This window comes from Pseudooceanicola onchidii (genome assembly GCF_004959925.1).
GTDB classification, from domain to species: Bacteria; Pseudomonadota; Alphaproteobacteria; order Rhodobacterales; family Rhodobacteraceae; genus Pseudooceanicola; species Pseudooceanicola onchidii.
In genome coordinates this window covers 784,863-898,271 of record NZ_SPUW01000002.1, presented here as the reverse complement: position 1 = coordinate 898,271, position 113,409 = coordinate 784,863, and the positions used below count along the sequence as shown (strand labels likewise).

Sequence of the window (113,409 nt, the reverse complement as noted above, 5' to 3'; positions counted from 1 at the left end):
GCCTGCTGCCCGGCGTCCGACACGCCCATGGCCTCGAGCACGCCGTTCAGAACCTTGCGGTTGTTGACCCGGACGATGTAGTCGCCGCGCGGGATCCCGACCTCTTCCAGGCAATCGGCCAGCATTGCGCAGATCTCGGCATCCGCCGCCACGCTCGCCGTGCCGACCGTATCCGCATCACATTGATAGAACTGCCGAAACCGCCCCGGTCCGGGCTTTTCGTTGCGCCAGACAGGCCCCATGGCATAGCGCCGAAAAGGTGTCGGCAAATCGTTACGGTGCTGCGCATAGACGCGGGCCAGCGGCGCCGTCAGATCGTAGCGCAGCGCCAGCCAGTCGCCCTTGTCGCCCTCGTCCGCCTCTTGCCAGGCAAAGACACCTTCGTTCGGGCGATCCACGTCCGGCAGGAATTTGCCAAGCGCCTCAACGGTTTCCACCGCCGAGCTTTCCAGCGCATCGAAGCCGTAGCGATGATAGACCCCGGCAATGCGGGTCAGCATCTCCGTCCGCTCGGTCACCTGCGCGCCGAAATAATCGCGGAACCCCTTGGGCGTTTCAGCCTTGGGGCGCGGGGTTTTCTTGACCTTCGCCATGTCGGACCCTTACGTGGTTTGGCTCGCGGCGGGGTCTAGCCCATGGCCTGCGTCGCGGCAAGGCTTAGCGCGGGTGCACCCTTGCGCCGCGCGCGCCTTCGGTCCACCTATGGGCCAGCGACAAGGCATCGCGACAGGGGGTTCGGGACCATGAGTGAACACGAAGAACGCATCGCCCATCTGGAACGGGCCATCGACGACCTGTCGGACACCATCGCGCGGCAGGACCGCGAGATCGCCATGCTGACACGTCGCGTCCAGCTTCTGATGGAACGGGAAGCGGAACGCGAGGCGTCGCAGGAAGGCGGGGTCGTCATAGGCGACGAACGCCCGCCGCACTACTAGATCTCTTCGACCGCCATCACCCCGTTCAGGCTTTTGATCGCGCCCTTGATCTGTGGCGTCACCGGGAATTCGGCCCCGGAATCGATCTCGACCTCGCCCGGCAGGTCCGGGCCCATGATGCAGAAACTGACCGGCCCACCTGCAACACGCGCGGCGGCTTTGGTCGCGTTTTCAAGAACTTCGGCAACCATTGCGATGGCTTCAGGCGACTCGATGAAAATCTTGAGCCCGATGCCTCCGGCGTCCGCCACGATGGTGTCCAGCGGCGCAATGCCCCGCGCCAACAGCTTGAGCTGATCGCTTTCCATCGTCGCCTCGACCGTGATCACGACCATGGAGCCCGCATCAAGGTGATCGCGGCTGGCTTCGAGCGTGTCAGAAAAGACTGTACACTCATAAGCCCCGGTCGTGTCCGACGCCTGAACAAAGGCAAACCGGTTGCCCCGCGCCGATTTCCGCTCCTGTCGGCCCGATACGATCCCGGCGATCTTGGCGACCAAAGGCCCACCCTGCGCCAGCTGCGCGACCTCGTCCAGGGTTTTGACATCCTTGCGTTTCAGCGCGCCGGCATAGTCGTCCAGCGGATGGCCCGACAGGTAGAAACCGATAGCCCGGAATTCCTCGGCCAGACGTTCGGCGGGCAGCCAATCCTGCACCGGCGACAGGCGCGGCTCCGGAAGATCCTCCCCCGCGTCCCCAAACAACGACACCTGGTTCGAGGTCTTCTGTTCCCAGATCGCTGCCGAATATTGCACCAGCGCGTCCAGGCTGTCGAAGACGCGGCGGCGGTTCGTGTCGATCTCGTCAAAGGCGCCGGCACGGGCCAGCATCTCAAGCGGCCGCTTGCCGACCTTCTTCAATTCGACCCGCCGCGCGAAGTCGTAGAGGTTGACGAAGGGCTTCTCGGAATCCCCGTCCCGCCGACCTTCAACCACCAGCCGCATGGCGTCCAGGCCGACGTTCTTCAGGGCACCCAGCGCATAGACCAGCGCCCCGTCAACCACCTTGAACGACGCGTCCGAACGGTTCACGCAGGGCGGCACATAGGGCAGCTTGAGCGCCTTTTTCACCTCTTCGAAATAGGTGGCGAGCTTTTCCGTCAGATGGATATCGCAGTTCATGACGCCCGCCATGAACTCGACCGGATGGTTCGCCTTGAGCCAAGCCGTCTGGTAGGACACCACCGCATAGGCCGCCGCGTGCGACTTGTTGAAACCGTAGTTTGCGAACTTTTCCAAAAGGTCGAAAACTTCTGACGCCTTCTTGGCGTCCACCCCGTTCTCGCCCGCGCCCTTTTCGAATTTCGGGCGTTCGGCGTCCATCGCCTCCTTGATCTTCTTGCCCATGGCGCGGCGCAGCAGGTCCGCGCCGCCAAGCGTGTAGCCCGCCATCTCCTGCGCGATCTGCATCACCTGTTCCTGATAGACGATAATTCCCTGAGTTTCCTCGAGGATATGGTCGATAAGGGGGTGGACGGATTCGATCTGACGCAGGCCGTTCTTGACCTCGCAATAGGTCGGGATGTTCTCCATCGGGCCGGGCCGATAAAGCGCGACAAGCGCCACGATGTCTTCGATGCAGGTCGGCTTCATGCGCTTGAGCGCATCCATCATGCCCGAGCTTTCAACCTGAAACACCGCAACCGTCTTGGCCGCGGAATAAAGGTCGTACGTCTTCTCGTCATCCAGCGGGATGGCGTTGATCTCGTTCTCCGCCCCGGCAGGCGGTTCATAGATTACAGAACCGTCAGCCGAGACATGCAGGTCGCGCCCGCCCGCGTGGATCTGTTCGATTGCGTTCTGAATGACCGTCAGGGTTTTCAGACCAAGGAAGTCGAACTTGACCAGACCCGCCTGTTCGACCCACTTCATGTTGAACTGGGTGGCCGGCATGTCCGACCGGGGATCCTGATACAGCGGCACCAACCGATCCAGGGGCCGGTCGCCGATCACGACGCCCGCCGCGTGGGTCGAGGCGTTGCGCAACAGTCCCTCGACCTGCATGCCGTATTGCAGCAACCGGTCGACGACCTCTTCGGTTTTCGCTTCGGCGCGCAGGCGTTCTTCCTGGATCAGCGCCTGCTGGATCGACACGGGCTTGACGCCTTCGACCGGAATCATCTTCGACAGGCGGTCGACCTGCCCATAGGGCATCTGCAGAACGCGGCCGATGTCGCGCACGGCCGCCTTCGACAGAAGCGCACCGAAGGTGATGATCTGGCCCACCTTGTCGCGGCCGTATTTCTCCTGCACGTAGCGGATCACCTCTTCGCGGCGGTCCATGCAGAAGTCGATGTCGAAGTCGGGCATCGACACCCGTTCGGGGTTCAAAAACCGTTCGAACAGAAGGGAATAGCGCAGCGGATCCAGGTCGGTGATCGTCAGCGCGTAGGCCACCAGAGACCCCGCACCCGACCCCCGCCCCGGGCCGACGGGGATGTCGTGATCCTTGGCCCACTGGATGAAGTCCGCAACGATCAGGAAGTAGCCGGGAAAGCCCATGCCCTCGATGATGCCAAGTTCGAAATCCAGCCGTTCCTGGTATTCCTCGGGCGTCACCGCATGGGGGATCACCGCCAGACGCGCCTGCAGGCCTTCGTTGGCCATGCGCCGCAATTCCGCGACCTCGTCATCGGCGAACTTCGGCAGGATCGGGTCGCGCCGATAGGTCATGAAGGCGCAGCGTTTGGCAATCTCGACGGTATTTTCGATCGCTTCAGGAATGTCTGCAAACAGCGTCGCCATTTCCTCGGGCGACTTGAAGTAATGCTGCGGCGTCAGGCGGCGGCGGTCTTCCTGCTGGTCGACATAGGCGCCCTCGGCAATGCAGATCAGCGCGTCATGGGCCTCGTACATCTCTTCCTTCGGGAAGTAGACGTCGTTTGTGGCGACCAGCGGCAGCTCCATCGCGTAGGCCATCTCGACAAAGCCGCGCTCGGTCGTGCGTTCGGCCTCGGGCAGGCCTTTTTCGCCGGGGTGCCGTTGAAGTTCCACGTAAAGACGATCCGCGAAAATCCCCTTGAGCCGGTCCATCAACGCCTGCGCCGCCGGGCGTTGCCCAGCCTGAAGCAGCATACCGACCGGACCAAGCGCCCCGCCCGACAGGCAGATCAAACCGGCCGAGAACTCTTCCAGCTCTTCCATCGAGACCTGGGGCAACTGACCGGCGTTGTCGACGTAAAGGCACGACGACAACCGCATCAGGTTTTCATACCCGACCTCGGTTTGCGCCAGCAGCACCACGGGCGCAGGGGGTTTGGGTTTCTCTCCGGGCTGGGTTGTCAGATATGTCAGATCAACCTGACACCCCATGATCGGCTGCACGCCCTCTCCGCTGGCGCCGACGGCAAATTCCAGCGCGCAGAACATCGAATTCGTGTCCGTCACCGCCACCGCCGGCATTCCGGCGGCCTTGCAAATGCCCGGCAGCTTTTTCAGCCGGACGGCGCCTTCCAGAAGCGAATATTCGGTATGGGTGCGGAGGTGGATGAATCGCGGATCACTCATGTCGCGACGCTACCGCGTGCGCCGGGGCAAGGGAACACCGGTTGCACTCACTTTCTGTCTCGACGATCTTGGCGCAAGACACGAGATACCGCATGACCCCGATCCCCCCTGAAATCCTGCCGCATGGACCCGATGGCCTGTTGATCCGGCTGGGCCTGACCCCGGCCGAAGCGACGGTCGGGGCGGTCCAGATGCTGCGCCGCGCGATCGAGACCGCAGCCCCCCCGGGGGTCGAGGAGATCGCGGGATCGCTGACCTCGGTCTTCGTGCGGTTCGACCCGGCGCGCGTCACCCGGGCCGAGGTGGTGACCGAGGTGCAGCGGATCATCGACGCGACCGACCTGGCCTCGGCCGCCCTGCCGCCGCCCCTGCGGCGCTGGACGATCCCCGTGGTGATCGGCGGCGATAAAGGCCCGCAATTCAACGACATGGCCAAAGCGGCAGGGCTGTCGCCCGACGCCGCCCGACAGGCGCTGCTGGAGGCGCCACTGCGTGTCCTGGCCATCGGTTTCGCCCCCGGCCTGCCCTACATGGGCCTGCTGCCGCCGCAGTGGGACGTGCCCCGCCTGCCCCAGATCACACCGGATGTGCCGCGCGGCGCGCTGGTCGCTGCGGTGCGTCAGCTGATCATCTTCACCAACGCCACGCCGACCGGCTGGCGTCATATCGGACAGTCCGCCTTTCATGGCTTCGACGTGCACCGAGATCCGGCGACGCCCTTGCAGGCCGGGGACGAGATCCGCCTTGCGGCGATGACCCCGGCGGATCTGGCCGCGTTTGAGGCCGACAACCCCGGCGGACTTGGCGGCGCGCGATGCGAGGTGCTGCGATGACGGGCCTGACGCTGCATCGCTGCGGCCCCGGCGTCGCCGTGCAGGACATGGGCCGCCCGGGACGCCTGGCCGAGGGGCTGTCGCGCGGGGGCGCCGCTGACCGCCTGGCCCTGCAGGAGGCCGCGGCGCTGCTGGGGCTGACCGCCCCCGTTCCCGCACTGGAAATGGCCATGATGGGGGCGGAGGTCAGCACCACGGCCCCCACCCGCATCGCCCTGACCGGCGCCAAGATGCAGGCCAGTCTGAACGGCCAGCCCGTGCAGTGGAACACGACCCTGCGGCTTGACCCCGGCGACCGTCTGACCATCGGCCCGGCGCGTGCCGGCGTCTATGGCTACCTCACCCCCGCGGGCGGCATCGCCACCGATCCGGTCATGGGCAGCCGCGCGGCGCATCTGACCGTTGGCATCGGGCGGTTGCTGCAGTCCGGGGATACGCTGCCGATCGGCGCGGATCCGGACACCGACGCGCCGCCCGTGACGATCGCCCCCGAAGACCGGTTCAGCGGCGGTGCCCTGCGCCTGATGCCTGGCCCGCAGACCGGGCTGTTCGACGATGCCACCCGCGACCGACTGTTCACGACCGCCTTCACCCGGTCACGGACCGGGAACCGGCAGGGCGTGCGGCTTGACTTCGACGGCGCACCCTTTGCCAGCAACACGAGCGATCTGGCCTCTGACATCATCCAGCCCGGTGACGTGCAGATGACCGGCGACGGCATCCCCTACATCCTGATGACCGAATGCCAGACCATGGGCGGCTATCCCCGGATCGGCACGGTGATCTCCGCCGACCTGCCCCGCGTGGCGCAGGCCACCCCCGGCGCCGACCTGCGGTTCACCGACATCACCGTGGCCGACGCAGATGCCCTCTGGCGGTCCGACGCCGACCAGCTGAAGGCGCTGCGCAAGGCGGTCCGGCCGCTGCGCCGCGATCCGCATGACATCCCCGACCTTCTGGCCTACCAGTTGATCGGCGGGGTGATCCGCGGCGATGAAGAGGACGGATAGGATGAAGACGGTCGATCTGAACGCGGACATGGGCGAAAGCTTCGGGCCCTGGATCATGGGCAACGACGCGGGGATCCTCGACGTCGTGACCTCGGCCAATATCGCCTGCGGGTTCCACGCGGGCGATGCGGACGTGATGGCACGCACCATGCGTCTGGCGCTGGACCGGGGCGTCGGGCTGGGCGCGCATCCGGGGTTCGCCGATCTGCAGGGGTTCGGCCGTCGCCGGATCAAGCTGTCGGGCGAAGAGCTGACCAACATGATCACCTACCAGCTGGGCGCGGCGCAGGCGATGGCGCGGGTGGTGGGCGGCGACATCCGACACCTGAAATTGCATGGCGCGCTGTCGAACATGGCGTCGGAGGATATCGAGATGGCCCGGATCTGCTATGCCGCAGCGGAAAAGGCCCAACCCGGCATCGTCATCATGACCCTTGCGGGGACCGCGCAGCAGCGCGCCTGCGAAGAGCTTGGGCTGACCTGGGCCGGAGAGATCTTTGCCGACCGCGCCTACAACGACGACGCCACTCTGGTGGACCGATCCCTGCCCGGCGCGGTGATCCACGATGCGGCGACGGCCGGTCGGCGCATGGCCGAGATGGTGCGCGAAGGCGCGATCATCACCGACAGCGGCAAACGCGTCCCGACCCGGATCGACACCATCTGCTGCCACGGCGACACGCCCGAAGCCATTGAAATCGCTCAGGCCGTGCGGGATGCGCTGGCCGCGACAGGGGTCACGCTGCAAAAGCTCTGACGCCCAAGACGCAGGCAGATGCCGTCCGGTCAGCGCCGGTTTTTTCAGCATTTGCTTGCAATGCGTCCCGCCACCCGCTTTCCTGTATGCCGGAAGACCGCCCGGCTCTACGCCGCATCGAACCGGGCACAAGGGTCCAACGGGGTAAGGCGGCGGACAACGCACATGACCATCTCCTTTCACCTGAACGGAGACCGCGTCGACCTCTCCCCCGAGGTCGCGCCGACCACGACACTTCTGCAATACCTGCGCGACCAGCGCGGCCTGACCGGCACCAAGGAGGGCTGCAACGAAGGCGATTGCGGCGCCTGCACCGTGATGGTGACCGATCCCGACAGCCCGCAGGGGGTGAAGGCCCTGAACGCCTGCATCCTGTTTCTGCCGCAGCTGCACGGCAAATCGGTGCGAACGGTCGAAGGCATGGCGGGTCCGGATGGCCAGATGCACCCGGTTCAGCAGGCCATGGTCGACCAGCACGGATCGCAATGCGGCTTCTGCACGCCGGGGTTCATCGCCTCGATGGTGACCGCACATATGACGGGGCGCAAGGATCACGACACCGTACTGGCGGGCAACCTGTGCCGCTGCACCGGCTACGCCCCGATCGTGCGCGCGGCGCAGGCGGCAGAGGGCGCGGCGATCCCCGACTGGCTGACCGATACGCCACCCGAGGTCGCAGCCTCGACCCTCGCGCCCGAATCCTCGGACGAACTGGCGGCGATCTATGCCGCCCAGCCCGATGCCACGCTGATCGGCGGCGCCACGGATGTCGGGCTTTGGGTGACCAAGCAGTTGCGGCAGCTGGACCGCGTGATTTTCACCAACCGCTGCGCGGACCTGAAACGGATCGAAAGCGGAGCGGACACCCTCCGCATCGGCGCGGCGGTCACCATGGCCGAACTGCTGCCAACGCTGAAGGCCCATCACCCCAGCTATGCCGCGATGGTCACGCGCTATGGGTCGGAACAGGTCCGACAGGCCGCGACGATCGGCGGCAACATCGCCAACGGATCGCCGATCGGGGACAACCCGCCCGCGCTGATCGCCCTGGGCGCGACGCTGCACCTGCGCCACGGCGACACGCGCCGTGAAATGCCGATCGAGGATTTCTTCCTCGACTACGGCAAGCAGGACCGCGCGCCGGGTGAATTCGTCGAGGCCGTGACGATCCCGAAACACGCGCAGCGGCTGGCCTGTTACAAGCTGTCGAAACGCTTCGATCAGGACATCTCGGCCGTGCTGGGGTGCTTCAACCTGAGCGTGGAGGGCGGCATCGTGACCGGTGCCCGCATCGCCTTTGGCGGCATGGCGGGCATCCCCAAACGGGCCGCCCATGTCGAGGCCGCGCTGATCGGCCAGCCCTTCGACGAGGCCGCGCTGGCCCGCGCCGCACCGGAATGGAGCAAGGATTTTGCGCCCATGTCGGACATGCGCGCCTCGGCCGACTACCGCCTTGCCGCTGCGCGCAACATGCTGCGCCGGTACTGGCTGGAAGCTCAGGGCGCTGCGACCAACGTGCGGGAGGTGCGGGCATGAGCAACGTGATCCCCTGTCGAAACCTCGATCATGCGTCCCGCCCGGCGCACACGCCGGGCAGCGCCGCCCCGCCCCACTGGGTGGCGCTTTCGCGCCCCCCTCGAGTCGGCGCGGCCCTTCCCGCCGGATCCGCAACCACCGGACTGGAGGTGCGGGCATGAGCGTCGGAAAACCCCTCCCCCACGACACCGCGCCGCTGCATGTCACCGGCGCCGCGCGCTATGTCGACGACATCCCCGCCCCCGCGAACACGCTGCACCTGGCCTTCGGCCTGTCGACTGTGGCGCGCGGGGTTCTGAACGGGGTCGACCTGACAAAGGTCCGCGCCGCGCCGGGCGTGGTTGCCGTTATGTGTGCGGACGACCTGCCCTTCGCCAACGACGTCTCGCCCTCGATCCATGACGAACCGCTGCTGGCCACCGACCGCGTGCATTTCGTCGGACAGCCGGTATTCCTGGTCGTCGCGACCTCGCACCTTGCCGCGCGCAAGGCCGCCCGGCTGGCCACCTTCGACATCACCGAAGAGACGCCGATCCTGACGGTGGACGAGGCACTGGCGGCCGACAGCCGGTTCGAGGACGGGCCCGTGATCTGGTCCAAGGGCGCGGCCGCAGACGCCATCGCCCGCGCCCCGCACCGCGTCGAGGGCACGATGGAGGTCGGCGGGCAGGAGCATTTCTACCTCGAAGGTCAGGCCGCGCTGGCCCTGCCGCAGGACGGCGGAGAGATGGTCGTGCACAGCTCGACCCAGCACCCGACCGAGATCCAGCACAAGGTGGCCGAGGCGCTTGGCCTGCCGATGCACGCCGTCCGGGTCGAGATGCGGCGCATGGGCGGCGGGTTCGGCGGCAAGGAAAGCCAGGGCAACGCGCTGGCCGTCGCGTGTTCGGTCGCCGCGCGCGCCACGGGGCGCCCCTGCCGGATGCGCTATGACCGCGACGACGACATGGTCATCACCGGAAAGCGGCATGACCTGCGGATCGACTATCGCGCGGGGTTCGACGATCTGGGCCGCCTGACGGGCGTGGATTTCCGCCACCTGATGCGCTGCGGCTGGAGCCAGGACCTGTCCCTGCCCGTCGCGGACCGCGCGATGCTGCATGCCGACAACGCCTACCTTCTGGATCACGTGCGGATCGAAAGTCACCGGCTCAAGACCAACACCTGTTCCGCCACCGCCTTTCGTGGCTTCGGCGGGCCGCAGGGCATGGTCGGGATCGAACGGGTGATGGATCATGTCGCCCACGCCCTGGGTCTGGATCCGCTGAAGGTTCGCCGGGCGAACTATTATACCGACATGGCGGAGGACGCGACGGAGGGGGGGCCGTCTGCCCCCCCGCAACGATCCCTTGGATCGTCACCGCCCCCCGAGGATATTTCCGGCAAAAAGAAAGAGGCCGACCTGACATCACGCGGCGGACCGGATGAGCTGAATCGTGTGGTCGTGGCCGAGGCCTCGGGCCAGACCACGCCCTACGGGATGGCGGTGACGGATTTCATCCTGAATGCGATGACCGAGAGGCTGGCCGACCAGTCCGACTATGCGGCGCGGCGGGCGAAGGTGGCCGACTGGAACGCGACCCAGCCGGTGCTGAAGCGCGGGATCGCGCTGACGCCGGTGAAGTTCGGGATCTCCTTCACGCTCACCCATCTGAACCAGGCGGGCGCGCTTGTGCATGTCTACCAGGACGGGTCGGTACAGGTGAACCACGGCGGCACCGAGATGGGGCAAGGCCTCTACCAGAAGGTCGCGCAGGTGGCGGCGCAGGCCTTTGGCGTCGGGATGGAGGTCGTGAAGGTCACCGCCACCGACACTAGCAAGGTGCCCAACACCTCGGCCACGGCGGCGTCTTCGGGGTCGGATCTGAACGGCATGGCGGTGAAGATCGCCTGCGACACGATCCGCGACCGGATCGCCGCCTGCCTGGCCGAACTGCACCAGGTTGCGCCCGACACGGTTGTCTTTGCGGGAGGCGAGGTCACGGTCGGCGGCGATACGATCAGTTTCGCCCGCGCCGCGCAGCTGACCTATGAAAGCCGGGTAAGCCTGTCGGCCACTGGGTACTACAAGACCCCCGGCCTGGCCTGGGACCGCAAGCGCGGGCAGGGTCGGCCGTTCTTCTATTTTGCCCATGGCGCAGCCTGCACCGAGGTCGTCATCGACACGCTGACCGGCGAATACCGGATCCTGCGGACGGATATCCTGCACGATGTTGGCGAGTCCTTGAACCCGGCGCTGGACATCGGCCAGATCGAGGGCGGCTATGTTCAGGGCGCGGGCTGGCTGACGACCGAGGAACTGGTCTGGGACGATCGCGGGCGGCTGCGGACGCATGCGCCTTCGACCTACAAGATCCCCGCCTGCGGCGACCGGCCCGAGGTTTTCAACGTCGCGCTCTGGGACGGGGCCAACCGGGAGGAGACGATCTATCGGTCCAAGGCCGTGGGTGAGCCGCCCTTCATGCTGGGGATTTCCGCCCTGATGGCCCTGTCGGATGCCGTGGCGGCCTGCGGGCCGGGCTATCCGGCGCTGGACGCCCCCGCCACGCCCGAACGGGTGCTGGCGGCGGTCGACCGGGTGCGCCGTGGTTGATCTGGGCGCCCTTGCCACGGCGCTGGACCGGCACGGGCCGCTGGTACGGGTGAGCGTGGCGGGCCTGCGCGGATCGGCCCCGCGCGAGGTCGGCGCGTCGATGCTGGTCGCGCCCTCGGGACTGGTCGCGGGCACCATCGGCGGTGGCGCGCTGGAGCTTGAGGCGATCCGCGCCGCGCAGGGCCTGACCGAAAACCGCGTGATGCGCCGGACGCTCGGCCCGGATCTTGGCCAGTGCTGCGGCGGGGCGGTGGTGCTGGTCTTCGACCGGATCGACCACCTGCCCGAACCGCAGGGAGACATCATCCTGCGCCGGATCGACGGGCCGGACGTTCGGCCACTGGCCGTCCGGCGCGCGCTGTCGGACCTGCGCAACGGCAAGGCCGCCCCGGCCACGCAGCTGATCGACGGCTGGCTGATCGACCCGGTCGAACGGCGCGAAACGCAGGTCTGGGTCTGGGGCGCGGGCCATGTGGGACGGGCCATCGTCGCGACGATCAGCCCCCTTCCGGATGTCGCGGTCACCTGGGTGGACACCCACGCCGACCGGTTCCCCGACACGGTGCCGGACGGCGTGACGGTGGTGCCCGCCGCGCAGCCCGAACGCCTGGCTGCCCATGCCCCATCCGACGCGCATCACCTGATCCTGACCTATTCCCACACGCTTGACCTGGCGCTGTGCGACGCGGTGCTGCGGCGCGGGTTCGCCAGCGCGGGGGTGATCGGGTCGAAGACCAAGTGGGCGCGGTTCCGGTCTAGATTGGCCGCCCTGGGCCATGCACCTGCCCGGATCGACAGCATATCCTGCCCAATCGGCGATCCGGCCTTCGGCAAACATCCACAGGAGATTGCGGTTGGCGTCGCGGCAAGGTTATTAACACAGATGCAGGCGCGCCAAGACGCCGCAAGGGACATGACAGGGTGACGGAACCGCTTCTTTCCATTCGCGGCCTGACGAAGGCCTATCCGGGCGTCGTGGCCAACGACGACGTGTCCTTTGACATCCAGCCGGGCGAGGTGCACGCGCTTCTGGGCGAAAATGGCGCCGGCAAGTCGACCATGGTCAAGATGATCTATGGCCTGGTGAAGCCCGACAGCGGTGAGATGCGGATGCGGGGCGCGGCCTATGCCCCGGCCGAACCGCAGGCGGCCCGCGCCTCGGGCGTCGCGATGGTCTTTCAGCATTTCTCTCTGTTCGATGCGCTGACGGTGGCCGAGAACATCGCGCTTGGCATGGCGAACCCGCCGGCCCTGCGCGACCTGGCCGCGCGGATCCGCGAGGTGTCGGAACAATACGGGTTGCCGCTGGATCCCTGGCGCGTCGTCGGCGACCTGTCAGCGGGCGAACGCCAGCGGGTCGAGATCATCCGCTGCCTGTTGCAGAACCCCAAGCTGCTGATCATGGACGAACCGACCAGCGTGCTGACCCCGCAAGAGGTCGAGATCCTGTTCGAGACGCTGCGCAAGCTGAAATCCGAAGGCACGTCGATCCTCTATATCTCTCACAAGCTTGAGGAAATTCGCGCGCTTTGCGACGAGGCGACGATCCTGCGACTGGGCAAAAAGGTCGCCACCTGCACCCCGCGCGACACCACGGCGCGTGAGATGGCCGAGCTGATGGTGGGCGCGGAACTGCACACGCCAAGCCGCGACTACAACGAACCCGGCGCGGTGCGGCTGGCGCTGAACGGGCTGTCGGTGGCCTCCCCTGGCCAGTTCGGCACATCGCTCAAGGGCATCACCTTCGAGGTGCGCGCGGGCGAGGTTCTGGGGCTGGCCGGTGTCGCGGGCAACGGGCAGGACGAACTGCTGGGCGCGCTGTCGGGTGAGCTGCGGTCGGCCGCCGGGATGGTCGTGCTGGACGGGGCCGAGATCGGCACCAAGGGACCGGGTGAACGCCGCCGCATGGGGCTGCTGACCGCGCCCGAGGAACGGCTGGGCCATGCCGCCGCCCCGGACATGAGCCTGACGGAAAACGCCGCGCTGACAGCCGTCGACCGGCGGCAGATCGCGACCAACGGCTTCCTCAACTGGGGCCGCGCCCGCGATTTCGCCAAGGAGATCATCGCCCGCTTCGATGTCCGCACGCCGGGCACGGAAAACGCGGCGCGGTCGCTGTCGGGCGGCAACCTGCAGAAATTCGTCATTGGACGAGAGGTGTTGCAGGACCCGCAGGTTCTGGTGGTCAACCAGCCGACCTGGGGCGTCGATGCGGCGGCTGCCGCGACGATCCGGCAGGCGATCCTTGATCTGGCAGCCGGGGGCGCGGCGGTGGTCGTGATCTCTCAGGACCTGGACGAGCTCATGGAGGTCTCGGACCGGTTTGCCGCGCTGAACGAGGGCCGGCTGAGCGACATCCGCCCGGCCAAGGGGCTGACCGTGGACGAGATCGGACTGATGATGGGCGGCGCCCACGACATGGAGGTGGCCCATGGCTGATCCTGATCGCTTGCGGGACGTGTCGGACGCCTCCGGCGGGAGTATTTTCGGCAAGATGAAGCAGGGGACGCGCCCATGCTGAGGCTTGAGAAACGCCGCCAGCCGTCGCAGGCCTTTGCCTATGCGACGCCGGTGATGGCCGTGATCGCCACGATGATCTTTGGCGGGCTGATGTTCGCGGCGCTTGGCAAGGATCCGGTCGCGGCGATCCGCACGATCTTCTGGGATCCGCTGTTCGGGCAGCATGCCTTTTATTACCGGCCGCAGCTGCTGGTGAAGGGCGGGCCGCTGATCCTGATCGCCATTGGCCTGAGCCTCGGGTTCCGGGCGGGGATCTGGAACATCGGGGCCGAGGGGCAGTACATCCTCGGTGCGCTTGGCGGCGCGGGCGTGGCGCTTGCCTTCTACCCGATGGAGGGCTGGTTCATCTTCCCGCTGATGATCCTCGGCGGCGCGATCGCGGGCTGCGCCTGGGCGATGATCCCGGGGCTTCTCAAGGTCAGGTTCGGCACGAACGAGATCCTTGTGTCGCTGATGCTGGTCTACGTGGCCGAGCAGTTGCTGGCCTCGATGTCGCTTGGCCTGATGAAGAACCCGCAGGGCTTCGGTTTTCCCGGATCGCGCAACCTTCAGCAGTATCCGTCGGCCCATAACGCCGACCTGATCGCCAACACCGGCATGCACTGGGGCGTCGCCGCGGCCTTCATCGCGGTGATCTTTGCCTATATCCTGCTGACGCGGCACCAGCTGGGCTATCACATCCGCCTGACCGGAGAGGCCCCGCGCGCCGCCAAGTTCGCGGGCGTGTCCCCGGCGCGGCTGATCCTTTTCTGCCTCGGCATCTCGGGGGCGCTCGCGGGTCTTGCGGGCATGTTCGAGGTGTCGGGCCCCGCAGGCCAAGTGTCGATCGATTTCAACACCGGCTACGGCTTTACCGCGATCATCGTCGCCTTCCTTGGGCGGCTGCATCCGGTCGGTATCCTGCTGGCCGGGATGCTGATGGCGCTGACCTATATCGGCGGCGAAATCGCGCAGTCCAGCATGGGGCTGCCGGCGGCGGCGATCCAGATGTTCCAGGGGATGCTTCTGTTCTTCCTGCTGGCGGTGGATGTGCTGACCTCCTATCGGCTGCGCTTCGGAAAAGGGGAGGTCGCCTGATGGACCTGTCTGCCATCAATCCCGTCCTGCTCATCGCCTCGCTCATGGTGGCGGCGACCGCCGTGATGATCGCCGCGATCGGAGAGCTGATCGTCGAACGTGCGGGCGTGTTGAACCTGGGCGTCGAGGGCATGATGATCACCGGGGCGATCTGCGGCTTTGCGGTCGCCGTGCAGACCGGATCGCCCACGGCCGGCTTTGTCGCGGCCACCATCGGGGGCGCGGCGCTGTCGTTGCTGTTTGCCTTCCTGACGCAGTTTGCCCTGGCCAACCAGGTGGCGTCGGGGCTGGCGCTGACGCTGTTCGGGCTGGGGCTGTCGTCGCTTCTGGGCCAGGGCTACCAGGGGATCAAACCACCCGCGACGCCGCGGCTGGATATCCCCGTGCTGACCGATCTTCCGGTGGTCGGGCGGATCCTTTTTGGCCATGACCTGATGGTCTATGTCGGGCTGGCGCTGGTTGCCGCCGTCTGGGCCTTCCTGAAATACTCCCGCGCCGGGCTGATCCTGCGCGCGGTCGGGGAAAACCACGACGCCGCCCATGCGCTTGGCTACAAGGTCGTCCGCATCCGCATCATGGCCATCGCCTTTGGCGGCGCCTGCGCGGGCCTGGGCGGCGCCTATATCAGCCTGATCCGCGTTCCGCAGTGGACCGAGGGCATGACCGCCGGCATCGGCTGGATCGCCCTGGCGCTGGTGGTCTTTGCCAGCTGGAAACCCTGGCGCGTCCTGCTGGGGGCCTACCTGTTCGGCGGCGTCACTGTGCTGCAGCTGAACCTGCAGGCCGCAGGCATCGCCATCCCGGTCGAATACCTGTCGATGTCCCCCTACATCATCACGATTGTCGTGCTGGTCATCATGTCCGCCGACAAGTCACGGGCCCCGGCCTCGCTTGGTCGCATCTTCCACGCGACCAGCTAGACGATTACACTCAACCCAAAACACGAAGACCTGAAAGGGAGAAACATGAAACTCACCAAACGCGCATTGATGACCGGCGCCGCCATGGCGCTTGGCCTGGCCGCGACCGCCACCGGGGCCATGGCCCAGGACAAGACCAAGGTCGGCTTCGTCTATGTCGGCCCCGTCGGTGACGGCGGCTGGACCTATGAGCACGACAAGGGCCGCCAGGCGGTCGAAGAACACTTCGGCGACCAGGTCGAAACCGTGTTTGTCGAATCCGTGCCCGAAGGCCCGGACAGCGAACGCGTGATGACCCAGATGGCACTGGACGGCGCGGACCTGATCTTCACCACCTCGTTCGGCTACATGGACCCGACCATCAACGTCGCGGCCAAGTTCCCGGACGTGAAGTTCGAACATGCCACCGGCTACAAGACCGCCGACAACGTCAGCGTCTACTCGGCCCGCTTCTACGAAGGCCGCGCGGTGCAGGGCACGATCGCGGGCCACATGACCGAAAGCAACATCATCGGCTACATCGGGTCCTACCCGATCCCCGAGGTCATCCGCGGCATCAACTCGGCCTACATCCACGCCAAGAAGGTCAACCCCGACGTGCAGTTCAAGATCGTCTGGGCCTTCACCTGGTTCGACCCGGCGAAGGAAGCCGACGCCGCCAAGGTTCTGATCGAACAGGGCGCCGACGTGATCCTGCAGCACACCGACTCCACCGCCCCGCAGGCGGCGGCTCAGGCGGCGGGCAACGTCTACACCTTCGGCCAGGCCTCGGACATGGCGGAATATGCGCCGAAACCCCGGATCTCCTCGATCATCGACAACTGGGCGCCCTACTACATCGCGCGCACCCAGGCCGTGATCGACGGCACCTGGACCTCGACCAACACATGGGACGGCATCGGCCCGGGCATGGTCGGCATCGGTGAGATCACCGACGCCGTCCCCGCCGAGGTGAAGGCCGAGGCGCTGGCGCTGAAGGACAAGCTGGCCTCGGGCGAATACCACGCCTTCACCGGCCCGCTGAAAAAGCAGGACGGCTCCGACTGGCTGGCCGAGGGCGAGACGGCGGATGACGGCACCCTGGCCGGCATGAACTTCTACGTCGAAGGGATCGAAGGCGACATCCCGCAGTAAGCGGCCCGCCTTGACCAGACCGGGGGCGGTTGCCACGCGCAGCCGCCCCCTTTTCTTACCGGATCCGCCGTGACCCATATCCTTCGCCCCGCCACCGCCACGGACGAACCCGCCGTCCGGACCTGTGCCGAATTGGCCTATGCCCGCTACGTGCCCCTGATGGGCCGCAAGCCCGCCCCCATGGTCGCCGACTTTGCCGCCCAGATCGCGGCGGACGTCGTCCGGGTTGCCATGGACGGGGACCGGCTTCTGGGCTTCATCGTCTTCTACGAGGATGCAGGCGCCATGCTGCTGGAAAACGTGGCCGTCCATCCCGACGCCGCCGGTCGCGGCATCGGCAAGGCGCTGATCGGCCTGTGCGAGGACACCGCCCGCCACGCCGGCCTGCCCGCCGTGCGGCTTTATACCAACATCAAGATGGCCGATAACCTCGGGATCTATCCCCGGCTGGGCTATGTCGAAACCGACCGGCGGATCGAGGACGGCTTTCACCGGGTCTACTTCGAAAAGCCGCTGTCCCTGGCCCGCGATTGACCCTGCGGCGATAATCGGCACTCTCGCCCCATGACCGACCACAGTGACATCGCGATCATCGGCGGCGGCGTGGCCGGGCTGACGGCGGCGGCCGCCCTTGCGCCGCATGCCGACGTCACGGTGATCGAGGCCGAGGATCACCTTGCCTATCACGCCTCGGGGCGGTCGGCGGCGATGTTCCTGGAAAGCTACGGCAACGCGACGGTCCGCGCCCTGAACGAGGCCAGCGCCGATCACCACCGCACCGCCGACGGCGGCGTTCTGACGCCCCGCCCCTTCCTGCTGATCGGACGCGCCGACGAGGCCCGGGCCTTCGCGACCGAGGCCCGCAGCTTCGGGATGACCGACCTGTCGGTCGCCGAGGCGCAGCGCTATTTCCCGCTGATCGACCCTGCGGTGATCGCCCACGCCGCCCTGCGCGACGACACCGCCGATCTGGACACCGACCTGCTGATCCAGAATGCCCGCCGTCGCGCCCGGGCCCATGGCGCCCGGATCATCACCGGGGCCCGCGCGACCGCGATCACCCGCGACACCGCCTGGCGGGTGACGACCGCCGCCGGAGAACTAACCGCGACGACCCTTCTCAACGCCGCCGGAGCCTGGGCCGACGATATCGCGCGCATGGCGGGCGTCGCGCCCCTTGGCATCACGCCCTACCGCCGGTCGATGGCCCGCATCCCCCTGCCCCCGGGCACCGATCCCGCCGCCTGGGCCTTCGTCGATGCGGTCGGCGAAAGCTGGTACGCCAAGCCCGATGCCGGCGGGCTGATCGTCTCTCCGTCCGAGGAAGACCCCTCGGCCCCGATGGACGCCTGGGCCGATGACATGGTGATCGCCGAAGGCCTTGCCCGGTTCGAAGCCGCCGTCACGATTGAGGTGACGCGCGTGATCGCCACCTGGGCGGGGTTGCGCAGCTTTGCCCCCGACCGCACGCTGGTGATCGGGCGCGACCCGGGCATGCCCGACTTCTTCTGGCTTGCCGGACAGGGGGGCTATGGGTTCCAGACCGCCCCCGCCGCCGCCGCATTGACCGCCGATCTGCTGACGGGCCGGACCCCGGGCCTGCCTTCGGCCATCGTCACCGCCCTCAGCCCGGAAAGGTTCCATCAATGACCAAGCGCGCCCTGCCTGCCTCTGCCACGGTGTCCGAAGATGCGGGCGGCGGCCGTCTGCGCCTGCCCGCCGCCGACCGCAACAAGGACGCCATCGCCACGCTGGTCGCCGGGCTGGTCGAGGACCGGGACAGCGGCCACGCGCTGGAACTGGCCTCGGGCGCGGGCCAGCACATCGTCGAACATGCCCGCCGCAGCCCCCGGATCACCTGGCAACCGACCGAGGTCGACGCGGCCCGCCGGACCTCGATCGACCTGCTGGCGCAGGATGCCGGATTGCCGAACATCCGACCTTCCATTGCGCTGGACGCCACCGCGCCGGGCTGGTCCGACGCCCATGGGGGCCAGGACCTGATCCTGCTGGTCAACCTGCTTCACCTGATCAGCACCGAAGACTGCCGCACCCTGATCCGCGAGGCGGGTCGCGCCCTCGCCCCCGGTGGTCAACTGATGCTCTACGGCCCCTTCATGCGGGGCGGAGAGCTGACCTCGGACGGCGACCGCCGCTTCCATGCCGAGCTGACCGGCGCCGATGCGGCGATCGGCTACAAGGACGATTTCGACATCACCGACATGATCCACGCCAGCGGGATGGAGCTGGCGCAGCTGGTCGAGATGCCGGCCAACAACCTCGCCTTCGTCGCACGGCGCTTCGGCTGAGCCGTCGGCAAAGGGGGCTGTCTGCCCCCTCTCGCCCCTCCTGCGGAGGGCCGAACACCCCCGAGGATATGGACACCAGGGGAAGCAAGGGTTTCTTAACCATCCGGGCGCAGACTGGACCTGCGGTACAGGTGGGAACCGATGACCGCACCAGGGGAAGGCCCCTTGCGACATGCAGGGGGCCGGACCCCGCCTGCTTCCTCTGGTTCATGTATCCTGGGGGGCGCGCGGCACGCCCGGGGGGCAAAGCCCCCCTGCCCGGTCAGCCGTCCTTGCGGATCACTTCGTTCTTCGGATCGTAGGGGCTGTCTTCGGTGATTTCGCAGTCCCAGAGCCGATCGAACATCTTCACCTTCAGCTTGGTGCCCGGCACCGCCAGGGCGGGCGTGACGTAGCCCATGCCGATCGATTTGCCGAAGGCCACCGAATAGCCACCCGAGGTCAGACGACCCACCTTGGTGTCGCCGTCATAAAGCGCCTCGCGCCCCCAGGGGTCCGCGTCGTCCGGCCCGTCGATCAGCAGCGTCACGCATTTGGCGCGGATGCCGGTCGCCTCCATGGCGTCCTTGCCGTGGAATTCTTTCGACAGGTCGATGAAGCGCGGCAGGTCCGCCTCGGCCGGGGTCGCGTCACGGCCCAGTTCGGTGCCGAAGGCGCGGTAGGATTTCTCCTGGCGCAGCCAGTTCTGCGCACGGGCACCGACCAGCTTCATGCCGTGCGGTTCCCCGGCCTCGACCAGCTTGTCCCAAAGGTAATTCTGCATCTCGATCGGGTGGTGCAACTCCCAGCCCAGCTCACCAGTATAGGCGACGCGGATGGCGCGGACCGGGCACATGCCCAGCTCGATGTTGCGCATCGTCAGCCAGGGGAAGCGCTTGTTCGACAGGACCGTCTCGGGCTCCCCATCCCGAACCAGGGCGTTCAGCACGTCGCGGGATTTCGGCCCGGCGATGGCGAAGACGCCCCACTGCGTGGTCACATCGTGGCAGGAGATCCAGCCGAATTCGGGGATCTTGTCCTCGATCGCCTTCTGCAGGAAATCGCTGTCATAGGCCGTCCAGGCCCCGGCGGAGACGAGGTAATATTCGTCCTCGGCCAGCCGCACGATGGTATATTCGGTCCGCGTCGTGCCCTTGGAGGTCAGCGCATAGGTCAGGTTGATGCGGCCGACCTTGGGCAGCTTGTTGCAAGTGAACCAGTCCAGGAAGGCCGTGGCGCCGGGGCCCTTCACCAGGTGCTTGGTAAAGGCTGTCGCGTCGATCAGGCCGACGCCTTCGCGGATTGCCTTCGCCTCGTCGACCGCGTGCTGCCACCAGCCACCCCGGCGGAAGGACCGTGCCGCGTGATCGTCGAAGCCTTCGGGCGCGTAGTAGTTCGGGCGTTCCCAACCGTTCACCTGGCCGAACTGTGCCCCCGCCGCCTTCTGACGGTCGTAGGCAGGCGAGGTCCGAAGCGGCCGCGCGGCCTGCCGTTCCTCGTCGGGGTGGTGCAAGATGAAGACGTGCTCATAGGCCTCTTCGTTCTTGGCCACCGCATAGTCGGTCGTCATCCAGGACCCGTAGCGCTTGGGATCAAGCGAGGCCATGTCGATCTCGGCCTCGCCCTCGATCATCATCTGGGCCAGGTAATAGCCCGTGCCGCCCGCAGCGGTGATCCCGAACGAAAAGCCCTCGGCCAGCCACATGTTGCGCAGGCCCGGCGCGGGGCCGACCAGCGGGTTGCCGTCGGGGGTGTAACAGATCGGGCCGTTGAAATCGTCTTTCAAACCAACCTCTTCGGAGGACGGCAGGCGATGGATCATCGACATGTACTCTTCCTCGATCCGCTCCAGATCGAGCGGGAAGAGGTCGGCGCGGAAGCTGTCGGGCACGCCGTACTGGAAGCGCGCGGGGGCATTGCGTTCATAGGGGCCAAGGATCCAGCCACCGCGTTCCTCGCGCACGTACCACTTGGCATCGGCGTCGCGCAGGACCGGATGCTCTTCACCGCCCGCCGCGCGATAGGCGACCAGCGCGGGATCGGGTTCGGTCACGATGAACTGGTGTTCCACCGGGATCGCGGGCGTCTTGATGCCCAGCAGTTTCGCGGTGCGCTGCGCGTGGTTGCCCGTCGCGGTGACGACGTGTTCGGCGGTGACGACGCAGGCCTCCTCGGTCGGAACAAGGTTGCCGCCCCGCTCGCCCATCTTGGTCAGCGTGACCTTCCACTCGGACCCGGTCCACTCATACGCGTCGACCTGCCACTTGCGTTCGATCATCACGCCGCGCTGGCGCGCGCCCTTGGCCATGGCCATCGTGACATCGGCCGGATTGATGTAGCCATCCGTCGGGTGATAGATCGCGCCCTTCAGATCCTCGGTCCGCACCAGCGGCCAGCGGTCCTTGATCTGCGCGGGCGTCATCCATTCGTAAGGAACGCCGGCGGTTTCGGCCGTGGAGGCATAAAGCATGTATTCGTCCATCCGCGCATCCGTCTGCGCCATGCGCAGGTTGCCGACGATCGAAAAGCCCGCGTTCAGGCCGGTTTCGGCCTCGAGCGTCTTGTAGAAATCGACCGAGTACTTGTGGATGTGGGTCGTCGCATAGCTCATGTTGAACAGCGGCAGCAGGCCGGCGGCGTGCCAGGTCGATCCGCTGGTCAGCTCGTCCCGTTCCAGCAGCATCACGTCGTCCCAGCCCCCCCGGGCCAGGTGGTAGGCGATCGAGGTGCCGACGGCGCCACCACCGACGACAAGGGCTTTGACATGGGTCTTCATGGATCGGGTCTCCGCTGCGGTCTGATCCCGGTTTAGCAGCCCGTACGGACGGCGCGCGGTCCAGCCGACATTTTCAGAGCGGAAAGCGACGTGGCGGCGGATTTCGACCCGTCCGGCGGCCCGGCACCCGCGCGGTCACTCGCCGTAGGCGATCCCCTCGCGGCGCGGATCGGCGGCCCCCAGCAGCCCCTCGGGCGTCACCATCACCGCGTGCAGGCCCGAATTCATCCCCGTCACGCGGGTTTCAAAACCACGCTCGGCCAGGGCCTGCGCGATCGTGTCGCCCTGCGGCCCGACCTCGAAATCATAGGTGCCGAAGCGGTTGACTGCATGGGGTGCGGCGGCGGCCTGCTGCACGCCCTGCCCTTCGCCCAGCACCCGCAGGATGTATTCGGCCACATAGCCGATGATCCGCGACCCGCCCGGCGATCCGACGACCAGCACCGGCTTGCCGTCCTGCAACACGATGGTCGGCGACATCGACGACCGCGGCCGCTTGCCCGGTTCGACCCGGTTGGCGATCGGCACGCCGTCGCGGTGCGAGCGGAAGGAAAAGTCGGTCAGCTGGTTGTTCAGAAGAAAGCCGCCCACCATGACGCGTGACCCGAAGGCGTTCTCGACGCTCGAGGTCAGCGACAGCGCGTTGCCATAGCTGTCGACGATCGAGATATGCGTGGTCGAGGGCAGCGCCCGCCCCTCGTGATCGGCCCAGTTGAGCGCGTGATCGAACTGCGGCTGGCCCGGCACGACCTCGGCCATGGCCGACATGTCCGACGCCAGAGCGGCGCGCTGTGCCAGGTAGGCCGGGTCCAGCAGGCCCCGCACCGGCACCGGGACATAGTCGCTGTCGGCCAGGTACCGGCCCCGGTCGGCAAAGGCCATGCGCCCGACATTGCCCCAGAGCGTCAGGAAATCGTCGCGCTTCCCGGGGGTCCGCAGCACCTCGGCCAGCGGCTGGTCCAGTTCGGCATAGAAGGCTTCGGTCAGGCCAAGGATCTGCCCCACGGCCACCGCGCCCGAAGACGGCGGGCCCATGCCGCAGACCTCAAAGCTCAGGAAAACGGAACAGGCCGGGTCGCGTTCCTTGACGGTATAGTTGCGCATGTCCCATTCGCTCAGCATCCCCGGCTGCGCTGCGCCCTGCACCGCCGACACGATCGCCGTGGCGACCTGCCCGTCGTAAAACGCGGCCGATCCGCTTTCCGCAAGCGCCTCGAGGCTGGTGGCATAGGCCGGGTTCTGCAGCAGGTCGCCCGCCTGAACGGGTTCGCCAAGCGGCAGGAAATAGGCAGCCGTCACCGGATGCACGGCCAGCCTGTCGCGATCGACACCGACCATGGCCGCCAGCCGGGCCGAGACCGGGAACCCATCCTGCGCCGCGCGGATCGCCGGGGTGAACAGCCGCGCCCAGGGCTTGCGGCCCCATCTTTCGTGCGTGGCCTCCATCAGCGCGGGTGTGCCCGGCACGCCGACGGACAGCCCGCCGACAACCGCATCGAAGAACCCCATGGGCGCGCCATCCACCTGGAACAGCGTCGGCGTGGCATCCAGCGGCGCGGTTTCGCGGCCGTCGAGGGTGAAGACCTCGCCCAGTTCGGCATCATAGAAGACAAGGAACCCGCCGCCGCCCAGACCCGAGCTTTGCGGTTCGACCAGTCCAAGCATCGCCTGCGCGGCAACCATCGCATCCGCAGCCGAACCACCTTCGCGCAGCACGTCAGCGCCCGCCTGCACCGCCATCGGATGCGCCGCCGAAATCATCCACTGCCCCGCCTTGGCCGGACGCCCGGCGGACTTCAGCAGCTGCGATGCCCGCAGTCCGGGATCGGTCACCGGCGCCGACAGGTCGGTCGTCATCTCGGGCGGGATGGCATCGGCGGCCTGCTGTGCCTGCAACGGGGCGACCAGCGGTCCGCACAGCAGGGTGGCGGCAAACAGGAATGATCTCAGCTTCATGGGCACCCCGTACTGTATGATTCGCCAACATGATAGTCGCGATTCCGATAGCGCTACACCTTTCCGCACTGCGAAAAATTGCGCCGCCAGCCGGAATTTCGCGACGAGTCGTCGCGGCGTCACGTCGCTTTTGACCTGTCCGATCGCTTTGCAAGATTATATCAACACCGCTGAGACGGGCAGCGCGAATCCGCGTTGCCCCGGGAATTTGCAAAAGGGAGTGACCGCAGATGAAGGTGCTTGTGCCTGTCAAACGCGTGATCGACTACAACGTGAAAGTTCGCGTCAAAGCGGACGGATCGGGTGTCGATCTTGCCAATGTGAAGATGTCCATGAACCCATTCGACGAGATTGCCGTCGAAGAGGCCATCCGACTGAAAGAAGCCGGGAAAGCCGAAGAGGTCGTCGTCGTCTCCATCGGCGTCAAGCAGGCGCAGGAAACCCTGCGGACCGCGCTCGCCATGGGTGCTGACCGTGCGATCCTCGTCGTGGCCGCCGATGACGTGCACACCGATATCGAACCGCTGGCCGTCGCGAAGATCCTCAAGGGTGTCATCGACGAAGAGGCCCCGGGCCTCGTCATCGCGGGCAAGCAGTCGATCGACAACGACATGAACGCCACCGGCCAGATGCTGGCGGCCCTGCTGGGCTGGTCCCAGGCGACCTTCGCGAACGAACTGGACATCGACGGCGATGCGGCTGTCGTGAAGCGCGAAGTCGACGGCGGCCTGCAGACCATCAAGGTCAAGATGCCCGCCATCGTCACCGCCGACCTGCGCCTGAACGAACCGCGCTATGCGTCGCTGCCCAACATCATGAAGGCGAAGAAAAAGCCGCTGGATGAGAAGACCGCCGACGACTACGGCGTCGATGTCTCTCCGCGTCTGGAAATCGTGAAGACCTCTGAACCCGAAGCGCGCAGCGCGGGCGAAATGGTGCCGGACGTCGACACGCTGGTTGCGAAACTCAAAGAGAAGGGGATCGTGTAATGGCCGTTCTTCTGCTTGCCGAAGTCAACGACGGCGAACTGGCGCTGGACGCCACCGCCAAGGCCGTCTCGGCCTCCAAGGCCCTGGGCGACGTGACGGTTCTGGCCGTCGGCGCATCTGCCAAGGCCGCCGGTGAAGCCGCCGCCAAGATCGCGGGCGTGTCGAAGGTGCTGGTCGCCGAAGACGCCCTTTATGGTCACCGCCTGGCAGAACCCGTGTCGGCGCTGATCGTGTCGCTGGCCGGTGATTATTCGCACATCGTGGCCCCGGCCACGACCGACGCGAAGAACATCATGCCCCGCGTCGCGGCCCTGCTGGACGTCATGATCCTGACCGACGTCACCGCCGTGGTCGACGCCGACACGTTCGAGCGTCCGATCTATGCCGGCAACGCCATCCAGACCGTGAAATCGAAGGACGAAAAGAAGGTCATCACCTTCCGGACCTCGACCTTCGACGCAGCCGGTGACGGCGGCTCTGCCTCGGTTGCCGACGCGGCCACCGCCGAGGATCCGGCCCTGTCCGAATGGGTCGAGGATTCGATGGCGGCCTCGGACCGCCCGGAACTGACCTCGGCCAAGATCGTCGTCTCTGGCGGTCGTGGCGTGGGCTCGAAGGACGACTTCGCGCTGATCGAAGGCCTTGCCGACAAGCTGGGCGCCGCCGTTGGCGCATCCCGTGCCGCTGTCGACTCGGGCTATGCCCCGAACGACTGGCAGGTTGGCCAGACCGGCAAGGTCGTCGCCCCCGAGCTTTATGTCGCCGTCGGCATCTCGGGTGCGATCCAGCACCTCGCGGGCATGAAGGACAGCAAGGTCATCGTCGCGATCAACAAGGACGAAGAGGCCCCGATCTTCCAGGTCGCGGACTACGGCCTTGTCGCCGACCTGTTCGAAGCCGTCCCGGCCCTGACCGAAAAGCTCTGATCCGGTCGGGGCGTGGCGACACGCCCCAGCCGACAGACCTGAAAAGGCCCGCTTCGGCGGGCCTTTTTCATGCGACCCCGCAAAAGCGCCCCCCCGAAAAGAAAACGGCCCGTCCCCCACTCACTAGGGACGAGCCAAACATGATAAAAAACACTCGGATTCAAAACGGCAGTGTGCCGCACTGATTTTCCATGTTCGAGAATGCAGGGGAAGACACATCCGGTACACCCCCCTGAATAGGGGGGATAGCCGTGACGGCGTCGGACACGACGGTCAAAGTTGATCCACTTTACCTCAAAGCTTGGAAATTACGAAGCCTGTTCGTTCCCGGCCCCTGCAGAAAAGAACATCTGCGCCAGCCGCACCCGATCGTTCACGCCCAGCTTGGCATAGATCGACTTCAGGTAATCCGACACCGTGTGCAATGAGATGTCGCAGGCCCGCGCGCATTCCTTCCGGCTGTACCCCTGCGCCACCAGATAGGCCACCTCGCGCTCGCGCGGGGTCAGCGCGGACAGTTCGGCATGATCCGGCGCGATCATCAGGCGCGAGAATTCGCCGTCCAATATGCCCGGAGCCTGCATCAGCTCTTCCAATCGCCGGTGGACCAGCAGGCAGAACAGCCGGAATTCCTCGCGCTTCGGCAGGATCTTCGCCTCGAAGGCATTCCGGTCCAGCCGACTGCCCAGGTTGAACCCGCCGAAGCGCGACGTCCCCTGCAACCGCATCGGGATGCCGAGGCCGGTTTCAAAGCCCGTCTGCCGCGCGCGCGTGATGAACGCCTTGGCCTTCTCTGGCAGGTAATCATGCTCGGGCAGATAGGCGACCCCGGTCATGGTGATCCGGTAGCTGTTGCAGCAGTGGCTCAGGAAGGGATCCTCCTGCGGCGGAAACCCGGCATAGATCTCGGGCACATTGGTCAGCAGCTGGGGCGCCGTGAAATCCTGTTCGACAGACAGGTAGATGACAAAGTCGATGCCTTCCGCACGAAGAATGGCCTGAACCTTGGTCCAGATCGACTCGAGGTCGGTCAGATCTTCCAGCCCTCGGGCCTTGTCTGCCAGCACGTCACACCCTTCGCTACCCTGCCCTATATTGGTAGGACCCGGTGTACCGGCTGGCAATAATCTTGTGGTCGCATCACCTTATCCGATGCGACATACGCCCCGGATCAGTTAAGCCGCGCCTTGCGTCCCTTCGGCACCAGATCACACAGCACCGGCGCCAGGGCCTCGGCCGCTTCGACCTGCGCCCTCACCCCCAGCTGGCAATGGGCCGCCGCGGCTTCCATCTGCGAATAGACCATGCCTTCGGATCCAAGCGCCCGGGCTGTCGGGCTGGCCGTGACCTCGACCACGGCGGCCACATGCGGGCGCAGCGCATCGACCATGGGCCGAGAGATGAACAGCGGCTCTCCCTGCCCCTCGACCGGATCCATGGGGGACGCGACGTCCGGCACGGGCCTGTCCGCCAGCCACAGCAGCACCACCGGCCCCCGGATCGCGGCAAGCAGAGAGGTCATGCGCCCGACCCAGGCCTCCTGCAGTTCCTCGACCAGGATGGCGAACCGGTCCGCCGACAGATCCTGCAGGCCCTGCAACATGTGACGGGTAAAGTGATAGCCCGTGAAATCCACATCGCGGAACACCGTCCGCAGCAACTGTGACGCCTGCAGGAACCGGTCGTTGCGGCGCGGATGCACACTGTAATACCGGTTGGTCAGATTCGGCGCCCCGGTGATCTGCACCACCGTCGCCGCCGCCCCTTCGGTCATGGCCAAAAGATCGGCGTCGTTCAGGTACAGGTCCGGACCCGAATTCACCGCGCCAAGGTTCACGCTTTGCAGATGCGTCCGCGATTCGATCAGCGCCGGGAAGGGACGCGGGATGAACTTTCCGTATGTCGCCGTGCCCCCGAAATAAAGAACATGCGGCCCCACCCGATCCGCCTTCGGTCCGCGAAACAGCATCCGCGATCCGCTGTACCGACACGGGTAATAATCAAGCCCCGCCTGCTCAAGTCGTTCATAGGTCATGATACCCACCACAAGTCACCCGTCGAACCTTGTGCCGCGCAAACCTTACGAAGTCCCTAAATCTTGCATTCATCGCAAATGGTCGGCACTTGCGGCCAGCGGCCGCTTTGGCCACTGTACGCGCGACGAACAAGGAGACCGGTATGGAGATCAAATCGATTGGCGTGATCGGCGCAGGCCAGATGGGCAACGGGATCGCCCATGTCTGCGCGCTTGCGGGATATGACGTGATGATCACGGACATCAAGCAAGAGGCCCTGGACCGTGCCGTCACCCAGATCGACCGGAACATGGGCCGCCAGGTCAGCCGGGGCCTGATCACGGAAGAGGCCAAGAACGACGCCCAGTCGCGGATCGGATCGACGCTGACGCTCACCGACCTGGGCCAGATGGACCTGGTGATCGAGGCCGCGACCGAACGCGAAACCGTCAAGGACGCGATCTTCAAGGAACTCGTCCCGGCGCTGAAACCCGAAACGATCCTGACCTCCAACACCTCCTCGATCTCGATCACCCGGCTGGCATCCCGCACCGACCGGCCCGAAAAGTTCATGGGCTTCCACTTCATGAACCCCGTGCCGGTGATGCAGCTGGTCGAACTGATCCGCGGCATCGCCACGGACGACGAAACCTACAAGGCCTGCCACGCCGTGGTGGACCGCCTGGGCAAGACCGCCTCCTCGGCCGAGGATTTCCCGGCCTTCATCGTCAACCGCGTACTGGTGCCGATGATCAACGAAGCGGTCTATGTCCTCTACGAAGGGGTCGGCAACGTCCGGTCGATCGACGAGGCGATGAAGCTTGGCGCCAACCACCCCATGGGCCCGCTGGAACTGGCGGATTTCATCGGCCTCGACACCTGCCTCGCGATCATGAACGTGCTGCACGACGGCCTGGCCGACACCAAGTACCGGCCCTGCCCCCTGCTGACGAAATACGTCGAGGCCGGCTGGCTGGGCCGCAAGACCGGGCGCGGCTTCTACGACTATCGCGGCGAAACGCCGGTCCCGACCCGCTAGACCACGGCACGCCGACCCCGCAGCGGGTCGGCCTCCGCTTCATCTTGCCCGAAATACTCCCGCCGGAGGCGATCTGTCATCGCCACCGCACGAAGCGCCGCGGCCCCTGCGCCGCCAGCACCAGCAGCCCGCCGGCGATGGCCCAGTTCTTCACGACGATGGTGACCTGCCAGGGATCGGCGCGCAGCTGCCAGTGAAACCAGCTGGTGAAGACGCAGTAGACGGCCAGCAGCACGGCCCAGACCCGCACGCGCGGCCCCAGCACCAGGCAAAACGCCCCCAGCAGGTTGAAGACCGCCACAGGCCAGACAAACCACCCCGGCAGGCCGACCGACCGGATCATCGCCTCGACCGGGCCGGGATCCCCCAGCTTCTGCGCAAACCCGCCCAAAAACAGCAGCGCGATCAGCAGCCGCCCCGCCAGATCCGCCAGATCCCGCATCAGCCCCGCCCGATATAGGGCATCTTGGTCGCCATCACGGTCATGAACTGGACGTTGGCGCTCAGCGGCAGTTCCGCCATGTGCAGCACCGACTGGGCCGCATGGGCCACATCCATCGACGGCGGCGGGTTGTCGGGGTTCTGGTCGATGATCCCCTGCAACAGCTCGGTCCGCGCATTGCCGATGTCGATCTGCCCGCAGGCGATGTCAAAGGCCCGGCCATCCAGCGACAGCGTCCGCGTCATCCCCGTCACCGCGTGTTTCGTCGCCGTATAGGCCAGCGACCCCTCGCGCGGGACATGGGCGGAGATGGACCCGTTGTTGATGATCCGCCCGCCCTGCGGATCCTGCATCCGCATCCGGCCAAAGGCCGCCCGGGCGCACAGGAACATGCCCGTCAGGTTCACGTCCACCACCGCGCGCCATTCGGCCAGGGTGATCCCGTCGATGGTATCCGCCCGCCCGAACATCCCCGCATTGTTGAACAATACGTCGATCCGTCCGGCCGCGCGCAGGAACCTGTCAAAGGCCGCGTCCACCGCCCCCTCGTCGGTCACGTCACCGGGCAGGATCACCGCCCCCTCGCGCCCGCCGAAGACCTCCTCCAGCACCTCCCCGCGCCGCGCCAGCACGCCGACGCGCCAGCCGTGGTCCAGAAACAGCTCGGCCGTCGCGCGGCCGATGCCGTCGCTGGCCCCGGTCACCAGGATGCTCTTCATGCCTCTCCCCCCTCTGCCGTCAGCTCCAGCGGCGCGACCGGCGCCGCCAGCAGATCCTCGACCCCAAGCGGCGCCGAGGGTTTCGCCAGCCGGTTGCGCACCACCCAGATCAGCCGCGTTTCGGCCCGGGTGATCGCCACATAGGCCAGCCGCTTCCACAGCGGCTGCCCGGCCTCGATCCGCCCGACCCGCGCGGCGGCGTAAAGATCGGGGGCAAAGACCTGCACATCGCGCCACTGCGACCCCTGCGCCTTGTGAATCGTCACCGCCGCGCCATGCAGAAAGGTCGCTCCCATGCGTGCGGCATAGGGGATGAAGGGCTCTTCCTCGTCCGGCTTCTCGATTTTCACGATCGAGGCCGCCGACACCTGCGGGCTTTCGGCCCCCATGACATGCAACTTGGAAAACCCGGCCTTCGATCCGGGCCCGAGGTAGACGACCTGCGCCCCCTTGATCAGCCCCCGCGCCTCGAGATCCAGCCGCTTCTTGCGATGCTTCAGCGGCAGTTCGATCCCGTCGCAGATCAGCGGTTCGCCCGGCAGCAGCGCATCCTCGGGTGCGCCATGGACCTTGCGGAAGGCATTGATCAGCCGGATCCGCGTGGCATTGCGCCAGACCAGCACGGGCGAGCGTGCCATCAGGTCGACCTCGACCCGCTGCCCCCAGACGACCCGTTCGTCCTGCGCCGCCTTGTCTTCGATCATGCGCTCGAAATCCTCGAACGACAGCTGCGGGTCCGCCAGGGCATGAGCCAGATCGAGGATCGGGTTGTCCGCATCCTGCCGGTGCACCCGGTCCAGGTGCATGACATTCGGCGCCCCGACCCGGTCAAAGACCATCCGGCCGGACTGCCCCACGGGCGCCAGCTGCGCCGGATCGCCGAACAGCAGCAGGGTCGGAAAGATCTCGCGCAGGTCGTCGTACTGCTTGTCGTCCAGCATCGAGGCTTCGTCGATCAGCCCCATGTCCAGCGGATCATCGCGCCGCTTCCAGCCGGTGATGAAATCCGACCCGCGCAGCCCGGCCGCCGCCAGCGCCGCCGGCACCGAGGTGTTCACCTGGTACGAGGCATGCGCGCGATCCAGCGCCACATCCGTCAGCCCCTCGATGACAGGGCGATCGCCCTCGCCCGCCAGCCATTCCGCGATGCGTTCGTATTCGGGATCATAGACCGGCGTGTACAGAATGCGGTGGATCGTGGTCGCAGGCACCCCGCGCAGCCGCAGCACCGAGGCCGCCTTGTTCGTCGGCGCAAGGATCGCCAGCGTGCGCCGGTCCTTGGTCTTCTTCGGCTCGTAATCGCCCGAAATCAGGGCGACCCCAGCCTCCTGCGCCGCCTTGGAGATGGCCGACAAAAGCAGCGTCTTGCCCGACCCGGCCTTGCCCGTGACAGCCAACACCTGCCCCTTGCCCGCCCCCGGCGGACGCAGGGCATCGCCGTCAAGATCAACACCATCGGCACGCAGTGCCTCGGCGATCCGGTCAAAGGCATCGGCCTGATCGTGAGAAAATGTAACGGAGGGCAAGCTCATGCCCGGACGCTACAGCGGTTCCCGGGAATGCGCCAGCGCGACCCGACGCGATGGCCCAGGATGCGGCGCAGGGGGCTCTGCCCCCGTCCTGCGGACTCCCCCGGGATATTTCCGGCAAAAAGAAATTGTTAACCAGAATCAGGAAAGCTGAACACGCGGTACAGGCGGGGACGCCGATGACCGCGCAAAGAGAAAGCCCCTCGCAGCACCGCCGGATTGGCGGACGGCGAGGGGCCCACTGTTCTTTTTGCCAGAAATATCCCGGGAGGTCTGGAGGGCAGAGCCCTCCGGCGCCAGCCAGAAAGATCAGGCCTTGCTGGCTTCCAGCACGTCTTCCACGGTCCGCAGACCGGGCCGCGGCGACTGGACCAGCACGGCCATGTTGCCCGGCTTGTGTTCGTTCCGCATCATCTTCATGTGCGCATCCGGGATCTCGGCCCAGGGGAAAAGCTCGGACATGCAGGGATCGAGACGGCGTTCCATCATCAGGCGGTTTGCCGATGCCGCCTGTTTCAAGTTGGCAAAGTGCGAGCCCTGCAGGCGCTTCTGGTGCATCCACATGTAACGCACGTCGAAGGTGGTGTTGAAACCCGAGGTGCCCGCGCAGATCACCACGATGCCGCCCTTCTTCACCACGAGCGTGGAGACGGGGAAGGTCGCCTCGCCGGGGTGTTCGAAGACCATGTCGACGTTCACGCCCTTGCCGGTGATGTCCCAGATCGCCTTGCCGAACTTGCGCGCCTCTTTCAGCCAGGCGTTGTATTCGGGGCTGTTGACCTTGGGCAGCTGGCCCCAGCAGTCGAAGTCCTTGCGGTTGATGACGCCCTTGGCTCCTTGGGCCAGAACGAACTCGCGCTTGGATTCGTCGGAAATCACGCCGATCGCATTGGCACCGGCCGTCGCCGCCAGCTGGATCGCGTAGGACCCCAGGCCGCCCGAGGCACCCCAGACCAGCACGTTCTGGCCGGGCTTGAGCTCGTGCGGGTGATGACCGAACAGCATCCGATAGGCGGTGGCCAGCGTCAGCGTATAACAGGCGGCCTCTTCCCAGGTCAGGTGCTTGGGGCGCGGCATCAGCTGCTGCGCCTGTACGCGGGTGAACTGGGCAAAGGATCCGTCGCCGGTCTCGTAGCCCCAGATCCGCTGCGTGGGCGAGAACATCGGGTCGCCGCCGTTGCATTCCTCGTCGTCGCCGTCGTCCTGGTTGCAGTGGATCACGACCTCGTCGCCCACTTTCCAGTTCTTCACCTTGTCGCCCACGGCCCAGACGATGCCCGAGGCATCGGAACCGGCGATGTGATAGTCCTGACCGTGCACGTCGAACGGAGAGATCGGTTCGCCCTTGCCGGCCCAGACGCCGTTGTAGTTCACGCCGGCGGCCATCACGAGGACGAGGACCTCGTGGCTGTCGATCTGCCAGGTGTCCACGACCTCCTGCTGGAAGCTGGTGGCCGGATCGCCGTGGCGGTCGCGGCGGATCGCCCAAGCGTACATCTTCTTGGGAACATAGCCGAGCGGGGGCATTTCACCCACGTCGTACAGGTCTTTTTCAGGGGCGTCGTAGGGTGCGATGCCCGTATCGGTGTCCAGCGCCATGGGGGCCTCCTTCAGATCGTGATGCCGCGACGCAGAATCGCGGCGGACTGATCCCCGGGATATAAGTCGCCACGCAACAAAGCAATACCGGAAGCTTCTCTTTTGTAATTTTATGACCCTTACGATCCTAGTGGACGCCAAGCGGACCGGGCCCACAAGGCCGGTTGCGCGAAGGAATTGCAGGATCTGGTCAAGATTGCCGCTGTTCCGGTGAGTCGGGCCAGAAAATTTCGGCAGCGCGGCAAAAGCACCCGTGAAAACCCGCGCCGAGGTCCCGGAACATGCTAGATTTGCCGGATATTGCCGCGACGCGGCGAATTGACAAGGCCATATTCTTTCCGATACGAACGACCAGACGAAATTTAATTGCGCACCCAAAACCCGAGGCCCGCCATGACCGAGACCCCAAAGGACCGCCCCTGGCTTTTCCGGACCTACTCCGGGCACTCGACCGCAAAGGCGTCGAACGAGCTTTACCGCTCGAACCTCAAGAAGGGTCAGACGGGCCTGTCGGTGGCCTTCGACCTGCCCACGCAGACCGGGTACGACAGCGATCACGTCCTGGCGCGGGGCGAGGTCGGCAAGGTCGGCGTGCCGATCAGCCACCTGGGCGACATGCGCACGCTCTTCGACCAGATCCCGCTGGCCGAGATGAACACCTCGATGACGATCAACGCGACCGCGCCCTGGTTGCTGTCGCTTTACATCGCCGTGGCCGAGGAACAGGGGGCCGATCCCAAGGTCTTGCAAGGCACCGTGCAGAACGACCTGATCAAGGAATACCTCTCGCGCGGGACCTATATCTGCCCGCCCGCCCCCAGCTTGAAGATGATCGCGGACGTGGCCGAATACTGCTACCGCGAGGTTCCCAAGTGGAACCCGATGAACGTCTGTTCCTACCACCTGCAGGAGGCCGGTGCGACGCCCGAGCAGGAGCTGGCCTATGCGCTGGCGACCGGCATCGCGGTGCTGGACGAGTTGCGCCCCCGCGTCCCGGCCGAGGATTTCCCGACCGTGGTCGGCCGGATTTCGTTCTTCGTGAACGCGGGCATCCGGTTCGTCACCGAGATGTGCAAGATGCGCGCCTTCGTCGATCTCTGGGACGAGATCTGCCAGGACCGCTACGGCGTCGAGGATCCCAAGTTCCGCCGCTTCCGCTACGGGGTGCAGGTGAACTCGCTTGGCCTGACCGAACAGCAGCCCGAGAACAACGTCTACCGTATCCTGATCGAAATGCTGGCCGTGACCCTGTCGAAAAAGGCCCGCGCCCGTGCCGTTCAGCTGCCCGCCTGGAACGAGGCGCTTGGCCTGCCGCGACCCTGGGACCAGCAATGGTCGCTTCGGATGCAGCAGATCATGGCCTACGAGACCGACCTGCTGGAATACGGCGATCTGTTCGACGGCAACCCGGCGGTGGATGCCAAGGTCGAGGCGTTGAAGGAAGGCGCGCGGGCCGAACTGGCCAACCTCGACGGGATGGGCGGGGCCGTGGCCGCGATCGACTACATGAAGTCGCGGCTGGTGGAATCGAACGCCGAGCGGGTCAACAGGATCGAAACCGACAAGACCATCGTCGTCGGTGTGAACAAGTGGACCGAGGCCGAGCCCTCGCCGCTGATGGGCGAGGATGGCGGCATCATGACCGTCGATCCGGCGGTCGAGGCCGACCAGGTCACGCGGCTCAACGCCTGGCGGGCAGAGCGTGACGAAGCCGCCGTGCAAAAGGCGCTGGCCGATCTGCGCGACGCGGCAGCCAAGGGCGAAAACTGCATGCCCGCCTCGATCGCGGCGGCCAAGGCCGGGGTGACGACCGGCGAATGGGCGGCGCAGATGCGCGCGGTGCACGGCGAATACCGCGGCCCGACCGGCGTGGCGGCGGGCATGTCGAACAAGACCGAAGGGCTGGACGACATCCGCGAGGCGGTCGATGCCGTGTCGGACAAGCTGGGCCGGCGGTTGAAGTTCATCATCGGCAAGCCGGGGCTCGACGGGCATTCCAACGGTGCCGAACAGATCGCCTTCCGCGCCCGCGACTGCGGCATGGACATCAACTATGAAGGCATCCGCCTGACGCCCGAAGAAATCGTCACCCGCGCGCAGGAGCAGGAGGCGCATGTGATCGGCCTGTCGATCCTGTCGGGATCGCACCTGCCGCTGGTCGAAGAGGTCATGACGCGCGTCCGCGACGCGGGCCTGGACCACGTGCCGGTGATCGTCGGCGGGATCATCCCCGACGAGGATGCCAAGCGCCTGCTGGGGATGGGCGTGGCGCGGGTCTATACGCCCAAGGATTTCCAGCTGAACCGGATCATGATGGACGTGGTCGAACTGGCCGATCCCAAGGACGTCGCGGCCGAGTAAGTGCACAGGGGCCCTGCCCCTGCGCCGCCCCTGCGGGTCGGCTACCCCGAGGTATTTGCCGACCAGAAGAAGCCGGAATGGTGACGCAACGGGCTGGCAGCCCACCCGGTCCGTGCTAGGTACGGGGTCAGGAGGCGCCATGTCCGACATCACCCGAGAGCTGCGCATCACCGGCCGCGTCCAGGGCGTGGCCTATCGCGCCTGGACCCGGTCACGGGCCGAGGCGCTTGGCCTGACGGGCTTTGTGCAGAATGAAAGCGACGGATCGGTCACGGCGGTCGTGCACGGCCCGAAGGACCGGGTCGAGGCGCTGATCACCGAGTGTCACTCCGGCCCCGGCGCGGCGGCCGTCCGCGACGTCCGCGTGACAGATGCGTCCGCCCCCGACCTTGCCACATTCGAGATCAGGAGAGGCTGATGCCCACCCCCACCCTGCCCCTGCGCGGCCAGTGCCGTTGCGGCGCCACCACGATAGAAGTCACCGCCGCCCCCATCATGACCGCCGCCTGCCATTGCACCGGCTGCCAGCGGATGAGCGGATCGGCCTTTTCCCTGACCGCCATGATCCCGACCGCCGGCTTCGCGGTGACCAAGGGAGAACCGGTCGTGGGGGGTGCGAAATCCGAAGGGCTTGAACACATGTTCTGCCCGGACTGCATGACCTGGATGTTCACCCGGCCCGCGGGCGTCGAATTCGTCAACCTGCGCCCCACCATGCTGGAGGACCACGCCTGGTTCACGCCGTTCATCGAGACGATGACCGAGGCCAAGCTGCCCTGGGTCTCCCTGCCCGTGGCCCATTCCTTCCCCGCCTTCCCGGCGATGGAGGACTTTGGCCCCCTGATGAGCGAATTCGCCGCCGCGCAGGCCTGAGCCTGCGGCGCCAAACGCCCGTCACGGCATCCGTGGACAATCCTGTCGCCGCGCGGCATCGTCGGCGCACATCGGACAGGAGCTTTGCCATGACCATCCATATCGGCGCCAAACCCGGCGAAATTGCCAAGACCGTGCTCATGCCCGGCGACCCCTACCGCGCGAAATGGGCGGCCGAGACCTTTCTGGACGACGTGAAGCTGGTCAACGAAGTACGCGGTATGCTGGGCTTCACCGGCACCTGGAAGGGCCACCGCGTCACCATCCAGGGCTCTGGCATGGGCATGCCGTCGCTGTCGATCTACGCCAACGAACTGATCCGCGATTACGGCGCCAAGACCCTGATCCGCATCGGATCCTGCGGCGCGATGCAGGATCACGTGGGCATCCGCGATGTCATCCTGGCGATGTCGGCCTCGTCGATCTCGACCCCGTCGCTTGGCTTCTTCAAAGAGGTCAACTATGCCCCGACCGCCGATTTCCGCCTGCTGATGAAGGCCTATCGCGCGGCCGAGGAAAAGGGTGTCACCACCCACACCGGCAATATCTATTCCGCCGATGTCTTCTATGCCGAACGCCCTGATCTCGATGAGATGATGGAGCGCCACGGCGTCCTGGCGGTCGAGATGGAGGCGGCCGAGCTCTATACCGTCGCTGCCCGCCACGGCTGTCGCGCGCTGGCGGTGCTGACGGTGTCCGATCACCTCAAGACCAAGGAGGCCCTGCCCTCGGAAGAGCGTGAACAGAGCTTCGGCGACATGGTCGAAATCGCGCTCGAGGCCGCCTTCGGCTGATCACGCGCCGCCTGCGCCGGGTTGGTCCGGCGCAGGCGGCACCGGTTTCGGCTTGTCGCGGGCACCGAAAAGGCCGCGCCCCTCGGGCCCGTACCAGTCCTCGTTCCGGGTGGCGAACATCGTCGCGGCGATGGCCACAAAGGCCAGGGTCGATCCGGCCAGCAGCGCGTAATCCTCGCTTTGCAGGATCAGGTAGAGCACCGCGTAGACCAGCACCAGCATCGCGCCCACCACGAGACTGCGCCGTCCCAGTTGCAGGCCGATCCAGCCGAACAGCGTCAGCAGCGCGGTCACCGCGCCCGCCGACACCAGGTAGGCCAGCGCAAAGCCGATCTGTTCGGCATACGACACCATCAGCAGCACGAAGGTCGCCTGCGCCAGCCCGATCAGGAAGTACTGGACCGGATGAACCGGCGTCGCGCGATTGCGGTCGACCAGCAGGACGGTCAGGAAGGTCAGCGCGATATAGAGGATCCCGTAGCGCGCCGCGCGATAGGCCTTCTGGTAGAAGTCGTTCGGCTCAAACAGGGTGACGCCGAAGGCCATGGCGCCCAGCTCGCGCGGGGCAAGGTCATCGCGGCTGATCTGCTGCAACGACCGCGCCAGGTGCGGCACGGTCCATTCGGCGCGGAACCCGGTCTCGGTCACCTCGCGCGTGTCGGGCAGGAAGGTGCCGGTAAAGCTGGGATGCGGCCAGTCCGAGGTCATCACCACATGGCTGGTCCGCCCGACCGGCGCGACCTGCAGCGATCCCGCACCGTTCAGGCCCAGCACCAGCCGATAGGACCCGCCCGCACGCGGATCGCCGATCTGCGCCACGATGCCGGGCCGCGCGCCATCGCCCGAGGGCTCCATCGCGATGACCCCGTTCGGCCCGGTCAGTTCGGCTTCGCGGCGCAGACCGTTGCTGTTGCTGACGAAGACCGCCATCTCGGCCTGATCCCAGTGGATGACGGCCGCGCCCAGGTCTACCTCGGCCAGGGCCGCGGCGGGAAAGTCGAAATCCACCTCGACCCGTGCGCGATAGACAGGGGCCGAGAAGATGCCGCGCTGGCGCACCTCGGTCTCGCTGCTGACGGTGACGTCGAAGGTCACGGGATAGACGTAGATCGGCGCACGGCCTTCTGTCACCCGGCGGCGCACCGTTTCCTGGCGCGGCTCACCGGTCGTCGGGTCGATGATGACACGTCCCGTCGCCAGATCGGTCACGGTCCGGGTGATGTCGCGCATGACCTCTTCGGTCACCGGGATCATCAGGCGCGGGCCGCCGATCGACTGCTCACCGCCCCAGGTGCGGCCGATTTCGTCGATCACGTCGCGCGACAGCCGTTTGCGGTCGCCCACCACCTCGGCCACGAAGAACAACGGGATGAACATCAGCAGGATGAGCACCCCGACAATCAGAAACCTGGCCCCGAACCCGCGACGCATGATGCTGCCCTCCGACTGACGCGAGGGCCAGCCTAGCCCCGTCCCCCGGGCGCGTCACCAAGCGATCACAGCATGACGAGGTTTGTCACCGACCGTGTGTGCCCGAATATCCGTTGCGCGGCGGGCTGACCCAGCCGTCCAGCGCGCCCGCCGCCGGGGCGAAAGCCTCGATCAGCAGCGGATGGCAGGGCGCGGTGTCGGACGAATGTTCCGACCCGCAATCACCGCCCGGACAGGCCGACAGCACGCCAAGCAGATCGATTTCGGCGAAGAACTCAAGGTAATCACCGGGCCGCACGGGGCTGGCCTTCATGAAATACTGCCCGGTGTCGCGGGTGAACCCGGTGCACATGAAGACGTTCAGCACATCATGCACCTCGCGCGCGGCGTCGCGCACCGGCAGGCCGGTGGCATCGGCATAGGCGCGCGTCAGGTTCGAATGGCAGCAGTGGTGATAATCCTCGCCGCTCAGCAGGTGGTGCGTGTGCGGATCGCAGCGCGTGCCGATCACGTCATGCACCCGCCCGCCGAACTCATCGACACCGTACCAATCCAGCGTGTCCGCCGTGATCGTCGCCATGGGGCGCAGGTGGGGAAAACTGCTCCACATCCTGTCGCCCGTGCTCAGGTGCGATCCGTGCAGGGCGCGGGTCTTGCCGGAATAGAACCTCTCGGACGGGTCGGCCGCGTTCCACAGGTTCAGATCGCCAACCTGCGGCCCCTCGATGCTGGTGATGCGAAAGAACTGCCCTGCCGCGACACGGAAATGCGCGGCCTCGCGCGGGGCGGCGATCCATTCCCCGACCTTGACGGCGCCATCGCGCGCGCGGGCATAAAGATCCAGGTCCGGCGCTGGCAGGGTCGAGACGGGATAGCAGATCACGGGCGCCACGGCGCGGCGCGCCTCGGCATCGGCGGGGGTGGTGTGGGACGTCGTCATCCGTCCAACCTGCCCCCGGCTCTGCATCTGTGCAATCCTGTTTACCCCATTGTGCATTCACCCCGTTGCAACCATGACGGCGCAGGCCAATGTTAGGCAAGAACCCAACAAGGAGACGCCGCATGAGCGATGAGAGCTACACCCCGCCCGAGGTCTGGACCTGGGACCAGGAAAGTGGCGGTCGTTTCGCCAGCATCAACCGCCCCATCTCGGGCGCGACCCACGACAAGGACCTGCCGGTCGGCAAGCATCCGCACCAGCTGTATTCGCTGGCCACCCCGAACGGCCAGAAGGTCACCATCATGTTCGAGGAACTGCTGGCCGCCGGTCACGGGGATGCCGAATACGACGCCTGGCTGATCAACATCGGCGACGGCGACCAGTTCGGCTCGGGCTTTGTCGAGGCCAACCCGAACTCCAAGATCCCGGCGATGGTCGATCATTCGGGCGACAAACCGCAGCGCGTGTTTGAATCCGGCAACATCCTGTTCTACCTGGCAGAAAAGTTCGACGCCTTCCTGCCGAAGGGCCACGCCGAACGGACCGAGGCGATGAACTGGCTGTTCTGGCTTCAGGGGTCTGCCCCCTACCTGGGCGGCGGCTTCGGACATTTCTACGCCTATGCGCCGACCAAGATGGAATACCCGATCAACCGCTTTGCGATGGAAGTGAAACGGCAGCTGGACGTCCTGGACAAGCAGCTGGCCGACAACGAATTCCTGGCCGGGTCCGAGTATTCGATCGCCGACATGGCCACCGTCCCCTGGTACGGCCGCATGGTCACCGAAGGCGCCTATGAAGAGGCCAAGACCTTCCTGGCCGCGCATGAATACACCAACGTCGTCAGGTGGGCCGAGACCATCTTTGCCCGCCCTGCCGTCCAGCGTGGCCGCATGGTCAATGCGGCGTTCGGCGATCCGGCCAAGCAGCTGCGCGAACGCCACGATGCCTCGGATTTCGAGACGAAGACGCAGGACAAGCTGGAGGGCTGATCCCCGGCCTGACCGAAACGCAAAGGGGTGGCCGGATCATCGGCCACCCCTCTTTGCATCCGGCTGTCAGGTCACTCGGCCGACATCTTCTCCATCTTCAGGCCCTTGGCGGTGCGATCCGCAAAGCCCTTCCAATAGCTGTGATCCGGCTTTTCCGCCCCCGCATCATCGCGCGAGGCCACGCCTTCTTCCGCCGTCTCGACCAGCCCGTCGTAATAGGCGGCCTTGTCGGCATCGCCCTTCACGTTGGCATCCATGAAGGCGGTGACGAAGTGCTGCAGGATGTTGTTCATCCGCACCGTATCCCAGACCGCGTCGGCATAGTGATCGAAGGGCGCATAGCCCAGCTTTTCCGATACCGCATAGCTTTCGGCAGGCGCGGGCATCGGGGCTGCGGCGTTGTGGTTGGCCGACATGAAAGTCAGCAGATAGCGGTCGACGCCGGTGGTTTCTTCGAAGATCTGGCGGATCGCGGGATATTGCGACACGTCATCCTGGCTGCCCGCGACCAGCATCAGCGGCTTTTCCAGCCCCTTCAGGCTCTCGGCGTCGAAGAAGCCATAGTTGCGGCCCCAGGGCCCGATGGCCACGATGGCCTTCACCCGGTCATCGACCAGCGCGTCCAACTCGGCGCTGCCGGTGGCGTTCTGCGCCAGCAGGTTCTGCGGCGCCACGGCAAAGGCCGGTTCGGTCCGCGTCACCGCCAGTTGCGACAGCCCGCCGCCCCCGAAAATCAGCGCTCCGTAGCCACCCATCGAATAGCCGACGACCCCGATGTTCGCGTCATCGACGATCTGCCCGACCTCGTCGTCCAGCGCGGTCATGCTGTCGATCACGAACCGCTGGTCGATCGGACGGTTCACCAGGGTCGAGGTGAACTTGTTCTGATCCGAATAGGTGCTGTCCCGGTGATCGGCGGACACCACGACATAGCCCTTCGTCGCAAGGTTTTCGCCCAGATGGGACATCAGCATCCGGTTGCCCGGATACCCGTGCGAGATCAGGATCAGCGGAAAGCTCCCCTCGGCCGGGGCGGCATCGCGGGCGGCCTGCCCGGTCAGCGTCGTTTCGGTTTCGCCGTCCCGCAGCACGGTCTGGTAGGTGCCGCCGGGGGTCGTGCCTTCGGCCGCCGGGTACCAGACCTCGACCGTGATTGCGCGGTCATAGGTGGGCAGGTCGCCCTCGGCCGTGGCGTTCACCACGTCCACCCGGCCCGGATCGGTGAAGGTCATGGTGCGCACGCCGATCACGTGATCGCCCGGCGCCGCCAGTTCCGGCGCGTCGGGGCGCTGCATGTCGATGCGGTTCTCGGCCATCAGCGGGCTCGCGACAAGGGATGCAGCCGCAGCCGCGCGTAGCAATCTGTTCATTGGTATCCTCCCTGGATTGCCTGCAGGATCACGGCCTCCTGGCCCTGGCGCAACCGAAATCTTGGCAAGACCGACCCTGCAGTCCGACGCAAAAGCCCCGCCACACGACGTGTGACGGGGCTGCGCAGGTCCGGAAGGGAATGGACCTTATGCGGCTTTCACGTATTCGAAATACTCCGGCGCGGTCGCGTCCGCAGCCGTGGTCTGCGGCGTGAAATATTCGTAGGCGGCGTTCAGCGCGTCCAGAGCAGCCTGCGCCTTGCGCAGCTCTTCTTGGGTGGGTTTGGCGATCTTTTCCATAAGGTGCCTCATGCTGGTCAAAGGCCCCTCCCTGCCGCAGTAAATGCGCATCTTGGTGTGGAAAATCAGCCCCCTAATGCGCATTGCCGCATTGCAGCATCCGCAAGGCTCAGGCCTCGCGCCCGGCCGTCCGACCGGAAAAGATGCAGCCGCCCAGGAATGTCCCCTCAAGCGCGTTGTAGCCATGGTATCCGCCGCCACCGAACCCCGCGACTTCCCCGGCGGCATAGACGCCGTCGATCACCTGCCCTGCCCCGTCCAGCACCCGCGCCCGGACGTCCGTGTGCAGCCCACCCAAGGATTTGCGCGTCAGGATGTTCAGCCGCACGGCAATCAATGGCCCCTTGTCCGGGTCGAGGATGCGGTGCGGTTTCGCGGTCCGGACCAGCTTGTCCCCCAGATACCGTCGCGCCCCGTGGATCGCCGTCACCTGGGCGTCCTTGGAAAACGGGTTCGCCATCTCGCGGTCCCGCGCCTCGATCTGGCGGCGCAGCCGGGCGGCGTCCAACGGGCAGTCAGGCTCCAGCCGGTTCATCCCCACGACCAGCGCGTCGAGCGTGTCGGCCACGACGAAATCCGCCCCCTTCTCCTTGAAGGCCTCGACCGGCCCGGTCGCCGCCTTGTTCAGCACCCGCTGGCGGATGACCTCAGCCCACTTGCCAGAGGTGAAGTCCGGGTTCTGCTCCGACCCCGACAGCGCGAATTCCTTCTTGATGATCGCCTGCGTCAGCACGAACCAGCTGTGATCCTGCCCCGTCGACAGGATCCGTCTCAGGGTGGCCAGCGTGTCGAACCCGGGCAGGCAGGGGGCCTCCATCCGCTGGCCATGCGCGTCGAACCAGAGCGAGGACGGCCCGGGCAGGATGCGGATGCCGTGGTTCGGCCAGATCGGATCCCAGTTCTCGATCCCCTCGCAGTAATGCCACATCCGGTCGCCGTTGATCAGACCCGCCCCGGCGGCCTCGGCAATGCCCTGCAACTGCCCGTCGACGTAATCCGGCACGCCCGACACCATGCGCGCGGGCGGAGCGCCCAGCCGGTCCTGCGGCCAATATCGTCGCACCTTGTCGTGATCCCCGCCGATCCCGCCCGAGGTCAGGATCAGCGCCTCGCCTTGGGCCTCGAACGTCCCCGCGACCTCACGCGATGTGCTGACCCCGCGCGGCGCATCCGTCGGCACCAGCACCTCGCCCGACACGCGGCGGGCTGCCAGATCCAGCGCCGTGACCCGGTGACGGAACCCGAAGGTCAGCCGCCCCTCGGCCTCCAGCGCCCGGGCCCGCGCGACGAAGGGCGCGATCACCCCCGGCCCCGTACCCCATGTCAGGTGAAAGCGCGGCACCGAATTGCCGTGCCCGTCCGCCCGGCCACCGCCCCGTTCGGCCCAGCCGACCACCGGAAACCAGCGCATCCCCATGCCCGCCAGCCAGCCCCGCATCTCGCCCGACGCGAAGTCCAGATAGGCCTCGGCCACGGCGCGCGGGTTCGCATCCTCGGCGCGGTCGAACCCGGCCGACCCCATCCAGTCCTGCGCCGCCAGATCGCGACTGTCACGGATCTTCATCCGACGCTGTTCTGGCGTATCGACCATGAACAGCCCGCCAAGCGACCAGAAGGCCTGTCCTCCAAGCGATTGCGGACCCTCCTGATCCAGCAGCAGGACCTTGCGCCCGCGCCCTGCCGCCTCGGTCGCCGCAACCAACCCCGCAAGACCGCCGCCGACGACGATCACATCCGCTTTTTCCAGTGCCATGAAACCTCTCCCTGTCGGCCAGCCTAGACCGCCCGCGCCGCCGTCGCCAAATGAAAGCCGAGCGCAAATAGAAAAACGGCCCCGCGAGGGGGCCGTTTCATCAATCTCGGAACGGGATCAAACCGGATCAGACGGTCCGTTCGACCATCATCTGCTTGATATGCGCAATCGCCTTCGCCGGGTTCAGGCCCTTGGGGCAGGTCTTCGCGCAGTTCATGATCGTGTGGCAGCGGTACAGCTTGAAGGGATCCTCCAGCTCGTCCAGACGCTCGCCGGTCGCCTCGTCGCGGCTGTCGATGATCCAACGGTAGGCATGCAGCAGCGCGGCCGGGCCAAGGTACCGATCGCCGTTCCACCAGTAGCTGGGACACGAGGTCGAACAGGATGCGCACATCACGCATTCATACAGACCGTCCAGCTTCTTGCGGTCTTCGATGGACTGCCGCCATTCCTTCGCGGGCTTGTTCGTCTTCGTCTCAAGCCAGGGCATGATCGACGCGTGCTGCGCGTAGAAATGCGTCAGGTCGGGGATCAGGTCCTTCACCACCGGCATGTGCGGCAGCGGATAGATCTTCACGTCGCCCTTCACCTCGTCGAGGCCATAGATGCAAGCCAGCGTGTTGATCCCGTCGATGTTCATCGCGCAGGACCCGCAGATGCCTTCGCGGCAGGACCGGCGGAAGGTCAGCGTGGGGTCGATTTCGTTCTTGATCTTGATCAGCGCGTCCAGAACCATCGGGCCGCACTTGTCCATATCAAGGAAATAGGTGTCGACCCGGGGCGTTTCGCCATTGTCCGGGTTCCAGCGATAGATCTGGAACTTGCGGATATTGGTCGCGCCGTCGGGCTTGGGCCAGGTCTTGCCGGCGGTGATGCGGGAATTCTTGGGAAGAGTGAATTGTACCATGTCGTCCTCCTCAGAACGTCCGCGCCTTGGGCGCGATCTTCTTGAGCGCGATGCCACCGTCCGCCTCGGCGGTCAGCGGATCCTTGATGACCGGGCGATAGGACAGGTCGACCTTGTTGTCCTCGACACGCGAAATCGTGTGGACACGCCAGTTCTCGTCGTCGCGTTCGGCGTAATCCTCGTGCGCGTGGGCGCCACGGCTTTCGTGGCGCGCCTCGGCACCGACGATGGTCGCCAGGGCGTTCGGCATGAGGTTGGTCAGTTCCAGCGTCTCCATCAGGTCGCTGTTCCAGATCAGCGACCGGTCGGTGACCTTCACGTCGGGCAGTTTCGCCGCGATCTCGGTCATCTTGTCGACGCCTTCCTTCAGCGTCTCGGACGCCCGGAAGACAGCCGCGTCGGACTGCATGGTGCGCTGCATCTCAAGCCGCAGGTCGGCCGTCGGGATGGAGCCGTTGGCGTTGCGATAGTAGTCGAACCGGGTGAAGGCCTTGTCGACCTGCGCCACGTTGGTCGACGGGATCGCCGCCTCGCGGTCCACCACGGCGCCGGCGCGAATGGCCGCGGCCCGGCCGAAGACCACGAGGTCGATCAGCGAATTCGACCCAAGGCGGTTCGCACCATGCACCGAGGCACAGCCTGCCTCGCCCACGGCCATCAGGCCCGGAACCACCTGGTTCGGGTTGTCGGCGGTCGGGTTCAGCACTTCGCCCCAATAGTTCGTCGGGATACCGCCCATGTTGTAATGCACGGTCGGCAGAACCGGGATCGGCTCTTTCGTGACGTCGACGCCGGCGAAAATCTTGGCCGATTCCGAGATCCCCGGAAGCCGTTCCGCCAACGCCTCGGCCGGCAGGTGGCTGAGGTTCAGGTGGATGTGGTCGCCATGCTCGCCCACGCCACGGCCCTCGCGGATCTCCATCGTCATCGACCGCGAAACGTAGTCACGCGGCGCAAGGTCCTTGTATTGGGGCGCATAGCGCTCCATGAACCGCTCGCCTTCGGAGTTGGTCAGGTAGCCGCCCTCGCCCCGTGCGCCTTCGGTGATCAGGCAGCCCGAGCCGTAGATGCCGGTCGGGTGGAACTGCACGAACTCCATGTCCTGCAGCGGCAGACCCGCACGGGCCACCATGCCGCCACCGTCACCGGTGCAGGTGTGCGCCGAAGTGGCCGAGAAATAGGCACGGCCATAACCACCGGTGGCCAGCACGACCATCTTGGCGTTGAACACATGCATCGTGCCATCGTCCAGCTTCCAGCAGACGACACCGGTGCAGACGCCGTCGTCCGACATGATCAGGTCGATGGCGAAATATTCGATGTAGAACTCGGCGTTGTTCTTCAGCGACTGACCATACAGCGTGTGCAGGATCGCGTGGCCGGTCCGGTCGGCGGCGGCACAGGTCCGCTGCACGGCGGGGCCTTCGCCGAATTCGGTGGTGTGACCGCCGAAGGGCCGCTGATAGATCTTGCCCTCTTCGGTGCGCGAGAACGGCACGCCGTAATGCTCAAGTTCGTAAACAGCGGCCGGCGCGGATTTGGCGAGGTATTCCATCGCATCCGTATCGCCCAGCCAGTCCGACCCCTTCACGGTGTCGTACATGTGCCACTGCCAGTTGTCCGGGCCCATGTTGGACAGGGACGCCGCGATGCCGCCCTGTGCCGCCACGGTGTGCGACCGGGTCGGGAAGACCTTGGTCACGCAGGCCGTGCGCAGGCCCTGTTCTGCCATGCCAAGCGTCGCGCGCAGACCGGCGCCGCCGGCACCGACGACCACGACGTCATAATCATGCGTCTCGTATTCGTAAGCTGCTGTCATCTATCGTATTCCTTCTCGCGCACAGGCTTAGAGGGCGAGTTTCAAGAGAGCGAAGAGACCAACCGCCATCAGCACGTAGGTCGCTGCGTTGACCGCGATCAGGGTCAGTTTCTGGGCCAGTCCGTGGACGTAGTCCTCGACCGCCTCGTCGATTTCCATCTTGAAGTGGCGAAGCCCGACGATCAGGCCAAGCGCCATCACCAGCGCGACGAAGGGGCTTGAGAAATAGGCCTGCACGTCTTCGTAGGTGCCGCCCAGACCGGCGCCGAAGGTGAAGACGAAGAAGGGAACCAGGACGACAAGGCAGATCGAGCTGACCATCATCTTCCAGTGGTGGTGGGTGCCTTCGCTGCCGGCCCCGTTGCCTACGGCGCGCTTGCGGTCGGTAAGATAGCTCATGGTCGCCTCCTTATACCGCGATGATCGTGATGAGCGTCAGGACGGTGGCGCCGATGAACATGCCCCAGCCCATCTTCTCGGACGTCTCGACATCCAGGAAGTAGCCGAAGTCCCAGACGACATGCCGCAGGCGGCCCAGCACGTGATACCAGATGCCCCAGGTGCCCAGCAGGAAGATCAGGTCGCCGACAAAGCTGGTCAGCAGCCAGTTCACCCAGTCATAAGCGGTTTCCGATGACGCCGCAGCCAGCAGCCAGCAGACGACCAGGAACACCATCCCGAAAGAGGCGATGCCGGTGATCCGAACAAGGATCGACGACATGGAGGTCATCTGGGGCCGATAGTACGGTCCAATCATGAAAGGGGATAGCGGGCGGTTGCCCCGGTTCACATCAGCCATGGCGGTGCCTTATCTGGGTTCCGTTGGCCTCGTCTTAGACTTTTTTTCGGGATTGTCATTAGCCGACTGGCAAGTTTCCCGCTAACGCCCTGCAGGTTTTCCCACTTGTGATCACATGAATGTGCCGTGTGATCACAGGATAAGCATTTGGCAACCCTGATCCACGACCGCGACTCGCGTCGCCCGGGGGCGACGCGCTGCGTCGACGTGACAGGTCGGGATCAGCCCTTGCGGCGACGCCCCAGCAGACCGAAGGCCAGTAGACCCCCGGCCAGAAGCGGCAGGCCGGCGGGAAGGGGGACCTGGGCTCCCGGCGTCGGGTCTGGCTGCCCTAGATCGCCATGCGTTTCGACGTTCCCGATATAATAGTCATCCTCACCGGTACCACCATCGCCGTCAAACATGATCTTTGTGAACGGAGTCGACGACACGAAACCGGCAAATCCAGACCGCGCATGCTCACCGCCGACGAACGCCAGTTCGGCGACTGCATTCTGACCGCCAAAACCAATCGTGATACGGACGGATTCGTGTGTCAGGTTCTCTGCCCCTGCACCGCGAAAATCGAACCCGATCGCATAAGTGTCGTCGGCGAATGACCAAACCTGGTATTTGTTTTGCCCCACAACGTAGGGGTCATCCACGATCGAATACAGGAAAGTCCCGAAAGAGTTGGATCTGGTTTCCATCGTGTTGCCGAAAGACGTAATCTCTACGCCCGCGCGGCTGAGCGAATACGTTGCGGTAACCCCGGAGAAGTCGAACGACCTGAGAGGCGTTCCGCCAGCAACCGCCAGATCAAACTTGGACTGGTCGCTGTACACAACGACCGCAGCCGAAGCCGCCATGGAGGTCATCGAAAGGGCAAGAGCGGAAGCGGCAATAAGTTTCACTGGTTTTCCCCAATTCGAGTCGGTCGAAGTTCCGTCAATCAATGACGATACCTAAACATTCGATCAGCCCAAAACGCAACCCAAACACAAGATGTCGCCACGGAATCCCTCCGCAGCGACATATCTGTCCCAAGACCTGATCGTTCGATCTATGCCGCTCAGACCGGCATCAGCGCCCAGTAATCAAGGTCCAGAAGCACCTGCGGCAGGTACTTTCCGTCCTCGCCCTTCAGCTCTCCGACCGAGGCATCGTCGACGGCCACCAGCCGCAGCCGGATCGCGCCGACGCCCGGCGCCGAGGTCTCGGCGCGGTCCAGCACCTCGGACCAGGCCTTGATCGTCTTGCCGCTGAAGCACGGGTTCGCATGCGCCCCGCCGTTCAGACCGACGATCATCTGCGCATTGGCCAGCCCGTTGAACGACAGTGCCCGCGCCATGGAAATCACGTGCCCGCCATAGATCAGCCGCTGCCCGTCGGGCCGGAAGGTCGCGTCGAAATGCACCTTCGCCGTGTTCTGCCACAGCCGCGTCGCCAGCATGTGCTCGGCTTCCTCGATGGTCACGCCGTCGACATGGCCGATCACCTCGCCCACCTCGTAATCGCCGAACCGATGCGGCTCTCCGGCGAGGGTGAAATCGTAGTTGGTAAAGTCCAGCCCCTCGGGGATCACCAGATCGGCCGGATCGATGACCTTGGCCAGCTCCGGAACGACCGTCTCGGGCGCGGGCGCATCAAGGTCGTTCTTCCGCACCATCACCCAACGCACATATTCCATCACGACCTCGTCGCGCTGGTTGATCCCGCGCGTCCGCACGTAGACCACCCCGGTCTTGCCGTTGGAATTCTGCTTCAGCCCGATCACCTCGGACGATGACCGCAGCGTGTCGCCCGCATGGACCGGTTTCAGCCAGCGCCCCTCGGCATAGCCCAGGTTTGCGACCGCGTTCAGCGACACGTCCGGCACCGTCTTGCCGAAAACCACGTGGAAGGCCGCCAGATCGTCGATCGGCGCTTCCCGCAACCCGCAGGACCGCGCAAATTCATCCGAGGAATACAGCGCATGCCGCATCGGATAAAGCGCATGGTACAGCGCCCGCTCGCCCCCCGACACGGTGCGCGGCACGGCGTGGTCGATCACCTGACCGATGCTGTAATCCTCGAAGAAACGGCCCGCGTTGGTCTTGGTCATTCACAGCTCTCCCAGCTTCATGTCGGGGTCATAGTCACCCGCGACCTCCTTGGTCACGGCCTGGCCGCAGCGCATCACGCCGGTGGTCGCGTCGTGGGCATAGGTCGGATCGCCATAAAGCTCCCACCCCTTGGCCAGCGCCGCCGTCACCTTGTGACAGAAGGCCGAGGTGTCGTCGGCGGTCAGAAAACGATAGGCTTTCATGTCAGGTCCTCATCCAAAGGTCGGGTAGCCAAGCCAGGTATGCACGAAGCCGATCACGGCAAGCAGGATGACCGAGGCCACCAGGAACATCGCATCCTTGGCAATGGAGCCTTTTTCCGGCGGGGTCCAGCCCGGCTCGGCCCGGTTGATCACCACCATCTCGGCAATCGCCCAGGCGCCAAGCCCCCCGAACAGAACGAACGACGGCACGTCTCCGTTCACCAGCAGGTGCGCGATGGTCCACAGCAGGAACCCGGTCAGCATGGGATGCCGCATCCGGTAAAACAGCGCGCCCTTCTTCGGCCCCGGCGAGGTGAAGTAAAGCGCCGCGATCATCAGCAGGTTGTTGATCCCCACGGTCGCCGGATGCCGCCCCCAGAAGAACGCGCCATCAGCGGCACGATAGCCGAAGATCATCAGCAGGATCGATACCGCCAGCGCCAGCGCGACCAGGCCCTTGCCCCGGTCGCCCATGGCCGCGCGCCGCGCGGGCGCGAGCCGTTTGAAGAAATGGGCCCCCGCCCACAGAAGAACGCCGAGGATAAGAAGGATCATGGCAAGCTGCCCCGCTGGCTAGATGTGAATCGACTTCACATTGCACCCGTCACGCCATGCGCGCAATGGCCTCGGCCTTGGCAAGCGTCTTCTTCGCGGTCTCGACATGCAGGTTCTCGACGATCTTGCCGTCGACCACCGCAACCCCCTGCCCCGTGCGCTCGATCTCCTCGTGCGCCTCGATCTGCCGCTTGGCCAGGTCGACCTCGGCCTCGGACGGCGCGAAGGCCGTGTTCGCGCCCGCCACCTGCGCCGGGTGGATCAGCGTCTTGCCGTCAAAGCCCAGATCCCGGCCCTGGTCGCATTCGGCCGCCAGCCCCTCTTCATCGAGGTACTGGTTATACACGCCATCGACGCAGATCACCCCATGAGCCCGCGCGGCGAGCAACATCTGCTGCAGCGCGAACATCATCGGCAGGCGGTCGTCCCGGCTCCGGCAGTTCAGCTCCTTCGCCAGGTCGTTCGTCCCCGCGACGAACCCCTTCACCCGCGGATGCGCCGCGATCTCAAGCGCATTGAACACGCCCAGCGGCGTTTCGATCATGCACCAGATGTCCATCGCCTCGCCCATCAGCGCATCAAGCGCCTCGACGTCGCGCACCGAATTCACCTTGGGCAGCAGCATGGCGTCGGCCTTGGCGTCCTTCAGCGTGGCCACGTCATCCGCGCCCCAGTCGGTGTCCAACCCGTTGATCCGGATGATCTTTGCCCGTTCTCCATAGCCATCCTGCTCCAGCGCGGCCTTCAGGGTATCGCGCGCCTCGGACTTGGCGTCCGGGGTCACGGCGTCCTCAAGGTCGAAGATGATCGCATCGCAGGCCAGCCCGCGCGCCTTGTCCAGCGCGCGCTCTTTCGAGCCGGGGATATAGAGGACGGAACGGTAGGGGCGAAGGTCGGTATCCATGGGGCAGCTCCGAGTCGCGGCGGCGGTCGCCGGGTAACAATGTTGCGCATCAATCGCACCAAATGACCGAAAAATTCAAGACCCGTTGCGCCGCAACGCAGAAAAAACTGCCGCCTTTCTTCGCCTCTTCCGGGCGCAAGCCGCGAAAATCGGCGCGTTTTCCGCGCGCTACACCAAGCCGCCCGTGGCGCGCGGTGCGTTAACCACTTCTTCGCACCCCGCAGGCACACTTCAGACATGCGGAGATTGAAGGCCGGAGCCAACCGCCCGATCCCGGAGCAGAGGACGAACCGCCCCACGGCGCAAAGCCGCCATGCGGGCCTTAGAAAGGACTGCACCATGACGCGCTTTGCGATTGGCGGGATCCTGACCGCCGCCGCACTTTCCCTGCCGACCGGGGCCATGGCCGGGGCCTGCGCCCCGCGCGATGTCGTTCTGGAACGCCTCGCCACCACGTACGGTGAGACCCGGCAATCCATCGGCCTCGGCCCCAACAACCAGATGGTCGAGGTCTTCGCCTCGGATGCCACCGGCACCTGGACGATCACCGTCACCAAGGCCACCGGCGTGACCTGCCTTGTCGCCAGCGGCCAGGCTTTCGAAACCCTGGCCGAGGCGCTGCCCCCCGATGACAAGGACGCCTGACATGACCACAGAATCGTGCCCCATCCGGGGCACGCCGCCCCCGACACGACCCGGAACAGCCGCACAACCGATGCGGGTGGACCGCCGTAATCCGCTGATTTTCAAGACTATAAGAACGGCGAATCCGGCCCCGCACAGACCTGCACCCCCGCCTGTCACGGCCTCACCCTTGCGCTGAGGCCCCAAAACTCCTAGGCATCGGCCCGAGATTTCATCGGACTGGAGATAAGTTCCATGGCACGACCCAAGATCGCCCTCATCGGCGCAGGTCAGATCGGCGGCACGCTCGCCCATCTCGTAGCACTCAAAGAACTGGGCGACGTCGTTCTGTTCGACATTGCCGAAGGCACCCCCGAAGGCAAGGCGCTCGATATCGCGGAATCCGGCCCGTCCGAAGGGTTCGATGCCACGCTGAAGGGCACGCAGGATTACGCCGACATCGCCGGCGCCGACGTCTGCATCGTGACCGCCGGTGTCCCGCGCAAGCCGGGCATGTCCCGTGACGACCTGCTGGGCATCAACCTCAAGGTCATGAAGTCCGTCGGCGAAGGCATCAAGGCCAACGCACCCGACGCCTTCGTCATCTGCATCACCAACCCGCTCGACGCGATGGTCTGGGCGCTGCAGCAGTTCTCGGGCCTGCCCGCAAACAAGGTCTGCGGCATGGCCGGCGTTCTCGACAGCGCGCGCTTCCGCCACTTCCTCGCGACCGAATTCGGCGTGTCCATGAAGGACGTCACCGCATTCGTCCTCGGCGGCCACGGCGACACCATGGTCCCCTCCGCCCGCTATTCGACCGTCGCCGGCATCCCCCTGCCCGACCTGGTCAAGATGGGCTGGACCACGCAGGAAAAGCTCGACGCGATCATCCAGCGCACCCGTGACGGCGGCGCCGAAATCGTTGGCCTGCTGAAAACCGGCTCCGCCTTCTACGCCCCCGCGACCTCTGCGATCGAGATGGCCGAAGCCTACCTCAAGGATCAGAAGCGCGTCCTGCCCTGCGCCGCCTATTGCGACGGCGAACTGGGCGTGAAGGACATGTACGTGGGCGTCCCGACCGTGATCGGCGCCGGCGGCATCGAAAAGATCGTCAACATCACGCTCAACAAGGAAGAGCAGGACATGTTCGACAAGTCCGTCGCGGCCGTGAAAGGCCTCGTGGACGCCTGCAAGGGCATCGACAGCTCTCTCGCCTGATCGCCCTTGGCTGACAACGACACATCCGGATCGGCCCGGGACCCGCACAGGTCCCGGGCCGATCTTCTTTCAAGGGCCGAAACGGCGTTCCGAGCAGGAGATCTTGCCGGGGCGGATCGGCTCTATGCAGATCTGCTGGACACCGCGCCGGACATGGTGCCCGCGCTGGTCGGCAAGGCCATCACCGGAACACGGTTGCGCGGGGCGACCAGGGACGCACTTGACCTGCTGGACCGCGCCGCGACCCTCGCCCCGGACAACAGCCATATCCCGCAGACCCGCGCCGCGATCCTGAACGAGGTCGGGGATTTCGCAAATGCGGTCGCCGCCGCCCGTCAGGCGCTGGCGATCAATCCCCGGTGCGCGCTGGCCTATGTGAACCTGACCGACTCGACCACGATCCGGCCCGGCGACCCGATCTTCGCCACCGGCCAGGCGGCGCTCGACGACCCGACGCTTCCCGATCCCGACCGCATCCCGATCCACTTCGCGCTAGGCAAGGCCCACCAGGATTGCGGTGTCTTTGATACTGCTTTCGCGCATTTCGATCGCGGCAATCGCCTGAAGCCTGCGCTGGCGGACCTCGGTGACACGCAGGCGGTCGCCGCCCGGCAGATGTCCCTGTTTTCGCCCAAGTTCTGCAAAACCCTGACAGGCGCAACCCGCACCAGGCCCCGCCCGATCTTCATCCTCGGGATGCCCCGATCCGGCACAACGCTGCTTGAGCGGATGCTGGCGGCCCACCCCGAAGTCGCGACTGCCGGGGAACGGCCCGAGTTGAACCGGATCAGCGGCGCGTTCTTTGCCAAGGCGCAGGCCGCCAACCCGGACACCGCCCCGGATCAGGCCATCCGCAGCGCCATGACGTCCAAGGCGTTGGCCGAGATCGCCCGCGCCTACATCACCCCCGTGGCCCGCGCCGCCGGACAGGCGCGCCCCCAAGTCATCGACAAGAACCCGCTGAATTTCTGGAACATCGGCCTGATCGCCGCGACCTTCGCTGACGCGCCGATCCTGCACCTGCGGCGCAATCCGCTGGACACCTGCCTGTCGAACTACATCGCCAATTTCCGCACGGGGCTGACCTTTTCCAATCGGCCCGAGACCCTGGGTCGGTACTTCCGACTATACGACGATCTGATGCAGCACTGGGACGCCGCCCTGCCCGGCCGGATCTGCCACGTCGAGTACGAAGCGCTCGTCCAGAGCCCCGAGCCGACCCTGCGCCGCGTTCTGGCGACCTGCGACCTGCAATGGGATGCGGCCTGTCTGGCGCCGGAGCAAACGGGCGGCCGCATCGCCACGGCCAGCCGGTATCAGGCACGCCAGAAGGTCAGCGCGGCCTCGGTCGGGAAATGGCGCAGCTACGCGGCACACCTGGATCCGCTGATCGACGCGCTTGGCGGGATGGAGTGGATCACGGCCTATGACGCGCGCCGCCAGATCGCTTAGTCGCTGACCAGCTCGTCCAGCACGCGGGCCACCAGCATGGCGGCCCCGGCCATGACCAGCGACTTGCCCAGTTTGGACGACATGTTGTCAGGCGCGACATGATCCGCCCCGTCCCGCACCCGCGCGACGGCCCGCGCAGCCCGGTGGCGGGGTTCGGCGCGGCGGGGCGTGGCGCTTGGCATGTCCAGCACGCTAGGCCGGAACCGCGACATCAGCGCACCGGTGGCGACGATGCCCAAACCGAAGGCAAAGGGGGCGATCCGATCCCAGTTCGACGTCACCCGGTCGGGCAGCACGCGGTCGGTCTTGAAGTCTGGCAGGTCCATGGTGTTTCCTTTCCTCACTTGGAAAGGCAACCGGCAAGCAGGGCTCCGGGTTCCGGCCCCGAGGTGCCCTTTGGTCAACGCGGCGTGCCAACCGTCAGTGAGTCGGAACCGACACCCTAGGGAAGCCAACTGTGATCACACCACTTTCGCGTGTGATCACAAATCGCAAAAATCGGCGGAAAATCCCGCATCCACTGCACAAAACGATTCATAGGCCAGCAACCTTGTGCCAGTACCAATCCAAATCGTAGCAACGAGGGACGGATTTCATGAACATCCATGAATACCAGGCGAAGGCAATCCTTCGCGACTATGGCTGCCCGGTTTCTGACGGACGCGCCGTCACGAAAGCCGAAGAAGCCAAGACCGCGGCGGGCGAACTTGACGGGCCGCTCTGGGTCGTGAAGGCCCAGATCCACGCAGGCGGCCGCGGCAAGGGGTCGTTCAAGGAAGCCGACGCCGGCGAAAAGGGCGGTGTCCGCCTGGCCAAGTCGGTCGAGGAAGCCGCCGAAGAAGCCAAGAAGATGCTGGGCCGCACCCTTGTGACCCATCAGACCGGCCCCGAGGGCAAGCAGGTCAACCGCATCTACATCGAAGCGGGTTCGGACATCGAACGCGAACTGTACCTCGCGCTGCTCGTCGACCGCCAGACCTCGGCCGTGTCCATCGTCTGCTCGACCGAGGGCGGCATGGACATCGAAGAAGTCGCGGCCTCGACCCCCGACAAGATCCTGTCCTTCTCGATCGAACCGGCCACCGGCTACCTGCCGTTCCACGGCCGCAAGGTCGCCTTCGCCCTCGGGCTGGAAGGCCAGCAGGTCAAGCAGATGGTCGGCCTTCTGGGCAAGCTCTACCAGGCCTTCATCGACAAGGACATGGAACAGCTGGAAATCAACCCGCTGATCGTCATGCCCGACGGCAACCTCAAGGTGCTGGACGCCAAGGTCGGTTTTGACGGCAACGCAATCTACCGCCATTCGGACATCGCCGCCCTGCGCGACGAGACCGAAGAGGACCCCAAGGAACTGGCGGCCTCCAAGTACGATCTGAACTACATCGCACTCGATGGTGAAATCGGCTGCATGGTCAACGGCGCGGGCCTGGCCATGGCGACGATGGACATCATCAAGCTGTATGGCGCCGAGCCTGCGAACTTCCTCGACGTTGGCGGTGGCGCCACGAAAGAGAAAGTGACCGAGGCCTTCAAGATCATCACCTCCGACCCGAACGTGAAGGGCATCCTGGTGAATATCTTCGGCGGCATCATGCGCTGCGACGTCATCGCCGAGGGCGTGATCGCCGCGGTGAAGGAAGTCGGCCTGAAGGTTCCGCTGGTCGTCCGGCTGGAAGGCACGAATGTCGAAAAGGGCAAGGAGATCATCGCGAACTCCGGCTTGAACGTCATCGCTGCCGACAACCTGTCCGATGGCGCCGAGAAGATCGTCAAGGCGGTCAAGGGCTGACATCGATGAGAGCCGCAGCCCTCTCCCTCCTGCTTGTGTCCGCGGCCCAGTCGGCCGTGGCACAGGACATCGCTTATCTGCCCCGTTGCGTGGCCCAGGCCGTGCAGCAGTGCGACGCGGCCCTGACCGCGCCGCAGGGATACCTCGATGCCGTGCAGTCGCGCGGCGCCGACAAGATGATCGACGTGGCCACCACGGTGGACAATCAGGCGCAGGTGGTTTCGGTTCTCGAAGCGATCGACATGAATGCCGGTGCAGGGATCATTGAACAGGTCACGTTCGGCAATGCCGCGAATGGCCCGTTCATCCTCTGCAGTGTCATGTGCACGGGCTATGACCGTGCGGATGCCGCGGGCATGAATGCCATCCTGACCGAGGCGCTGGCAAAGGCCGCCCCCGACGCGCATGTCGTCGGAGGATCCCTGCCGCATTCGGTCCAGGCGCAGATGAACAACCTCTCGGGAAATTACCTCTACATCGTGACGGGCTGGGCGTCGGACCCCGACCTGATCATGCACGCAACAGCTTGGGACGGCGAAATCCAGCTGTCTGCCGTGGGACTTCCCTCGACAGACTGACACTGGGCCCCCGCCCCATCCGAAAGATATTCAATCAGGAGACTGAACATGGCAGTCCTCGTAGACGAAAACACCAAGGTCATCTGTCAGGGCTTCACCGGCTCTCAGGGCACCTTCCACTCTGAACAGGCCATCGCCTATGGCACCAAGATGGTCGGCGGCGTGACCCCGGGCAAGGGCGGCACCACGCACCTTGACCTGCCGGTCTTCAACTCGGTCCACGAAGCGGTCGACGTCACCGGCGCGAATGCCTCCGTGATCTATGTCCCGCCGCCCTTCGCGGCCGACTCGATCCTCGAAGCGATCGACGCCGAAGTGCCGCTGATCGTCTGCATCACCGAAGGCATCCCGGTGCTGGACATGATGAAGGTGAAGGCCGCGCTGAAGAACTCCAAGTCGCGCCTGATCGGCCCGAACTGCCCCGGTGTCATCACGCCGGACGCCTGCAAGATCGGCATCATGCCCGGCCACATCCACAAGCGTGGGTCCGTCGGCGTGGTTTCCCGTTCGGGCACGCTGACCTACGAGGCGGTCAAGCAGACTTCCGACGCGGGCCTCGGCCAGTCCTCGGCTGTCGGCATCGGCGGCGACCCGATCAAGGGCACCGAACACATCGACGTGCTGGAAATGTTCCTGGCCGACGACGAGACCCAGTCCATCATCATGATCGGTGAGATCGGTGGCTCGGCCGAGGAAGAAGCCGCGCAGTTCCTCGCCGACGAGAAGAAGAAGGGCCGCTGGAAGCCGACCGCAGGCTTCATCGCCGGTCGTACCGCCCCTCCGGGCCGTCGCATGGGCCACGCGGGCGCGATCGTCGCCGGCGGCAAGGGCGGCGCGGAAGACAAGATCGAGGCGATGAAATCCGCCGGGATCGTGGTCGCCGACAGCCCCGCCGGTCTGGGCGAAGCTGTTCTCAAGGCCATCAAGGGCTAAGTCCCTTCGGACAAGACGGTTCCGGGCGATGCCCGCCCGGAACACCCAATGTAAGGATCGGCCATGGGCCAGTTGACCGCGACGCATCGAGAGAGCTGTTTGGCACCCCGCACGGGTGAACCCAAATCCGCCGCTCTGCGTCCTGCCCGGGGGGTCATGCCATGACCTTCACCGACGCCATCCGCACCTGTTTTCGCAAGTACATCACCTTTTCGGGCCGCGCATCGCGCCCGGAATACTGGTACTTCGTGCTGTTCATCGTGCTGGGCGGCATCGTCGCCTCGGCGATCGACGGCGCGCTTTTTCGACCGGCCGCCCGCGTCTCGGACAGCAGCGGCCCGGTGTCGAACATCTTCTCGCTGGTGACCTTCATCCCGCTGCTTGCCGCCGGCTGGCGGCGGATGCATGACACCGGCCGATCCGGGCTCTACCTGCTGTACCCGATCCTGGTCTGGGTCGGCATCGCCAGCTTTGCCGCCATGACCGGCGTGACCGGAGAAGTCATGTCCGGCAACATCGGCGCGCTCTACTCCGGCATCGTCGGCATCATCATGATCGTCTCGATTCTGATCGCGATCTTCTCTCCGCTGATCGTGATCTGGTGGCTGACCCGCCCCACGCAACCCGGCCCCAACACCTATGGCTCCAACCCCAACGAGGTCCCCGCATGACCGAGCAAAGCCCAAACGACGTTTTCCATGCCTCCAGTTTCATGCAGGGGCACAACGCCGAATATCTGGAACAACTGCAAGCCAGATGGGCGACTGACCCCGCCTCTGTCGACGAAGCCTGGGCCGAATTCTTCCGCCAGCTGGGCGACAGCGAAATGGACGCCAAGAAAGAGGCCGCGGGCCCGTCCTGGGCGCGCGCCGACTGGCCGCCCGCCCCGAACGACGACCTGACTGCCGCGCTGGATGGCCAGTGGCCCGCCCCGGCAGAAGCGAAGGCTGCGGGTGACAAGATCAAGGCCAAGGCGGCAGAGAAGGGGATCTCTGTCAGCGACGACGCGATCAAGCAGGCCGTGCTGGATTCCGTGCGCGCCATCATGCTGATCCGGGCCTACCGGATCCGGGGTCACCTGGCGGCGGACCTTGATCCGCTTGGCATGCGGGACGAAACCAACCACCCCGAGCTTGACCCGCGCTCCTACGGCTTTGCCGAATCCGACATGGACCGCCCGATCTTCCTGGATCAGGTGCTGGGCCTGCAGATCGGCACCATGCGCCAGATCGTCGACATTGTGCGGCGCACCTACTGCGGCACCTTCGCGCTGCAGTACATGCATATCTCGAACCCCGAAGAGGCCGGCTGGCTGAAAGAACGGATCGAGGGCTACGGCAAGGAAATCGCCTTCACCCGCGAAGGCCGCAAGGCCATCCTGAACAAGCTGGTCGAGGCCGAGGGCTTCGAGAAATTCCTGCACGTCAAGTACATGGGCACCAAGCGGTTCGGCCTGGACGGCGGCGAGGCGCTGGTTCCGGCGATGGAGCAGATCATCAAGCGCGGCGGCAGCCTTGGCGTGAAGGAAATCGTCATCGGCATGCCGCACCGCGGTCGTCTGTCGGTTCTGGCCAACGTGATGTCCAAGCCTTATCGCGCGATCTTCAACGAATTCCAGGGCGGGTCGTTCAAGCCCGAGGACGTGGATGGTTCGGGCGACGTGAAATACCACCTCGGCGCCTCGTCGGACCGTGAGTTTGACGGCAACGAAGTGCACCTGTCGCTGACCGCGAACCCCTCTCACCTCGAGGCGGTGAACCCGGTTGTCCTTGGCAAGGCACGGGCCAAGCAGGACCAGCTGAACGACGCGGATCGCACCGCCGTTCTGCCGATCCTTCTGCACGGTGACGCGGCCTTTGCAGGCCAGGGCGTCGTGGCCGAATGCTTTGGCCTGTCGGGCCTGCGCGGCCACCGCACCGGCGGCACCATCCATATCGTGGTGAACAACCAGATCGGCTTTACTACCGCGCCGCACTTCTCGCGCAGCTCGCCCTACCCCACGGACATCGCCCTGATGGTCGAGGCGCCGATCTTCCACGTGAACGGCGACGACCCCGAGGCCGTGGTGCACGCCGCCAAGGTCGCGACCGAATTCCGCCAGAAGTTCCACAAGGACGTCGTGCTGGACATCTTCTGCTATCGCCGCTTCGGTCACAACGAAGGCGATGAGCCGATGTTCACCAACCCGATCATGTACAAGAAGATCAAGGGTCACAAAACGACCCTCAGCCTCTATACGGATCGCCTGGTGAAGGACGGCCTGATCCCCGAGGGCGAGATCGAGGACATGAAGGCCGCCTTCCAGTCCTATCTCAATGACGAGTTCGAGGCCGGCAAGGACTACAAGCCGAACAAGGCCGACTGGCTGGACGGCAAGTGGTCGGGCCTCGACCGCGAGAAGGAAGAATACCAGCGCGGCGAAACCTCGATCAAACCCGAGACGATGGAGCAGATCGGCGCGTCGCTGACCCGCGTGCCCGAGGGCTTCCCGACCCACAAGACGGTCGACCGCCTGCTGGACGCCAAGCGCCAGATGTTCGAATCCGGCACCGGGTTTGACTGGGCGACCGGCGAAGCGCTCGCCTTCGGGTCCCTGCTGACCGAAGGCTACCCGGTCCGTCTGGCCGGTCAGGACAGTACGCGCGGCACCTTCTCGCAGCGGCATTCCGGCATCGTGAACCAGGAAACCGAAGAACGGTATTACCCGCTCAACAACATCCGCGAGGGCCAGGCCCGCTACGAAGTCATCGACTCCATGCTGTCGGAATACGCGGTGCTGGGGTTCGAATACGGCTATTCACTGGCCGAACCGAATGCGCTGACGCTGTGGGAGGCGCAGTTCGGCGACTTCGCCAACGGCGCGCAGATCATGTTCGACCAGTTCATCAGCTCGGGTGAATCGAAATGGCTGCGGATGTCGGGCCTCGTCTGCCTGCTGCCGCATGGCTACGAAGGCCAGGGCCCGGAACACTCCTCGGCCCGGCTGGAACGCTTCCTGCAGATGTGCGGCCAGGACAACTGGATCGTCGCCAACTGCACCACGCCTGCCAACTACTTCCACATCCTGCGCCGCCAGCTGCACCGGTCCTTCCGCAAGCCGCTGGTCATGATGACGCCGAAATCCCTGCTGCGCCACAAGCTGGCCGTGTCGGATGCCGACGAATTCACCACCGGGTCGTCCTTCCACCGCGTGCTGTGGGATGATGCGGATGCGCAGTACGGCAAGAACCGGTCGACCACGAAACTGGTCGCGGACGACAAGATCAAGCGCGTCGTCATGTGTTCCGGCAAGGTCTACTACGACCTTCTCGAGGCGCGTGACGAAGCCGGTCTGGACGACGTCTATATCCTGCGTCTGGAACAGTTCTATCCCTTCCCCGCGATCTCTCTGGTGAAGGAACTGGAACGCTTCAAGGGCGCCGAAATGGTCTGGTGCCAGGAAGAGCCCAAGAACCAGGGCGCCTGGTCCTTCGTCGAACCCAACATCGAATGGGTCCTGACCCGCATCAACGCCAAGCACCAGCGCCCGGTCTACGCCGGCCGCGTCGCCACCGCATCGCCCGCAACGGGCCTTGCCGCCCAGCACAAAGCACAGCAAGCCGCCCTCGTTGCCGAGGCGCTGAACATCGAAGGGAAATAAGACCCCATGAGCACCGAAATCCGCGTACCCACCCTGGGCGAATCCGTCACCGAGGCCACCGTTGCCACCTGGTTCAAGAAACCCGGCGATACCGTTGCGGTCGACGAAATGCTGTGTGAGCTGGAAACCGACAAGGTCACGGTCGAGGTCCCCTCGCCCGTCGCCGGCACCCTGTCCGACATCGTCGCCGGTGAAGGCGAGACCGTCGGCGTCGATGCCCTGCTGGGCAACATCTCGGAATCCGGCAGCGCCGGCCCCGAGGAAACCAAGCCGCGCGCCGCTGACACCAAGGCGACCGAAGCCGACGAAACCGCAAACGGCGGTTCGGGCGAGACGGTGAAGGTCATGGTCCCCGCCCTTGGCGAATCCGTGTCCGAGGCGACCATCGCCACCTGGTTCAAGAAGGAAGGCGACAGCGTCGCCGCCGACGAGATGCTCTGCGAGCTGGAAACCGACAAGGTTTCGGTCGAGGTTCCGGCGCCCGCCGCCGGTGTCCTGACCAAGATCCTCAAGGGCGAAGGCGACACCGTCGAGGCCGGCGGTCAGCTGGCCGAACTGTCGGCTGGTGGCAGCGCCGCCAAGCCCAAGGTCGAAACCGAAGGGTCCAAGGGCGAAGCCTACCAGACCACCCAGAACGCCGAAGCACGGTCCGACGTCGAAGACGCGCCCTCGGCCAAGAAGGCGATGGCCGAAGCAGGCATCAGCCGCGATCAGGTCACCGGTTCGGGTCGCGACGGTCGGGTGATGAAGGAAGACGTGGCCAAGGCCCTGTCCGCCGCGCCCAAGGCCGCCGCCCCGGCCGCTGCCCCGCGCGCGCCCGTCCCGGCCGATGATGCCGCGCGCGAGGAACGGGTCAAGATGACCCGCCTGCGCCAGACCATCGCCCGCCGCCTGAAGGACGCGCAGAACACCGCCGCGATCCTGACGACCTACAACGAGGTCGACATGACCGAGGTCATGGCCCTGCGCAGCGAATACAAGGACCTGTTCGAGAAGAAACATGGCGTGAAGCTTGGCTTCATGTCCTTCTTCACCAAGGCCTGCTGCCACGCGCTGAAGGAAGTCCCCGAGGTCAACGCCGAGATTGACGGCACCGACATCGTCTACAAGAACTTCGTACACATGGGCATCGCTGCGGGCACCCCGCAGGGCCTCGTCGTTCCGGTCATCCGCGACGCCGACACCATGTCCTTTGCCGAGATCGAAAAGGCCATTGCCGAAAAGGGCAAGCGCGCCCGCGACGGCAAGCTGTCGATGGCGGAAATGCAGGGCGGCACCTTCACCATCTCCAACGGTGGTGTCTACGGCTCGCTCATGTCCTCGCCGATCCTGAACCCCCCGCAGTCGGGCATCCTTGGCATGCACAAGATCCAGGACCGCCCGATGGTCATCAACGGAGAGATCAAGATCCGCCCGATGATGTACCTGGCCCTGTCGTACGACCACCGCATCGTCGACGGCAAGGGCGCCGTGACCTTCCTGGTCCGCGTGAAAGAGGCGCTCGAAGATCCGCGCCGCCTGCTGATGGATCTATAACCGGTTGGCGGGGTTCACCCCGCCCTACGAGGGCGCCCTTGTAGGGCGGGGTTCACCCCGCCATCCCCCCTTACGAGGAGACTACCCAATGACCCTCACCACGATCCTCGCCATGTACGGCATCGTCGTCCTCGCCACGATCTTCGTGCAGGTCCTCGCCGCCGCCCAGAAGCTCGACATGTCCCAGCTCATGGGCAATCGCGAAAGCCTGCCCTCGCTGACCGGGGTGGCCGGTCGCCTCGACCGCGCCCAGATGAACTCGGTCATCGCCATGGCGCTTTTCGCGCCCGCCGTGCTGATCCTCGCGCAACTGCCCGAACCGCCCGCCACCGCGACCTTTGCCGCCACGATCTTCCTGCTGGCGCGCATCGCCTATGTCGTCGTCTACGCCATGGGCATCGCCTATCTTCGCACCATCGTCTGGCTGGTCGGTTTCGCCATGACCTTCTGGCTCTATCTCCTGGCGCTCTGACCCGATGACCCCCGAACTTGCCGCCCTGGCCGCCACCGCCTTCATCCACCTCGCCGCCGTGGGCTGGTCGCAGAAGTGCCTGACCGACGACATCGGCACCAAGGGCAACGCCGCGCCGCGCGACGGGGATCTGAACCTGTCGACGCGTACGAACCGCCTGCGCCGCGCACTTGCGAACCACACCGAAAACATCGGGCCCTTCATCATCGCGGTGATCCTGGTCGAACTGACCGACAGCAATGGCCTTCTGACCGCCATCGCCGCCTGGGTCTTCGTCGCCGCCCGCGCGCTCTACCTGCCCGCCTATGCCTTCGGCTGGGTGCCCTGGCGCAGCCTGATCTACACCCTGGGCCTGATCGCCACCTTCGCCATGATCGTCCGGAGCCTTTTCTGATGACGCCCGAACTCACCGTCCTCGCCCTCGCCGCGCTTCTGCAGGTCGCGCAGCTGGCGATGTATTCCGTTGCCGGTCAGGCCCAGGCCGGGCGCAAGGCCGCGCTGAAACCGCGCGACGAGAAGATCGAACTGACCGGAAAGCCCGGCCGCATCCACCGCGCGCTCAACAATCACTTCGAAGGTCTTATCCTTTTCGGCATTGCGGCCCTGCTGACCGCCCACGCCGGGTCGACCGGCTTCACCACCACCTGCGCCTGGATCTACCTGATCGCGCGCGTCGCCTATATCCCGGCCTATGTCTTCGGCTGGGTCCCGTGGCGCAGCCTGATCTGGATGGCGGGCCTGATCGCCACGACGCTGATGCTGATCGCCGCCCTGATATGATCTTCACCTTTCCGCAAATACTCCGGGGATGAATTGGGCCGCAGGCCCAAGAAGGGGCAGCGCCCCTTTCCCTGACACACCGACAGGCGTACACCCAAGGAAACGGGACGCCGAACAGACCGAAGGAGACCCCAATGGCAGCCTATGATGTGATCGTGATCGGTGCAGGCCCCGGCGGCTATGTCGCCGCCATCCGCTGCGCCCAGCTTGGCCTCAAGACCGCCGTTGTCGAAGGCCGCGAGACGCTCGGCGGCACCTGCCTGAACGTGGGCTGCATCCCGTCCAAGGCCCTGCTGCACGCCACCCACCAGCTGCACGAGGCCGAGCACAACTTTGCCACCATGGGCCTGAAGGGCAAGGCGCCCTCGGTCGACTGGAAGGTGATGCAGGAGTACAAGCAGTCGGTCGTCGACAGCAACACCGGCGGCATCGAATTCCTGTTCAAGAAGAACAAGATCGACTGGCTCAAGGGCTGGGGTTCGATTCCGTCCGCCGGCAAGGTCAAGGTCGGTGACGACGTGCACGAGGCCAAGAACATCATCATCGCCACCGGCTCCGAACCGGCCTCGCTTCCCGGCATCGAGATCGACGAGAAGACCGTCGTGTCGTCGACCGGCGCGCTGAGCCTCGCCAAGACGCCAAAGAAGATGATCGTCGTTGGCGCAGGCGTCATCGGGCTCGAGATGGGTTCGGTCTACGCCCGCCTCGGCACCGAGGTCACGGTCGTCGAATTCCTCGATCACATCACCCCGGGCATGGACAAGGAAGTGCAGCGCAGCCTTCAGAAACTGCTGAAGAAACAGGGCATGGAGTTCATCCTTGGCGCTGCCGTCCAGTCGGTCGAAACCGCGCGTGGCAAGGCCAAGCTGACCTACAAGCTGCGCAAGGACGACAGCGAACACCAGCTGGACGCCGACACCGTGCTGATCGCCACAGGCCGCAAGCCCTATACCGACGGTCTGGGTCTGGCCGATCTCGGCGTCGAGATGACCGATCGCGGTCAGGTCAAAACCGACGATCACTGGGCGACCAACGTGAAGGGCGTCTATGCCATCGGCGACGCCATCACGGGCCCGATGCTGGCCCACAAGGCCGAGGACGAGGGCATGGCGGTGGCCGAGGTCATCGCGGGCAAGCACGGCCATGTGAACTATGGCGTCATCCCCGGCGTGATCTACACCCACCCCGAGGTTGCCAGCGTCGGCAAGACCGAAGAGCAGCTGAAGGACGAGGGCCGCAAGTACAAGGCCGGCAAGTTCTCGTTCATGGGCAACGCGCGGGCCAAGGCGATCTTCGCCGCCGACGGCTTCGTCAAGATCCTCGCCGACAAGGAAACCGACCGGATCCTGGGCGCGCATATCGTCGGCCCGGCAGCGGGCGACCTGATCCACGAGATCTGCGTGGCGATGGAATTCGGCGCCTCGGCCCAGGACCTGGCACTGACCTGCCACGCCCACCCGACCTATTCGGAAGCCGTGCGCGAGGCCGCGCTGGCCTGCGGTGACGGACCGATCCACAGCTAAGCAGGTCGGGCTCCGCCCGTCGTCGGCATGAAAGGTCCACCGGACCTTTCACCTGCTGCGCCAGACAGACAGACGGCCCGGAGTTTTGACAGCTCCGGGCCGTTTTGCCTCCGGCGGGAGTATTTTTCGCAAGATGAAGGGGTTAGCCGCGCGTCGCGACGGGAAAGCCCGCTTCGGCCATCAGGCGGTCGCTGTTGGCCTCGACGCTGGATTCGAGCTGGGCCATGAAGTCCTCTCGGCTGGCGCCCGGGGTGATCGGCGGCAGGAATTCGACCACGGCCAGACCCGGGCGACGCAGGATGCCGTGACGGGGCCAGAAGACGCCGACGTTGGTCGCGGCCGGGACGCAGGCCTGAACGGTTTCGCTGTAGATCACGTAAGTCCCGATCTTGTAGGGCAGATGCGCGCCGGGCGCGACGCGCGTGCCCTGCGGAAAGATCACCAGCTGCCCGGCGGGGGCATCGCCGGCCGTCACCCCTGCGACCATCTTGCGGATCGCCTCGGCCCGTTTGCCCCGGTTCACCGGGACGCAGCCGATCCGGTCGGCGTAATAGCCGACGATCGGGGCGAAGCGCAGCGACGATTTCATGATGAACTTCGGGCGCGGCAGGACCGAGACCAGCAGGATGATATCGAAGAAGCTTTGGTGTTTCGAGGCGACGATGACCTCGGTCTCGGGCACCGGGCCGCGCACTTCGGAGCGCAGGCCGACGATCAGCCGCGCGGTCCAGCGGACCCACCTGCAGTAGGTGTGCACCGCCGAGTAGGCATAGCGCCGGTTGACGATGACGAAGGGGGTGAAGCCGATCGCCATGATCAGCATCACCAGGTACATCTGGAAAATGAAGAACAGCGACCGCAGGTATTGCATCAGCTCAGCGCCCCCAGAACGCGCAGGGCCGCGCGCTGCGTGGCCAGATAGGCGACAAGCCCCGCCACCGGCGGCAGGACCAGAAGCCAGAACCATTCCGCCCCGGCAAAGCCCAGGCCCGTCAGGAAGCCGACCTCGGCCTGCGACGGCATCAAAAGCACCGCGATCATGCCCGCCACTGTCCCGACCGTCGCGCCCGCCAGCGCACGCAGCGTGAAGCGGCGCACGAAGGCCCGGGCGATATAACGATCCTGCGCGCCGACAAGGCGCAGGACTTCGATCACCTTGGCATTGGCGGCAAGGGCTGCATTGGCGGCAAGCGTGATCATCGCCGCCATCGCGCCGCCGATCAGCAGGATCGAGAAGAGGCCGAGCGCGCGCAGCCGGTTCGCCGCCGCGATCAGCGGCCGCCGCCAGCGCGTATGGTCGTCCAGCACCGCGCCGGGGGCTTCGGCCGAGAGCCGCATCCTCAGGCCCGCCGCATCATAGCCCGCGTCGCTTTCGATCACCTCGATCAGCTGCGGGATCGGCAGGCTTTCCACAGGCACCTCGGGACCGAACCATGGCGCCAGCAGGGCGCGCTGTTCGTCCTCGCTCAGCGCGCGGGCGCTTTCGATGCCGTCGGTGGTCTGCAGCACCCTCAGCGCGGCTTCGGTCTGCACCGCCATCTGGTCGTCGGGTGCCGAGATGCGCACGGTCGAGGCATGGGCCAGCTCGTCTCCCCATCTGTCGGCCAGGCGCCCGGTTGCCAGCGACAGGGCCAGCGCGAAGACCGCCAGAAACGCCATGACGCCCGCCGAAAACAGCGTCAGATGCGCCGTGAAGCCCGAGGGCGGCACCACCCGGTCAGCCGATCCGTCGGCGACCAGCAGGTCCGTCAGGAACCGCGGCGCCCTCACAGGTCGGCCCCCGCAAGCTGAAGCCGCCGGTTGGAAATCCGCAGGACACGCGCCTGCACGTGCTGCTTGGCGGCGCGGATCAGGCCGAGGTCATGGGTCGCGATCATCACCGTCTTGCCCATCCGGTTCAGCTCGATCAGCAGTTGCAGAAGGCGTTGCGACATTTCCCAATCGACGTTGCCCGTGGGTTCGTCGGCGAGGATCAGGTCGGGCGACAGGATCACCGCGCGGGCCAGGGCCGCACGCTGGCGTTCACCGCCCGACAGTTCCGGTGGCAGCGCATTGGCGCGCGGGGTCAGGCCGCACCACTGCATCAGTTCGGCCAGGTTCTGCGATTCCGACTGCACGTCGAACCCCGCGACCGTCAGCGGCAGCGCGACATTGTCCGAGATCGGCAGGTGATCAAGAAACTGGCAGTCCTGATGCACCACGCCGATCCGCCGCCGCGCCATGGCGATGTCGTCGCGTGTCATGGACCGCACGTCCTGATCGAAGATCCGGGCAAAGCCGGACGTCGGCACCAGTTCACCGTAGCACAGCTTGAGAAACGTCGTCTTGCCAGAGCCGGACGGCCCCGTCAGGAAATGGAACGACCCCGGCGCCAGCCGCAGCGACACGTCGCTCAGCAGTTCGCCCCCGCCATAGCTGTAGGCCACATTCTCAAGCTCGATCACTGCCTGCCCCCGGTTATCGCGACGTTTCTGCACCAGACCGGGGCAGGTTTCAATCGCACCTCGCTGACAGGCGATTGCGTTTTGCGGCGAAGCCTATACAAAATAAGCCACAAAGAGTTATGTGCGGGCCTGAAACGGGCGGAGGCTCATGCGACTGACGTGTCCAAACTGTGGTGCCGAGTACGAAGTGCCGGACGAGGTGATCCCGACTTCGGGACGCGATGTCCAGTGCTCGAATTGTGGTGACACCTGGTATCAGTATCACCCGGACCACATGCCCGAAGAGGACACGGACGAGGACGACCTGTCATCGCCCGACCTGTCCGCAGCACGGCAGGAGCCCGCGCCCGACGACACGCCCGAGGACGACCCCGAGACCTTCGAATTCACCGACACCGCCCCCGAGGATGCGGAGGACGAGGTCGAGCCGGACGAAGCCTTCGACGAAGACTTCGATGAGGATGAGGACGACGACGAGGATGTCGGCCCGCCGCCCGATCATCCGGCCCCGCGCCGCCGGGCGCTGGACCCGGCCGTGCAGTCGATCCTGCGCGAAGAGGCCGAATACGAAGAACGTGCGCGGGGCCAGGATCCGCTGGAAAGCCAGCCCGATCTTGGTCTGGGCGAGCCCGAGCAACCGCCCCGCCCCGCGACCGAAAGCCTGCGCGTCAAACCCGGAGAGCTGATCCACGACGATACGCCGGCCGAACCGGTCCGCCCGGGGATGGTCGAGGGGGCCGCAGCCGCCGCGTCGTCACGGCGCAACCTGCTGCCCGATATCGAGGAAATCAACTCGTCCCTGCGCCGCAAGGGCGACACGATGAAGACCGGTCCGCGCGCGGCCCAGACGGCGGCGCGTCAGGCGCGACGCGGAACGCAGCGCGGGTTCATTTCGGTGCTGATCATTCTGGCGGTCGGCGCGACCCTTTACCTGCAGGCCCCGGCCATCGGGAAGGCGCTGCCGGTGCTGGGCCCGATGATGAACACCTACGTGGATGTCATTGATCGTGGCCGGTCCTGGCTGGATCGTCAGGCGGCGTCGCTCGCGGCCAAGCTGGACGACATGGCGGGCGACGCGGACAGGCAGCCCGCCCCGACCGAATAAGGCTTCGGATCTTCAGAACCGTTCGAGCAGCCGCTTGAGGTAGTCGCGTTCGACCTCGGGCCGGTCGCCATCGCCGGACCGGCGGCGCAACTCCTGTTCCAGTTCAAGCGCACGGCGATAGACGTCACGGTCCTGCAGCATGTCCTGCTGGCTGCCCATTTCGCCGTTGGTGCCGGCCTGGCGGCCAAGCGGATCGTTGCGTTCGCCACCCTGGTTGCCCTGCGCCTGACCCTGTTGACCCGCGCGCTGGCGCTGTTCTTCGGCCATGGCTTCGCCCATGTTGCGCAGACCTTCACGCAGGGCCTCCATCGCGTCGGACTGCTGGTCGATTGCCTCGGCTAGGTCGTTGTCGCGCAGCGCATCCTCGGCGCCTTGCATCGACCGTTCGGCCCGTTCCAGCGCCTCGCGGGCGGCCTCTCCGGCCTCGCCGCTCATGCCCGGCAGGTTGCCGCGCTGGCGGTTCAGTTCGTTGCGCAGCGCCTGCTGACGCCCGGCCAGGTCGCCTTCAAGCGACCCGTCGCCACCGCCGCCGGGTTGCCCCTGTTGCTGGCCCTGGCCCTGCTGCTGGCTTTGCTGGTTGCCCTGGCCCTGCCCTTCCTGCTGGCCTTCGCCCTGTCGCTGACCCTGGGCCCCCTGGCCATGCTGCTGGCCCCGGCCCTGGTTGCCGTCACGGCCTTCGTTCTGCGCATTGTCGCCACGGTTGGCGTTCGGGTTGAACTGTTCCTGCAGGTCGCGGAAGGCCTGGTCCGACAGACCCTGCTGTTCGCGCAGGGTTTCCGACAGTCCTTCCATCGCCTGCTGACCCGGCGATTGCTGCTGACCGCCCTGGCCCTGGGTGACGCGCATGTTCTCCATCATCCGCTGAAGCTCTTCCAGCGCCTGGTGCGCCTCGGCCATGCGGCCCTGTTCCATCAGCTCCTGGATGCGGTCCATCATCGCCTGCAGGTCGTCCTGGCTCAGGCGCATCGCGTTTTCCATCTGCTCGGCCGACAGCTCTTCGCCCATCTGGCCTTCTTCTGCCGCCTCACGCGACAGCTGGCGCATGTAGTCCTGGGTGGCGTCGCGCAATTCCTGCATGAGCCGGGCGATTTCCTCGTCCGAGGCACCGTTCTTCATCGCTTCGGACAGGCGTTCCTGCGCGCGCTGCATCCGTTCGCGGGCGTCATCCAGATCGCCGTCCTCGATCAGCAGGGCCAGATCCCACAGGGCCTGCGACAGGTCCGTGACCTGTTCATCGGTCAGGGACGCATACTGCGTGATCGTGTCCATCCGGCGCAGCAGCACGCGCATCCGCAGATAGGCGGTCTCGCTTCGGAACAGCCCCTCGGGCTGCCAGGAGATCGCCTTCATCACCTGCACGATGCGCCGGTCGTTGTCGCGGTTCCAAAGCAGGTCGCGACGCTGTTCGATCAGCGCGGCGGCCAGCGGGTCGAAGAACCGGCGCGACGACAGACGCGTTTCGAACGGCGCGGACTGGCCCGACTGCCCGGCAGCATCCGTGGCGGTCAGCGTGATCGTGACCGGCATGTTGGCCCAGGGGTGCTGCGACAGATCCTCGATCAGCTCCTGCGTGAACAGCGTGCGGTCGCCCGCGATCGGCAGCGGCATGACCAGCCGGATCGGATCGCGCGGTTCGGGATCGCGGGTCAGGCCATAGCGGCGGTCGACCGCATCAAGGTTCAGCGTGATGACCGCCTCTCCGCCTTCGACGCCGAAATCATCCTCGGCCCGGAAGGGCAGCTTGAATTCGCCCCGGATCGAAGCCTCGGCCTCGCCGGTGATCTCGACGCGCGGGGGGGCGTCGCGGGATAGCAAGACCTGCCAGGCCTCGCCGCCCGGGCCGGTGATGGCCAGCGTGCCGTCCTGCGTCATCTCGTAGCTTTGCGCCGGGGCGGTCGGATCTTCGACCGCCGCGCCGACGCTTTGGTCGACCGACAGCGCGCCGACTTCGCCATATAGCCGCAGGGTCGCCTTGGATCCTTTCGGCACCTCGATCGTGCCGTCCAGATCGGCGAGGTACAGGACCGGCAGACCGGTATAAAGCGGCGGTTCGATCCAGCCTTCCCAGGCCGGTCCCGCCGCCAGCGCCGCACCACCGCCTGGGGCCATGCCCGCAACGGTCCCGACGCGCCAGAACGATCCGAAAAGCGCCGCGACCATGAACACCGTCAGTGCCACGAACCGCAGCCCGAAGACATCGCGGTTCGACACGCGCAGGTCAGGCTCGACCGCTTTCGCACTGCGGGCCCGATCGGCCATCCGCGCCTGGTGCGCCCGCCACAGCCCTTCGGATCCGAAATCGCCCGCGCCGATCGTCTGGCTGTCGCGCAGCGCCTGCAGGGGGCGTCCGCGTAGCGAGGCATCCAGACGTCCGATCGCCTCGTCCCGGCCGGGCCAGCGGAACCGCATGGCCCCGCGCAGCAGCGCCCCAATGGCAAGTACCGCCAGAGCCGCGCCCATGCCCCAGACGACCTCGACCGGCACCATGTCCTGCACGCCCAGCATCAGCAGCGCCAGCGTGAAGATCAACACCGACCAGAGCGGCCAGAAGGCGCGCGCCAGCCGTTCGGCCACCAGCCCCGCATGGGTCAGCATCAGGGGCCGCGAAATGCGACGGAGGGTTTCGGTGAAGAGGCTGCGGTCGGTCATCAAGCTCCTCGTGGCGCGGACGGGGATCGTCCTAGAGCCACGAAGGTAGCGTATCGCGGTTTATCATCTCGTCAAAGCTTGGACGCGGGCGGATGACAGCGAATTGATCCTCGTGCACCAGAACCTCGGGAATAAGCGGGCGAGAGTTGTATTCGCTGCTCATTACCGCGCCATAGGCCCCGGCAGAGCGGAAGGCGACCAGGTCCCCTTCGGCCAGCGGCGGCATCATCCGTTGCTTGGCAAAGGTGTCGCCGGATTCGCAAACCGGGCCCACGATGTCATAGGGCTGGTATTCGAAGCCGGGGGCGGGTTCGATGACCGGGATGATGTCGTGATGCGCGTCGTACATGGCCGGGCGGATCAGGTCGTTCATCGCCCCGTCGAGGATCAGGAAGTCGCGCCCTTCACCCGATTTCACGTAGACCACCTTGCTGACCATGATGCCCGCGTTGCCCGCGACCAGACGGCCCGGCTCGATCTCGATCTCGCAGCCCTTGTCGCCCAGTTCCTCGCGGATCAGGTTGCCGTAATCCATCGGAAGCGGCGGCGCCTCGTTGCCGCGGGTGTAGGGGATGCCCAGCCCGCCGCCCAGATCCAGCCGCTGGATGTCGTGCCCGTCGGCCCGCAGCACGTCGGTCAGTTCCCCCACCTTGCGGAAGGCGAGTCGGTAGGGTTCCAGATCGGTCAGCTGTGACCCGATATGGACGTCGATGCCCACGGCCCTGAGGCCCGGCAGCTTCGCCACACGGGCATAGACTTCGCGGGCGCGGGAAATCGGGATGCCGAACTTGTTCTCGGACTTGCCGGTCGCGATCTTGGCGTGGGTCTTGGCGTCGACGTCCGGGTTCACCCGCACGGTCACCGGGGCCACGACGCCCATGTCCAGCGCGACACGGTTCAGCCGCTCCATCTCGGGCTCGGACTCCAGGTTGAACTGACGGATGCCGCCGGACAACGCCGCACGCATCTCCTCCTCGGTCTTGCCGACGCCCGAAAAGACGATCCTGTCGCCCGGAACGCCCGCTGCGATGGCCCGCGCGTATTCACCGCCCGACACCACGTCCATCCCCGCCCCGCAGGCCGCCAGCGTCTTCAGGATCGCCTGGTTCGACGCCGCCTTCATCGCATAGCAGACCATGTGCGGCCCCCAGGCGAGCGCTTCGTCAAAGAGCTTGAAGTGGCGGGTCAGGGTCGCGGTGGAATACAGGTAGAACGGCGTGCCGACCTGGGCCGCGATGTCGGCCACGGGAACGTCTTCGGCGTAAAGCGCGCCGTCGCGATAGAGGAAATGGTCCATCAGGAAGCTCGTGTTCGAAGGAAAAGATAAAGCGGCAGGCCACAGCTGACGCCGATCAGAAATGTCGCCGGTATGGCGACAAGGGCCGACCAGTTGCGGCGCACGTAGACCTCGGCCAGGATCCAGACCGTCAGCGCCACCGCGGCGATCACCAGATCCCAGGCCAGCCCCGCGACCGCGCCATTGGCCGTCCAGGCGGCAAGAAGGCCACCCAGCCCCTGCCCCGTCTCGGACACCCACCCCAGCATCAGCGACATGGGATGCACCGCCCCCCAGATCGCCAGCCCGAGATAGAGCATCCGCAGGCTGGACATCAGAAGATCACGCCAACGCGGGCCGACCCGCTGACGGTGACTTTGGGTGCGTCACGCTCTGCGCCCGGTTTTTCCGGCTCGCCGTCGACGCCGCAGGCCGCGACCAGTGCCACGAAGAAGGCAAAGCCGATCAGCACGATGACCCGCATCACGCCAGAACCTCGCGCCAGCGGGCGACCTGTTCGCGCACCCGCGTGGGCGCAGTGCCGCCGTAGGACATGCGCGAGGCAACCGAATTGTGCACGCCCAGCACGCCGAAGACCTCGTCCGTGATCTTGTCATGGACCGACTGCATGTCGGCCAACGTCAGGTCCGGCAGGTCGCAGCCGCGCTTTTCGGCCATGGCGACCAGCGATCCGGTCACATGGTGCGCATCGCGGAACGGCATGTTCAGCGCCCGCACCAGCCAGTCGGCCAGGTCCGTCGCGGTCGAGAAGCCCGAGCCTGCCGCGGCCTCGAGCGACGCCCGGTTGGCGGTCATGTCCGACACCATCCCGGTCATCGCGGCCAGCGCCAGCATCAGGTTGTCGGCAGCGTCAAAGACCTGTTCCTTGTCTTCCTGCATGTCCTTGGAATAGGCCAGCGGCAGCCCCTTCATCACCATGGTCAGCGCGACATTCGCCCCGAAGATCCGGCCGATCTTGGCGCGGATCAGCTCGGCCGCGTCGGGGTTCTTCTTCTGCGGCATGATCGACGACCCGGTCGAGAACCGGTCGCTGAGGGTGACGAAGCGGAACTGGGCCGAGGACCAGATCACCAGCTCTTCGGCCATGCGGGACAGATGCATCGCGCAGATGGTCGACGCGCCCAGGAACTCCAGAGCAAAGTCCCGGTCGGACACCGCATCCAGCGAGTTCGCCATCGGCCGGTCAAATCCAAGCGCTTCGGCCGTCATCTGCCGGTCGATCGGGAAGGACGTGCCGGCCAGCGCCGCGGCACCAAGCGGAGATTCGTTCATCCGCACCCGCGCATCGCGGAACCGCGACAGATCCCGCGCGAACATCTCGACATAGGCCATCATGTGGTGGCCCCAGGTGACGGGCTGCGCGGTCTGCAGGTGCGTGAACCCGGGCATGACCCAATCGGCCCCGGCCTCGGCCTGATCCAGCAGCGCCGCCATCAGCGCCTGCAGGCCATCTATCGCCGCATCCACCTGATCGCGCACCCAAAGCCGGAAATCCGTCGCCACCTGATCATTGCGCGACCGCCCGGTGTGCAGACGCCCCGCCGGTTCACCGATGACCTCTTTGAGCCGGGCCTCGACGTTCATGTGGATGTCTTCCAGCGCGGTGGAAAAGGCGAACTTGCCCTCTTCGATCTCTGACAAGATCGTGAGAAGCCCTTCCCTCATCGCCTCGGCATCCTTATCCGAAACGATACCAGTTGCGGCCAGCATGGCGGCATGGGCGCGCGATCCCGCGATGTCCTGCGCTGCCATACGCTGATCGAACCCGATGGAGGCATTGATCGCCTCCATGATAGCATCGGGTCCGGCGGCGAAACGGCCACCCCACATCTGGTTCGAAGTCTTGTCGGTCATTTGCACCCGCCCGGAGGAATTATGAGAAACTGGCTCACCGCGCTCCTTTATACGGGGTTGATCCTCACTGCAAACGTCGCCGCCGCCGACGGTATCGCCGATCTGCGCGACGGCGACATGAAGAAACTGGCCGTGCACGAGGCCCCCAAGGCGTTTCAGGACGCGCAGTTCGACGCTGCCGACGGCAAGATCAGCCTGGCAGAATATCGCGGCCAGGTGGTTCTGGTGAACTTCTGGGCGATCTGGTGCGCCCCCTGCCGCGAGGAAATGCCGACGCTCTCTGCCCTGCAGGACGCCTACGGAGGCGAGGATTTCGCCGTCGTCACCGTGGCGACCGGCCCCAATGCGACACCCGCCATCGACAAGTTTTTCGACGACATCGGGGTGAACAACCTGCCGAAATACCTGGACAAACAGGCAGCCCTGGGTCGGGGCAACGGCGTGCTGGGCCTGCCCGTGTCCGTCCTGCTGAACCGCGAGGGACAGGAAGTGGCCCGGCTGACCGGCACCGCCGACTGGGCGTCTGACAGCGCCCGCGCCATCATCGAGGCGATGATCAACGACATGGAAAGCTGAGGGATCTTTTCGGTTTCTTAACGACTGCGCGCGACACTTCCCGCATCAGGAGCGGGGGCTGCCATGCAGGAAACCGGGAACAGGCGACTTGAGGATATCACGACCGATCAGCGGGACCCGCTGAGCTTTGCCGTCGCCGCCCGCGATGCCAGGGTCGAAGACATGGTGGATGCGGCCCTGCGGCACCGGCACGTGGCCCTCGCCTTCCAGCCGATCGTGCCCGCAGGCAATCCCGCGAACGTTGCCTTCTACGAGGGGCTGATTCGGATTTACGACGAAACCGGGCGCTTCATCCCCGCCGGAGATTTCATCCACGCCGTCGAACAGACGGAAATCGGCCGCCGTATCGACACCGTTGCGCTGGACCTGGGCCTGCGCGAACTGGCCCGCCGCCCGGACCTGCGGCTGGCCATCAACATGTCCGCCCGATCGATCGGATATCCGCCGTGGATGCGGATCCTGCGCAAACGGCTGATGGGCGATCCGACCGTCGGGGAACGGCTGATCCTCGAGATCACCGAAAGCTCGGCCATGCTGATCCCGGAACTGGTGACCAGCTTCATGTCCGACATGCGGCGGCACGGTATCGGCTTTGCGTTGGATGATTTCGGGGCGGGCTATACCTCGTTCCGCTACCTCAGGAATTTCCTCTTCGACGTGCTGAAGATCGACGGCCAGTTCATCCAGGGCGTCGCGACCAATGCGGACAACCAGGTCCTGTCCAGCGCCCTGATCGCCATCGCGCAGCAGATGGACATGCTGACAATCGCCGAACAGGTCGAAAACGCCGCCGATGCGAAGTGGCTGGTCGAGGCCGGGGTGGATTGCCTGCAGGGCTACTACTTCGCCGCCCCCACGGTGCACCCCCCGTGGGAGGAGACGAAGCGCGCCACCGGAACCTGAGCGCCCGGCACCACCGATTTTGCGGCACTGCAGCACGTTGAGATTCGCCGCGATTTGCGTTAGGTCACCTGCATGGAGGCGTGGGGGGAGAATCTCCTGCGTCAAAATAGTGGAGGACCACACATGACCAATGTCGTCATCGCATCCGCAGCGCGTACGCCCGTCGGATCCTTTCTCGGCTCTTTTGCAACCACCCCGGCACATGACCTTGGCGCAACCGTTCTGGCAGAACTGGTGAAGCGCGCAGGCATCGATGCCGCGGACGTTTCCGAAACCATTCTCGGCCAGGTGCTGACCGGCGGTCAGGGGCAAAACCCGGCCCGTCAGGCGCATATCAACGCAGGCCTGCCCGAAGCCTCCGCCGCCTGGGGCATCAACCAGGTCTGCGGTTCGGGCCTCCGCGCCGTCGCCCTTGCCGCCCAGCACATCCAGCTTGGCGATGCCTCCATCGTGGCCGCCGGCGGCCAGGAAAGCATGTCTCTCTCGCCCCACGTCGCGCACCTGCGCGCGGGCCACAAGATGGGCGACGTCAAGTACATCGACTCGATGATCAAGGACGGTCTGTGGGATGCCTTCAACGGCTACCACATGGGCCAGACCGCTGAAAACGTTGCTGAAAAGTGGCAGATCAGCCGCGACCAGCAGGACGAATTCGCCGTCCAGTCGCAGAACAAGGCCGAAGCCGCGCAAAAGGCCGGCAAGTTCGCCGACGAAATAGTCCCCTTCACCGTCAAGACCCGCAAGGGCGAAACGGTCGTGGATCAGGACGAATACATCCGCCACGGCGCGACCATCGACGCCATGCAGAAACTGCGCCCTGCCTTCACCAAGGACGGTACCGTGACTGCGGCCAACGCGTCGGGCATCAACGATGGCGCAGCCGGTGCCCTGCTGATGTCCGCGGATGAGGCCGAAAAGCGCGGCATCGAACCGCTGGCCCGCATCGTCAGCTACGCAACCGCCGGCCTCGACCCCAAGATCATGGGCGTCGGTCCGATCTACGCGTCCCGCAAGGCGCTTGAGAAGGCAGGCTGGAAGGCCACTGATCTCGATCTGGTCGAGGCGAACGAAGCCTTCGCCGCACAGGCCTGCGCGGTGAACAAGGACATGGGCTGGGATCCGTCGATCGTGAACGTGAACGGCGGCGCCATCGCCATTGGCCACCCGATCGGCGCATCCGGCGCGCGCGTGCTGAACACCCTGCTTTTCGAGATGAAGCGGCGCGGCGCCAAGAAAGGCCTCGCCACGCTGTGCATCGGCGGCGGCATGGGCGTCGCGATGTGTGTCGAACGCCCGTAAATTCGGCAGCTTCACAAAACATACGCAAGCGAAGGGTACCTGAAAAGGTGCCCTTCTTTGCTTTCCACTGCCCTATGGTAAGCCGGGGGTGCGACAAAGAATCAGAGCCAAGAGGCAAAATTCATCGCGCAACAATGTTGCGCAGCACGACCTAAATGAGTAACAGGATTACCTGAAGACATTCCGGAGGAGACATAATGGCACGGACAGCACTGGTCACCGGAGGGTCGCGCGGCATCGGCGCGGCAATCTCCAAGGCACTGAAAGACGCAGGGTATCAGGTGGCCGCCACCTATGCCGGCAATGACGAGGCCGCGGCCAAGTTCACCGAGGAAACCGGCATCAAGACCTACAAGTGGAACGCCGCAGACTATGCGGCCTCCAAGGAGGGCATCGCCAAGGTCGAAGCCGAGGTCGGCCCGATCGACGTGGTGGTCGCCAACGCGGGCATCACCCGCGACGCGCCCTTCCACAAGATGACGCCGGAACAGTGGAAAGAGGTTGTCGACACCAACCTCACCGGCGTCTTCAACACCGTCCACCCCTGCTGGCCCGGCATGCGCGAACGGGGCTTTGGCCGCGTGGTCGTGATCTCTTCGATCAACGGACAGAAGGGCCAGTTCGGCCAGGTGAACTATGCCGCGACCAAGGCGGGTGACCTGGGCATCGTGAAATCCCTCGCGCAGGAAGGCGCGGCCAAGGGCATCACGGCCAACGCCATCTGCCCCGGCTACATCGCCACCGACATGGTCATGGCCGTGCCCGAAAAGGTGCGCGAAGCCATCATCGGCCAGATCCCGACCGGCCGCCTGGGCGAGCCCGAGGAAATCGCGCGCTGCGTGGTCTTCCTGGCGTCCGACGATGCGGGCTTCATCAACGGGTCGACCATCACGGCAAACGGCGGTCAGTTCTTCGTCTGATCCCAAGCCACGATGATACGAGGGCCGGGGTCATCCCGGCCCTTTTCATGTGCGCAGCCCGCCATTGACCCGGCCCGGGCGGTCGCGCACAACCCGCGCATGACACGATCCCGCGCCACCGCCATCGGCTTCACCGCAGTCCTCCTTTGGGCTCTGCTTGCGCTGTTCACCGTGGGCAGCGCCCCGGTCCCGCCCCTGCAGCTGAACGCCATGTGCTTTGCCGTCGGAGGTACGATCGGCCTGATCTGGGCCACCGCGACCGGTCAGCTGTCGGCCTTGCGCCGCGTGCCACTTCCCGCCTTTGCGCTTGGGACGATCGGGCTCTTTGGCTACCACGCATTGTATTTCGCCGCGCTGCGCAACGCGCCTCCCGCTCAGGCCGGGCTGATCGCCTATCTCTGGCCCCTGCTGATCGTGCTGTTCTCGGGGCTTCTGCCGGGCGAGAGCCTGCGCCCCGGACACCTGATCGGCGCCTTGGCGGGCTTTGCCGGGGCGGCGCTGATCATTCTGGGCGGCAAGGGGGGCTTCGCGGCGGAACACATGACCGGTTATGCGCTGGCCGTGGCCTGCGCGCTGACCTGGTCCGGCTATTCGGTGCTGTCGCGTCGGTTTGGCACGGTTCCGACGGCGGCGGTCGCGCTGTTCTGCGTGGTCACGGCGGTCCTGTCGGCCGTCCTGCACCTTCTACTGGAAGAAACAACTCAACCAGAAGGCGTCATCGGATGGGCCGCGATCCTGGGCCTCGGGCTTGGTCCCGTGGGGCTGGCGTTCTACACTTGGGATGTCGGGGTCAAGCGGGGCGACATCCAGATTCTCGGTGTGGCATCCTATGCCGCACCGCTGTTATCGACGCTGATCCTGGTGGTCGCAGGCATAGCCGAGCCAACGGCCCGGCTTGCCCTTGCAACCATACTCATTACCGGTGGCGCGACCCTTGCGGCCCGCGCCAGTTTGCGCAGATCCCCTGCCCCGAAGGTCAGTGGGTCAGGCGGGCAATCTCTTCCTTGAGTCGCAGTTTCTGCTTTTTCATCTGGGTTATCTCGGTCTGAGACACACCCGGCGACCGCTGCGCATGTTCCACGGCGGTCGAGAGGGATTGGTGCTTTTTCTTCAGTTCTTCCAGATGCGAACTCAAGCTCATTGTCGTCTCCTCTCTGTTGGCGATAACGAAAGTGGACCACAGTTTTACAAATCTGTCACGCTGCAGTCGCGAGAGTTTGCCGACATGGTTTCCCCAAGGTGAATGATTAACCCATATTAATCGGCATACCGTCCCTGAGAATGCCAGTCGCCTCAGGGGTATAGTCTTCCTGGTCGGTGTCATGTGCGGCCCCGTCGTGCACAACCAGACCGGGCAGAAGACGGAAGGCCGCGCGGCCGTTTTTCCGCCCCCGAAGAAGGAAAAGTTGCGGATCGCGGCCTTCGCGGGGAATCAGTGGAAAAAGTTCGACCGATCCAAGACAGGATGTGAAAGCCGTCAGAAGATCCGGCAGGCGTTCGATCCGCTGGATGAAGCTTACGTAGCCGCGCGGCGCACAGCGGCGCGCCGCGACCGCGACCCACTCTGACAGCGGCACATCTTCTCCATGCGCGCCTTCGCGGGCGGCGTTCCCGGCGGCAACGCTTTGATCGCGCCGGAAATAGGGCGGGTTGGCAATGACATGGTCGAACTGGCGCTGCTTCAGCTTGGTCGGCATGTCGGCCAGGTCGCCCTCGATCACCTCGAAGTCCTGCCCGTTCTCGCCTGCGTTCCGGCGGGCCAGGTCGGCATAAAGCGCCTGGCGTTCCAGTCCGACCAGCCGCAGCCCCGGCACCCGCGCCCCGAGGCACAGCGCCGCAGCCCCCGCCCCGCATCCCAGGTCCAGAACGCTCTGCCCCGTCCGGGCCGGCACGCTGGCGGCCAGGAACACCGGATCGACACCGGCGCGATAGCCTGCCTTCGGCTGCCACAATGCGACCCGACCGCCGAGGATACGGTCCAGAGTCACAGGCGTTTCGGTCATTCCGACACCTCGATCCCGTTGTCGGTCAGGCAGCGCGCAGCCCGGTCGAAATCATCCGACCGGACCATCAGGCGACGGGGAAAAATACCGATCGATCCTTCGAGGACGCTCATGTTTACGTCCATTTCAAAGCAGTCTATACCCTCGCCCCGTAGCAGCGCTTGCGCGAAGGCCATGTCAGCCATGTTGGTGGTCCGCAGGAGCTGTTTCATGATCGGGACTTAGGCACTGGGGCCCGACATGTCGAGATATCTGGCAAGGGATCACGCGCTTGGACCTCCCCGTGGACAAACCTCATGAGGCAATTGCCACACTGCTGGCCGATGATCTGACGGCCGTGAATGCCTTGATCCGCGACCGCATGGCCTCGCGCCACGCCCCGCGCATCCCCGAAGTGACCGCGCATCTGGTCGAAGCCGGCGGCAAGCGCATCCGGCCGATGCTGACCCTCGCCGCCGCACGGCTAAGCGGCTATGACGGCCCCTGGCACGTGCATCTGGCCGCGACGGTCGAATTCATCCACACCGCGACCCTGCTGCACGACGACGTGGTGGACGAAAGCCGCCAGCGCCGCGGCCGTCCGACCGCCAACCTGTTGTGGGACAACAAGTCTTCGGTTCTGGTCGGGGATTACCTGTTCGCTCGCGCCTTTCAGCTGATGGTCGAACCGGGCAACCTGCGCGTGCTCAACATCCTGTCCGACGCCGCCGCCACCATCGCCGAGGGCGAAGTGCTGCAACTGACCGCCGCGCAGGATCTGAAGACCACAGAAGAGATCTATCTGCAGGTCGTCCGGGGCAAGACCGCCGCGCTGTTTTCCGCCGCGACCGAGGCCGGCGGCGTCATCGCCGGGGCATCCGAGGATCAGGTGCAGGCGCTGTTCACCTATGGCGACGCGCTTGGCATCGCGTTTCAGATGGCGGACGATCTGCTCGACTGGCAGGGCGACGCGGCGCAGACCGGCAAGAACGTCGGCGACGATTTCCGCGAACGCAAGCTGACCCTGCCGCTGATCCGTGCGATTGCCGACGCCGACGCGGACGAACGCGCCTTCTGGACCCGCACGATCGAGAAGGGCAAGCAGGAGGACGCGGATCTGGCGACCGCGCGCGCGCTGCTCGACAAGCATGGCGCGCTGGAGAGCACCCGTGCCACGGCGCTTGGCTGGGCCGACACGGCCAAGGACGCGCTGCGCGCCCTGCCCGACCACCAGCTGACCGGGCTGCTGTCGGACCTGGCCGATTACGTAGTGGCCCGCCTGCGCTGACGGCGCGGGCAACGCCCTGAATTCGCCCCTAGGCCCCCTCCGCCATTGACCGCAGCGTCCCCTTGCGGCAAGTCAAGGCGCGCGGCCCGCAGAGGCCGAAGGGAAAGGGACGCCATGACACGCATCGACGCCACGTTTGACCGCCTTCGCGCCGAGGGAAAGAAGGCCTTCGTGGCCTATGTCATGGCCGGCGATCCCGACGAGGCCAGATCGATGGAGATCTTCCGCGCCCTGCCCGGCGCCGGCGTCGACATCATCGAACTGGGCGTGCCCTTCACCGACCCGATGGCCGACGGCCCGACGATCCAGCTGGCCGGCCAACGCGCCCTGGCCGCAGGCATGACCCTGCGCAAGACGCTCGCCATGGCGGCCGAGTTCCGCAAGACCGACAACACCACCCCAATCGTGCTGATGGGCTATTACAACCCGATCTTCTCGATCGGCGTCGACACCTTCCTGAGCGAGGCGAAGGCCGCGGGCATCGACGGGCTGATCGTGGTGGACCTGCCCCCCGAGGAAGACGACGAACTGTGCATCCCGGCGCAGGCGGCAGGCCTGAACTTCATCCGCCTCGCCACGCCGACGACGGACGACAAGCGCTTGCCCAAGGTGCTCGAGAACACATCCGGGTTCGTCTATTACGTCTCGATCACCGGCATCACCGGATCGGCCGAGGCGCAGGCCGTCGACGTCGCCCCCGAGGTCACCCGCATCAAGGCGCAGACCGACCTGCCGATCATCGTCGGCTTCGGCATCCGCACCCCCGACACCGCACGGGCCATCGCGGCCGTGGCGGACGGCTGCGTGGTGGGATCGGCCATCGTCAGCGAAATCGCCCAGGGCCGGTCGACCGAAGAGGTCGCGGCCTATGTCAAATCGCTGGCCGACGGCGCGCACAGCGCCTGAGGTCACAGCCCCTCTATTGCCGCCCCTTTCCCCGGTTGCTAAACCTTTGCAACCACTGGGAAGGGGAGGTCACCATGCCCGTCATCACCTGCATCGACGATCTGAAGCGCCTGCATAAGCGCCGGACGCCGAAGATGTTCTACGATTACTGCGAAAGCGGGTCCTGGACGGAACAGACCTTCCGCGAAAACACCACCGATTTCGAAGACATCCGCCTGCGCCAGCGCGTGGCCGTCGACATGACCGGCCGCACGCTTGAGACCGAGATGATCGGCCAGAAGGTCGCCATGCCCGTGGCCCTGGCCCCGGTCGGGCTGACGGGCATGCAGCGCGCGGATGGTGAGATCAAGGCCGCCAAGGCCGCCGAAAAGTTCGGCGTGCCCTTCACCCTGTCGACCATGTCGATCTGTTCGATCGAAGACGTGGCCGAACACACCTCAAGGCCCTTCTGGTTCCAGCTTTATACCATGAAGGATCAGGACTATCTCAAGCGGCTGATCCAGCGGGCCAAGGACGCCAAGTGTTCGGCCCTGGTCGTGACGCTTGACCTGCAGATCCTCGGCCAGCGGCACAAGGACCTGAAGAACGGCCTGTCCGCCCCGCCAAAACTGACCGCCGCCGTCATCGCCGACCTCATGACCAAGTGGACCTGGGGGATCGAGATGCTGCAGACCAAGCGTCGGCAGTTCGGCAATATCGTCGGCCACGTGAAAGGGGTCGAAGACACCTCGCGCCTCGGCGAATGGACGGCGCAGCAGTTCGACCCCGCGCTCGACTGGCGCAAGATCGAAGAGATCAAGGCGCTGTGGGGCGGTCCGGTCATCCTCAAGGGGATCCTCGACCCCGAGGACGCGGTGATGGCCAAGAAGGTCGGCTGCGATGCCATCGTCGTGTCGAACCACGGCGGGCGGCAGCAGGACGGCGCGCTGTCGTCGATCCGCGCGCTCGATCCGATCATGCAGGCGGTCGGGGACGATCTGGAGGTCCACCTCGACAGCGGCATCCGGTCGGGTCAGGACGTGCTCAAGGCGATCGCCATGGGCGCCAAGGGCACCTACATCGGCCGCGCCTTCATCCATGGGCTGGGCGCGCAGGGCGAGGCTGGCGTGACCCGGGCGCTCGAGGTCATCCGCAACGAGCTGGACATCTCGATGGCCTTCACCGGCCAGCGCGACATCAAGAACGTCACCCGCGACAGCATCCTGGTCCCCGAAGGGTTTTCCGGCACCTGGGTGTGATTGAAAAACCAGCAATGCCTAAAATTGACGCCAAATCGCGTCCCTTTTGAAGGGGCGCGATTTTACTTTGCCGCTGCGCATGCTATATCTTGGGGATAAGCAAGAAGAACGTGACGGCAGTTCACCCCATGATGCACTACTTCAAGTCCGCCTGGAGCGGATACGTCCAGCCTATGCTGCAGCGCCCAAAGCGCCTGCAGGTGGCGGCGCTGTGCTTTCGCGGGTCGGGCGACACGACGCAGGTTCTTCTCGTCACCAGCCGGGGCACCGGGCGCTGGATCATTCCCAAGGGCTGGCCGATGACCGGCAAGACCTCGGCCGAGGCCGCGCTGCAGGAAGCCTGGGAAGAAGCGGGCGTCGAAGGCGGCACCTGCAACGGGCGCATCATGGGCAGCTACACCTATGAAAAGCGCAAGAAAGACGGCTGGAGCATGACAGTCGAAACGCTTGTCTACGCGGTCGCCGTGGACGACGTTTGCGACAGCTACCCCGAAGCCGACCAGCGCCGCCGCACCTGGGTCACCCCGCAGCAGGCCGCCACCATGGTGGACGAACCTGAACTGCAACAGATCCTTATGGCCTTCGACCCCGACAACATCCCCGGTTGAATTAAGACGGTCTGACCGTTACCTAGCCCTCCACTTGCGCAGGGGGAAGCCATGGCCCGTTCGGACGACGAAATCAGACACCTCGACACGCTGGACCGCGACCTGGGCCGGATGTCGAACATCGAACTGGCGTCAGCTTATGTCTCGCGCCCGCTGGTCGGGCCGGGGATCTCGTTTCTCTTCATCGTCTTTGCCGGGCTGATCGCGCTTCTGTTCTTCGGGCAGACGTCGCACACGCTGGTCGTCGTCATCGCCGCCGCCTTTGGCGCCTACATGGCGTTGAACATCGGCGCGAACGACGTCGCCAACAACATGGGCCCGGCGGTCGGGGCCAATGCGCTGACCATGGGCGGGGCGATCCTGATCGCCGCCATCTTCGAAAGCGCCGGCGCGCTGATCGCGGGCGGGGACGTGGTCAAGACCATCGCCAAGGGCATCATCGACCCCACCTCAATGGGCACGGCCGAGGTCTTTATCTGGGCGATGATGGCGGCGCTGCTGTCCTCGGCGCTTTGGGTCAACCTTGCCACATGGGTCGGCGCGCCGGTGTCGACGACGCATTCCGTCGTGGGCGGCGTGATGGGCGCGGGCATCGCCTCGGCCGGGTTCGCGGCGGTCAGCTGGGGCACCATGGGCGCCATCGCCATGAGCTGGGTGATCTCTCCGGTCCTCGGCGGGCTGGTCGCGGCCGGGTTCCTGTGGTTCATCAAGTCGAACATCATCTACCGCGACGACAAGATCGCGGCGGCGCGCAGATGGGTGCCGGTGCTGGTCGGCATCATGGCCGGGGTGTTCGCCACCTACCTGGCGCTCAAGGGCCTCAAGCAGCTGATCAAGATCGACCTGGCCACCGCGATCATCATCGGCGCAGTCACCGGCATCGCTGTCTGGTTGCTGATGATCCCGGTGATCCGCCGTCAGTCGCGCGGGCTGGAAAACCGCAACAAGTCGCTGAAGGTGCTGTTCGGCATTCCGCTTGTCGTCTCGGCGGCGCTGTTGTCCTTTGCCCATGGCGCCAACGACGTGGCCAATGCCGTCGGCCCGCTGGCCGCCATCGTCCAGGCCACCAGCGTCGGAGACTTCACCCACGCCGTGCAGATCCCCTTCTGGGTCATGCTGATCGGCGCCTTCGGGATTTCCTTCGGCCTGTTCCTCTTCGGGCCCAAGCTGATCCGCGTGGTCGGCAGCCAGATCACCAAGCTGAACCCGATGCGCGCCTACTGCGTGGCGCTCTCGGCGGCGATCACCGTGATCGTGGCCAGCTGGCTGGGCCTGCCGGTGTCCTCGACCCATATCGCCGTCGGCGCGGTCTTCGGCGTGGGCTTCTTCCGCGAATGGGACGCCGAACGCCGGTTGCGCCGCGCGCGCACCGCCGTGCCCGACCGCCCCGCCCTGTCGGTCGAGGAACGCCGCCGCCGCAAGCTGGTGCGCCGGTCGCATTTCATGACGATCATCGCCGCCTGGATCATCACCGTGCCGGCCGCCGCCCTGTTGTCGGCCGTGATCTTCAAGGTGATCAGCGCCGTCGCAAGCTGACCTGCCCTAGTCGCCCGTCGCCAGCGCCAGCCCGTCGACCACGGCCGTGAAGGCTTCGGCCCGGCTGATCCGGGCGGCGGGGCAGATCTGCGTCATGACGTCGGACACCACGCCCATCAGACTAGACCCGCCGACAAGGATCACATGGTCCACCCCGGCGGGCGGCACCGCCGCAAGGCTCAGCGTGTCATAGACCGCCCGGATCAGCTCTTCGCGCGCCTGCCCAAGCGCTGCGTTCATCGAGCCCGTGGTCACCGGCACGGATAGCCCGGCCTCGACCAGACCCAGCCCGATCTCGCCCCGCGGGCCGCCGTTGGCCGCGATCTTGCCCGCTTCGACCGCGAAGGCGACGTCATGACCCAGCTCGTCGCGCAGCACCGATTGCAGGCGGGCCAGCCGGGGGCGATCGACCGCATGGGCGACCAGGTCATCGACCATCCGCCGCACCTCGGCCGTGTAGAGAAACGGGATCATCGCCCAGGTCGCCAGGTCGACATAGATCGCCCGGGGCACGGGCAGCAGCCCGTCGGCCAGCGTGCGCGTCAGCTGCCCGCCCAGACCGAACTCGGGCATGACATGCGCCAGAGAGATCGCCTGGTCGAAATCCGTCCCGCCCAGCCGCACCCCGTGGCTGGCCAGCACCTCGATCGCCGCCCCGCGCCGAAACAGCGTGAAGTCCGAGGTGCCGCCGCCGATGTCGACGATCAGCCCGGTTTCGCCATTCGGGCCCTGGCTGGCCCGGGCGGCGGCTTCGGGTTCGGGCAGGAAATCGACCGTTTCGAACCCGGCGGCGCGGTAACAGGCCCGCAGGTCCGCCTCGGCCTGCGCGTCCTTCTCGGGATCGTTGGTGTGAAAATGAACCGGACGGCCCGACAGCACCCGCGTGAACCGCTGGCCCGTCTGCGCCTCGGCCCGGTCCTTCAACACGGACAGGAAGGCCGTGATCACCTCGGAGAGCGACCGCCGCTTGCCACCGATCAGCCGGGCCTCGTGCAACAGCGGCGTGCCCAGCACGGATTTGAGCGCACGCATGTACCGCCCCTCTTCCCCGTCGATCAGCGCCTCGGCCGCGCCCTGCCCGATCCGCATTGCGCCGCGTGGAGGGAAGAACACGGCCGTGGGCAAGGTATCCGCCCCCGCCTCGATCGACAGCCGCCGCACCGCGCCGCCGTCGAGCACCGCCGCCGCCGTGTTCGAGGTTCCGAAATCCACCGCCAGAACCGCCATCGCCCATCTCCGCCTGTCCTAAAGATGCCGCGCCTACACCACCCCTTGACCTCGCGCAACATCCCCCTTCTTCTGGTCCCAAATACCTCTGTCGGAGACATCGGCCCGTCCACCGGGCGGGACGACCCCCGCGCCAGTCCACCCCGCTTGCCGGGCCCCGGGCCATTTACCCCTTCCCATCCCCCCAGAATCCGTGTAAGCGCGCGACTTCACGCGGACATACAGCCTTGGAGGATGTCCGCCCCAACTTATGGAGAATAGACTGATGGCTGGAGAAATTCCTGATCTCGTAGCCCAGGAACGTGCGGGGACGGGCAAGGGCGCCGCTCGCGCAGCGCGTCGCGCTGGCATGGTTCCGGGTGTTGTGTACGGTGGCGACAAGGATCCGCTTGCGATCCAGATCCCGTTCAACGACCTGCTGAAAAAGCTGAAGGCCGGCCGGTTCCTGGCCACCCTGTGGAACCTGAAGGTCGAAGGCCAGGAAGACGTCCGCGTCATCTGCCGCGGCGTTCAGCGTGACGTCGTCAAGGATCTGCCGACCCACCTCGACCTGATGCGCCTGCGCCGCACCAGCCGTGTGAACCTGCACATCCCCGTTGAGTTCATCAACGAAGACAAGTGCCCCGGCATCAAGAAGGGCGGCGTTCTGACCGTCGTTCGCGCCGACGTGGACCTGAACGTGCTGGCAGGCGACATCCCGGACCACATCACCGTGGACCTGGAAGGCCTGAACGTCGGTGACACCATCACCATTTCCGCCGTCACCCTGCCCGAGGGCGTGAAGCCGGTGATCGAACGTGACTTCGTGATCGCCAACATCACCGCTCCGTCCGGCCTGCGCGCCAGCGACGACGAGGTGGAAGAGACCGAAGCGACCGAACAGGACGCCGATCCGGAAGCATAAGCTTCCCGATGATGCGAATTCGAACGGCCCTGCCTTGTGCGGGGCCGTTTTTCTTTGCCCAAGCCCCTGCACCCCGGATCCCATGCCGTCGCTGGAATTACCGGGACGGGTTGGATAAAACGAAGGCGACACAATCCCGGATGCGCACATGAACCTCTTCGTCGGCCTCGGCAATCCCGGCGGCAAATATGCCGGCAACCGCCACAACATCGGCTTCATGGCGCTGGATGCCATCGCGTCGGACCATGGGTTCGGGCCGTGGAAATCCAAGTTCCAGGCCGAGCTGTCCGAGGGCATGCTGCGCGGCGAAAAGGTACTGCTGCTGAAACCGCAGACCTTCATGAACCTCTCGGGCCAGTCCGTCGGCGAGGCGATGCGGTTCTACAAGCTGACGCCGGGCGACGTGACCGTCTTTCACGACGAACTGGATCTCGCCCCCGGCAAGCTGCGCTGCAAGACCGGCGGTGGCCATGCGGGCCACAACGGGTTGCGGTCGATCCACCAGCATATCGGGCCGGATTATCACCGCGTCCGGCTGGGCATCGGGCATCCTGGCCACAAGGACAAGGTCGCGCCTTACGTGCTGTCGGATTTCGCCAAGGCCGAACAGGGCTGGCTGGACGACATGATGCGCGGCATCGGTGACGGCGCCGCAGACCTCGCGGCGGGCGACACCGGCAAGTTCATGAACGCCGTCGCCCTGCGGACGGCCCCGCCGCGTAGCTCGACCACGAAGCCGAAGGCCGAAGCCAAGTCGGCCACCGCACCTGAAGCCGTGCCCGAGACCCCGACAGAGGACACCCGCTCGCCCCTGCAAAGACTGGCCGACAAGTTCCGGTGACCGCGCTCGCCCCCCTCTTCGCCCGGCAGGCCGAAGCCTGCGGGCGGCTCGGGTCGCCCTTCATGGCACGACTGCTGACGCTGTGCGGAGAGCGCCTGGCCCCGGGCCATCCCGTGACCGACCGCCTTCTGGCCTGGCCCGGCGATGCGACCGCCACCGGCGACGCCATCGCCCTGCGCTTTGCCGGGGCCATGCATGCGCTGGCCCTGATGGGCCGGGACGACGGCCTTGTCGCCGCATATCCGCCGCACACCGTCGCTGATGATGTGCTCTGGCAGGCCGTTCGGGCCGCCATGACCGCGCATCAATCCCATATCATGCACTGGCTCGACAGCGCGCCGCAGACGAACGAGGTCCGAAGGTCCGCCGCGATGATCGCCGCGACGCAACTGCTGGCCGCCCGCTTTCCCGGCCTGCCGTTCCGACTGTCGGAACTTGGGGCCTCGGCCGGGCTGAACCTCTGGTTCGACCACTATGCGCTGGCCCTGCCCGATGGCACGGCCCGCGGGGCGGTGGATCCGGTTCTGACGCTGGCCCCGGATTGGACAGGCCCCCTGCCGCCCGTGGCACCGGTCACCGTCGCGGACCGGCGGGGCGTGGATCTGAACCCCCTGTCCCCCGACGCCCCCGACGACCGCCTGCGGTTGGCCAGCTACACCTGGCCCGATCAGCCCGAGCGCATGGCGCGGCTGGACGCGGCGCTGACCGTCGCGCAACCGGTCGTCGACCGGGGCGATGCCGCCAATTGGCTGGCCGACAGGCTGGCAGCCCCGACGCCCGGGCAGATCGACCTCGTCTTCCACACCATCGCCTGGCAGTACTTTCCCGCCGCCACCGACGTCGCCCTGCGCGCCACCCTGACCGAGGCCGGATCGCGCGCCCGCCCCGACGCGCCCCTGGCGCATCTGTCGGTCGAATTCGAAGATGGCCAGCCTCTGGCCACCATGCGGCTGACAGTGTGGACCGGAGACGCCCCGCAGGTGCTGGACCTTGGCCGGATGAACGCCCACGGGATCACCGTCGAGGCCGCCGCGCCCTTCGCACTCTGACTGGCGGCGCACCCGCCGGGGCGCTAGATTGACCGGCAAGGAGCACCCCATGACCCGCAAAGATCCCGCCATCAACGTCCTCGGCACAGTGCTTGAGCCCTGTTCGACCGCGCCGGTCACCGGCTTCTTCCGCGACGGCCACTGCAACACCTGCGCTGAGGATCAGGGATCCCACACGGTCTGCGCGGTGATGACGGCCGAATTCCTGGCCTATTCGAAATACGTCGGCAACGACCTGTCGACGCCCCTGCCGCAGTTCAACTTTCCCGGCCTCAGGCCCGGCGACCGCTGGTGCCTTTGCGCGGCGCGGTTCCTGCAGGCCCACGACGAAGGCTGCGCGCCCGAGGTCCACCTAGGCGCCACGCACCAAGGCGCGCTTGATATCGTGCCGATCGAGGTGCTGCGCGAACACGCGGAAAAAACCTAACGGGCTCAAAGGTCAGGCCGGTTGGGGCGCGTTTTTTCGCGTCTCGATGGATCACTTTCGGCGTTGGCAACGTACCTTCTGTATCAGGCACCGGCCCGTGCTGCCCGCAGGGACGCTGCCCCAACTCAGAGGGAACGCCCATGACCCGCCTTTTTGCCGCCAGCCTTCTTGCCCTGTCCCTTGCCACGCCCGCGCTGTCCGCGGGGTCCGACAGCAGCGAACCGCCAAAGACGACCAAGACCTCGACCGACTGCAAATCCGGTGAGGTCTGGGACGAGAAGACCAAGACCTGTCTCGACGTGAAATCCGACGCCGTGACCGACGACGACCGCTATCTCGCCGCGCGCGAACTGGCCTACGACGGTCAGTATGACCGCGCGCTGGATGTCCTGGCCGCGGCCCAGAACCAGAACGATCCGCGCATCCTGAACTACTACGGCTTCACCAACCGCAAGCTGGGTCACACCGAGGTCGCGATGGACTATTACCGCGCGGCTTTGGCGATCGACCCGGACTACGTGCTGGCCCGGTCCTACATGGGCCAGGGGCTGATGGCCGAGGGCGACCTGGTCGGCGCGGTCGAGCAGCTTGAGGAAATCCGCCTGCGCGCCGGAACCGAAACCTGGGCCTACGCCAGCCTCAGGGACGCCATCGCAGGGGCGCCCACCACCTGGTAAGTCGCCCCTTTAAACGACACCACCCCCGGCGATGAACCGGGGGTGGCGTGAACTTGGGAAACCGGTAAGGACCGTCAGTCGGCGCTGCGGCCCTCGGTATCCGACATGTCGAAGCCCAGATAGCGCGCGACGGTCTGCACGTCCTTGTCGCCCCGGCCGCACATGTTCATCACGATGATGTGGTCCTTGGGCAGGGTCGGCGCGATCTTCATCACATGCGCCAGCGCGTGACAGGGCTCCAGCGCGGGGATGATGCCTTCGGTCGAACAGGACAGCTGGAACGCCTCAAGCGCCTCCTTGTCGGTGATCGACACGTACTGCGCGCGCCCGATGTCATGCAGCCAGGAATGTTCCGGTCCGATGCCCGGATAATCAAGGCCCGCCGAGATCGAGTAGCCCTCGAGGATCTGCCCCTCGTCGTCCTGCAACAGGTAGGTCCGGTTGCCATGCAGCACCCCCGGACGCCCGCCGGTGAGCGAGGCGCAGTGCTCCATCTTGTCGTCGACACCCTTGCCGCCGGCCTCGACCCCGATGATGTTCACCGACTTCTCGTCGAGGAATTCATAGAACAGACCCATGGCGTTGGACCCGCCGCCGATCGCCGCGATCACGGTGTCGGGCAGGCGGCCTTCGCCTTCCTGCTCGGCCAGCTGCCAGCGGACTTCGCGGCCGATGATCGACTGGAAATCGCGCACCATCGCCGGATAGGGGTGCGGGCCCGCCACGGTGCCGATACAGTAGAACGTGTCGCGCACGTTGGTCACCCAGTCGCGCAGCGCGTCGTTCATCGCATCCTTCAGCGTGCCCCGACCCGAGGTGACGGGAACGACCTCGGCCCCCAGAAGACGCATCCGGAACACGTTCGGCGCCTGCCGCTGCACGTCATGCGCGCCCATGTAGATCACGCATTTCAGGCCGAACTTGGCACAGACCGTCGCGGTCGCCACGCCGTGCTGGCCCGCGCCCGTTTCCGCGATGATCCGGGTCTTGCCCATGCGGCGGGCCAGGATGATCTGGCCCAGCACGTTGTTGATCTTGTGCGCGCCGGTGTGGTTCAGCTCGTCCCGCTTGAGGTAGATCTTCGCCCCGCCCAGATGCGCCGTCAGCCGTTCGGCGTGATACAGCGGCGAGGGCCGCCCGACATAATGCTTCCACAGGTCGTCCATCTCGTCCCAGAAGGTCTGGTCCGTCTTGGCGTGTTCATATTCCTTCTCGAGATCGAGGATCAGCGGCATCAGCGTTTCCGACACGAAACGCCCGCCGAATTGCCCGAACCGCCCCTTGTCGTCGGGGCCGTTCATGAAGGAGTTGAAAAGATCGTCCATCGCCGTCGCTCCCTGCGGTTTCGCCCGTGATTAAGGGGGAAAAGGGGCGATGACCAGCCTTTTGCGGCAATGGATCGCAGTTGGGGATCGCAGTCGGAAAGACCCCCGCACGCAATTCGGGTGCCGCCACCGACCCGACCCCGTTCCCCCTGCGGGCGCGACGGGATAGTGTCGGCGCATGGAATCGGCTCTCGACTGGCACAGCGCGCTGGCCCTGCTGGACTGGCAGGTCGACCTTGGCGCGGACGAGGCGATCGGCGATGCGCCGGTCGACCGCTTTGCCGTGGCCGAAGAGACGCCCAAGAAAGCCGCCGACAACGCCCCCGTCCAGATCGTCAAGCGGCAGGAGATCGACGCGGTCGACATCGCCCGGCAGGCCGCGACCCAGGCCGACACGCTGGATGCCCTGCGCGAGGCGCTGGCGGGCTACGATCACTGTGACCTCAAGCGCGGCGCCAAGTCGCTGGTCTTTGCCGACGGCAACCCCGCCGCCCGCGTGCTGATCCTGGGCGAAGCCCCGGGCCGCGAGGAAGACCGCGAGGGCCGCCCCTTTGTCGGACGCGCCGGACACCTGCTGGACCGGATGCTGGACGCGATCGGCCTGGACCGCAGCGCCGACACCCCCGACCGCGCGGTCTATATCACCAACGTCCTGCCCTGGCGCCCGCCGCAGAACCGCGACCCCGAGGCCGAGGAAATCGCGATGATGCTGCCCTTCGTGCAGAAGCACATCGAACTGGTGAACCCCGACATCATCGTGCTGATGGGCAATATCGCCTGTCGCGCGGGGCTGAAGAAACAGGGCATCCTGCGCCTTCGCGGCCAGTGGTCCGAAGCCTTCGGCCGCCCTGCCCTGCCGATGACCCACCCCGCCTACCTGCTGCGTACGCCCCACGCCAAACGCGACGCCTGGGCCGACCTGCTGTCCCTGAAAGCCCGTCTGACATGATCGATCCGCTGATACTGCTGGCCTTTCTGCCGGCAAGCCTTGCCCTGAACATCACCCCCGGGGCGGACATGATGTTCTGTTTCGCGCAAGGCTTGCGGCGCGGGCCGCGCGCGGCCTGGGCGGCCTCGGCCGGGGTGGCGACGGGCGGGATGATCCACGCGCTGGTGGCCGGCCTGGGCCTGGCCGCGCTGATCGCGGCGCATCCCGGCATCCTGACGGCGATCCGCTGGCTGGGCGTCGGCTATCTGCTGTGGCTCGCGGTCAAATCCCTGCGCGCCTCTCGCCCCGACATCCCCCGGGACGCACCGTCGCACGCCTTTCGCGAAGGACTTCTGGTGAACCTGACGAACCCCAAGGTGATCCTGTTCGTGCTGGCCTTCCTGCCGCAGTTCGTCGACCCGGCCCGCCCGCTGCTGCCGCAGTTCCTGATCTTCGGCGCCGCGCTTGGGATCGGCGGCTTTGTCATCAACGGCACTGTCGGCCACCTGGCCGGTGGCGCCGGTCGGCAGATGGCCGCCTCCGAACGGTTTTCCCGTTGGCTGGGCCGGGTTAGCGCCGGGATCTTCGGCCTGTTGGCCCTGCGCCTGGCGCTGTTGGAGCAGACATGACCCGCGACTTCATCCCCATTGGCATCGCCGTCCTGACGGTCTCTGACACCCGCACCCTGGCCGAGGACCGGTCGGGCGACACGCTGGTCGCCCGGATCGAAGACGCGGGCCATCGGCTGGCGGCCCGGGCCATCACCATCGACGACCGCGACCTGATCAGCGCCCAGCTGCGCGACTGGATCGCAGACCCCGCCATCGACGCCATCGTGACGACCGGCGGCACCGGCCTGACCGGCCGCGACGTCACGGTCGAGGCGCACCGCGATGTCTATGAAAAGGAAATCGACGCCTTCGGGACCGTCTTCACCATCGTCTCAATGAAGAAGATCGGCACCTCGGCCGTGCAGTCCCGCGCCACCGCCGGGGTCGCGGGGGGGACCTATCTTTTTGCCCTGCCCGGCAGCACCGGGGCCTGCAAGGACGCCTGGGACGAAATCCTCGTGCACCAGTTCGACTACCGCCACAGCCCCTGCAATTTTGTCGAGATAATGCCCCGCCTCGACGAACACCTGCGCCGGAAATGACCCATGCTTGAACTGCGTCCGAACTGCGAACTCTGCGACCGCGACCTGCCGCCCCAGTCCGGGGACGCGCGGATCTGTTCCTATGAATGCACCTATTGCGCCCATTGCGTCGAAACGGTGCTGCATAACGTCTGCCCGACCTGCGGCGGAGGCTTCGCGCCCCGCCCCATCCGGCCCGCGCGCAACCATCGCGAGGGCAAGCGGCTTGGCCTGGCTCATCACCCGGCCTCGACCACCCGGGTGACCTCGCCCTACACGGCCGAGGATATCGCAGCCCACGTCGCCCGCCTGCGCGACACCGCGCCCCGGGATCGCTAGTCCGGGATCGCCAGTCGGGGGATCGCCCGCCCCGGCGCCCAAATTATTTTCGACCGAAAGTGGCACATGCGGCGTATCATCTGTGATAACGCCGTCGTGGCTTGGCACGGACCTTCAATTCGGTACGGTAACCCCCGGCGTCTGAATGGATTACGGAATGCGGTTTCTGCGACATAGCCTGAGCGGGCTTTTCCTTCTTGCCCTGACACTTGGCATGCTGGTCTACGCCGGCGTGCTGGTGCGCGATGCCGTGCAGGCGCGGCTGGCCGACGAACCCTTCCGCCCGACCGCGCGGGAACGGGTCTTTACCGTCAACGTCGTCACCGCCACGCCGGAAACCATCACCCCGACCCTGACCGCCTTTGGCGAAATCCGCAGCCGCCGCACGCTGCAGATCCGCGCGTCCTCGGCCGGACAGATCATCGAACTGTCGGAAGATTTCGAAGAAGGGGCCGAGGTCACGGCAGGCCAGACCCTGGCCCGGATCGACCCGACGAACGCCCGGTTCGCGCTGGAACGGGCCGAGGCCAACCTGCGGGACGCCGAAGCCGATGCCGCCGACGCCAAGCGCGCCATCGAGCTGGCGCAGGACACGCTCACCGCCTCGCAGGAACAGCAGACGCTGCAGCAGCGCGCCTACGAACGCCAGCAGGATCTGCGCGCACGGGGTGTCGGCAGCGCCTCGGCCGTCGAGGCGGCGGAACTGTCGACCGCCGGCGCCCGCCAATCCGTGATCTCCGCCCGCAACGCCCTGGCACAGGCCGAAAATCGCGTCTCGACCACGGAAAGCGAGGTCAACCGCGCCCGCATCGCCCGGGACGAGGCGCAGCGCGCGCTGGACGACACCACCATCACCGCCGAATTCGACGGCACCCTGTCGGATGTCGCCGTGGTCGAAGGCGGGCTGGTTACCGCCAACGAACAGCTGGCGCAGCTGGTCGATGCCTCCGCGCTTGAGGTCGCCTTCCGCGTGTCGACAGCCCAATACGCGCGGCTGCTGGACGACGACGGCCGCCTGCTGAAGGCCCCGATCACCGTGTCGCTGGACGTGCAGGGCATTGCGCTGACGGCCGACGGCACGATCACCCGTGACAGCGCCGCCGTGGGGGAAGGCCAGACCGGGCGGCTGGTCTTTGCCCGGCTCGACAGCGCGCGGGGTCTGAAGCCCGGGGATTTCGTGACCACCGCCATCACCGAACCCCCGCTTGAACGCGTCGTCCGCCTGCCCGCCACCGCGCTGGACGCCGACAACACCGTTCTGGCGATCAACGACGAAAGCCGTCTTGAGGCGCTGAGCGTCCGCCTGCTGCGTCGTCAGGGCGACGACGTGCTGGTGCGGGGGCCCGAGTTGAACGGGCAGGACATCGTCGCACAGCGCTCGCCCCTCTTGGGCAGCGGTATCAAGGTCACGCCGCTGCGCCCTGCCGGGGATGCGGAACCCGACGAACCCGCGCTGGTCGAACTGACGCCGGAACGTCGCGAAAAGCTCAAGGCCTTCATCAGCGCCAACCAGCGCCTGCCCGATGACGTCAAGACCCGGATCCTCGCCCAGCTCGAGGCCGACCGCGTGCCAGCCACAATGATCGAGCGCATCGAACAACGGATGGGGGGCTGACGCCATGCGGGACCTGCCCCGGCCCGGTGGCGGGCTTCTGTCCTACTTCACCCGCCATCGGACGGCGGCGAACCTGCTGCTGATCATCCTGCTGGCGCTTGGCATCGCCGCCGTGCCCAACATGCGGGCGCAGTTCTTCCCCGACACCATCGTCGACGACATGACCGTGTCGGTTACCTGGGACGGCGCCGGGGCCGAAGACATCGACGCCGCGATCGTGCAGATCATGGAACCGACCCTGCTGGCCATCGAAGGGGTGGAAAGCAGCGAAAGCACCTCGCGCGAAGGGCGCGCCTCGATCCGGCTTGAATTCGAACCGGGCTGGGACATGGCGCGCGCCGGCGATGACGTGCAGACGGCGGTCGAGTCGGTCACCAACCTGCCCGCCGAGGCCGAGGATCCGACGATCCGCCGGGGCGGCTGGCGCGACCGGGTGACGGACGTGGTCATCACCGGCCCCGTCGACACCACGCAGCTGGGCCGCTTTGCCGATGAATTCACCACCCGGCTCTTTGCCGAAGGCGTCACCCGCACCACGATCAGCGGCGTCGCCGCCCCCGGCATCGTGGTCGAGGTGCCGACGGTCAGCCTGATCCGCTTCGACCTGACCATGGCCGAAATTTCGACCGCCATCGCGGGCGAGGTCGACGCCGATCCCGCAGGCAGCGTCACCGGCGCCAATGCCCGCGTCCGCACCGGTGTCGAAAAACGCTCGGCCGACCAGATCGCGGCCATCGTGTTGCGCTCGGGGCAGGACGGCACGTCGCTGACCATCGGCGATGTGGCCACCGTGCGCACCGAAGGCGCCGACCGTGACGAGGCCTATTTCGTCGGCGACAACGCGGCCGTGTCGGTGCGCGTCGACCGGTCCGACAAGGGCGACGCCATCGACATCCAGCACCGCGTCGAACAGGTGGCGGAACGGATGGAGCCGACCTTGCCCGAAGGGTCGTCGATCGAACTGATCCGCACCCGGGCCGAGGCCATCACGGGTCGGCTCAACATCCTGCTCGACAACGGGCTGATGGGGCTGGGGCTGGTCGTCATCCTGCTGTTCCTGTTCCTGAACGCGCGCACGGCAATCTGGGTGGCGGCCGGTATCCCCGTGTCGATGCTGACCGCCATCGCGCTGATGTACATGTTCGGCCTGACGCTCAACATGATCTCGCTTTTTGCGCTGATCATCACCACCGGCATCGTGGTCGACGACGCCATCGTGGTGGGCGAACATGCCGATGCCCGCGCCCGCCGTCTGGGTGAAGGCCCGATGCAGGCCGCCGAGAACGCGGCGCGCCGCATGGCCCTGCCGGTCTTCTCCGCCACGCTCACCACCGTCATCGCCTTTTTCGGCCTGACCTCGATCGGGGGGCGGTTCGGCGACATGATCTCGGATATCCCGATCACGGTGATCATGGTGCTGCTGGCCTCGCTGGTGGAATGCTTCCTGATCCTGCCGCGCCACATGGCCCACGCGCTGGTGCATGTCGGCGAAAACCACTGGTACGACTGGCCCTCGCGGCAGTTCAACCGGGGCTTCGACTGGGTGCAGACCCGCATCTTCCGGCCCTTCACCGCCGGGGTGATTATCCTGCGCTATCCGGTGCTGGCCCTGATCATGGTCGCCTTCGCCTGGCAGGCCGCCCTGTTCATCAAGGGCGACGTACCCTGGCGGTTCTTCAATTCGCCCGAACGCCCGTCGATTTCCGGCAACTTCATGATGGCCGAAGGCGCGGTGCGCGAAGACACCCTGGCCCAGCTGCGCCTTCTGCAGCAGTCGGTCGAAGAGGTCGGCGCGGATTACGAGGCGACGCATGGCCGCAATCCGATCGACTATTCCATCGGCCAGATCGGCGGCGGATCGGGGCGCGGCCTGTCGGGCGCCGACACCAAGGACGCCGACCTTCTGGGTGGCATCTCGATCGAACTGATCGACCCGGACGACCGCCCCTATTCCAGCTTCCAGTTCCTGGCCGATCTTCAGGACCGCATTCAGCGCCACCCCCTGCTTGAAGAAGTCAGCTTCCGGGGCTGGCGATCCGGGCCCGGGGGCGATGCGCTGGACGTGCAGTTTTCCGGCGCGACCTCCGAAGGGCTGAAGGCCGCGAGCGAGGCGTTGAAACAGGCGCTTCTGCCCTATGCCGAGGTCTCGGCGGTCGAGGACAACCTGGCCTACGACAAGGAAGAGCTGATCCTGGAACTGACGCCGCAGGGGCAGGCGCTCGGCTTTACCATCGACGACCTGGGCCGCGTGCTGCGCAACCGTCTGAACGGGATCGAGGCCGCGACCTTCCCCGTCGGCCCCCGCAGCGCAACCGTCCGTGTCGAGCTGCCCGAGGGAGAGCTGACGGCAGATTTCCTGGACCGCACCCAGATGCGCGCACCCTCGGGCATCTACGTGCCGCTGGCCGATATCGTGCAGGTCGACCGACGCACCGGGTTCTCGACCATCCGGCGCGAAAACGGGCTGCGCCTGATTTCCGTGACCGGCGACATATCGGACGACGATCCGGCCCGCGCGGTCGAGATCCAGCAAACCCTGCAGGACGACATCCTGCCCCGCATCGCCAGCGAACATCAGGTCGAATGGCGGCTTTCGGGGCTTAGCGAACAAGAGAACGAATTCCTTACCGACGCGGGCAACGGCACGATCCTTGTGCTGCTGGGCATCTTCCTAGTCCTCGCCTGGGTGTTTTCCAGCTGGACCAAGCCCCTGGTCGTCATGGCGATCATTCCCTTCGGGCTGATCGGCACGATCTATGGCCATTACCTGTGGGATGTGCCGCTGTCGATGTTCACTGTCATCGGCGTGATCGGCATGACCGGGATCATCATCAACGATTCCATCGTGCTGGTGACCACCATCGACGAATACGCCGAAGACCGCGGGCTGATCCCGTCGATCATCGACGGCACTGCGGACCGTCTGCGCCCGGTGATGCTGACGACGCTGACCACCGTGCTGGGCCTTGCCCCGCTGCTGTACGAACAGTCAAGCCAGGCCCAGTTCCTGCGCCCGACGGTGATTTCGCTGGTCTACGGGCTGGGCTTCGGGATGGTGCTGGTGCTGATGCTGGTGCCTGCGCTTCTGGCGATCCAGCACGACATCACGCGGCAGGTGACTGCCGCGCGTCGCGCCCTGCGCAGCCGGGCAACCGGGCTGCGGCTGGTGACAGCGGTCACGGGCGTCGTGATGCTGGCATGGCTGGGCGCGACCCTTGGCGTCACGGCCGTGACGGGCACCTTGCCCGCCGTTCTGGGCACCGCGCTGCCGATCCTGGCAGGCCTGTCGCCGATGGTCGCAGCCCTGGCTCTGTTCGTCGCGGGAACGGGTGCGATGATCCTGATGGTCTATATCGCCTCGGCGGCCACCTATGCCCTGCGCCGACCGGCCGCCTGAGCGCCTAGCCGCCCGAACAGCCCTTGATCTCGACCGCCTTCGACCCGCCCAGTACGGTCATCCGCACGCCCGAGCGGTCGAACATCAGCGCCCCGCCGCGCATCGGCACCATCTCGGCCTCGGCGATCAGGCGGCGACCGTCGCGGTGCACCTCGGCTTCCGACACCCAGATCGTCGGGTCCGAAGCCTCGAGCACCACGATCTCCTCTCCGCCCATGGCGGGCAGGTCGATCTCGGCCCGGACGATGGTGCGCTTGCCCTCGGGCCGAACCGCGCAGGTCACCCGCCCCACCCCGGCATCGCGCTGCGAATAGGGCCGGTTCGCCAATGCCGCCGCAATCGACGGCACCGGGCGCGACACGGGCGGCAGGACGACTTCGTTCAGGTTCACGGTCAGCGGCACGCAGATGTCCGAACAGATGCCGAACTGAAGCTCTCCGTCCAGCTGCACCGTGCCGTCGCCCCGGGGCTGCACCCGAAGCGGCAGGACCACCCGGTCGGAATAGCCGATCGACCGCAGGCCGTTCTGGTGAAAGACTTCGGGCCGGGGCCAGATCACATCGACGGCGGCGACGTTGTCGGACCCGGACCACGAGAACACGGGCGGCACCCCGGCATCGCCGGGCGCGCGCCAGTAGGTCTTCCATCCTTCGGCCAGCCGCACCTCAAGTCCGGCGACATGGCTGCCATCGGCCTGCTGCCACCCGGGCAGTAGCCGGACGGTAACCTTGTCCGCGTAAGGATTGGCGGCAAGCGGGCCGGCTGCAAAGGCACAACAAAGGGCAAGGGATCGCATCAGGGTCATGACTTCGATCTCATGCCGCAACCCATTGGTCTGTCCAACTCACATTGATGCGACTCCCGAATCTGTGACCAACCGTTGAAACCCGGTCACAATCGGCACAAGTTATCCTGAGACGGGACAACCTAGCCCCCAACCAAGGCCCCGAGGAACGGACCGAGTGGAAGAGACGACGAACCTGACCGGCAAGACCCTGATCGCCATGCCAGACATGGGCGACAGCCGCTTCGACCGAAGCGTGATCCTTCTGTGCGCGCATTCCGACGAAGGCGCCATGGGCCTGATGGTCAACGTCCTGTCGGACGGCATCACCCTGTCGCATCTTGCCGAACAGCTGGATATCGACCGGATCGGCGGGTTCCAGAACCGTCCCGTGCACACCGGCGGCCCGGTGGAACAGGAACGCGGATTCGTCCTGCACACGACCGACTACACCAGCTCTCTCTCGACGCTCGAGGTGACGGACCAGATCGCAATGACCGGGACGCTCGACATCATCGAGGACCTGGTCGAAGGCACCGGGCCGGACGTCGCGCTGATCTGCCTTGGCTACTGCGGCTGGGGCCCCGGGCAGCTGGAAAGCGAAATCGCCCAGAACGCCTGGCTGGTGGGCGAGGCGCCGCTGCCGCTGATCTTCGCCACCCCGGACCCGAAAAAATGGGAAGCCGCGCTGGCCAATGAAAAGATCTCGGCCCTGACGCTGTCGACGACGGCGGGGCGCGCCTAGCGCGGTGCCGCCGCCCGCCGCAGACGGTCGTTGATCGCCGCGCCCAGCCCCTCTTCGGGCACCGGCGCCACGGCGATCCGCTCGGCGCCCCGGGCATCCATCGCGTGGAAATGGCGAAACAGGTTGGCCGCGGCCTCGGCCAGGTCACCGGACGCGGACAGGTTCAGATCACAGGCCATGTCGCCAAAGCCCAGGTAAACCTCGTGCGGCTCGGGCCTGGTAACGCCCAGACGCACGCGGCCCTGTGGGGCGTAATGGCTGGCCAACTGGCCGGGTGCGTCGATGGCATCACCCTCGGCCCGGTGACGCGGGGTGTAGCCCAGCACCTGCGCCAGCGCCTCGGCGGTCACGCCGCCCTCGCGCAGGATGACGGCACGCCCCTCCGGGAAGCCCAGGATCGTGCTTTCCACCCCGACCGCGCAATCGCCGCCGTCCAGCACCGCCGCGATGCGCCCGTCCAGCCCCGCCATCACATGCGCCGCCGTCGTCGGGCTGATCCGCCCCGAAGGGTTCGCAGACGGCGCCGCGACCCCGGCTCCGACGCCGCGCAACAGCGCCCGCGCCACGGGATGGGCGGGCATCCGCACGGCCAGCGTGCGCAGACCGGCGGTGACCAGCGGCGACACCGGCGCGCCCGGCTTCAACGGCAGGACGATGGTCAGCGGGCCGGGCCAGAAGGCGTCGATTACCGGCCGCGCGACTGCGGGCACCTCGACCAGGTCCTCAAGCTGCGCGGCTTCGGCCACATGCACGATCAGCGGGTTGAACGACGGACGCCCCTTGGCCTCGTAGATCCCCGCCACCGCCCGGTCGTCACGCGCCAGCCCGGCCAGCCCGTAGACGGTTTCCGTCGGCATGGCGACCAACGCCCCGTCGCGCAGCAGGCCCGCCGCGCGGGCGATCCCTTCCTCGGTCGACGGCAGAACCTCGGTCATCGTCATCCTCTTGTGACGCCGCGTTTGGGGTTGCGGCAAAACCGGGCTTGTCTAGCCTTCCCGGCAAAACCTGTGCATAGAGAACGCCGTGCCGCTTGCCAAGCGCCGGTCATGAGTGGAGGAGGACCCCATGCCCTATCGTTCCCCCGTCGCCGAATACAAGTTCGTGCTGGACGAAATCGTCGGCTTTTCCCAGGTCGCCGAGACCGACACCTACGCCGAGGCGACCCCCGACACGGTCGAGGCGATCCTGACCGAGGTTGGCCGCCTGGCGGATGAAGTGCTTGCCCCGCTCAACCGCAATGGCGACCTGGACCCGGCCAAGCTGGAAAACGGCGTCGTGCGGACCTCCAAGGGGTTTTCCGACGGTTACGCCGCGATCACCGAAGGCGGTTGGGTTGGCCTTGCTGCGCCCGCCGATCATGGCGGCATGGGCCTGCCGCAGACGCTGAACTGCGCGGTCAATGACCTGTTTGCCGGGTCCTGCATGGCGCTTGGCCTCAACCCGCTGCTGACGCAGGGCCAGATCGAGGCGCTGGAACACCACGCCCCCGACTGGATGAAAGAGCTGTACCTGCCCAAGCTGATTTCCGGCGAATGGTCGGGCACGATGAACCTGACCGAACCGCAGGCCGGGTCCGACGTGGGCGCGCTGACCTCGAAGGCGGTGCCGAACGGTGACGGCACCTACAGGATCTCGGGCCAGAAGATCTATATCTCCTGGGGGGATCACGACTTTGGCGGCAACGTCTGCCACCTTGTCCTGGCCCGTCTGCCCGAAGCCGCCCCCGGCACCAAGGGCATCAGTCTTTTCATGGTGCCCAAGTTCATCCCGAACGACGACGGATCGCTTGGCGACGCCAATGCGCTGCGTGTCGTGTCGCTGGAACACAAGATGGGCATCCACGGATCGCCGACTTGCGTGATGGAATTCTCGGACGCGACCGGTTGGCTCGTGGGCGAGGAAAACAAGGGCATGGCCGCGATGTTCACCATGATGAACAACGCCCGGCTCGGCGTCGGCATCCAGGGCATCGGCATCGCCGAAGGCGCGATGCAGCACGCCCAGTCCTATGCGCTGGACCGCAAACAGGGTCGCACCCCGCTTGAGGGCAAGGGCGGCACCGGCACCATTGCCGATTTCGCCGATGTGCGCCGGATGCTGGCCACGATGAAGGCAGACACCTTCGCCGCCCGCGCCATCGCGCTGGCCTGCGGTGTGGCGATCGACATGGCCACGGCAACCGGCGACGCCACCTGGAAGACCCGCGCGGCCTTCCTGACCCCGATCGCCAAGACCTTCGGCACCGAAACCGGCATCACCGTCTCCGAGATCGGTGTGCAGATTCACGGTGGCATGGGCTTCATCGAGGAAACCGGCGCCGCGCAATTCAGCCGCGATGTCCGCGTGACCGCGATCTACGAGGGCACCAATGGCATCCAGGCGATGGACATGGTCGCGCGCAAGATGATGGACGGCGGTGAAATGGCCGTGGCCCTGATCGACGAGGTCGAAGCCAACGCCGAAGCCGCCCGTGCCGATTTCCCCGACCTGGGCAACGCCGTGTGGCAGGCCGCCGAAACCCTGCGCGAGGCCACCGAGTGGATGGTCGCGCAGGGCGAGTTGAACGATCGTTTCGCTGGCGCCGTGCCCTACCTGATGGGCTTCGCCCGTGTTCTGGGCGGGCACTATCACCTGAAAGCCGCGATGGCCGAAGGCGGCGATGGCCCGCGCACTCGGCTGGCCAAGTTCTATATCGACCGACTGCTGCCGGAACACGCCGGCCACCTCGCCCACGCCACCTGCGGCGCCGACGACCTTTACGCCTTCACGACCGAGGAGCTGACAGCTTGAAATCCGACCACGCCGCCCTCGCCTTTCCCTGGCCCGACGTCCCCGAAGCGGGCGAGGCCGTAGAGATCGCGGAGGGCGTGCTGTGGATGGCGCTGCCGCTGGAATCCCCTCTCAAGTGGATCAACGTGGTGGCGCTGGACGACGGCGACAGCTGGACGCTGATCGACACCGGCACCTATTCGAAAAAGACCGTCGGCTACTGGGAACAGAACCTGGCGGGACCGCTGAAGGGCAAGCCGGTCGGGCGCGTGATCTCGACCCATCACCACCCCGACCACGTCGGCATGACCGGTTGGTTCATGCAACGCCACGACGCCGAACACTGGGCGTCGCGCACCACCTACCTGCTGACCCGGATGCTGGTCATGGATATCGAGGAACGCCCGACCGAGGCCTCGATCCGCTACTGGCACCGCGCCGGGATGCCCGCCGCGCGCATCGAACAGAAAAAGAAGGAACGCCCCTTCAACTTCGCCGACATCTGCCACGACGTGCCGGTCGGCCACACCCGCATCCAGCAGGGCGACGTGATCCGCGCGGGTGGGCGCGACTGGGACATCCACATGGGCAACGGCCATGCGCCGGAACATGTGACCATGTGGTCCCGCGACGACAACCTCGTGATCGCGGGCGATCAGGTGCTGCCAACGATCAGCCCGAACGTCGGCGTCCAGCCCGCCGAACCCGAGGCCGACCCGCTGGCCGAATGGCTTGAGGCCTGCGAACGCCTGCAACCCATGGCGCGCGAGGATCACGTGGTGATCGGCGGTCACAAGCTGCCCTTCACCGGCCTGCCCCGCCGGATGAACGACCTGATCGAAAACCACCACTCCTGCCTCGACCGGCTGCTGGATCACATCCGCGAGCCGAAGGTGGCGGTCGCCTGCTTCTCGCCGCTGTTCAAGCGCGAGATCGTGGATGCGATCTACAACCTTGCCATGGTCGAGGCCTATGCCCATCTTCAGCATCTCTACAAGACGGGCCGCGCCAGCCGCACCCTGCGGGACGATGGCGCCTATGAATGGCAGGCGATCTGATGGACGACAGCATCCAGACCTCGGCCGAAGCCGAAGAGGCCGACGCCCTGCCGCGCCGCCACGAGGCCCTGCGCGACGGCACCACGCCCTTGCCCAACCACGTGACGGAAAAGCCCACCAAGTCGAAAAGCCCCGCCGAATGGGCCTATGAGCGGCTGATCCTTTACATTCAGTCCTTCGAGGAAGGCCTTGATGCGGATCAGGAAGTCGCCATGGGGTTCGTCGGCAACGACACCGGTGTGCTGCGGATCGAGGGCATGGGCTTTTTCGACCCCGACATCCTGACCTTCTACGGCACCGACACCCAGGGCGTTCGCACCCAGCTGGTCCAGCACGTCAGCCAGTTGTCGGTCGCCCTGCGCGCCATGCCGAAGATGCCCGAGCGCAAGGAACCCAACCGCATCGGCTTCCGGCTTCAGCGGGATCTGGAAAACTCGACCACCACCGACCCGAAGGCGTGACAGGCCGGACTGAATCGGCTAATCACGCCCCGACCACGTATCAGAGGATTGACTGACATGGCCGAACACAAGCACGGCGAAATGGACATCACGGTTCAGAAAAAGACCTACGAAGGCTTCATCAAGGCGACCACCTGGTCCTGCATTGCCATCGTCGGCATCCTGATCTTCATGGCCCTCGTCAACGGCTGACCCGATCCCGGGCGCCTGCCGCCCTGACAGGAGACGACGATGAAACGCGTGTTTCTTGCCTTGGCGGCCGTGGCTGCCCTTGCAGCCTGCGCCCCGCGCAACCCCGCCGTGCTGCCCCCGGCAGAGCTCGCGCAGGTGTCCTACCGCAACACCGGCCCGACCGAACTGACCCTCTATACGGTCATCAACCGCCGCAGCGGCGCGGGCGCGCACACCGCGCTTGAGGTCGCGTCGGACGAGGTGGTGCTGTTCGATCCTGCGGGTAGCTTCAAGGCCCAGGGCGTGCCGCGGTCCGGCGATGTCCTCTATGGCTTCACCCCCGGCGTCGAAAAGTCCTACATGAGCGGCCATGCCCGCAGTGCCTTCCTGGTCCGCAAGGTCACTGTCCCCGTCTCGCCCGAGGTCGCGGCGCTGGCGATGCAGAAGGTCAAGGCGAACGGCCCGGTCGGCGCGGCACTTTGCGCGCAAAGCACCTCGTCGATCCTGCAGACCCTGCCCGGCTTTGGCGGCATCAAGCAGACGTATTATCCCAAGGATCTCGAGGAAAGCTTCATCGCGATCACCGGCGGCCGGACCGAGACGCTGATCGAAGAAGACTGACCGCGTCAGCCCAACAGCCAGAGAAACCCGTAGAGCGCCGCGAAGCCCGCAAGGATCGCGGCGATCACGCGTCCGGTGGTCAGCCCGACCACGAGCGCGACAATCGCCGCCCCCATGCGGGCCGGGTCCGGCTCTCCGCCTGCCGCCTGTGGCCAGACAACCAGTGGCGCAACCAGCGCGGGCAGGACGGCCACGGCGGTGTAACGCAGGTGGCGCAGCACCCATTCGGGCAGCGCCCGGTCACCGATGATCCCGAGAAAGACGAACCGCAGCCCGAAGCTGCCAAGCCCGAGCGCGATGATCGTCAGCCAAAGGTCGACGCGGTCGATCATGCCGTCTCTCCTGTCTTGCGCGACATCCACACCTCGGCCTGCGCCCCGGCGGCCATGCCGATCACCGCAGCCAGCAACAGCCCCATGTTCAGCGGCAGCCCTGCCAGCAGCAGCGATCCCGTAACCGAAGCCCCCGCCGCGATCAGGTGCGGCACCGACCGCAGCATCGGCGCGATCATCGCGATGAAGGTGATGGGCAGCGCGAAATCCAGCGCGAATTCGGGCGGGATCGTGCTGCCGATCAGCGCCCCGACGATGGTCATCAGGTACCACATCGGACAGATCGGGGTTACCGTCCCGAAGAAATAGGCGACCTTCTGGGCCACGCCCCAGTCCTTGCGCTTGTCGAAGGTGACGATCGACAGGGCATAGCTTTGATCGACCGTGAAATAGGCCACCAGGGCCCGCTGCCAGATCGGCGCCGCCCCCAGATGTGGCGTGAGCGAGGCCGAATACATCGCCATCCGCAGATTCACCGCCAGGGCCGACAGGATCACGATCAGCGTCGGCGTGTCATTCTGCAGCAGGTGAAGCGCAGTGAACTGCGCCGCCCCCGCGATCACGACGACCGAAAAGGTCAGCGCCTCGAGCACGTTCAACCCGGCTTCGGTTGCCACGACGCCGAACAGCACGGAGAAGGGCATGATCACCAGCAGGAAGGGCAGCCCATCACGGAACCCTTGCCAATAGGCAGCTTGCGGAGTGGTCGTCATCGGGGAAAGCTCGTAAAAGGACCGGAAGCCACTGCCTAGGACGCCAGCGACCGTGATGCAATCTACCCCGGGGGACAAATCCGCCTTTGCCGCAACCCACTGCGGGGCCCCGGCATGAGACCCCCGCCGGTCATGATCCTGGCGGGCGGGGCGTCGCGGCGGATGGGCGGCGGCGACAAGGGGCTGCGGATGCTGGCGGGTCGCCCGCTTGTGGCGCATGTGATCGACCGGATCGCGCCGCAATGCGATGACCTGGCGATCAACACCAATGGCGCGGCTGCGGACTTCGCGGGTTTCGGCCTTCCGCTTCTGCCCGATGTGATCCCCGACCGGCCCGGACCGCTGGCCGGGGTTCTGACGGCGATGGACTGGGCCTTGCAGGGCGGACACACCCATGTCGCGACCGTGCCCGGCGATACGCCCTTCCTGCCCGGCGACCTGATCCCGCAGCTGATGCTGGCCGCTGAAGCCAGCGCCACTACGCCGGTCTTGGCTCAAAGCGGCGGGCGGGTGCATCCGGTTGCGGGGCTTTGGCCTGTGGCCTTGCGTGACGCGCTGGCGCAGGCGCTTGCGACGGGCACCCGGCGCATGACCGACTGGACCGCGCAGGCGGGGGCCACGGCGGTGCCCTTCCCCGACACCACGCCCGATGCCTTCTTCAACGTGAACACGCCCGAAGACCTGGCCACCGCCGAAGCGGCGATCGGCTGATTTCAGGTAAAGACGCCCGCGACCCGGCCCAGCAGCATGAAGGCCCGCGCGGTCCGGGTTTCGGCCAGGGCCGAGATCTCCTGGTCCGTGGCCGATCCTTCGAACTGTTGCAGCATGGAATCGAACCGCCGCAGGAAATGATGCGCCGCGTCACGGAAGATCGGATCCTGCCGCATCCGCCCCGCCGTCAGCGCCAGCGAGGACCGGTCGCGAATGCCGCCAAGCGCGGCCACCTGCCGCCCCCTCTCGCCCTGGGCGAACCTGCGCCACAGCTCGGGCCGGGCCATGTCGGGGCGCAGGGCGTCCATGTAGATGCCGTCCTGGCTGAGCAGGGTCAGCACATCCTGCGACGCCTGCACGAGGTTCGCCGTCACCCGATCGCGCAGCGCGGTGCGCAGGGCGGCAAAGCCGTCCTCGTCCTCGGCGGTTTCGGGGAAATTCAGCGCCCGGATCAGCGTGCTTTTCGGCAGGGTGACCTCGGCATCGCCGACCACCTCAAGCGGCAGGTCTGCCTGTTCCTCGGCCACCTGGACCTTGGGCGGCGCGGTCGGCTCTTCCTTCTTCGGGGTCTCGGCCTTGCGGGTCGACTGGAAGGTGGCCAGTGCGGTTTCGGTCTTGAGCTGCGCCGCCGCGATTTCATCCAGCTTGCGGGTGATCGTGTCGGCCCCGCCCAGTCCGGCCTCAAGCGCGATACCAGACTGATAGCTTTCGCGGATCGCATCGACCGTCGCCTGCATCCGGCGGCTTTCCTCGCGGATCTGCCGCCCGGTGCGCACGGCCAGGACCGCCACCCAGAACATCGCCAGCGGCAGGACCACCGCCAACAGGACCATGGCCCGGGTCAGCGGATCGATCGGCGCGGCGTCCTCGGACCCGAGGGTCATCCAGAAGATCAGTGATCCCAGAACCCAGATGGCCGACACGGCAAGTGCCACCACCTCGAGAGAGGTCAGCCGACCCGTGGCTGCCCCGCCGTAGACACCAATCGGTGTTGGCCGGGTGTCCGGTTTGTCACTCATCTTCGGTCCTGTCTCAAATGCCTTGCGCCGGGGCCGTCATGTGGCCGGGCGGAATTCCTCAACCATACTCGATCTTGAGGATCTCGTAAGCGCGCTCACCGCCCGGGGTGCGGACTTCGACGGAATCGCCTTCGTCCTTGCCGATCAGCGCCCGCGCAATGGGCGACTTGATGTTCAGAAGACCCTTCTCGATGTTGGCTTCGTATTCGCCAACGATCTGCCAGACCTTTTCCTCGTCCGTGTCTTCGTCGACCACGGTGACCTTCGCACCGAACTTGACGTTGCCGGTCATCTGCGACGGATCGATCACGTCGGCCAGGGACAGCACGCCCTCAAGTTCCTTGATGCGGCCTTCGATGAACGACTGCTTTTCGCGCGCCGAATGATATTCCGCGTTTTCCGACAGATCGCCCAGCTCTCGCGCTTCGGCGATGGCCTGGATGATCGCCGGACGTTCCACCGATTTCAGGTGCTTCAGCTCCTTCTCGAGGGCGCTGAACCCGGTGCGCGTCATTGGAATCTTTTCCATAATCATCTCCACGGCAATGACGAAGGGGCCTTCCAAAAGGCCCCTTCGCGGTCGTTTACGTCCAGCTACAACACCCAATCCGGGCGGCAATTGCAAGCGAAATGGCGTCAGCTTTGATGCGACGCGACCTCCCACTCGATCCCGTCGGCATCGTGGAAATAGAACCGGCGACCGGGGGCATAGGTGCCGTGGTTGACCGGCGCGAACCCGGCCGCCCTGACGCGGCCCTCGACGGCATCGATGTCTTCGTCGGTGAAGACCGCAAGGTGATTCAGCATCCCGGCCGTCCGATAGCTGTCCGCGTCTGATGCCCGCGTTTCGCCTGGGCAAAAGAGCGCGACGTACCCCTCGGGCGTTCCCACGTGGATGGTTCGACCGGTCTGCATCGCAGGTCCGGACCAGCGAACAGCCCAGCCAAATACTTCGCCCAGCCACTGCGCCGTCGCTTCGGGGTCCGATACGGTGACATTGGCATGCTCCAGCTTGATCATGAGGGGTCCTCCTTTGGTTGACGGTCCTTTTGTAATTTCTCAAGTTAACTTGAGATCAAGGGGAATGAGTCGATGAAATCCAGGGGCTTGCCGATCAGCACCCTCGCTGCGCGCACGGGGCTCGCCCCCTCGGCCATCCGCTATTACGAAGATGAAGGGCTGATTGCGCCCGGGCGCGGCCCCGGCGGGCACCGGCAGTTCGAAAAATCCGACATCCGCCGCCTGTCTTTCGTGATGATCGCGCAGCAGCTTGGGTTTTCGATCGCCGAGATCCGGCAACAGCTGGCAACCCTGCCCAAGGGGCGCACCCCGACCGCCGCCGACTGGCGGCACCTGTCGTCCACCTATCGCGCCGACCTGGACCGCCGCATCGCCACGCTGGAAAAACTGCGCGACGATCTGGACGGCTGCATCGGGTGCGGCTGCCTGTCCCTGGATCGCTGCCGCCTTTACAATCCCGACGACCGCGCCGCGCGACATGGGCCGGGACCGCGCTATCTGATGGGGGACAGCCCCGCACAGATGGAAAATCGGGATGCAGAGCGGCAAAATGGGTTTTAACGCGGTGTCGCAATTGACCCGCCGCACCGCCGCACGATAATCACTGCGAAACTTAATTTCGCACACGACCCGCTGAGGGAGAGGAAAGTACAATGACCGAGACGCAGCGCGAGACGATGGAATACGATGTTGTCATCGTGGGTGCAGGCCCGGCCGGCCTGTCCGCCGCGATCCGTCTGAAGCAGCTTGACCCCGACATGGAAGTCGTGGTGCTGGAAAAGGGTTCTGAAGTCGGCGCCCATATCCTGTCGGGCGCGGTTCTTGATCCCTGCGGCCTCGACGCGCTGATCCCCGACTGGAAGGAAAAGGGCGCGCCGCTGAACGTGCCGGTCAAGGAAGACAACTTCTACATGCTGGGCGAAGCGGGCAAGCTGCGCGTGCCGAATTTCCCCATGCCGCCGCTGATGAACAACCACGGCAACTACATCGTCTCCATGGGCAACGTCTGCCGCTGGATGGCCGAACAGGCCGAGGAACTGGGCGTCGAGATCTTCCCGGGCATGGCCTGTTCGGAACTGGTCTATGGCGACAACGGCGACGTGAAGGGCGTGGTCGCGGGCGAGTTTGGCCGCAACCCCGACGGCACCGAAGGCCCGGGCTACGAGCCGGGGATGGAGCTGCATGGCAAATACGTCTTCCTGTCCGAAGGCGTGCGTGGGTCGCTGTCCAAGCAGGTGATCGACAAATACGGCCTGTCCGACGGAAAAGAACCGCAGAAATACGGCCTTGGCATGAAGGAGATCTGGGAGATCGACCCGGCCAAGCACCGCGAAGGCACCGTGACCCACACCATGGGCTGGCCGCTTGGCGGCAATGCCGGGGGCGGGTCGTTCATCTACCACTTCGAGAACAACCAGGTTCTGGTCGGTTTCGTGGTGCACCTGAACTACAAGAACCCGCACCTCTTCCCCTACATGGAATTCCAGCGGTTCAAGCATCACCCGATCGTCGCCGACCTGCTGGAAGGCGGCAAGCGCGTGGCCTATGGCGCGCGGGCGATTTCCGAAGGCGGCTACCAGTCGATGCCGCAGATGGTGGCGCCGGGTGTCGCGCTGCTGGGCTGTTCGGTCGGCATGGTCAACGTGCCGCGCATCAAGGGCAACCACAACGCCATGCTGTCCGGCAAGGCCGCGGCCGAAGCCGCCCATGCCGCGATCAAGGCGGGCCGGTCGGGCGACGAACTGCATGATTACGAGACCGAGGTGCGCAAGGGCGCGATCGGCAAGGACCTCAAGAAGGTACGCAACGTCAAACCGCTGTGGTCCAAGTACGGCCTCACCGCATCGCTGGCGCTTGGCGGCTTCGACATGTGGACCAACACCTTCGGCTTCTCGCTGCTCGGCACGCTCAAGCACGGCAAGACCGACGCCGAGGCGACCGAGATCGCGGCGGTCCACAAGCCGATCGACTACCCCAAGCCCGACGGCAAGCTGTCGTTTGACCGGCTGACCAACGTCAGCTTCTCGATGACCAACCACGAGGAAAGCCAGCCCGCGCACCTGAAACTGAAGGATCCGATGATCCCCGTGCTCGACAACCTGCCGAAATACGCGGGCCCCTCAGCAAGATATTGCCCGGCCGGGGTCTACGAATTCGTGCAGGAAGAGGGCAAGGACACGAAGTTCGTGATCAACTTCCAGAACTGCGTGCACTGCAAGACCTGCGACATCAAGGATCCTGCGCAGAACATCGTCTGGACCACGCCGCAGGGCGGCGACGGGCCGAACTATCCCAATATGTGATCAATCAACCCGCGCATGTGTCATGCGCAGGTCACAATAATTAGAATGCGGGGGATCTGGCGGATTCCCCGCATTGCTTTTCGGGGAATCGATCCCGTAGTCTTGTCCAGACCCGGAACAGGCGAGGGACGACATGTCGAAGACAAGACTATGGCGCGCCGTGACTATGGCGCTGGCACTTACCGCGACGACCACCCCGGTCATGGCAGGAAACTCCGGCGACTACCTGGCGGCCCGACAGGCCCGGTTGTCCAGCGACTTCGATGCCGCCGTCTATTACTACATCCGCGCCCTGGGCGCTGACCCGCGCAACCCGCAGTTGCTTGAAGGCTCGGCCCTGTCGCAGCTGTCGGCCGGCGACCTGCCGCGCGCCGTGGCCGTCTCCGAACGGATGGAGGACGCCGGGATCGAAAGCCAGATCTCCCAGGCGATCCTGGCCGCACATGATTTCACCGAGGGCGACTTCCAGGCCGTGCTTGACCGTGTCGCCGCCGACAAGGGCGT

At 65.8% G+C, this 113,409-nt stretch carries 112 protein-coding genes (2 of these 112 running past the window's edge); 67 read left to right on the top strand and 45 right to left on the bottom strand.

What is annotated here, in order from left to right:
- Nucleotides 1-593: the start of a histidine--tRNA ligase gene (gene hisS / locus E4S58_RS12320; protein ID WP_136636689.1), read on the bottom strand. It extends 892 nt beyond the left edge of the window; only the first 593 of its 1,485 coding nucleotides appear in the window; its start codon is at nt 591-593; its stop codon lies off the left edge, out of view.
- A 150-nt stretch (nt 594-743) separates the two neighbouring features.
- On the opposite strand from hisS, the gene E4S58_RS12315 reads away from it, so the two are divergent.
- Complete coding sequence (locus tag E4S58_RS12315) at nt 744-938, top strand: SlyX family protein (protein WP_136636688.1); 195 nt, start codon at nt 744-746, stop codon at nt 936-938.
- Here the strand turns inward: E4S58_RS12315 and dnaE are convergent.
- Nucleotides 935-4,444, bottom strand: coding sequence for a DNA polymerase III subunit alpha (gene dnaE / locus E4S58_RS12310; RefSeq protein ID WP_136636687.1), 3,510 nt, complete (start codon nt 4,442-4,444; stop codon nt 935-937). The genes E4S58_RS12315 and dnaE overlap by 4 nt on opposite strands.
- A 92-nt stretch (nt 4,445-4,536) precedes the next feature.
- Between dnaE and E4S58_RS12305 the strand changes: the two genes are divergently transcribed.
- The 13 genes from E4S58_RS12305 to E4S58_RS12245 all read left to right on the top strand — a co-directional run bounded on the left by E4S58_RS12305 (nt 4,537) and on the right by E4S58_RS12245 (nt 19,133).
- A complete protein-coding gene (locus E4S58_RS12305; protein ID WP_136636686.1) occupies nt 4,537-5,277 on the top strand; it encodes a 5-oxoprolinase subunit B family protein in 741 nt (246 codons plus the stop codon).
- A complete protein-coding gene (locus E4S58_RS12300) occupies nt 5,274-6,287 on the top strand; it encodes a 5-oxoprolinase subunit C family protein (RefSeq protein ID WP_136636685.1) in 1,014 nt (337 codons plus the stop codon). Before E4S58_RS12305 ends, E4S58_RS12300 begins: the two co-directional genes overlap by 4 nt.
- 1 nt (nt 6,288) lies before the next feature.
- Nucleotides 6,289-7,044, top strand: a complete 756-nt coding sequence (locus tag E4S58_RS12295; RefSeq protein ID WP_136636684.1) for a LamB/YcsF family protein — start codon at nt 6,289-6,291, stop codon at nt 7,042-7,044.
- 165 nt (nt 7,045-7,209) lie between these two features.
- On the top strand, nt 7,210-8,580 hold the full coding sequence (gene xdhA, locus E4S58_RS12290) for a xanthine dehydrogenase small subunit (protein WP_136636683.1): 1,371 nt from the start codon (nt 7,210-7,212) through the stop codon (nt 8,578-8,580).
- Between the two features lie 157 nt (nt 8,581-8,737).
- A complete protein-coding gene (gene xdhB, locus E4S58_RS12285; protein ID WP_136636682.1) occupies nt 8,738-11,173 on the top strand; it encodes a xanthine dehydrogenase molybdopterin binding subunit in 2,436 nt (811 codons plus the stop codon).
- Nucleotides 11,166-12,098 carry a xanthine dehydrogenase accessory protein XdhC gene (gene xdhC / locus E4S58_RS12280; protein WP_240789541.1) on the top strand — a complete coding sequence of 311 codons (933 nt, stop codon included), beginning with the start codon at nt 11,166-11,168 and terminating at the stop codon, nt 12,096-12,098. The genes xdhB and xdhC overlap by 8 nt, the downstream gene beginning before the upstream one ends.
- Nucleotides 12,095-13,612 (top strand): ABC transporter ATP-binding protein, encoded by a 1,518-nt coding sequence (locus E4S58_RS12275; RefSeq protein ID WP_136636680.1) that lies wholly within the window; start codon nt 12,095-12,097, stop codon nt 13,610-13,612. Before xdhC ends, E4S58_RS12275 begins: the two co-directional genes overlap by 4 nt.
- 75 nt (nt 13,613-13,687) lie before the next feature.
- Nucleotides 13,688-14,770 (top strand): ABC transporter permease, encoded by a 1,083-nt coding sequence (locus tag E4S58_RS12270; protein ID WP_136636679.1) that lies wholly within the window; start codon nt 13,688-13,690, stop codon nt 14,768-14,770.
- Entirely contained in the window at nt 14,770-15,690 is a 921-nt protein-coding gene (locus tag E4S58_RS12265) for an ABC transporter permease (RefSeq protein ID WP_136636678.1), read from the top strand. Before E4S58_RS12270 ends, E4S58_RS12265 begins: the two co-directional genes overlap by 1 nt.
- Before the next feature lie 45 nt (nt 15,691-15,735).
- Nucleotides 15,736-16,824, top strand: a complete 1,089-nt coding sequence (locus E4S58_RS12260; protein WP_136636677.1) for a BMP family ABC transporter substrate-binding protein — start codon at nt 15,736-15,738, stop codon at nt 16,822-16,824.
- Nucleotides 16,825-16,893: 69 nt separating this feature from the next.
- Nucleotides 16,894-17,358 (top strand): GNAT family N-acetyltransferase, encoded by a 465-nt coding sequence (locus E4S58_RS12255; RefSeq protein ID WP_240789540.1) that lies wholly within the window; start codon nt 16,894-16,896, stop codon nt 17,356-17,358.
- 30 nt (nt 17,359-17,388) lie between these two features.
- A complete protein-coding gene (locus E4S58_RS12250; protein WP_136636676.1) occupies nt 17,389-18,474 on the top strand; it encodes an NAD(P)/FAD-dependent oxidoreductase in 1,086 nt (361 codons plus the stop codon).
- Nucleotides 18,471-19,133 (top strand): DUF938 domain-containing protein, encoded by a 663-nt coding sequence (locus E4S58_RS12245; RefSeq protein ID WP_136636675.1) that lies wholly within the window; start codon nt 18,471-18,473, stop codon nt 19,131-19,133. The genes E4S58_RS12250 and E4S58_RS12245 overlap by 4 nt, the downstream gene beginning before the upstream one ends.
- Before the next feature lie 262 nt (nt 19,134-19,395).
- Here E4S58_RS12245 and E4S58_RS12240 read toward each other — a convergent pair whose 3' ends face one another.
- Together E4S58_RS12240 and ggt are read right to left on the bottom strand one after the other, a co-directional pair.
- Complete coding sequence (locus E4S58_RS12240) at nt 19,396-21,888, bottom strand: GcvT family protein (protein WP_136636674.1); 2,493 nt, start codon at nt 21,886-21,888, stop codon at nt 19,396-19,398.
- A 135-nt stretch (nt 21,889-22,023) separates the two neighbouring features.
- Nucleotides 22,024-23,844 carry a gamma-glutamyltransferase gene (ggt, locus tag E4S58_RS12235; protein WP_136636673.1) on the bottom strand — a complete coding sequence of 607 codons (1,821 nt, stop codon included), beginning with the start codon at nt 23,842-23,844 and terminating at the stop codon, nt 22,024-22,026.
- A gap of 230 nt (nt 23,845-24,074) precedes the next feature.
- Here ggt and E4S58_RS12230 point away from each other — a divergent pair, with 230 nt between their 5' ends.
- Together E4S58_RS12230 and E4S58_RS12225 are read left to right on the top strand one after the other, a co-directional pair.
- Nucleotides 24,075-24,833 carry an electron transfer flavoprotein subunit beta/FixA family protein gene (locus E4S58_RS12230; protein WP_136636672.1) on the top strand — a complete coding sequence of 253 codons (759 nt, stop codon included), beginning with the start codon at nt 24,075-24,077 and terminating at the stop codon, nt 24,831-24,833.
- Nucleotides 24,833-25,759: an electron transfer flavoprotein subunit alpha/FixB family protein gene (locus E4S58_RS12225; RefSeq protein ID WP_136636671.1), complete on the top strand. Its 927-nt coding sequence runs from the start codon at nt 24,833-24,835 to the stop codon at nt 25,757-25,759. The genes E4S58_RS12230 and E4S58_RS12225 overlap by 1 nt, the downstream gene beginning before the upstream one ends.
- A gap of 308 nt (nt 25,760-26,067) precedes the next feature.
- On the opposite strand, the gene E4S58_RS12220 is transcribed toward E4S58_RS12225, so the two are convergent.
- Complete coding sequence (locus E4S58_RS12220) at nt 26,068-26,826, bottom strand: helix-turn-helix transcriptional regulator (protein WP_169052664.1); 759 nt, start codon at nt 26,824-26,826, stop codon at nt 26,068-26,070.
- A gap of 104 nt (nt 26,827-26,930) precedes the next feature.
- Nucleotides 26,931-27,794, bottom strand: a complete 864-nt coding sequence (locus E4S58_RS12215) for a DUF6473 family protein (protein ID WP_136636669.1) — start codon at nt 27,792-27,794, stop codon at nt 26,931-26,933.
- Nucleotides 27,795-27,937: 143 nt separating this feature from the next.
- Here E4S58_RS12215 and E4S58_RS12210 point away from each other — a divergent pair, with 143 nt between their 5' ends.
- On the top strand, nt 27,938-28,813 hold the full coding sequence (locus E4S58_RS12210) for a 3-hydroxybutyryl-CoA dehydrogenase (RefSeq protein ID WP_136636668.1): 876 nt from the start codon (nt 27,938-27,940) through the stop codon (nt 28,811-28,813).
- A 76-nt stretch (nt 28,814-28,889) separates the two neighbouring features.
- Here the strand turns inward: E4S58_RS12210 and E4S58_RS12205 are convergent, their stop codons facing one another.
- The 4 genes from E4S58_RS12205 to ccrA all read right to left on the bottom strand — a co-directional run bounded on the left by E4S58_RS12205 (nt 28,890) and on the right by ccrA (nt 33,102).
- Nucleotides 28,890-29,255 (bottom strand): DoxX family protein, encoded by a 366-nt coding sequence (locus E4S58_RS12205; RefSeq protein ID WP_136636667.1) that lies wholly within the window; start codon nt 29,253-29,255, stop codon nt 28,890-28,892.
- Entirely contained in the window at nt 29,255-29,974 is a 720-nt protein-coding gene (locus E4S58_RS12200) for an SDR family oxidoreductase (protein ID WP_136636666.1), read from the bottom strand. Before E4S58_RS12200 ends, E4S58_RS12205 begins: the two co-directional genes overlap by 1 nt.
- A complete protein-coding gene (locus E4S58_RS12195) occupies nt 29,971-31,506 on the bottom strand; it encodes an ATP-dependent DNA helicase (RefSeq protein ID WP_136636665.1) in 1,536 nt (511 codons plus the stop codon). Before E4S58_RS12195 ends, E4S58_RS12200 begins: the two co-directional genes overlap by 4 nt.
- 306 nt (nt 31,507-31,812) lie before the next feature.
- Nucleotides 31,813-33,102, bottom strand: a complete 1,290-nt coding sequence (gene ccrA, locus E4S58_RS12190) for a crotonyl-CoA carboxylase/reductase (protein WP_136636664.1) — start codon at nt 33,100-33,102, stop codon at nt 31,813-31,815.
- A gap of 393 nt (nt 33,103-33,495) precedes the next feature.
- Here ccrA and E4S58_RS12185 point away from each other — a divergent pair, with 393 nt between their 5' ends.
- The 4 genes from E4S58_RS12185 to deoD all read left to right on the top strand — a co-directional run bounded on the left by E4S58_RS12185 (nt 33,496) and on the right by deoD (nt 37,130).
- Nucleotides 33,496-35,463, top strand: coding sequence for a protein meaA (locus tag E4S58_RS12185; RefSeq protein WP_136636663.1), 1,968 nt, complete (start codon nt 33,496-33,498; stop codon nt 35,461-35,463).
- 139 nt (nt 35,464-35,602) lie between these two features.
- Nucleotides 35,603-35,881, top strand: a complete 279-nt coding sequence (locus E4S58_RS12180) for an acylphosphatase (protein ID WP_136636662.1) — start codon at nt 35,603-35,605, stop codon at nt 35,879-35,881.
- Nucleotides 35,881-36,336: a GFA family protein gene (locus tag E4S58_RS12175; RefSeq protein WP_136636661.1), complete on the top strand. Its 456-nt coding sequence runs from the start codon at nt 35,881-35,883 to the stop codon at nt 36,334-36,336. Before E4S58_RS12180 ends, E4S58_RS12175 begins: the two co-directional genes overlap by 1 nt.
- Before the next feature lie 89 nt (nt 36,337-36,425).
- On the top strand, nt 36,426-37,130 hold the full coding sequence (deoD, locus tag E4S58_RS12170; protein WP_136636660.1) for a purine-nucleoside phosphorylase: 705 nt from the start codon (nt 36,426-36,428) through the stop codon (nt 37,128-37,130).
- Here the strand turns inward: deoD and creD are convergent, their stop codons facing one another.
- The gene (creD, locus tag E4S58_RS12165; RefSeq protein ID WP_136636659.1) at nt 37,131-38,561 is read right to left on the bottom strand and encodes a cell envelope integrity protein CreD; all 1,431 of its coding nucleotides are present in this window, start codon (nt 38,559-38,561) and stop codon (nt 37,131-37,133) included.
- 85 nt (nt 38,562-38,646) lie between these two features.
- Entirely contained in the window at nt 38,647-39,501 is an 855-nt protein-coding gene (locus E4S58_RS12160) for an urea carboxylase-associated family protein (RefSeq protein ID WP_136636658.1), read from the bottom strand.
- Between the two features lie 122 nt (nt 39,502-39,623).
- On the opposite strand from E4S58_RS12160, the gene yghU reads away from it, so the two are divergent.
- A complete protein-coding gene (gene yghU / locus E4S58_RS12155; protein WP_136636657.1) occupies nt 39,624-40,493 on the top strand; it encodes a glutathione-dependent disulfide-bond oxidoreductase in 870 nt (289 codons plus the stop codon).
- A 71-nt stretch (nt 40,494-40,564) separates the two neighbouring features.
- Here yghU and E4S58_RS12150 read toward each other — a convergent pair whose 3' ends face one another.
- The 12 genes from E4S58_RS12150 to E4S58_RS12100 all read right to left on the bottom strand — a co-directional run bounded on the left by E4S58_RS12150 (nt 40,565) and on the right by E4S58_RS12100 (nt 51,187).
- A complete protein-coding gene (locus E4S58_RS12150; RefSeq protein WP_240789539.1) occupies nt 40,565-41,863 on the bottom strand; it encodes an alpha/beta hydrolase family protein in 1,299 nt (432 codons plus the stop codon).
- A gap of 147 nt (nt 41,864-42,010) precedes the next feature.
- Entirely contained in the window at nt 42,011-42,163 is a 153-nt protein-coding gene (locus tag E4S58_RS17910) for a hypothetical protein (RefSeq protein WP_169052663.1), read from the bottom strand.
- Nucleotides 42,164-42,272: 109 nt separating this feature from the next.
- Nucleotides 42,273-43,916 carry an FAD-binding dehydrogenase gene (locus E4S58_RS12145; protein WP_136636656.1) on the bottom strand — a complete coding sequence of 548 codons (1,644 nt, stop codon included), beginning with the start codon at nt 43,914-43,916 and terminating at the stop codon, nt 42,273-42,275.
- Nucleotides 43,917-44,043: 127 nt separating this feature from the next.
- Complete coding sequence (locus E4S58_RS12140) at nt 44,044-44,823, bottom strand: succinate dehydrogenase iron-sulfur subunit (RefSeq protein ID WP_136636655.1); 780 nt, start codon at nt 44,821-44,823, stop codon at nt 44,044-44,046.
- 10 nt (nt 44,824-44,833) lie between these two features.
- Nucleotides 44,834-46,642 (bottom strand): succinate dehydrogenase flavoprotein subunit, encoded by a 1,809-nt coding sequence (gene sdhA / locus E4S58_RS12135; protein ID WP_136636654.1) that lies wholly within the window; start codon nt 46,640-46,642, stop codon nt 44,834-44,836.
- 27 nt (nt 46,643-46,669) lie between these two features.
- Nucleotides 46,670-47,041: a succinate dehydrogenase, hydrophobic membrane anchor protein gene (gene sdhD / locus E4S58_RS12130; protein ID WP_136636653.1), complete on the bottom strand. Its 372-nt coding sequence runs from the start codon at nt 47,039-47,041 to the stop codon at nt 46,670-46,672.
- A 10-nt stretch (nt 47,042-47,051) separates the two neighbouring features.
- Nucleotides 47,052-47,441: a succinate dehydrogenase, cytochrome b556 subunit gene (sdhC, locus tag E4S58_RS12125; protein ID WP_136636652.1), complete on the bottom strand. Its 390-nt coding sequence runs from the start codon at nt 47,439-47,441 to the stop codon at nt 47,052-47,054.
- 221 nt (nt 47,442-47,662) lie between these two features.
- A complete protein-coding gene (locus E4S58_RS12120) occupies nt 47,663-48,334 on the bottom strand; it encodes a VPLPA-CTERM sorting domain-containing protein (RefSeq protein ID WP_136636651.1) in 672 nt (223 codons plus the stop codon).
- 158 nt (nt 48,335-48,492) lie between these two features.
- On the bottom strand, nt 48,493-49,524 hold the full coding sequence (locus E4S58_RS12115; protein WP_136636650.1) for a MaoC family dehydratase: 1,032 nt from the start codon (nt 49,522-49,524) through the stop codon (nt 48,493-48,495).
- The gene (locus E4S58_RS12110; protein ID WP_136636649.1) at nt 49,525-49,728 is read right to left on the bottom strand and encodes a DUF1737 domain-containing protein; all 204 of its coding nucleotides are present in this window, start codon (nt 49,726-49,728) and stop codon (nt 49,525-49,527) included.
- Nucleotides 49,729-49,737: 9 nt separating this feature from the next.
- Nucleotides 49,738-50,283 (bottom strand): NnrU family protein, encoded by a 546-nt coding sequence (locus E4S58_RS12105; RefSeq protein WP_136636648.1) that lies wholly within the window; start codon nt 50,281-50,283, stop codon nt 49,738-49,740.
- A 49-nt stretch (nt 50,284-50,332) separates the two neighbouring features.
- A complete protein-coding gene (locus E4S58_RS12100; protein ID WP_136636647.1) occupies nt 50,333-51,187 on the bottom strand; it encodes an HpcH/HpaI aldolase/citrate lyase family protein in 855 nt (284 codons plus the stop codon).
- 339 nt (nt 51,188-51,526) lie between these two features.
- Here E4S58_RS12100 and E4S58_RS12095 point away from each other — a divergent pair, with 339 nt between their 5' ends.
- The 3 genes from E4S58_RS12095 to E4S58_RS12085 all read left to right on the top strand — a co-directional run bounded on the left by E4S58_RS12095 (nt 51,527) and on the right by E4S58_RS12085 (nt 54,481).
- Nucleotides 51,527-51,832, top strand: coding sequence for a hypothetical protein (locus tag E4S58_RS12095; protein WP_136636646.1), 306 nt, complete (start codon nt 51,527-51,529; stop codon nt 51,830-51,832).
- 234 nt (nt 51,833-52,066) lie between these two features.
- A complete protein-coding gene (gene mdh, locus E4S58_RS12090) occupies nt 52,067-53,029 on the top strand; it encodes a malate dehydrogenase (protein ID WP_136636645.1) in 963 nt (320 codons plus the stop codon).
- Nucleotides 53,030-53,035: 6 nt separating this feature from the next.
- Entirely contained in the window at nt 53,036-54,481 is a 1,446-nt protein-coding gene (locus E4S58_RS12085) for a tetratricopeptide repeat-containing sulfotransferase family protein (RefSeq protein ID WP_136636644.1), read from the top strand.
- Here E4S58_RS12085 and E4S58_RS12080 read toward each other — a convergent pair.
- Nucleotides 54,478-54,807 carry a hypothetical protein gene (locus E4S58_RS12080; protein ID WP_136636643.1) on the bottom strand — a complete coding sequence of 110 codons (330 nt, stop codon included), beginning with the start codon at nt 54,805-54,807 and terminating at the stop codon, nt 54,478-54,480. The two genes, E4S58_RS12085 and E4S58_RS12080, sit on opposite strands and share 4 nt — an antisense overlap.
- Before the next feature lie 269 nt (nt 54,808-55,076).
- Here E4S58_RS12080 and sucC point away from each other — a divergent pair, with 269 nt between their 5' ends.
- The 10 genes from sucC (at nt 55,077) to lpdA (ending at nt 65,732) form a co-directional block, all read left to right on the top strand.
- On the top strand, nt 55,077-56,270 hold the full coding sequence (gene sucC / locus E4S58_RS12075; protein WP_136636642.1) for an ADP-forming succinate--CoA ligase subunit beta: 1,194 nt from the start codon (nt 55,077-55,079) through the stop codon (nt 56,268-56,270).
- Between the two features lie 5 nt (nt 56,271-56,275).
- Nucleotides 56,276-56,848: a hypothetical protein gene (locus E4S58_RS12070; protein ID WP_169052662.1), complete on the top strand. Its 573-nt coding sequence runs from the start codon at nt 56,276-56,278 to the stop codon at nt 56,846-56,848.
- A gap of 48 nt (nt 56,849-56,896) precedes the next feature.
- Complete coding sequence (sucD, locus tag E4S58_RS12065) at nt 56,897-57,781, top strand: succinate--CoA ligase subunit alpha (RefSeq protein WP_136636640.1); 885 nt, start codon at nt 56,897-56,899, stop codon at nt 57,779-57,781.
- Between the two features lie 161 nt (nt 57,782-57,942).
- Nucleotides 57,943-58,452 (top strand): DUF805 domain-containing protein, encoded by a 510-nt coding sequence (locus tag E4S58_RS12060; RefSeq protein WP_136636639.1) that lies wholly within the window; start codon nt 57,943-57,945, stop codon nt 58,450-58,452.
- Nucleotides 58,449-61,421, top strand: coding sequence for a 2-oxoglutarate dehydrogenase E1 component (locus tag E4S58_RS12055; RefSeq protein ID WP_136636638.1), 2,973 nt, complete (start codon nt 58,449-58,451; stop codon nt 61,419-61,421). Before E4S58_RS12060 ends, E4S58_RS12055 begins: the two co-directional genes overlap by 4 nt.
- A 6-nt stretch (nt 61,422-61,427) precedes the next feature.
- Nucleotides 61,428-62,957: a 2-oxoglutarate dehydrogenase complex dihydrolipoyllysine-residue succinyltransferase gene (odhB, locus tag E4S58_RS12050; RefSeq protein WP_136636637.1), complete on the top strand. Its 1,530-nt coding sequence runs from the start codon at nt 61,428-61,430 to the stop codon at nt 62,955-62,957.
- Nucleotides 62,958-63,045: 88 nt separating this feature from the next.
- The gene (locus tag E4S58_RS12045) at nt 63,046-63,429 is read left to right on the top strand and encodes an MAPEG family protein (RefSeq protein ID WP_136636636.1); all 384 of its coding nucleotides are present in this window, start codon (nt 63,046-63,048) and stop codon (nt 63,427-63,429) included.
- A gap of 4 nt (nt 63,430-63,433) precedes the next feature.
- Nucleotides 63,434-63,823, top strand: coding sequence for an MAPEG family protein (locus E4S58_RS12040; protein ID WP_136636635.1), 390 nt, complete (start codon nt 63,434-63,436; stop codon nt 63,821-63,823).
- Nucleotides 63,823-64,209, top strand: a complete 387-nt coding sequence (locus E4S58_RS12035) for an MAPEG family protein (RefSeq protein WP_136636634.1) — start codon at nt 63,823-63,825, stop codon at nt 64,207-64,209. The genes E4S58_RS12040 and E4S58_RS12035 overlap by 1 nt, the downstream gene beginning before the upstream one ends.
- 134 nt (nt 64,210-64,343) lie before the next feature.
- The gene (lpdA, locus tag E4S58_RS12030; protein WP_136636633.1) at nt 64,344-65,732 is read left to right on the top strand and encodes a dihydrolipoyl dehydrogenase; all 1,389 of its coding nucleotides are present in this window, start codon (nt 64,344-64,346) and stop codon (nt 65,730-65,732) included.
- A gap of 142 nt (nt 65,733-65,874) precedes the next feature.
- Here lpdA and E4S58_RS12025 read toward each other — a convergent pair whose 3' ends face one another.
- Genes E4S58_RS12025 through E4S58_RS12015 form a run of 3 tightly spaced genes read right to left on the bottom strand, consistent with a single transcriptional unit; the run spans nt 65,875 to nt 68,176 of the window.
- Nucleotides 65,875-66,603 (bottom strand): lysophospholipid acyltransferase family protein, encoded by a 729-nt coding sequence (locus E4S58_RS12025; RefSeq protein ID WP_136636632.1) that lies wholly within the window; start codon nt 66,601-66,603, stop codon nt 65,875-65,877.
- Nucleotides 66,603-67,502: a cell division protein FtsX gene (locus E4S58_RS12020; RefSeq protein WP_136636631.1), complete on the bottom strand. Its 900-nt coding sequence runs from the start codon at nt 67,500-67,502 to the stop codon at nt 66,603-66,605. Before E4S58_RS12020 ends, E4S58_RS12025 begins: the two co-directional genes overlap by 1 nt.
- Entirely contained in the window at nt 67,499-68,176 is a 678-nt protein-coding gene (locus tag E4S58_RS12015) for a cell division ATP-binding protein FtsE (protein WP_136636630.1), read from the bottom strand. The genes E4S58_RS12020 and E4S58_RS12015 overlap by 4 nt, the downstream gene beginning before the upstream one ends.
- 148 nt (nt 68,177-68,324) lie before the next feature.
- Between E4S58_RS12015 and E4S58_RS12010 the strand changes: the two genes are divergently transcribed.
- Nucleotides 68,325-69,281: a zinc-ribbon domain-containing protein gene (locus E4S58_RS12010; RefSeq protein WP_136636629.1), complete on the top strand. Its 957-nt coding sequence runs from the start codon at nt 68,325-68,327 to the stop codon at nt 69,279-69,281.
- A 12-nt stretch (nt 69,282-69,293) separates the two neighbouring features.
- Here the strand turns inward: E4S58_RS12010 and E4S58_RS12005 are convergent, their stop codons facing one another.
- Genes E4S58_RS12005 through argH form a run of 5 tightly spaced genes read right to left on the bottom strand, consistent with a single transcriptional unit; the run spans nt 69,294 to nt 75,081 of the window.
- On the bottom strand, nt 69,294-71,930 hold the full coding sequence (locus E4S58_RS12005; protein WP_136636628.1) for a TIGR02302 family protein: 2,637 nt from the start codon (nt 71,928-71,930) through the stop codon (nt 69,294-69,296).
- Between the two features lie 31 nt (nt 71,931-71,961).
- Nucleotides 71,962-73,227, bottom strand: a complete 1,266-nt coding sequence (lysA, locus tag E4S58_RS12000) for a diaminopimelate decarboxylase (RefSeq protein WP_136636627.1) — start codon at nt 73,225-73,227, stop codon at nt 71,962-71,964.
- Entirely contained in the window at nt 73,227-73,541 is a 315-nt protein-coding gene (locus E4S58_RS11995) for a DUF2834 domain-containing protein (RefSeq protein ID WP_136636626.1), read from the bottom strand. Before E4S58_RS11995 ends, lysA begins: the two co-directional genes overlap by 1 nt.
- The gene (locus E4S58_RS17905; RefSeq protein WP_169052661.1) at nt 73,541-73,690 is read right to left on the bottom strand and encodes a hypothetical protein; all 150 of its coding nucleotides are present in this window, start codon (nt 73,688-73,690) and stop codon (nt 73,541-73,543) included. Before E4S58_RS17905 ends, E4S58_RS11995 begins: the two co-directional genes overlap by 1 nt.
- Nucleotides 73,690-75,081 carry an argininosuccinate lyase gene (argH, locus tag E4S58_RS11990; RefSeq protein WP_136636625.1) on the bottom strand — a complete coding sequence of 464 codons (1,392 nt, stop codon included), beginning with the start codon at nt 75,079-75,081 and terminating at the stop codon, nt 73,690-73,692. Before argH ends, E4S58_RS17905 begins: the two co-directional genes overlap by 1 nt.
- A 21-nt stretch (nt 75,082-75,102) precedes the next feature.
- On the opposite strand from argH, the gene E4S58_RS11985 reads away from it, so the two are divergent.
- The 5 genes from E4S58_RS11985 to yddG all read left to right on the top strand — a co-directional run bounded on the left by E4S58_RS11985 (nt 75,103) and on the right by yddG (nt 79,787).
- Nucleotides 75,103-75,657: a TlpA disulfide reductase family protein gene (locus tag E4S58_RS11985; RefSeq protein WP_136636624.1), complete on the top strand. Its 555-nt coding sequence runs from the start codon at nt 75,103-75,105 to the stop codon at nt 75,655-75,657.
- A gap of 63 nt (nt 75,658-75,720) precedes the next feature.
- On the top strand, nt 75,721-76,560 hold the full coding sequence (locus tag E4S58_RS11980; RefSeq protein WP_136636623.1) for an EAL domain-containing protein: 840 nt from the start codon (nt 75,721-75,723) through the stop codon (nt 76,558-76,560).
- Nucleotides 76,561-76,683: 123 nt separating this feature from the next.
- Nucleotides 76,684-77,859, top strand: coding sequence for an acetyl-CoA C-acetyltransferase (locus E4S58_RS11975; protein WP_136636622.1), 1,176 nt, complete (start codon nt 76,684-76,686; stop codon nt 77,857-77,859).
- A gap of 197 nt (nt 77,860-78,056) precedes the next feature.
- Nucleotides 78,057-78,779, top strand: coding sequence for an acetoacetyl-CoA reductase (gene phbB, locus E4S58_RS11970; protein ID WP_136636621.1), 723 nt, complete (start codon nt 78,057-78,059; stop codon nt 78,777-78,779).
- Nucleotides 78,780-78,878: 99 nt separating this feature from the next.
- Complete coding sequence (yddG, locus tag E4S58_RS11965) at nt 78,879-79,787, top strand: aromatic amino acid exporter YddG (protein WP_136636620.1); 909 nt, start codon at nt 78,879-78,881, stop codon at nt 79,785-79,787.
- Here yddG and E4S58_RS11960 read toward each other — a convergent pair.
- The 3 genes from E4S58_RS11960 to E4S58_RS11950 form a co-directional block, all read right to left on the bottom strand.
- Nucleotides 79,756-79,920, bottom strand: a complete 165-nt coding sequence (locus E4S58_RS11960) for a YdcH family protein (protein WP_136636619.1) — start codon at nt 79,918-79,920, stop codon at nt 79,756-79,758. The two genes, yddG and E4S58_RS11960, sit on opposite strands and share 32 nt — an antisense overlap.
- Before the next feature lie 106 nt (nt 79,921-80,026).
- Entirely contained in the window at nt 80,027-80,782 is a 756-nt protein-coding gene (locus E4S58_RS11955) for a tRNA1(Val) (adenine(37)-N6)-methyltransferase (protein WP_136636618.1), read from the bottom strand.
- Nucleotides 80,779-80,994, bottom strand: coding sequence for a putative signal transducing protein (locus tag E4S58_RS11950; protein WP_136636617.1), 216 nt, complete (start codon nt 80,992-80,994; stop codon nt 80,779-80,781). Before E4S58_RS11950 ends, E4S58_RS11955 begins: the two co-directional genes overlap by 4 nt.
- A gap of 59 nt (nt 80,995-81,053) precedes the next feature.
- On the opposite strand from E4S58_RS11950, the gene E4S58_RS11945 reads away from it, so the two are divergent.
- The 5 genes from E4S58_RS11945 to E4S58_RS11925 all read left to right on the top strand — a co-directional run bounded on the left by E4S58_RS11945 (nt 81,054) and on the right by E4S58_RS11925 (nt 86,337).
- Complete coding sequence (locus E4S58_RS11945) at nt 81,054-82,049, top strand: polyprenyl synthetase family protein (protein ID WP_136636616.1); 996 nt, start codon at nt 81,054-81,056, stop codon at nt 82,047-82,049.
- 114 nt (nt 82,050-82,163) lie between these two features.
- Entirely contained in the window at nt 82,164-82,955 is a 792-nt protein-coding gene (gene trpA, locus E4S58_RS11940; protein WP_136636615.1) for a tryptophan synthase subunit alpha, read from the top strand.
- A gap of 74 nt (nt 82,956-83,029) precedes the next feature.
- Nucleotides 83,030-84,193 (top strand): alpha-hydroxy acid oxidase, encoded by a 1,164-nt coding sequence (locus tag E4S58_RS11935; RefSeq protein ID WP_136636614.1) that lies wholly within the window; start codon nt 83,030-83,032, stop codon nt 84,191-84,193.
- Nucleotides 84,194-84,321: 128 nt separating this feature from the next.
- Nucleotides 84,322-84,801 (top strand): NUDIX hydrolase, encoded by a 480-nt coding sequence (locus E4S58_RS11930; protein ID WP_136636613.1) that lies wholly within the window; start codon nt 84,322-84,324, stop codon nt 84,799-84,801.
- A gap of 51 nt (nt 84,802-84,852) precedes the next feature.
- Complete coding sequence (locus E4S58_RS11925) at nt 84,853-86,337, top strand: inorganic phosphate transporter (protein ID WP_136636612.1); 1,485 nt, start codon at nt 84,853-84,855, stop codon at nt 86,335-86,337.
- 6 nt (nt 86,338-86,343) lie between these two features.
- Here the strand turns inward: E4S58_RS11925 and E4S58_RS11920 are convergent, their stop codons facing one another.
- Complete coding sequence (locus tag E4S58_RS11920) at nt 86,344-87,564, bottom strand: Hsp70 family protein (protein WP_136636611.1); 1,221 nt, start codon at nt 87,562-87,564, stop codon at nt 86,344-86,346.
- A 265-nt stretch (nt 87,565-87,829) separates the two neighbouring features.
- Between E4S58_RS11920 and E4S58_RS11915 the strand changes: the two genes are divergently transcribed.
- The 5 genes from E4S58_RS11915 to E4S58_RS11895 all read left to right on the top strand — a co-directional run bounded on the left by E4S58_RS11915 (nt 87,830) and on the right by E4S58_RS11895 (nt 91,462).
- Nucleotides 87,830-88,468, top strand: coding sequence for a 50S ribosomal protein L25/general stress protein Ctc (locus E4S58_RS11915; RefSeq protein WP_136636610.1), 639 nt, complete (start codon nt 87,830-87,832; stop codon nt 88,466-88,468).
- A gap of 148 nt (nt 88,469-88,616) precedes the next feature.
- A complete protein-coding gene (gene pth / locus E4S58_RS11910; protein ID WP_136636609.1) occupies nt 88,617-89,309 on the top strand; it encodes an aminoacyl-tRNA hydrolase in 693 nt (230 codons plus the stop codon).
- Complete coding sequence (locus tag E4S58_RS11905; RefSeq protein ID WP_136636608.1) at nt 89,306-90,358, top strand: DUF2332 domain-containing protein; 1,053 nt, start codon at nt 89,306-89,308, stop codon at nt 90,356-90,358. The genes pth and E4S58_RS11905 overlap by 4 nt, the downstream gene beginning before the upstream one ends.
- A 49-nt stretch (nt 90,359-90,407) precedes the next feature.
- Nucleotides 90,408-90,785, top strand: coding sequence for a DUF2237 family protein (locus E4S58_RS11900; RefSeq protein ID WP_136636607.1), 378 nt, complete (start codon nt 90,408-90,410; stop codon nt 90,783-90,785).
- A gap of 140 nt (nt 90,786-90,925) precedes the next feature.
- Entirely contained in the window at nt 90,926-91,462 is a 537-nt protein-coding gene (locus E4S58_RS11895) for a tetratricopeptide repeat protein (RefSeq protein ID WP_136636606.1), read from the top strand.
- A gap of 74 nt (nt 91,463-91,536) precedes the next feature.
- Here the strand turns inward: E4S58_RS11895 and trpB are convergent, their stop codons facing one another.
- Complete coding sequence (gene trpB / locus E4S58_RS11890) at nt 91,537-92,787, bottom strand: tryptophan synthase subunit beta (RefSeq protein WP_136636605.1); 1,251 nt, start codon at nt 92,785-92,787, stop codon at nt 91,537-91,539.
- A gap of 178 nt (nt 92,788-92,965) precedes the next feature.
- Here trpB and E4S58_RS11885 point away from each other — a divergent pair, with 178 nt between their 5' ends.
- The 6 genes from E4S58_RS11885 to E4S58_RS11860 all read left to right on the top strand — a co-directional run bounded on the left by E4S58_RS11885 (nt 92,966) and on the right by E4S58_RS11860 (nt 100,198).
- Complete coding sequence (locus E4S58_RS11885) at nt 92,966-93,736, top strand: uracil-DNA glycosylase (protein WP_136636604.1); 771 nt, start codon at nt 92,966-92,968, stop codon at nt 93,734-93,736.
- Nucleotides 93,733-94,344: a LysE family translocator gene (locus E4S58_RS11880; RefSeq protein WP_136636603.1), complete on the top strand. Its 612-nt coding sequence runs from the start codon at nt 93,733-93,735 to the stop codon at nt 94,342-94,344. The genes E4S58_RS11885 and E4S58_RS11880 overlap by 4 nt, the downstream gene beginning before the upstream one ends.
- Nucleotides 94,341-94,868 (top strand): molybdenum cofactor biosynthesis protein B, encoded by a 528-nt coding sequence (gene moaB, locus E4S58_RS11875; protein ID WP_136636602.1) that lies wholly within the window; start codon nt 94,341-94,343, stop codon nt 94,866-94,868. The genes E4S58_RS11880 and moaB overlap by 4 nt, the downstream gene beginning before the upstream one ends.
- A 3-nt stretch (nt 94,869-94,871) precedes the next feature.
- The gene (locus tag E4S58_RS11870; protein WP_136636601.1) at nt 94,872-95,186 is read left to right on the top strand and encodes a DUF1272 domain-containing protein; all 315 of its coding nucleotides are present in this window, start codon (nt 94,872-94,874) and stop codon (nt 95,184-95,186) included.
- Nucleotides 95,187-95,343: 157 nt separating this feature from the next.
- Entirely contained in the window at nt 95,344-96,801 is a 1,458-nt protein-coding gene (locus E4S58_RS11865; protein WP_136636600.1) for an efflux RND transporter periplasmic adaptor subunit, read from the top strand.
- Nucleotides 96,802-96,805: 4 nt separating this feature from the next.
- Nucleotides 96,806-100,198, top strand: a complete 3,393-nt coding sequence (locus E4S58_RS11860) for an efflux RND transporter permease subunit (protein WP_136636599.1) — start codon at nt 96,806-96,808, stop codon at nt 100,196-100,198.
- A gap of 4 nt (nt 100,199-100,202) precedes the next feature.
- On the opposite strand, the gene E4S58_RS11855 is transcribed toward E4S58_RS11860, so the two are convergent.
- A complete protein-coding gene (locus tag E4S58_RS11855) occupies nt 100,203-101,003 on the bottom strand; it encodes a protein-disulfide reductase DsbD domain-containing protein (protein ID WP_136636598.1) in 801 nt (266 codons plus the stop codon).
- 157 nt (nt 101,004-101,160) lie between these two features.
- Between E4S58_RS11855 and E4S58_RS11850 the strand changes: the two genes are divergently transcribed.
- On the top strand, nt 101,161-101,727 hold the full coding sequence (locus tag E4S58_RS11850; protein WP_240789538.1) for a YqgE/AlgH family protein: 567 nt from the start codon (nt 101,161-101,163) through the stop codon (nt 101,725-101,727).
- Here E4S58_RS11850 and E4S58_RS11845 read toward each other — a convergent pair.
- On the bottom strand, nt 101,724-102,662 hold the full coding sequence (locus E4S58_RS11845; RefSeq protein WP_136636597.1) for an L-threonylcarbamoyladenylate synthase: 939 nt from the start codon (nt 102,660-102,662) through the stop codon (nt 101,724-101,726). The genes E4S58_RS11850 and E4S58_RS11845 overlap by 4 nt on opposite strands.
- Before the next feature lie 130 nt (nt 102,663-102,792).
- Between E4S58_RS11845 and E4S58_RS11840 the strand changes: the two genes are divergently transcribed.
- The 5 genes from E4S58_RS11840 to E4S58_RS11820 are packed head-to-tail and all read left to right on the top strand — an operon-like array spanning nt 102,793 to nt 106,807.
- Nucleotides 102,793-104,517 carry an acyl-CoA dehydrogenase family protein gene (locus tag E4S58_RS11840; RefSeq protein WP_136636596.1) on the top strand — a complete coding sequence of 575 codons (1,725 nt, stop codon included), beginning with the start codon at nt 102,793-102,795 and terminating at the stop codon, nt 104,515-104,517.
- Entirely contained in the window at nt 104,514-105,554 is a 1,041-nt protein-coding gene (locus E4S58_RS11835) for an MBL fold metallo-hydrolase (RefSeq protein WP_240789537.1), read from the top strand. Before E4S58_RS11840 ends, E4S58_RS11835 begins: the two co-directional genes overlap by 4 nt.
- The gene (locus E4S58_RS11830; RefSeq protein WP_136636843.1) at nt 105,554-106,015 is read left to right on the top strand and encodes a hypothetical protein; all 462 of its coding nucleotides are present in this window, start codon (nt 105,554-105,556) and stop codon (nt 106,013-106,015) included. Before E4S58_RS11835 ends, E4S58_RS11830 begins: the two co-directional genes overlap by 1 nt.
- Before the next feature lie 57 nt (nt 106,016-106,072).
- A complete protein-coding gene (locus E4S58_RS11825; protein WP_136636595.1) occupies nt 106,073-106,207 on the top strand; it encodes an aa3-type cytochrome c oxidase subunit IV in 135 nt (44 codons plus the stop codon).
- A 39-nt stretch (nt 106,208-106,246) separates the two neighbouring features.
- Entirely contained in the window at nt 106,247-106,807 is a 561-nt protein-coding gene (locus E4S58_RS11820; RefSeq protein ID WP_136636594.1) for a hypothetical protein, read from the top strand.
- Between the two features lie 5 nt (nt 106,808-106,812).
- On the opposite strand, the gene E4S58_RS11815 is transcribed toward E4S58_RS11820, so the two are convergent.
- Nucleotides 106,813-107,139: an AzlD domain-containing protein gene (locus E4S58_RS11815; RefSeq protein WP_136636593.1), complete on the bottom strand. Its 327-nt coding sequence runs from the start codon at nt 107,137-107,139 to the stop codon at nt 106,813-106,815.
- Nucleotides 107,136-107,852 (bottom strand): AzlC family ABC transporter permease, encoded by a 717-nt coding sequence (locus tag E4S58_RS11810; RefSeq protein ID WP_136636592.1) that lies wholly within the window; start codon nt 107,850-107,852, stop codon nt 107,136-107,138. The genes E4S58_RS11815 and E4S58_RS11810 overlap by 4 nt, the downstream gene beginning before the upstream one ends.
- Before the next feature lie 114 nt (nt 107,853-107,966).
- Between E4S58_RS11810 and mobA the strand changes: the two genes are divergently transcribed.
- Complete coding sequence (gene mobA / locus E4S58_RS11805; RefSeq protein ID WP_136636591.1) at nt 107,967-108,563, top strand: molybdenum cofactor guanylyltransferase MobA; 597 nt, start codon at nt 107,967-107,969, stop codon at nt 108,561-108,563.
- A 2-nt stretch (nt 108,564-108,565) separates the two neighbouring features.
- On the opposite strand, the gene E4S58_RS11800 is transcribed toward mobA, so the two are convergent.
- The 3 genes from E4S58_RS11800 to E4S58_RS11790 form a co-directional block, all read right to left on the bottom strand.
- Entirely contained in the window at nt 108,566-109,582 is a 1,017-nt protein-coding gene (locus E4S58_RS11800) for a hypothetical protein (protein WP_136636590.1), read from the bottom strand.
- A 58-nt stretch (nt 109,583-109,640) separates the two neighbouring features.
- Nucleotides 109,641-110,111: a transcription elongation factor GreA gene (greA, locus tag E4S58_RS11795; RefSeq protein WP_136636589.1), complete on the bottom strand. Its 471-nt coding sequence runs from the start codon at nt 110,109-110,111 to the stop codon at nt 109,641-109,643.
- Nucleotides 110,112-110,218: 107 nt separating this feature from the next.
- Nucleotides 110,219-110,602, bottom strand: a complete 384-nt coding sequence (locus E4S58_RS11790) for a VOC family protein (protein ID WP_136636588.1) — start codon at nt 110,600-110,602, stop codon at nt 110,219-110,221.
- A 72-nt stretch (nt 110,603-110,674) separates the two neighbouring features.
- On the opposite strand from E4S58_RS11790, the gene soxR reads away from it, so the two are divergent.
- The 3 genes from soxR to E4S58_RS11775 form a co-directional block, all read left to right on the top strand.
- Nucleotides 110,675-111,163, top strand: a complete 489-nt coding sequence (gene soxR / locus E4S58_RS11785; protein WP_136636587.1) for a redox-sensitive transcriptional activator SoxR — start codon at nt 110,675-110,677, stop codon at nt 111,161-111,163.
- Between the two features lie 92 nt (nt 111,164-111,255).
- A complete protein-coding gene (locus E4S58_RS11780; RefSeq protein WP_136636586.1) occupies nt 111,256-112,905 on the top strand; it encodes an electron transfer flavoprotein-ubiquinone oxidoreductase in 1,650 nt (549 codons plus the stop codon).
- 133 nt (nt 112,906-113,038) lie between these two features.
- On the top strand, nt 113,039-113,409 hold the beginning of the coding sequence (locus E4S58_RS11775) for a tetratricopeptide repeat protein (protein WP_240789536.1). The gene runs 1,336 nt beyond the window's last position; 371 of the gene's 1,707 nt are visible here — the first part of the coding sequence; it begins with the start codon at nt 113,039-113,041; its stop codon lies off the right edge, out of view.

Coding starts and splice junctions, on each gene's coding strand:
- E4S58_RS12315 (WP_136636688.1), top strand. CDS start 744: ATGAGTGAACACGAAGAACGCATCGCCCATCTGGAACGGGCCATCGAC.
- dnaE (WP_136636687.1), bottom strand. CDS start 4,444: ATGAGTGATCCGCGATTCATCCACCTCCGCACCCATACCGAATATTCG.
- E4S58_RS12305 (WP_136636686.1), top strand. CDS start 4,537: ATGACCCCGATCCCCCCTGAAATCCTGCCGCATGGACCCGATGGCCTG.
- E4S58_RS12300 (WP_136636685.1), top strand. CDS start 5,274: ATGACGGGCCTGACGCTGCATCGCTGCGGCCCCGGCGTCGCCGTGCAG.
- E4S58_RS12295 (WP_136636684.1), top strand. CDS start 6,289: ATGAAGACGGTCGATCTGAACGCGGACATGGGCGAAAGCTTCGGGCCC.
- xdhA (WP_136636683.1), top strand. CDS start 7,210: ATGACCATCTCCTTTCACCTGAACGGAGACCGCGTCGACCTCTCCCCC.
- xdhB (WP_136636682.1), top strand. CDS start 8,738: ATGAGCGTCGGAAAACCCCTCCCCCACGACACCGCGCCGCTGCATGTC.
- E4S58_RS12270 (WP_136636679.1), top strand. CDS start 13,688: ATGCTGAGGCTTGAGAAACGCCGCCAGCCGTCGCAGGCCTTTGCCTAT.
- E4S58_RS12265 (WP_136636678.1), top strand. CDS start 14,770: ATGGACCTGTCTGCCATCAATCCCGTCCTGCTCATCGCCTCGCTCATG.
- E4S58_RS12260 (WP_136636677.1), top strand. CDS start 15,736: ATGAAACTCACCAAACGCGCATTGATGACCGGCGCCGCCATGGCGCTT.
- E4S58_RS12250 (WP_136636676.1), top strand. CDS start 17,389: ATGACCGACCACAGTGACATCGCGATCATCGGCGGCGGCGTGGCCGGG.
- E4S58_RS12245 (WP_136636675.1), top strand. CDS start 18,471: ATGACCAAGCGCGCCCTGCCTGCCTCTGCCACGGTGTCCGAAGATGCG.
- E4S58_RS12240 (WP_136636674.1), bottom strand. CDS start 21,888: ATGAAGACCCATGTCAAAGCCCTTGTCGTCGGTGGTGGCGCCGTCGGC.
- ggt (WP_136636673.1), bottom strand. CDS start 23,844: ATGAAGCTGAGATCATTCCTGTTTGCCGCCACCCTGCTGTGCGGACCG.
- E4S58_RS12230 (WP_136636672.1), top strand. CDS start 24,075: ATGAAGGTGCTTGTGCCTGTCAAACGCGTGATCGACTACAACGTGAAA.
- E4S58_RS12225 (WP_136636671.1), top strand. CDS start 24,833: ATGGCCGTTCTTCTGCTTGCCGAAGTCAACGACGGCGAACTGGCGCTG.
- E4S58_RS12215 (WP_136636669.1), bottom strand. CDS start 27,794: ATGACCTATGAACGACTTGAGCAGGCGGGGCTTGATTATTACCCGTGT.
- E4S58_RS12210 (WP_136636668.1), top strand. CDS start 27,938: ATGGAGATCAAATCGATTGGCGTGATCGGCGCAGGCCAGATGGGCAAC.
- E4S58_RS12205 (WP_136636667.1), bottom strand. CDS start 29,255: ATGCGGGATCTGGCGGATCTGGCGGGGCGGCTGCTGATCGCGCTGCTG.
- E4S58_RS12200 (WP_136636666.1), bottom strand. CDS start 29,974: ATGAAGAGCATCCTGGTGACCGGGGCCAGCGACGGCATCGGCCGCGCG.
- E4S58_RS12195 (WP_136636665.1), bottom strand. CDS start 31,506: ATGAGCTTGCCCTCCGTTACATTTTCTCACGATCAGGCCGATGCCTTT.
- ccrA (WP_136636664.1), bottom strand. CDS start 33,102: ATGGCGCTGGACACCGATACGGGCATCGCACCCTACGACGCCCCTGAA.
- E4S58_RS12185 (WP_136636663.1), top strand. CDS start 33,496: ATGACCGAGACCCCAAAGGACCGCCCCTGGCTTTTCCGGACCTACTCC.
- E4S58_RS12180 (WP_136636662.1), top strand. CDS start 35,603: ATGTCCGACATCACCCGAGAGCTGCGCATCACCGGCCGCGTCCAGGGC.
- E4S58_RS12175 (WP_136636661.1), top strand. CDS start 35,881: ATGCCCACCCCCACCCTGCCCCTGCGCGGCCAGTGCCGTTGCGGCGCC.
- deoD (WP_136636660.1), top strand. CDS start 36,426: ATGACCATCCATATCGGCGCCAAACCCGGCGAAATTGCCAAGACCGTG.
- creD (WP_136636659.1), bottom strand. CDS start 38,561: ATGCGTCGCGGGTTCGGGGCCAGGTTTCTGATTGTCGGGGTGCTCATC.
- E4S58_RS12160 (WP_136636658.1), bottom strand. CDS start 39,501: ATGACGACGTCCCACACCACCCCCGCCGATGCCGAGGCGCGCCGCGCC.
- yghU (WP_136636657.1), top strand. CDS start 39,624: ATGAGCGATGAGAGCTACACCCCGCCCGAGGTCTGGACCTGGGACCAG.
- E4S58_RS12150 (WP_240789539.1), bottom strand. CDS start 41,863: ATGAACAGATTGCTACGCGCGGCTGCGGCTGCATCCCTTGTCGCGAGC.
- E4S58_RS17910 (WP_169052663.1), bottom strand. CDS start 42,163: ATGGAAAAGATCGCCAAACCCACCCAAGAAGAGCTGCGCAAGGCGCAG.
- E4S58_RS12145 (WP_136636656.1), bottom strand. CDS start 43,916: ATGGCACTGGAAAAAGCGGATGTGATCGTCGTCGGCGGCGGTCTTGCG.
- E4S58_RS12140 (WP_136636655.1), bottom strand. CDS start 44,823: ATGGTACAATTCACTCTTCCCAAGAATTCCCGCATCACCGCCGGCAAG.
- sdhA (WP_136636654.1), bottom strand. CDS start 46,642: ATGACAGCAGCTTACGAATACGAGACGCATGATTATGACGTCGTGGTC.
- sdhD (WP_136636653.1), bottom strand. CDS start 47,041: ATGAGCTATCTTACCGACCGCAAGCGCGCCGTAGGCAACGGGGCCGGC.
- sdhC (WP_136636652.1), bottom strand. CDS start 47,441: ATGGCTGATGTGAACCGGGGCAACCGCCCGCTATCCCCTTTCATGATT.
- E4S58_RS12115 (WP_136636650.1), bottom strand. CDS start 49,524: ATGACCAAGACCAACGCGGGCCGTTTCTTCGAGGATTACAGCATCGGT.
- E4S58_RS12110 (WP_136636649.1), bottom strand. CDS start 49,728: ATGAAAGCCTATCGTTTTCTGACCGCCGACGACACCTCGGCCTTCTGT.
- E4S58_RS12105 (WP_136636648.1), bottom strand. CDS start 50,283: ATGATCCTTCTTATCCTCGGCGTTCTTCTGTGGGCGGGGGCCCATTTC.
- E4S58_RS12100 (WP_136636647.1), bottom strand. CDS start 51,187: ATGGATACCGACCTTCGCCCCTACCGTTCCGTCCTCTATATCCCCGGC.
- E4S58_RS12095 (WP_136636646.1), top strand. CDS start 51,527: ATGACGCGCTTTGCGATTGGCGGGATCCTGACCGCCGCCGCACTTTCC.
- mdh (WP_136636645.1), top strand. CDS start 52,067: ATGGCACGACCCAAGATCGCCCTCATCGGCGCAGGTCAGATCGGCGGC.
- E4S58_RS12080 (WP_136636643.1), bottom strand. CDS start 54,807: ATGGACCTGCCAGACTTCAAGACCGACCGCGTGCTGCCCGACCGGGTG.
- sucC (WP_136636642.1), top strand. CDS start 55,077: ATGAACATCCATGAATACCAGGCGAAGGCAATCCTTCGCGACTATGGC.
- E4S58_RS12070 (WP_169052662.1), top strand. CDS start 56,276: ATGAGAGCCGCAGCCCTCTCCCTCCTGCTTGTGTCCGCGGCCCAGTCG.
- sucD (WP_136636640.1), top strand. CDS start 56,897: ATGGCAGTCCTCGTAGACGAAAACACCAAGGTCATCTGTCAGGGCTTC.
- E4S58_RS12060 (WP_136636639.1), top strand. CDS start 57,943: ATGACCTTCACCGACGCCATCCGCACCTGTTTTCGCAAGTACATCACC.
- E4S58_RS12055 (WP_136636638.1), top strand. CDS start 58,449: ATGACCGAGCAAAGCCCAAACGACGTTTTCCATGCCTCCAGTTTCATG.
- odhB (WP_136636637.1), top strand. CDS start 61,428: ATGAGCACCGAAATCCGCGTACCCACCCTGGGCGAATCCGTCACCGAG.
- E4S58_RS12045 (WP_136636636.1), top strand. CDS start 63,046: ATGACCCTCACCACGATCCTCGCCATGTACGGCATCGTCGTCCTCGCC.
- E4S58_RS12040 (WP_136636635.1), top strand. CDS start 63,434: ATGACCCCCGAACTTGCCGCCCTGGCCGCCACCGCCTTCATCCACCTC.
- E4S58_RS12035 (WP_136636634.1), top strand. CDS start 63,823: ATGACGCCCGAACTCACCGTCCTCGCCCTCGCCGCGCTTCTGCAGGTC.
- lpdA (WP_136636633.1), top strand. CDS start 64,344: ATGGCAGCCTATGATGTGATCGTGATCGGTGCAGGCCCCGGCGGCTAT.
- E4S58_RS12025 (WP_136636632.1), bottom strand. CDS start 66,603: ATGCAATACCTGCGGTCGCTGTTCTTCATTTTCCAGATGTACCTGGTG.
- E4S58_RS12010 (WP_136636629.1), top strand. CDS start 68,325: ATGCGACTGACGTGTCCAAACTGTGGTGCCGAGTACGAAGTGCCGGAC.
- E4S58_RS12005 (WP_136636628.1), bottom strand. CDS start 71,930: ATGACCGACCGCAGCCTCTTCACCGAAACCCTCCGTCGCATTTCGCGG.
- lysA (WP_136636627.1), bottom strand. CDS start 73,227: ATGGACCATTTCCTCTATCGCGACGGCGCGCTTTACGCCGAAGACGTT.
- E4S58_RS11995 (WP_136636626.1), bottom strand. CDS start 73,541: ATGTCCAGCCTGCGGATGCTCTATCTCGGGCTGGCGATCTGGGGGGCG.
- E4S58_RS17905 (WP_169052661.1), bottom strand. CDS start 73,690: ATGCGGGTCATCGTGCTGATCGGCTTTGCCTTCTTCGTGGCACTGGTC.
- argH (WP_136636625.1), bottom strand. CDS start 75,081: ATGACCGACAAGACTTCGAACCAGATGTGGGGTGGCCGTTTCGCCGCC.
- E4S58_RS11985 (WP_136636624.1), top strand. CDS start 75,103: ATGAGAAACTGGCTCACCGCGCTCCTTTATACGGGGTTGATCCTCACT.
- E4S58_RS11980 (WP_136636623.1), top strand. CDS start 75,721: ATGCAGGAAACCGGGAACAGGCGACTTGAGGATATCACGACCGATCAG.
- E4S58_RS11975 (WP_136636622.1), top strand. CDS start 76,684: ATGACCAATGTCGTCATCGCATCCGCAGCGCGTACGCCCGTCGGATCC.
- phbB (WP_136636621.1), top strand. CDS start 78,057: ATGGCACGGACAGCACTGGTCACCGGAGGGTCGCGCGGCATCGGCGCG.
- yddG (WP_136636620.1), top strand. CDS start 78,879: ATGACACGATCCCGCGCCACCGCCATCGGCTTCACCGCAGTCCTCCTT.
- E4S58_RS11960 (WP_136636619.1), bottom strand. CDS start 79,920: ATGAGCTTGAGTTCGCATCTGGAAGAACTGAAGAAAAAGCACCAATCC.
- E4S58_RS11955 (WP_136636618.1), bottom strand. CDS start 80,782: ATGACCGAAACGCCTGTGACTCTGGACCGTATCCTCGGCGGTCGGGTC.
- E4S58_RS11950 (WP_136636617.1), bottom strand. CDS start 80,994: ATGAAACAGCTCCTGCGGACCACCAACATGGCTGACATGGCCTTCGCG.
- trpA (WP_136636615.1), top strand. CDS start 82,164: ATGACACGCATCGACGCCACGTTTGACCGCCTTCGCGCCGAGGGAAAG.
- E4S58_RS11935 (WP_136636614.1), top strand. CDS start 83,030: ATGCCCGTCATCACCTGCATCGACGATCTGAAGCGCCTGCATAAGCGC.
- E4S58_RS11930 (WP_136636613.1), top strand. CDS start 84,322: ATGATGCACTACTTCAAGTCCGCCTGGAGCGGATACGTCCAGCCTATG.
- E4S58_RS11925 (WP_136636612.1), top strand. CDS start 84,853: ATGGCCCGTTCGGACGACGAAATCAGACACCTCGACACGCTGGACCGC.
- E4S58_RS11920 (WP_136636611.1), bottom strand. CDS start 87,564: ATGGCGGTTCTGGCGGTGGATTTCGGAACCTCGAACACGGCGGCGGCG.
- E4S58_RS11915 (WP_136636610.1), top strand. CDS start 87,830: ATGGCTGGAGAAATTCCTGATCTCGTAGCCCAGGAACGTGCGGGGACG.
- pth (WP_136636609.1), top strand. CDS start 88,617: ATGAACCTCTTCGTCGGCCTCGGCAATCCCGGCGGCAAATATGCCGGC.
- E4S58_RS11900 (WP_136636607.1), top strand. CDS start 90,408: ATGACCCGCAAAGATCCCGCCATCAACGTCCTCGGCACAGTGCTTGAG.
- E4S58_RS11895 (WP_136636606.1), top strand. CDS start 90,926: ATGACCCGCCTTTTTGCCGCCAGCCTTCTTGCCCTGTCCCTTGCCACG.
- trpB (WP_136636605.1), bottom strand. CDS start 92,787: ATGGACGATCTTTTCAACTCCTTCATGAACGGCCCCGACGACAAGGGG.
- E4S58_RS11885 (WP_136636604.1), top strand. CDS start 92,966: ATGGAATCGGCTCTCGACTGGCACAGCGCGCTGGCCCTGCTGGACTGG.
- E4S58_RS11880 (WP_136636603.1), top strand. CDS start 93,733: ATGATCGATCCGCTGATACTGCTGGCCTTTCTGCCGGCAAGCCTTGCC.
- moaB (WP_136636602.1), top strand. CDS start 94,341: ATGACCCGCGACTTCATCCCCATTGGCATCGCCGTCCTGACGGTCTCT.
- E4S58_RS11870 (WP_136636601.1), top strand. CDS start 94,872: ATGCTTGAACTGCGTCCGAACTGCGAACTCTGCGACCGCGACCTGCCG.
- E4S58_RS11865 (WP_136636600.1), top strand. CDS start 95,344: ATGCGGTTTCTGCGACATAGCCTGAGCGGGCTTTTCCTTCTTGCCCTG.
- E4S58_RS11860 (WP_136636599.1), top strand. CDS start 96,806: ATGCGGGACCTGCCCCGGCCCGGTGGCGGGCTTCTGTCCTACTTCACC.
- E4S58_RS11855 (WP_136636598.1), bottom strand. CDS start 101,003: ATGACCCTGATGCGATCCCTTGCCCTTTGTTGTGCCTTTGCAGCCGGC.
- E4S58_RS11845 (WP_136636597.1), bottom strand. CDS start 102,662: ATGACCGAGGTTCTGCCGTCGACCGAGGAAGGGATCGCCCGCGCGGCG.
- E4S58_RS11840 (WP_136636596.1), top strand. CDS start 102,793: ATGCCCTATCGTTCCCCCGTCGCCGAATACAAGTTCGTGCTGGACGAA.
- E4S58_RS11830 (WP_136636843.1), top strand. CDS start 105,554: ATGGACGACAGCATCCAGACCTCGGCCGAAGCCGAAGAGGCCGACGCC.
- E4S58_RS11825 (WP_136636595.1), top strand. CDS start 106,073: ATGGCCGAACACAAGCACGGCGAAATGGACATCACGGTTCAGAAAAAG.
- E4S58_RS11820 (WP_136636594.1), top strand. CDS start 106,247: ATGAAACGCGTGTTTCTTGCCTTGGCGGCCGTGGCTGCCCTTGCAGCC.
- E4S58_RS11815 (WP_136636593.1), bottom strand. CDS start 107,139: ATGATCGACCGCGTCGACCTTTGGCTGACGATCATCGCGCTCGGGCTT.
- E4S58_RS11810 (WP_136636592.1), bottom strand. CDS start 107,852: ATGACGACCACTCCGCAAGCTGCCTATTGGCAAGGGTTCCGTGATGGG.
- mobA (WP_136636591.1), top strand. CDS start 107,967: ATGAGACCCCCGCCGGTCATGATCCTGGCGGGCGGGGCGTCGCGGCGG.
- E4S58_RS11800 (WP_136636590.1), bottom strand. CDS start 109,582: ATGAGTGACAAACCGGACACCCGGCCAACACCGATTGGTGTCTACGGC.
- greA (WP_136636589.1), bottom strand. CDS start 110,111: ATGGAAAAGATTCCAATGACGCGCACCGGGTTCAGCGCCCTCGAGAAG.
- E4S58_RS11790 (WP_136636588.1), bottom strand. CDS start 110,602: ATGATCAAGCTGGAGCATGCCAATGTCACCGTATCGGACCCCGAAGCG.
- soxR (WP_136636587.1), top strand. CDS start 110,675: ATGAAATCCAGGGGCTTGCCGATCAGCACCCTCGCTGCGCGCACGGGG.
- E4S58_RS11780 (WP_136636586.1), top strand. CDS start 111,256: ATGACCGAGACGCAGCGCGAGACGATGGAATACGATGTTGTCATCGTG.